The 115,343-nt window shown below is 62.6% G+C and carries 90 protein-coding genes and 3 tRNA genes (2 of these 93 cut by a window edge); 34 read left to right on the top strand and 59 right to left on the bottom strand.

What is annotated here, in order from left to right; translation table 11 throughout:
- A protein-coding gene (locus KUV72_RS00705; RefSeq protein ID WP_222237099.1) for a YadA family autotransporter adhesin crosses the window boundary here: on the top strand, positions 1-258 show its final stretch. 1,704 nt of this gene lie to the left of the window's left edge; only the last 258 of its 1,962 coding nucleotides appear in the window; its start codon lies beyond the left edge, outside the window; the stop codon is at positions 256-258.
- Between the two features lie 675 nt (positions 259-933).
- Positions 934-1,680 (top strand): alanyl-tRNA editing protein, encoded by a 747-nt coding sequence (locus tag KUV72_RS00700; protein WP_222237098.1) that lies wholly within the window; start codon positions 934-936, stop codon positions 1,678-1,680.
- A gap of 160 nt (positions 1,681-1,840) precedes the next feature.
- Here the strand turns inward: KUV72_RS00700 and guaA are convergent, their stop codons facing one another.
- From guaA to KUV72_RS00675, 5 genes are all read right to left on the bottom strand, one after another.
- Positions 1,841-3,418 (bottom strand): glutamine-hydrolyzing GMP synthase, encoded by a 1,578-nt coding sequence (gene guaA / locus KUV72_RS00695; protein WP_222237097.1) that lies wholly within the window; start codon positions 3,416-3,418, stop codon positions 1,841-1,843.
- A gap of 108 nt (positions 3,419-3,526) precedes the next feature.
- Entirely contained in the window at positions 3,527-4,996 is a 1,470-nt protein-coding gene (gene guaB / locus KUV72_RS00690; RefSeq protein ID WP_206940104.1) for an IMP dehydrogenase, read from the bottom strand.
- A gap of 222 nt (positions 4,997-5,218) precedes the next feature.
- Complete coding sequence (locus KUV72_RS00685) at positions 5,219-6,475, bottom strand: ABC transporter substrate-binding protein (RefSeq protein ID WP_242520700.1); 1,257 nt, start codon at positions 6,473-6,475, stop codon at positions 5,219-5,221.
- Positions 6,472-7,953, bottom strand: a complete 1,482-nt coding sequence (locus KUV72_RS00680) for a sensor histidine kinase (protein ID WP_222237096.1) — start codon at positions 7,951-7,953, stop codon at positions 6,472-6,474. Before KUV72_RS00680 ends, KUV72_RS00685 begins: the two co-directional genes overlap by 4 nt.
- A 34-nt stretch (positions 7,954-7,987) precedes the next feature.
- A complete protein-coding gene (locus KUV72_RS00675) occupies positions 7,988-8,653 on the bottom strand; it encodes a response regulator (RefSeq protein ID WP_206940108.1) in 666 nt (221 codons plus the stop codon).
- Positions 8,654-8,873: 220 nt separating this feature from the next.
- On the opposite strand from KUV72_RS00675, the gene KUV72_RS00670 reads away from it, so the two are divergent.
- The 4 genes from KUV72_RS00670 to KUV72_RS00655 all read left to right on the top strand — a co-directional run bounded on the left by KUV72_RS00670 (position 8,874) and on the right by KUV72_RS00655 (position 13,048).
- Complete coding sequence (locus tag KUV72_RS00670; protein WP_222237095.1) at positions 8,874-9,857, top strand: Bug family tripartite tricarboxylate transporter substrate binding protein; 984 nt, start codon at positions 8,874-8,876, stop codon at positions 9,855-9,857.
- Entirely contained in the window at positions 9,854-10,288 is a 435-nt protein-coding gene (locus tag KUV72_RS00665) for a tripartite tricarboxylate transporter TctB family protein (RefSeq protein ID WP_222161618.1), read from the top strand. Before KUV72_RS00670 ends, KUV72_RS00665 begins: the two co-directional genes overlap by 4 nt.
- A 42-nt stretch (positions 10,289-10,330) precedes the next feature.
- Positions 10,331-11,836 (top strand): tripartite tricarboxylate transporter permease, encoded by a 1,506-nt coding sequence (locus tag KUV72_RS00660; RefSeq protein WP_206940114.1) that lies wholly within the window; start codon positions 10,331-10,333, stop codon positions 11,834-11,836.
- A 141-nt stretch (positions 11,837-11,977) separates the two neighbouring features.
- Positions 11,978-13,048 (top strand): AbrB family transcriptional regulator, encoded by a 1,071-nt coding sequence (locus KUV72_RS00655; RefSeq protein ID WP_222237094.1) that lies wholly within the window; start codon positions 11,978-11,980, stop codon positions 13,046-13,048.
- A 27-nt stretch (positions 13,049-13,075) separates the two neighbouring features.
- Here KUV72_RS00655 and KUV72_RS00650 read toward each other — a convergent pair whose 3' ends face one another.
- From KUV72_RS00650 to KUV72_RS00635, 4 genes are all read right to left on the bottom strand, one after another.
- Entirely contained in the window at positions 13,076-14,203 is a 1,128-nt protein-coding gene (locus KUV72_RS00650) for an alpha/beta fold hydrolase (RefSeq protein ID WP_222237093.1), read from the bottom strand.
- A gap of 70 nt (positions 14,204-14,273) precedes the next feature.
- A complete protein-coding gene (locus KUV72_RS00645; RefSeq protein ID WP_222237092.1) occupies positions 14,274-15,845 on the bottom strand; it encodes a GMC oxidoreductase in 1,572 nt (523 codons plus the stop codon).
- Positions 15,842-16,459 (bottom strand): hypothetical protein, encoded by a 618-nt coding sequence (locus KUV72_RS00640; protein ID WP_222237091.1) that lies wholly within the window; start codon positions 16,457-16,459, stop codon positions 15,842-15,844. Before KUV72_RS00640 ends, KUV72_RS00645 begins: the two co-directional genes overlap by 4 nt.
- 61 nt (positions 16,460-16,520) lie before the next feature.
- On the bottom strand, positions 16,521-18,257 hold the full coding sequence (locus KUV72_RS00635) for an alkaline phosphatase D family protein (protein WP_222237090.1): 1,737 nt from the start codon (positions 18,255-18,257) through the stop codon (positions 16,521-16,523).
- A 351-nt stretch (positions 18,258-18,608) separates the two neighbouring features.
- Here KUV72_RS00635 and xseA point away from each other — a divergent pair, with 351 nt between their 5' ends.
- Positions 18,609-20,000 (top strand): exodeoxyribonuclease VII large subunit, encoded by a 1,392-nt coding sequence (xseA, locus tag KUV72_RS00630; RefSeq protein ID WP_222237089.1) that lies wholly within the window; start codon positions 18,609-18,611, stop codon positions 19,998-20,000.
- Between the two features lie 81 nt (positions 20,001-20,081).
- Here the strand turns inward: xseA and glrR are convergent, their stop codons facing one another.
- The 6 genes from glrR to KUV72_RS00600 form a co-directional block, all read right to left on the bottom strand.
- Positions 20,082-21,467: a two-component system response regulator GlrR gene (gene glrR, locus KUV72_RS00625; protein WP_222237088.1), complete on the bottom strand. Its 1,386-nt coding sequence runs from the start codon at positions 21,465-21,467 to the stop codon at positions 20,082-20,084.
- Between the two features lie 19 nt (positions 21,468-21,486).
- Positions 21,487-22,074, bottom strand: a complete 588-nt coding sequence (locus KUV72_RS00620; protein WP_261317272.1) for a hypothetical protein — start codon at positions 22,072-22,074, stop codon at positions 21,487-21,489.
- Entirely contained in the window at positions 22,071-23,576 is a 1,506-nt protein-coding gene (locus tag KUV72_RS00615; RefSeq protein ID WP_206940130.1) for a sensor histidine kinase, read from the bottom strand. The genes KUV72_RS00620 and KUV72_RS00615 overlap by 4 nt, the downstream gene beginning before the upstream one ends.
- Before the next feature lie 931 nt (positions 23,577-24,507).
- Positions 24,508-25,818: an amino-acid N-acetyltransferase gene (gene argA, locus KUV72_RS00610; RefSeq protein WP_206940132.1), complete on the bottom strand. Its 1,311-nt coding sequence runs from the start codon at positions 25,816-25,818 to the stop codon at positions 24,508-24,510.
- A gap of 144 nt (positions 25,819-25,962) precedes the next feature.
- Positions 25,963-27,228, bottom strand: a complete 1,266-nt coding sequence (locus tag KUV72_RS00605; RefSeq protein WP_222237087.1) for an inorganic phosphate transporter — start codon at positions 27,226-27,228, stop codon at positions 25,963-25,965.
- Between the two features lie 83 nt (positions 27,229-27,311).
- Complete coding sequence (locus KUV72_RS00600; protein ID WP_206940136.1) at positions 27,312-27,992, bottom strand: TIGR00153 family protein; 681 nt, start codon at positions 27,990-27,992, stop codon at positions 27,312-27,314.
- 134 nt (positions 27,993-28,126) lie between these two features.
- Here KUV72_RS00600 and KUV72_RS00595 point away from each other — a divergent pair, with 134 nt between their 5' ends.
- Complete coding sequence (locus KUV72_RS00595; protein WP_222237086.1) at positions 28,127-29,023, top strand: inorganic triphosphatase; 897 nt, start codon at positions 28,127-28,129, stop codon at positions 29,021-29,023.
- 235 nt (positions 29,024-29,258) lie between these two features.
- The gene (locus tag KUV72_RS00590; RefSeq protein WP_222237448.1) at positions 29,259-30,197 is read left to right on the top strand and encodes an ion transporter; all 939 of its coding nucleotides are present in this window, start codon (positions 29,259-29,261) and stop codon (positions 30,195-30,197) included.
- Between the two features lie 56 nt (positions 30,198-30,253).
- Here the strand turns inward: KUV72_RS00590 and KUV72_RS00585 are convergent, their stop codons facing one another.
- The gene (locus KUV72_RS00585; RefSeq protein WP_206940141.1) at positions 30,254-30,877 is read right to left on the bottom strand and encodes an L-threonylcarbamoyladenylate synthase; all 624 of its coding nucleotides are present in this window, start codon (positions 30,875-30,877) and stop codon (positions 30,254-30,256) included.
- A 134-nt stretch (positions 30,878-31,011) separates the two neighbouring features.
- Entirely contained in the window at positions 31,012-31,950 is a 939-nt protein-coding gene (locus KUV72_RS00580) for a PHP domain-containing protein (protein WP_222161609.1), read from the bottom strand.
- 233 nt (positions 31,951-32,183) lie between these two features.
- Here KUV72_RS00580 and KUV72_RS00575 point away from each other — a divergent pair, with 233 nt between their 5' ends.
- Together KUV72_RS00575 and mnmC are read left to right on the top strand one after the other, a co-directional pair.
- On the top strand, positions 32,184-32,483 hold the full coding sequence (locus KUV72_RS00575) for a YciI family protein (RefSeq protein ID WP_206940143.1): 300 nt from the start codon (positions 32,184-32,186) through the stop codon (positions 32,481-32,483).
- 285 nt (positions 32,484-32,768) lie between these two features.
- Complete coding sequence (gene mnmC, locus KUV72_RS00570) at positions 32,769-34,802, top strand: bifunctional tRNA (5-methylaminomethyl-2-thiouridine)(34)-methyltransferase MnmD/FAD-dependent 5-carboxymethylaminomethyl-2-thiouridine(34) oxidoreductase MnmC (protein ID WP_222237085.1); 2,034 nt, start codon at positions 32,769-32,771, stop codon at positions 34,800-34,802.
- Positions 34,803-34,873: 71 nt separating this feature from the next.
- On the opposite strand, the gene KUV72_RS00565 is transcribed toward mnmC, so the two are convergent.
- From KUV72_RS00565 to ccmA, 13 genes are all read right to left on the bottom strand, one after another.
- Positions 34,874-35,146 (bottom strand): YheU family protein, encoded by a 273-nt coding sequence (locus tag KUV72_RS00565; protein ID WP_222237084.1) that lies wholly within the window; start codon positions 35,144-35,146, stop codon positions 34,874-34,876.
- Complete coding sequence (gene ligA / locus KUV72_RS00560; RefSeq protein ID WP_222237083.1) at positions 35,143-37,188, bottom strand: NAD-dependent DNA ligase LigA; 2,046 nt, start codon at positions 37,186-37,188, stop codon at positions 35,143-35,145. The genes KUV72_RS00565 and ligA overlap by 4 nt, the downstream gene beginning before the upstream one ends.
- A gap of 257 nt (positions 37,189-37,445) precedes the next feature.
- A complete protein-coding gene (gene zipA / locus KUV72_RS00555; protein WP_222237082.1) occupies positions 37,446-39,467 on the bottom strand; it encodes a cell division protein ZipA in 2,022 nt (673 codons plus the stop codon).
- A 224-nt stretch (positions 39,468-39,691) separates the two neighbouring features.
- On the bottom strand, positions 39,692-43,189 hold the full coding sequence (gene smc / locus KUV72_RS00550) for a chromosome segregation protein SMC (protein ID WP_222237081.1): 3,498 nt from the start codon (positions 43,187-43,189) through the stop codon (positions 39,692-39,694).
- Positions 43,190-43,192: 3 nt separating this feature from the next.
- Complete coding sequence (ccmI, locus tag KUV72_RS00545; RefSeq protein WP_222237080.1) at positions 43,193-44,413, bottom strand: c-type cytochrome biogenesis protein CcmI; 1,221 nt, start codon at positions 44,411-44,413, stop codon at positions 43,193-43,195.
- Complete coding sequence (locus KUV72_RS00540) at positions 44,410-44,907, bottom strand: cytochrome c-type biogenesis protein (protein ID WP_222237079.1); 498 nt, start codon at positions 44,905-44,907, stop codon at positions 44,410-44,412. The genes ccmI and KUV72_RS00540 overlap by 4 nt, the downstream gene beginning before the upstream one ends.
- On the bottom strand, positions 44,898-45,446 hold the full coding sequence (locus KUV72_RS00535) for a DsbE family thiol:disulfide interchange protein (protein ID WP_206940160.1): 549 nt from the start codon (positions 45,444-45,446) through the stop codon (positions 44,898-44,900). Before KUV72_RS00535 ends, KUV72_RS00540 begins: the two co-directional genes overlap by 10 nt.
- Complete coding sequence (locus KUV72_RS00530) at positions 45,443-47,482, bottom strand: heme lyase CcmF/NrfE family subunit (RefSeq protein WP_315857830.1); 2,040 nt, start codon at positions 47,480-47,482, stop codon at positions 45,443-45,445. Before KUV72_RS00530 ends, KUV72_RS00535 begins: the two co-directional genes overlap by 4 nt.
- 30 nt (positions 47,483-47,512) lie before the next feature.
- Positions 47,513-47,983, bottom strand: a complete 471-nt coding sequence (ccmE, locus tag KUV72_RS00525; RefSeq protein WP_206940161.1) for a cytochrome c maturation protein CcmE — start codon at positions 47,981-47,983, stop codon at positions 47,513-47,515.
- Entirely contained in the window at positions 47,973-48,182 is a 210-nt protein-coding gene (gene ccmD / locus KUV72_RS00520; protein WP_206940163.1) for a heme exporter protein CcmD, read from the bottom strand. Before ccmD ends, ccmE begins: the two co-directional genes overlap by 11 nt.
- On the bottom strand, positions 48,182-48,922 hold the full coding sequence (locus KUV72_RS00515) for a heme ABC transporter permease (RefSeq protein WP_222161601.1): 741 nt from the start codon (positions 48,920-48,922) through the stop codon (positions 48,182-48,184). Before KUV72_RS00515 ends, ccmD begins: the two co-directional genes overlap by 1 nt.
- 50 nt (positions 48,923-48,972) lie before the next feature.
- Complete coding sequence (gene ccmB, locus KUV72_RS00510) at positions 48,973-49,707, bottom strand: heme exporter protein CcmB (RefSeq protein ID WP_261317271.1); 735 nt, start codon at positions 49,705-49,707, stop codon at positions 48,973-48,975.
- Positions 49,704-50,345, bottom strand: a complete 642-nt coding sequence (gene ccmA, locus KUV72_RS00505) for a cytochrome c biogenesis heme-transporting ATPase CcmA (protein ID WP_206940167.1) — start codon at positions 50,343-50,345, stop codon at positions 49,704-49,706. Before ccmA ends, ccmB begins: the two co-directional genes overlap by 4 nt.
- Positions 50,346-50,626: 281 nt before the next feature.
- On the opposite strand from ccmA, the gene lexA reads away from it, so the two are divergent.
- Together lexA and KUV72_RS00495 are read left to right on the top strand one after the other, a co-directional pair.
- Entirely contained in the window at positions 50,627-51,100 is a 474-nt protein-coding gene (gene lexA, locus KUV72_RS00500) for a transcriptional repressor LexA (protein ID WP_206940169.1), read from the top strand.
- Positions 51,100-51,750: an IMPACT family protein gene (locus KUV72_RS00495; protein ID WP_222237078.1), complete on the top strand. Its 651-nt coding sequence runs from the start codon at positions 51,100-51,102 to the stop codon at positions 51,748-51,750. The genes lexA and KUV72_RS00495 overlap by 1 nt, the downstream gene beginning before the upstream one ends.
- Positions 51,751-51,882: 132 nt before the next feature.
- Here the strand turns inward: KUV72_RS00495 and KUV72_RS00490 are convergent, their stop codons facing one another.
- The 4 genes from KUV72_RS00490 to KUV72_RS00475 form a co-directional block, all read right to left on the bottom strand.
- Complete coding sequence (locus tag KUV72_RS00490) at positions 51,883-53,616, bottom strand: lysophospholipid acyltransferase family protein (RefSeq protein WP_206940173.1); 1,734 nt, start codon at positions 53,614-53,616, stop codon at positions 51,883-51,885.
- A 203-nt stretch (positions 53,617-53,819) separates the two neighbouring features.
- Positions 53,820-55,142 carry a sodium ion-translocating decarboxylase subunit beta gene (locus KUV72_RS00485; RefSeq protein ID WP_206940175.1) on the bottom strand — a complete coding sequence of 441 codons (1,323 nt, stop codon included), beginning with the start codon at positions 55,140-55,142 and terminating at the stop codon, positions 53,820-53,822.
- 9 nt (positions 55,143-55,151) lie between these two features.
- Positions 55,152-56,975 carry a sodium-extruding oxaloacetate decarboxylase subunit alpha gene (oadA, locus tag KUV72_RS00480; protein WP_222237077.1) on the bottom strand — a complete coding sequence of 608 codons (1,824 nt, stop codon included), beginning with the start codon at positions 56,973-56,975 and terminating at the stop codon, positions 55,152-55,154.
- Between the two features lie 128 nt (positions 56,976-57,103).
- Complete coding sequence (locus KUV72_RS00475; protein WP_206940179.1) at positions 57,104-57,346, bottom strand: OadG family transporter subunit; 243 nt, start codon at positions 57,344-57,346, stop codon at positions 57,104-57,106.
- Positions 57,347-57,533: 187 nt separating this feature from the next.
- Here KUV72_RS00475 and KUV72_RS00470 point away from each other — a divergent pair, with 187 nt between their 5' ends.
- Positions 57,534-58,532: a tRNA dihydrouridine synthase gene (locus KUV72_RS00470; protein WP_222237076.1), complete on the top strand. Its 999-nt coding sequence runs from the start codon at positions 57,534-57,536 to the stop codon at positions 58,530-58,532.
- Between the two features lie 247 nt (positions 58,533-58,779).
- Here KUV72_RS00470 and KUV72_RS00465 read toward each other — a convergent pair.
- The 10 genes from KUV72_RS00465 to KUV72_RS00420 all read right to left on the bottom strand — a co-directional run bounded on the left by KUV72_RS00465 (position 58,780) and on the right by KUV72_RS00420 (position 66,689).
- Positions 58,780-58,856, bottom strand: a tRNA-Arg gene (locus KUV72_RS00465).
- Positions 58,857-58,951: 95 nt separating this feature from the next.
- A tRNA-Arg gene (locus tag KUV72_RS00460) sits at positions 58,952-59,028 on the bottom strand.
- A 94-nt stretch (positions 59,029-59,122) separates the two neighbouring features.
- Positions 59,123-59,215, bottom strand: a tRNA-Ser gene (locus KUV72_RS00455).
- An 85-nt stretch (positions 59,216-59,300) separates the two neighbouring features.
- Positions 59,301-59,495 (bottom strand): carbon storage regulator CsrA, encoded by a 195-nt coding sequence (gene csrA / locus KUV72_RS00450; protein WP_206940183.1) that lies wholly within the window; start codon positions 59,493-59,495, stop codon positions 59,301-59,303.
- Positions 59,496-59,687: 192 nt separating this feature from the next.
- On the bottom strand, positions 59,688-60,938 hold the full coding sequence (locus KUV72_RS00445) for an aspartate kinase (RefSeq protein ID WP_206940185.1): 1,251 nt from the start codon (positions 60,936-60,938) through the stop codon (positions 59,688-59,690).
- A gap of 129 nt (positions 60,939-61,067) precedes the next feature.
- Positions 61,068-63,674 (bottom strand): alanine--tRNA ligase, encoded by a 2,607-nt coding sequence (gene alaS / locus KUV72_RS00440; protein WP_222237075.1) that lies wholly within the window; start codon positions 63,672-63,674, stop codon positions 61,068-61,070.
- 217 nt (positions 63,675-63,891) lie between these two features.
- Positions 63,892-64,371 (bottom strand): regulatory protein RecX, encoded by a 480-nt coding sequence (locus KUV72_RS00435; protein WP_222237074.1) that lies wholly within the window; start codon positions 64,369-64,371, stop codon positions 63,892-63,894.
- Positions 64,372-64,540: 169 nt separating this feature from the next.
- Positions 64,541-65,614: a recombinase RecA gene (recA, locus tag KUV72_RS00430; protein WP_206940191.1), complete on the bottom strand. Its 1,074-nt coding sequence runs from the start codon at positions 65,612-65,614 to the stop codon at positions 64,541-64,543.
- Between the two features lie 225 nt (positions 65,615-65,839).
- The gene (locus KUV72_RS00425) at positions 65,840-66,331 is read right to left on the bottom strand and encodes a CinA family protein (RefSeq protein ID WP_206940201.1); all 492 of its coding nucleotides are present in this window, start codon (positions 66,329-66,331) and stop codon (positions 65,840-65,842) included.
- Positions 66,332-66,530: 199 nt separating this feature from the next.
- Positions 66,531-66,689: a YqaE/Pmp3 family membrane protein gene (locus tag KUV72_RS00420; protein ID WP_206940204.1), complete on the bottom strand. Its 159-nt coding sequence runs from the start codon at positions 66,687-66,689 to the stop codon at positions 66,531-66,533.
- A 372-nt stretch (positions 66,690-67,061) separates the two neighbouring features.
- On the opposite strand from KUV72_RS00420, the gene mutS reads away from it, so the two are divergent.
- On the top strand, positions 67,062-69,650 hold the full coding sequence (gene mutS / locus KUV72_RS00415) for a DNA mismatch repair protein MutS (RefSeq protein ID WP_409995872.1): 2,589 nt from the start codon (positions 67,062-67,064) through the stop codon (positions 69,648-69,650).
- A gap of 250 nt (positions 69,651-69,900) precedes the next feature.
- Positions 69,901-70,224: a ferredoxin FdxA gene (fdxA, locus tag KUV72_RS00410; RefSeq protein WP_206940206.1), complete on the top strand. Its 324-nt coding sequence runs from the start codon at positions 69,901-69,903 to the stop codon at positions 70,222-70,224.
- A gap of 834 nt (positions 70,225-71,058) precedes the next feature.
- On the opposite strand, the gene eno is transcribed toward fdxA, so the two are convergent.
- The 12 genes from eno to pilM all read right to left on the bottom strand — a co-directional run bounded on the left by eno (position 71,059) and on the right by pilM (position 87,526).
- Positions 71,059-72,354, bottom strand: coding sequence for a phosphopyruvate hydratase (gene eno, locus KUV72_RS00405; protein WP_222161595.1), 1,296 nt, complete (start codon positions 72,352-72,354; stop codon positions 71,059-71,061).
- Positions 72,355-72,459: 105 nt separating this feature from the next.
- The gene (kdsA, locus tag KUV72_RS00400) at positions 72,460-73,311 is read right to left on the bottom strand and encodes a 3-deoxy-8-phosphooctulonate synthase (protein WP_206940210.1); all 852 of its coding nucleotides are present in this window, start codon (positions 73,309-73,311) and stop codon (positions 72,460-72,462) included.
- 5 nt (positions 73,312-73,316) lie between these two features.
- The gene (locus KUV72_RS00395; RefSeq protein ID WP_206940212.1) at positions 73,317-74,972 is read right to left on the bottom strand and encodes a CTP synthase; all 1,656 of its coding nucleotides are present in this window, start codon (positions 74,970-74,972) and stop codon (positions 73,317-73,319) included.
- Between the two features lie 186 nt (positions 74,973-75,158).
- Positions 75,159-76,577 carry an FAD-dependent oxidoreductase gene (locus KUV72_RS00390; RefSeq protein WP_206940214.1) on the bottom strand — a complete coding sequence of 473 codons (1,419 nt, stop codon included), beginning with the start codon at positions 76,575-76,577 and terminating at the stop codon, positions 75,159-75,161.
- Between the two features lie 34 nt (positions 76,578-76,611).
- The gene (gltB, locus tag KUV72_RS00385; protein WP_222237073.1) at positions 76,612-81,057 is read right to left on the bottom strand and encodes a glutamate synthase large subunit; all 4,446 of its coding nucleotides are present in this window, start codon (positions 81,055-81,057) and stop codon (positions 76,612-76,614) included.
- 546 nt (positions 81,058-81,603) lie between these two features.
- A complete protein-coding gene (gene aroB / locus KUV72_RS00380) occupies positions 81,604-82,722 on the bottom strand; it encodes a 3-dehydroquinate synthase (protein WP_222237072.1) in 1,119 nt (372 codons plus the stop codon).
- Positions 82,719-83,267, bottom strand: coding sequence for a shikimate kinase AroK (gene aroK / locus KUV72_RS00375; RefSeq protein WP_206940219.1), 549 nt, complete (start codon positions 83,265-83,267; stop codon positions 82,719-82,721). Before aroK ends, aroB begins: the two co-directional genes overlap by 4 nt.
- Complete coding sequence (locus tag KUV72_RS00370) at positions 83,267-84,643, bottom strand: type IV pilus secretin PilQ (protein ID WP_315857829.1); 1,377 nt, start codon at positions 84,641-84,643, stop codon at positions 83,267-83,269. The genes aroK and KUV72_RS00370 overlap by 1 nt, the downstream gene beginning before the upstream one ends.
- 24 nt (positions 84,644-84,667) lie before the next feature.
- Positions 84,668-85,198 (bottom strand): pilus assembly protein PilP, encoded by a 531-nt coding sequence (locus tag KUV72_RS00365; protein WP_222237070.1) that lies wholly within the window; start codon positions 85,196-85,198, stop codon positions 84,668-84,670.
- Positions 85,195-85,923, bottom strand: coding sequence for a type 4a pilus biogenesis protein PilO (locus KUV72_RS00360; protein ID WP_206940224.1), 729 nt, complete (start codon positions 85,921-85,923; stop codon positions 85,195-85,197). The genes KUV72_RS00365 and KUV72_RS00360 overlap by 4 nt, the downstream gene beginning before the upstream one ends.
- Positions 85,920-86,477: a PilN domain-containing protein gene (locus tag KUV72_RS00355; RefSeq protein ID WP_222237069.1), complete on the bottom strand. Its 558-nt coding sequence runs from the start codon at positions 86,475-86,477 to the stop codon at positions 85,920-85,922. The genes KUV72_RS00360 and KUV72_RS00355 overlap by 4 nt, the downstream gene beginning before the upstream one ends.
- A complete protein-coding gene (gene pilM / locus KUV72_RS00350) occupies positions 86,474-87,526 on the bottom strand; it encodes a type IV pilus assembly protein PilM (RefSeq protein ID WP_222237068.1) in 1,053 nt (350 codons plus the stop codon). Before pilM ends, KUV72_RS00355 begins: the two co-directional genes overlap by 4 nt.
- A gap of 237 nt (positions 87,527-87,763) precedes the next feature.
- Between pilM and KUV72_RS00345 the strand changes: the two genes are divergently transcribed.
- Complete coding sequence (locus tag KUV72_RS00345) at positions 87,764-90,292, top strand: penicillin-binding protein 1A (protein ID WP_206940230.1); 2,529 nt, start codon at positions 87,764-87,766, stop codon at positions 90,290-90,292.
- A 103-nt stretch (positions 90,293-90,395) separates the two neighbouring features.
- Positions 90,396-91,157: a YdiY family protein gene (locus KUV72_RS00340; RefSeq protein ID WP_206940232.1), complete on the top strand. Its 762-nt coding sequence runs from the start codon at positions 90,396-90,398 to the stop codon at positions 91,155-91,157.
- Between the two features lie 179 nt (positions 91,158-91,336).
- Here KUV72_RS00340 and KUV72_RS00335 read toward each other — a convergent pair whose 3' ends face one another.
- Together KUV72_RS00335 and rpmE are read right to left on the bottom strand one after the other, a co-directional pair.
- Positions 91,337-92,608 carry a malic enzyme-like NAD(P)-binding protein gene (locus KUV72_RS00335; protein WP_206940233.1) on the bottom strand — a complete coding sequence of 424 codons (1,272 nt, stop codon included), beginning with the start codon at positions 92,606-92,608 and terminating at the stop codon, positions 91,337-91,339.
- A 377-nt stretch (positions 92,609-92,985) separates the two neighbouring features.
- Complete coding sequence (gene rpmE, locus KUV72_RS00330; RefSeq protein WP_206940235.1) at positions 92,986-93,198, bottom strand: 50S ribosomal protein L31; 213 nt, start codon at positions 93,196-93,198, stop codon at positions 92,986-92,988.
- A gap of 168 nt (positions 93,199-93,366) precedes the next feature.
- Between rpmE and KUV72_RS00325 the strand changes: the two genes are divergently transcribed.
- The 14 genes from KUV72_RS00325 (at position 93,367) to tatC (ending at position 112,563) form a co-directional block, all read left to right on the top strand.
- Entirely contained in the window at positions 93,367-95,592 is a 2,226-nt protein-coding gene (locus tag KUV72_RS00325; protein ID WP_222237067.1) for a primosomal protein N', read from the top strand.
- A gap of 130 nt (positions 95,593-95,722) precedes the next feature.
- Positions 95,723-97,408, top strand: a complete 1,686-nt coding sequence (gene argS / locus KUV72_RS00320; protein WP_222237066.1) for an arginine--tRNA ligase — start codon at positions 95,723-95,725, stop codon at positions 97,406-97,408.
- A gap of 3 nt (positions 97,409-97,411) precedes the next feature.
- Positions 97,412-98,155: an SPOR domain-containing protein gene (locus KUV72_RS00315; RefSeq protein ID WP_222237065.1), complete on the top strand. Its 744-nt coding sequence runs from the start codon at positions 97,412-97,414 to the stop codon at positions 98,153-98,155.
- A 597-nt stretch (positions 98,156-98,752) separates the two neighbouring features.
- Positions 98,753-104,812, top strand: coding sequence for an Ig-like domain-containing protein (locus KUV72_RS00310; RefSeq protein WP_222237064.1), 6,060 nt, complete (start codon positions 98,753-98,755; stop codon positions 104,810-104,812).
- A 330-nt stretch (positions 104,813-105,142) separates the two neighbouring features.
- Complete coding sequence (gene hslV, locus KUV72_RS00305; RefSeq protein WP_206940245.1) at positions 105,143-105,661, top strand: ATP-dependent protease subunit HslV; 519 nt, start codon at positions 105,143-105,145, stop codon at positions 105,659-105,661.
- 2 nt (positions 105,662-105,663) lie between these two features.
- Positions 105,664-106,986 (top strand): ATP-dependent protease ATPase subunit HslU, encoded by a 1,323-nt coding sequence (hslU, locus tag KUV72_RS00300; RefSeq protein WP_222161582.1) that lies wholly within the window; start codon positions 105,664-105,666, stop codon positions 106,984-106,986.
- Positions 106,987-107,154: 168 nt separating this feature from the next.
- Entirely contained in the window at positions 107,155-107,538 is a 384-nt protein-coding gene (locus KUV72_RS00295; RefSeq protein WP_222161581.1) for a gamma-butyrobetaine hydroxylase-like domain-containing protein, read from the top strand.
- Positions 107,539-107,649: 111 nt separating this feature from the next.
- Positions 107,650-108,396, top strand: a complete 747-nt coding sequence (gene ubiE / locus KUV72_RS00290; protein WP_206940250.1) for a bifunctional demethylmenaquinone methyltransferase/2-methoxy-6-polyprenyl-1,4-benzoquinol methylase UbiE — start codon at positions 107,650-107,652, stop codon at positions 108,394-108,396.
- A gap of 7 nt (positions 108,397-108,403) precedes the next feature.
- The gene (locus KUV72_RS00285) at positions 108,404-109,045 is read left to right on the top strand and encodes an SCP2 domain-containing protein (RefSeq protein ID WP_206940831.1); all 642 of its coding nucleotides are present in this window, start codon (positions 108,404-108,406) and stop codon (positions 109,043-109,045) included.
- Complete coding sequence (gene ubiB, locus KUV72_RS00280; protein WP_206940251.1) at positions 109,042-110,664, top strand: ubiquinone biosynthesis regulatory protein kinase UbiB; 1,623 nt, start codon at positions 109,042-109,044, stop codon at positions 110,662-110,664. Before KUV72_RS00285 ends, ubiB begins: the two co-directional genes overlap by 4 nt.
- A 21-nt stretch (positions 110,665-110,685) precedes the next feature.
- Positions 110,686-111,018: a phosphoribosyl-ATP diphosphatase gene (locus tag KUV72_RS00275; protein ID WP_222161580.1), complete on the top strand. Its 333-nt coding sequence runs from the start codon at positions 110,686-110,688 to the stop codon at positions 111,016-111,018.
- A 58-nt stretch (positions 111,019-111,076) separates the two neighbouring features.
- Complete coding sequence (gene tatA / locus KUV72_RS00270; protein ID WP_222237063.1) at positions 111,077-111,337, top strand: Sec-independent protein translocase subunit TatA; 261 nt, start codon at positions 111,077-111,079, stop codon at positions 111,335-111,337.
- Between the two features lie 6 nt (positions 111,338-111,343).
- Entirely contained in the window at positions 111,344-111,772 is a 429-nt protein-coding gene (gene tatB / locus KUV72_RS00265) for a Sec-independent protein translocase protein TatB (RefSeq protein WP_222237062.1), read from the top strand.
- Entirely contained in the window at positions 111,769-112,563 is a 795-nt protein-coding gene (gene tatC / locus KUV72_RS00260; RefSeq protein ID WP_222237061.1) for a twin-arginine translocase subunit TatC, read from the top strand. The genes tatB and tatC overlap by 4 nt, the downstream gene beginning before the upstream one ends.
- 155 nt (positions 112,564-112,718) lie before the next feature.
- On the opposite strand, the gene elbB is transcribed toward tatC, so the two are convergent.
- The gene (elbB, locus tag KUV72_RS00255) at positions 112,719-113,381 is read right to left on the bottom strand and encodes an isoprenoid biosynthesis glyoxalase ElbB (RefSeq protein ID WP_206940262.1); all 663 of its coding nucleotides are present in this window, start codon (positions 113,379-113,381) and stop codon (positions 112,719-112,721) included.
- A gap of 209 nt (positions 113,382-113,590) precedes the next feature.
- On the opposite strand from elbB, the gene hemB reads away from it, so the two are divergent.
- On the top strand, positions 113,591-114,598 hold the full coding sequence (hemB, locus tag KUV72_RS00250; RefSeq protein WP_222237060.1) for a porphobilinogen synthase: 1,008 nt from the start codon (positions 113,591-113,593) through the stop codon (positions 114,596-114,598).
- A 48-nt stretch (positions 114,599-114,646) separates the two neighbouring features.
- Positions 114,647-115,343, top strand: the start of a protein-coding gene (gene ppk1, locus KUV72_RS00245; RefSeq protein WP_206940266.1) for a polyphosphate kinase 1. 1,526 nt of this gene lie beyond the right edge of the window; only the first 697 of its 2,223 coding nucleotides appear in the window; the start codon lies at positions 114,647-114,649; its stop codon lies off the right edge, out of view.

Raw genomic sequence — 115,343 nt, 5'->3', positions numbered from 1 at the left:
GCGGACAAGATCGGTGACGTAGAGGACGAGGCGAATGCCGGCTCAGCTACCGCCATTGCCATGGCATCCGTTCCTCAGGCGTACCTGCCGGGGAGGAGCATGATCGCAGTCGGTGGAGGCAACTACTCAGGCGAATCCGCAGCGGCGGTAGGCGTTTCGCACCTGACTGAGAACGGCAAGTGGGCCTTCAAGCTCAACGGCTCCGGCGACTCTCAAGGGAATATGGGTGTCGGTGTCGGCGCAGGCTTCCACTGGTAACACGCACGGGTAGAACGCCTTTCTGGTACTAGAAAAAGCGAGATGGTGGTGGCGGGACTAGCCGACGATGCTCTGTCCAAGCCGGCAATGCTCCAGGTCGACAACGTCCCTGCCACTCACCATCCGCTTTCTTCTCTTTTGATGAGATTCCCTATCGTAAATCGTACGATAGCTAGACAGTGCTCTATGCCAAGCCATAGACGCCATCGCAGTTGGCAATATCGCTCTACGCCTGTGCATTCAGGTACTCGAACACCTCACCTATCATCTGACCTTTCCACCTGGCATGTACGCCATGGATCACTCATGTTTGCTCCATGTCGTTAAGGCACTTGTGGTTGGCACACTCTTACGCAGCAACACGTCCCCAAGTAACGTGGTGCTGTACGCTGCCCTTCGTGGCTCAATCCTCCGGGGCTCTGGCGTAGCCTGGTGGCCACCATCGGCGAACTCTCCGCGGGCGTCTCAGCGCTTGGCCGCTTTCGTATTTTCTGCTGGCTTCGTTCTTCTCTCGGTGTTCGCCTTCAATATCAGGACACACTACGAGAATGTCCCTATTTGCCTGGCCTGATGAGTCCATCCGCCCCCTTGACCCGCGGTGCCTTCATCAAGCGCTTCTCCGAAAGACTGCGGGACAAGAGGCTATGTAGGCCCACATTACGAGGTAAGTGCATCATGCAAACTGATCACCTGTATCTCAACGACGCTTATCACGTCACGTGCAGGGCCATCGTGTCTCATGTCTCAAAAGAAGGGCTACTGCTTGACCAAACGGTTTTCTACCCACAGGGGGGCGGCCAGGCAGGAGACAGCGGCTGGTTGACCCTGAAAGGTGGGTCCCGGTTACGGATTACAGAGTCGCGCAAGGCAGGTGAGGCATTTCCTGACAAGAATACCGTGCTGCATATCCCGGCTCTTGGTCAGACACCCCTGATTCAGAGAATCAAGCCTGGTGACGAGGTGTGTGCCAACATCGACTGGCAGCGCCGCTACCGACACATGCGCCTACACACCGCCGCACATATGTTGTGTGCCGTGCTGCCGTATTCGGTCAACGGCTGCAGTATTACCGCTGACTATGCGCGCCTTGACTTCGTGACCAGCGACCCGCTGTCACGTGAACGCATTGAGACAGCCCTGGCGGCAATGGTCGAGGCGGCGCACCCGGTGACGGTCGAAACGATAAGCGACGAGGCATTGCAAGCCCATCCAGAGCTCGTGCGCACCATGAGCGTCTATCCGCCCATGGGCTGCGGGCAGGTGCGACTCGTGAACATCAAGGATACCGATCTACAGCCATGCGGGGGGACCCATGTCGCCAATACACGGGAGGTTGGCGCGGTGAGCGTGTCCAAGATAGAGAAGAAATCGGCGAGCACTCGCAGGGTGGTACTGGCACTGGAGTGGCCGAAGGCAGAATGAGTCGCACGCCCAACGACGGATGCGCTCTCGGAACGGATCACCTCGCAACACCCTGCCACTTCCTCTGTTCTCGAATAGCACAACACCCGCCTAGGCGGGTGTTGTGCTGATCGAACAGTGTACTTGCAATGTCAGGCCGACGAGGTCTGGCTCAGCGACATCATTCCCACTCAATCGTCGCCGGCGGCTTGGACGACACGTCGTAGGTGACGCGGGAGACACCGGACAGCTCGTTGATGATGCGGTTGGACACCTTCTCCAGCAGCTCGTAGGGCAGGTGCGCCCAACGGGCGGTCATGAAGTCGATGGTCTCGACGGCGCGCAGGGCGATAACCCACTCGTAGCGGCGCCCGTCGCCCACCACACCAACGGACTTCACTGGCAGGAAGACGGCGAAGGCCTGGCTGGTCTTGTGGTACCAGCCGGAGTTGTGCAGCTCTTCGATGAAGATGGCGTCGGCCTCGCGCAGGATATCGGCGTACTCCTTCTTCACCTCGCCGAGGATACGCACCCCCAGGCCCGGCCCCGGGAAGGGGTGACGGTAGACCATGTCGTAGGGCAGGCCGAGCTCAAGTCCCAGCTTGCGCACTTCGTCCTTGAACAGCTCGCGCAGCGGCTCGACCAGCTTGAGCTTCATGGTCTCCGGCAGGCCACCCACATTGTGGTGCGACTTGATCACGTGAGCCTTGCCGGTCTTGGCCGCGGCGGACTCGATCACGTCCGGGTAGATGGTGCCCTGGGCCAGGAAGTCCACGCCGTCGATCTTGGCAGCTTGTTCATCAAACACGTCGATGAAGGTGTTGCCGATGATCTTGCGCTTGGCCTCGGGGTCGGCCTCGCCCTTGAGCTTGCCGAGGAACAGGTCTTCGGCGTCGGCGCGGATGACGCGAACGCCCATGTGCTGAGCGAAGGTCTCCATGACCTGGTCACCTTCGTTCTTGCGCAGCAGGCCGTTGTCGACGAATACACAGGTCAGCTGGTCGCCGATAGCCTTGTGCAACAGGGCGGCCACCACCGAGGAATCGACGCCGCCAGACAGGCCCAGCAACACGTGACGGTCGCCTACCTGCTCGCGCACCCGGGCGATCTGGTCTTCGATGATCTTGGCCGGGGTCCAGTTGCGTTCAGCACCGCAGATGTCCAGCACGAAGTGCTCGAGGATGCGCTGGCCCTGCTGGGTATGCGTTACCTCTGGGTGGAACTGCACGCCGTAGAAGCGCTTTTCTTCCCAGGACATGGCAGCGATCGGACAGCTCGGGGTGGAAGCCGTCACGGTGAACGCTTCAGGCGCCTGGGCAACCTTGTCGCCGTGGCTCATCCACACATCCAGAAGGCCGCGACCGGTCTCGGGATCAACGTGGTCCTTGATGTCCTTGAACAGCGCCGTCTCGGCATCCAGGCGAATCTGGGCATAGCCGAATTCGCGCTTGTTGGAACCTTCGACCTTGCCGCCCAGCTGCTCGGCCATGGTCTGCATGCCATAGCAGATGCCAAACACCGGCAGGCCCATCTCGAACACGCAGGCAGGCGCCCGCGGCGAATCCAGCTCGGTCACCGACTCCGGCCCACCGGCCAGGATGATGCCATTGGGGCGATACTCGCGGATTTCTTCTTCGGTGATGTCGAAGGCGCGAATCTCGGAATAGACGCCAATCTCGCGAACCCGACGGGCAATCAGCTGGGTGTACTGGGAGCCGAAGTCGAGGATCAGGATCTTGTGGGCGTGGATATCGGTCATGGGAATTACCTTGCAGGCGGTGGCCAAAAGGCCTGGCGATCAAAGGGCAATAAAGTGAAAAGCTGGAAGCGCCAGGGCGCTTCCAGCTTCAGGGCGACGGTGGACGCCTCACCCTACGCGATAGTTCGGGGCTTCCTTGGTGATCTGCACGTCATGCACGTGGGACTCGTTGAAGCCGGCACCCGTGATCTTGACGAACTCAGGCTTGGTGCGCATCTCGTCGATGCTGGCGCAACCGGTATAGCCCATGGACGCTCGCAGGCCACCCATCAGCTGGTGCACGATGGCGCTCATCACCCCCTTGTAGGGGACACGGCCTTCAATGCCTTCCGGTACCAGCTTCTCGACACCGTCATCCTTGTCCTGGAAGTAGCGGTCGCTGGAACCCTGGGTCTGGGACATGGCGCCCATGGAGCCCATCCCACGATAGGCCTTGTAGGTACGTCCCTGGAACAGTTCCACCTCGCCCGGGGCTTCCTCGGTACCCGCCAGCAGACCACCCACCATGATGCAGCTGGCACCGGCTGCCACCGCCTTGGCGATGTCTCCAGAGAAGCGCACACCGCCGTCGGCGATCAGCGGAATGTCATAGGGCTTGACCGCCTCGGCCACGTTGGACACGGCCGTGATCTGGGGCACGCCCACACCGGCCACGATCCGGGTGGTACAGATGGAACCGGGACCGATGCCCACCTTGACCGCGTCGGCGCCCGCCTCGGCCAGTGCCTTGGCGGCGGCGGCCGTGGCAATGTTGCCACCGATCACCTGGATCTGGGGGAAATGCTCCTTGACCCAGCGCACGCGCTCGATGACGCCACGGGAGTGGCCATGGGCGGTATCGACCACGATGGCATCGACGCCAGCTTCTGCCAGAGCCTTGACCCGGTCAGGGGTCTCGGGACCAGTGCCCACGGCGGCGCCAACCAGCAGACGCCCATCGGCATCCTTGGCGGCATTGGGGAAGGTGCGCGCCTTCTCGATGTCCTGGAAGGTCACCAGGCCGCGCAGGCGGAACTCAGCGTCCACCACCAGCATCTTCTCGACGCGGTGTTCCTGCATCTTGCCCTTGATGACGTCCAGCGGGGTGCCTTCCGGTACCGTCACCAGACGCTCGCGCGGGGTCATGATGTCCGACACGCTGTCGCCATGGTTGGGCTGGAAGCGCATGTCACGCTCGGTGACCAGGCCGACCAGGGTCTCGCCTTCCACGACAGGGAAACCAGAGAACCCGTGTTCCTTGGCCATGGACAGCAGATCCTGCAGCTTGGCCTTGGGACCTACGGTCACCGGATCCTTGACGATGACGCTCTCGTGCTTCTTGACCTTGCGCACTTCCAGCGCCTGCTGGGCAATGCTCATGCTCTTGTGGATGATGCCAATGCCACCTTCCTGAGCCATGGCAATCGCCAGACGGGCTTCGGTCACAGTGTCCATGGCAGCAGAGGCGAGGGGGATATTCAGGAAGAGGTCGCGAGTCAGGCGGGTCCGGAGGCTGACGTCCTTGGGCAGAACATCGGAGTAGCCGGGAACGAGCAATACGTCGTCAAACGTAAGTGCTTCTTGGGCCATACGTAGCATAATCGGCAACACCCACAGAGGCTTGGAGGGAGGGAAGAAGTTAATCGCACATTATAACGTTTCGCCCCACCATCGGGCAATGTGCCCACTCGATACTGCCATGGCCCGGCCCTGTCCTGCGCCCTCTTGCACCGTCCTCAAGCCCGCCTGTGACGGGCGCTGCCTGCCCTCGATGAAGTCCCGCTATCGACGCGACAGCCCAGCTTCATCTGCGCCCACTGCTTATCTGTATCGAGAGTCTCCCTGTGTCGAGAGTGACCCCGTGTCGATCGATGCTTTCGCATCCGCTGTCTCACCCTTTATCTCCGACGGTGCCTCTATCTCCGACGGTGCCTCGATGTCGGCCTTGCCTGCGCTATCGCCAAAGCGTGCTTCCCAGCGATCGATAAACTCCTGGCGCCGCACCGGATCAACAAACGCCAGCAAGGACGCCTTGGGCAGAATCGGATACAGCCTCTCCCCGACCTGAGAGCGCAGCCGTGCTGCCGTATAGGGCCCGGTCACGTCGGGGCGAATGCTGAACAGTGGGGTCTGCCCCGCCAGCACATGCTGGCCGGCTCGACTCAACAGAAACTTGACGAAGGTGGCGGCCGCCTGCGGATGGCGGGCGTGACGATGAACGAACGCCAGACGCATCAGCACCAGGGAGTAATCCATGGGCACCTGCACGATGACCTCAGGATGCTCCTGGGCGTAGACCATGGCGTAGGACCCCAGCAGGTTGTAGCCCAGCCAATAACGCCCGTCGCTCAGCCCCCGCAACATGTCTCGGGTGCTGGCTTCCAGCTGGGTGTCGACCGCCCCCATCGCCGCCACCAGATCCCAGAAGCGCGAGGAATAGCGTGCATCCTGCTGTGCCAGGGTATAGCCCACACCGCTGTCCAGCGGTGAGTAGGTCGTCACCCGGCCGGACAACCGCTCTGCCTCGGTTGCCAGCAGGCGGTGCAGGTCACCATGACTCTGGGGTGGCAGCATGTGTCGGGACAGGTCGAGTCGATAGGCCATCACCACCGGCTCGAAGGTAAAGGCGAACACCTCATCGCGCCAGCGCGCCCAGGCTGGCCAGCTGTCGACTTCGGCCCCCTGCAGACGCTGAGCCAGCCCCTGGTTGGCGCGGTCCATCTGCCAGGGCATCGCAGAGCTGATCACCACGTCAGGGGGCTCTGCTCTCCACTCCGCTCTCCACTCCGCGCCCCCTGGCTGAGACTCCTCGCTAGGATCGGCCGACGCGGAGCCTGCCACCACACTGCGATCCACCTCAAGCGTCGACCGGTCGATAAAGCTCAACGGAATCTCCGGATACGCGTCGCGGAAGGCCTCAAGCAGAGGCTCGACCACATCCAGATCAAGAGCGGCCGAGATCACCAGTGGATCCTCCACCGTCGGCACGCTGTCCTGTGAATCACCACAGCCCGCCAGCGACACTGCCACCAGCGACAGCGCCATCACCCACAGCAGCATGCTTCGCCAAGGCTTCATGCCTGCCCCCCTACTGGCACGTCGCTCTTCTCTTCTGACGCCGCTGTCAGCGGAGCCTGTTGCATCTCGTCGTCGGCCAGCGGCAGCGACAGTGTCACCCTCAACCCCTGGGGCTGGCAGTGCGCGAAGGACAGCGTTGCCCCCATTCGGCGGGCCGTGGTCTCGACGATGGCGAGTCCCAGACCTGAACCAGCGGTGTCCTGGCGCCCCGCCCGCTGGAACGGCTGGCCGAGGGTAGCCAGCGCCATGTCGCTGACGCCCGGGCCATTGTCCATCACTGACACCTGAACACGCCGAGATGCCAAGTCCCTGGACGAGGTCTCTCGTTCCATCATCACCGTTATCGCGCTCCCTGCCGGGGTATAGCGCAGCGCATTGTCGATCAGATTGCCCAGCGCTTCTCGCAGCGCCCAACCCTCGACGCGCACCAGCACAGGCCCGGCGGGCACCTCGCCCAGCCCCAGGTCGTGATCCCGGGCCTGGTCTCGCCCCGCCCAGTCCAGCGCAACATCGCGCACCAGCGCGGTCAGCTCCAGCGCCGGGCATCCCTGATCCTGGTCAAGGTGCCTAAGGCGCGCCAACGACAGCAACTGTCCCGCCAGGCGACTGGTATCGTCGACCCGCTGGTGCACCCGTACCAGCGCATCGCGCCAGTGCTCTGGGGAATGACTGCGAAGCCCGAGTTCACAGGTGGTCTTCAACCCGGCCAATGGGGTCTTCAACTGGTGGCTGGCATCGGCGGTAAAACGCAGCAGATCTTCCCGTCCCTGGCGCTGACGGGCAAACAGGTGATCCAGGGCCTGGACCAATTCGTGCAGCTCCTGGGGCACCTTGGCCGACAATGGCCGAAAGTCATCGGCACTACGCGACCTGAGCTGTCGTCGCAATCGTCGCAGCGGCAGCAGCACTGCGCGCACGGTTAGCCCCATCAGCGCGCTGGTCATCAGCACCATGGCCACAAACCGCGACAGGGAGCCGCGGAACAGCGCCCAGGCGAGCGCCTTGCGGCCTTCCAGGGTGTGACCGACCCAGACCTGTACCGGCAGCTGACTGACCCAACCCGCCGAGGCCACCCGCTGCCCATGGACCCGCAGATCACCCCCGGAGGTCATCAAGTCGCGGGACAGGCCACCGGCATCCAGCCTGTCCTGCCAGGCGGAGGGGATCACCACCGGCCAGTTGCGCGACAGCACGCCGCCGTCCTCGTCGAGCACCGCATAGAACACGCGATCCTGACTGTCGGTGGAGAGTATCTGCAGCGCCGCTTCGGGCACCACCACATGGGGCACCCCCTCTCGCCAGCGAACCGCTTCCGCGATCGTCAGTGCAGCCGCCTGCAATTGGGCATCGAAGGCGCGATTCGCCGCGCGCTGACTGCTGATCCAGGCCTCGGCCATCAACGCCAGGCCCAACAGCAACACGGTGACCGACAACCACCCGAGCAACTGCCGTTTCAGCGAGCTCCCGAGGGTGATCACGGCATCGCTCCATGGCTAGACTGTCGAGACGACATCACGCGTCATCTTCCAGACGATATCCCAGCCCCCGAAACGTGCGAATCCGCAGTCCAGAGTCCTTGAGCCGCTTGCGCAGACGGCTGACATAGACCTCAAGGGCATTGGAGCCGACCTCACCAAAACCAAACAGACGCCCTTCCAGGGTTTCCCGCGGGGCAATGGCCCCGGCATGCAGCAGCAGGCTCTCGACCAACAGCAATTCGCGATGAGGCAGGGCCATGGGCTCACCGAACAGGCTGGCGGCACCGCTGGCCGGGTCGAAGGTCAGTGGGCCAAGGCTCAGGCGGTTATCGGCACGTTGCTGGCTGCGCCGCAGCAAGGCGCGCACGCGCGCTTCCAGCTCGGCCAATTGAAAGGGCTTGGCCAGGTAGTCGTCGGCCCCCAGGTCGAGTCCCCTGACTCGGTCATCGAGAGCATCCCTGGCCGTCAGCAGGATGACCGGCGTGCGATCGCCGCCATCACGCATCTCGGCCAGCAGCGACAGGCCATCACCGTCAGGCAGCCCGATATCGAGCAGCACCAGGTCGACGCCACCCTGGCGTAACGCTGAGCGCGCGGCGGCACGGGTCGACAGCACCTCGACAGTGTTGCCAAGCGGTGTCAGGGCCTCCACCAAGGAGCGGCTGATGAGGGCATCATCTTCAACGACGAGAAGGCGCATGAGACTAATGTCTTATCCGTAAATCAGGTGGATGACAGGTTGATGAAAGCTAGAAGGCCTAGCATCCGCTGGGCTGACGATACGCGCCGTATGCTTCGCTCCGGTTGGCCAGTGCTGCACGCCACTATCTTGCGCTAGCTTGCGCCAGCGCCGTGCCAGGCGCCGTCGGCAACACCCATCACTTTCGTCGACTCATAATAATATCTGATCAGGAGTACGCATGAAGACTACCATAGCCCTTCCCGCAGGCCTTGCTGCACTGCTGCTGGGTGCCAGCCTGACGACCGGCACGGCCCAGGCTTCCGACGACGCCGAGTGCATCGCTCCGGCCAAGCCCGGCGGCGGCTACGATCTGACCTGCCGTCTGGCCGCCAATGGCCTGCTCGAGACGGGGCTGATCGAAGACCCGATGCTGGTGACCTACATGCCCGGCGGCATCGGCGCGGTAGCCTACAACCACGTCAACGGCGTGCGTACCGATGACCCCAACCTGATCGTTGCTGCCAGCACAGGCGCCGCCGTCAACCTGGCGCTGGGCAAGTTTGGCCAGTATGACGCCAGCGAAGTGCGCTGGGTCGGTGCGCTCGGCGTCGACTACGGTGCCATCGTGGTCAAGGCCGATGCTCCCTGGCAGAACCTGGAAGAGCTGATGACCGCGCTGCAGGAAGATCCGACCCAGGTCGCCTTCGGTGCCGGCGGCAGTGTCGGCAGCCAGGACTGGATGAAGGCAGCCCTCACCGCCAAGTCCGCAGACGTCGACCCCAGAAGCCTTCGCTACGTGGCCTTCGAAGGCGGCGGCGAAGCCCTGGCGGCTCTGCTTGGCAATCACATCCAGGTCTTCACCGGTGACCTCTCCGAGCTCAAGTCGCAGCTGGAAAGCGGTGATATCCGAGTCCTGGCCGCATTGGCCGAAGAGCGCGTCGACGGCCCCTACGCCGACATCCCCACCGCCGCGGAACAGGGCTATGACGTCGAGTGGCCGATCTGGCGCGGCTACTACATGGGCCCCGAGGTCAGCGATGAGGCTTACCAGGCCTGGGTCGAGAAGTTCGAACAGCTGGCCGAGAACGACACCTTCGCCGAGCTGCGGGAAGCTCGTGGCCTGTTCCCCATGGCGCTGTTCGGAGATGACTTCGACGGCTACGTGAAGGATCAGGTTGCGGAGTTCAAGCAGCTGGCCGCTGATGTGGGTCTGACACAATGAGTCTTGCCGCCGACCGCTGTCTGGGGATTGCCCTGATGGGGTTGGCGGCGTTTACCGCCGTCAACGCCCTGTCCCTCGAGGTGCCGTTCAGCTACGACCCCGTCGGCCCCAAGGCCTTTCCTCTGGGGCTCTCGATCCTGCTGGGCCTGCTGTCTGTGGTGCTGGTGATTCGTCCCGGCGAGAACGGCCACTGGCCGGACAAGCGCCTGGCGCTGCGCCTGGTCGGCGTCCTGGCCCTGCTGCTGGTCTACGCCTTGCTGTTCCCGCGCCTTGGTTTTGCCATCAGCTCGATGCTGGTGATCGCCGCCCTCGCCCGGCTGTTCGAGGCAAGCTGGCCCAAGGCCATTGCCACCGGTGTGCTGATGGCCTTCGGTGGCCAGTGGCTGTTCACCCACGGCCTTGGCATCACCCTGCCCGGCCTGCCCTGGTAAGCCAGGCCACCGACGCGACCGCTTCCTGCTCAAGGTATCCCCATGTTCGACTTCCTTATCGAAGGCTTCGGCGTTGCCCTGACGCCACTCAACCTTGGCCTGGCCTTTCTTGGCGCCCTGCTGGGCACCCTGTTCGGGGCTTTGCCGGGGATCGGACCGATCAACGGTATCGCCATCCTGATGCCGCTGGCCTACACCCTGGGCCTGCCGGCCGAGTCCGCACTGATTCTGCTGGCGGGTATCTACACCGGCGCCGAATATGGCGGCCGGATGTCCAGCATTCTGCTCAACGTGCCGGGCGATGCCGGCGCCGTCATGACCACCCTGGACGGCCACCCGCTGGCCAAGAAAGGCCTAGCCGGCCCGGCGCTCGGCCTGTCTGCCGTGGCTTCCTTCATCGGTGCCACCATCGCCATCATCGGCCTGACCCTGTTTGCCCCACTACTGGCCCGGGTCGCGGTGATGTTTGGTCCCGCTGAATTCTTCGCCCTGATGGTGTTCGCCTTCTCTTCCATGTCCGTAATGATGGGCAAGGATCCAATCAAGACTGCCATCGGCGCCGTGCTGGGCGTGTTGATCGGCACCGTTGGCGTCGACTCCGGTACCGGCGTCATGCGCTACACCTTCGGCATGCCGGAGCTCTACGATGGCATCGACTTTGTAGTGATGATCATCGGCCTGTTCGCCATCAGCGAAATCCTGCTGATGCTGGAACACGCCCATCGCAAGGACGTGGACAACGAGCTGCCACCGCTGGGACGCGTGTTCGTCAGCCTCAAGGAAGTGCTGGCCTGCAAGGGCACCATGCTGCGCTCAGGGGTGCTGGGTTTCATCATCGGGGTGTTGCCAGGTACCGGTGCCTCGGTCGCTGGTGCCGTCTCCTACACCACCGAAAAGCGCCTGGTCGACAAGGACAACACCTTCGGCACCGGTGACATGCGCGGCCTGGCCGCCCCCGAGGCCGCCAACAACGCCTCTGCCGCCGGTTCGTTCGTGCCCATGCTGACCCTTGGCATTCCCGGCTCCGGCACCACCGCCGTGTTGCTCGGCGCGCTGATGCTCTACAACATCACGCCGGGCCCGATGATGTTCTCGCAGAACCCGGAAGTGGCCGGTGGTCTGATTGCGTCGCTGTATATTGGCAACCTGGTGCTGCTGGCTCTCAACCTGCCCCTGGCCGGGGTGTTCGCCAAGGTGCTGACGATCCCCCGTTGGGTACTGGTGCCCGCCATCGCCGTGCTATCCTTCGTCGGGGTCTATCAGCTGCATTCCGACCTGACCGCCATCTACCTGATGCTGATCATCGGCGTGTTCGGCTACCTGCTGCGCAAGCTGGGCTTCTCGCTGGCCCCGGTCATTCTCGGCTATGTGCTGGGCGGCTTGATGGAAGAGAACCTGCGCCGTGCTCTGGCGATCAGCGGAGGCGATACCTCCATCCTGTGGCAGTCCGGCATCTCGCTGGGACTGTGGATCGCCGCCATCGCGCTGCTGGTGCTGCCGTGGCTGGTGCCGATGTTGCTGAAACGGCGTCCGTCGGCACAGTCTTGACGCTATCCCTGCGCGGCGCCTGATGGCGCCGCGCGCCGTTTATCCACGACCCACATCGACGGCCATCTGATCCGATCACCACTATCCCCGACATTCTTACTTACCCACGACCCACTGCCGGTCGCCCTGCCAGGAGACGCCATGCCCGCCATTCCCTCTTCTCTTCCCTCCGGCGCCTGGCGATTCCTTCCCACCCTGGCCCTGGGCTCGGTGGGCGGCTACCTGGCCTACCTCATCGATCTGCCGCTCCCGTGGCTGCTGGGGGCGCTGATCACCACCACCCTGATCAGCCTGACCGGCATCAAACTGGGTTCCCCCGGGCGCCTGCGCAAGGGGGTTCTGGTGGTGATCGGCGTCATGCTGGGTTCGGCCTTCACCCCGGAGCTGTCAGGCGATCTCTCGGACTGGCTGGCCAGTGCCGCCATCATGCTCGCTGCCACGGCGGTGATGATGGTGGTCGCGGTCGCCTTCAGCTACAAGGTGGCGGGGCACTCGCTGGACACGGCCTTGTATGCTGGAGCCCCTGGTGGACTGTCGGCGCTGCTGATGATGGCCCATGAGTCCGGCGCGGATCTCAAGGCGGTGGGCATCACCCACGCCGTGCGCATCCTGGTGCTACTGCTGGCGATTCCTCCTATCCTCACCATCATGGGCCATGTAGATCTGGCCGGCGCCAGCAACGGGCCCACCCGCTGGAGTGAACTACCCACCCTGAGCGGAACCGCGTGGCTGGTGGCAGCGGCGGCGCTGGGCGCACTGGTAGGCAAGGTCCTGCGCCTGCCCAACGCCCTGCTGTTCGGCCCCGCCCTGGTGTCGTCGATACTGCACTTCTCGGGCATGACCCACGCGGTGCTTCCGCCTGCGTTGATCGCCCTGGCCCAGGTCGTCATCGGCACCTCGGTCGGCGTGCGCTTCGTCGGGGTCGCGCTGTCGGAGATGGCCAGACATCTAGGGCTGGCCGTGGTGCAGGCGCTGATTCTGGTGATTCTGGCGGTCATCGCCGCCTGGGTCGGCCAGGCCCTGACCGGCATGTCCGTCGCCGCGGCCCTGCTGGCCTACATGCCGGGTGGCGCGCCAGAGCTGAGCCTGGTGGCACTATCGCTCAACATCGAGCCGGCGTTCGTCACCTCCCACCATCTATTGCGCATCACCGTGCTGCTGATCGCCCTGCCGCCGCTGGTGACATGGGCCCACCGGCGACTCAAGAGCTAGGCCGCCTGGTCTCTCACCGCCTGCGATTCATGCATTGGCGCTGATGAAGTCCATCAAGCGCGGGAACACGTCTCGGTCGACCCGCGCCCCCATGAACACGTCCTGGTGACCATAGCCCTCGACAATGTCCAGGCGATGGCGACCAGGCGCCGCCTTCTCCAGTGCGCGGTGGCAATGCAGATTGCTGTCGCTGAAGACTCGGTTATCGCGGCCGGTAAGCAGCAGGCATGGCGTCTCGATGCGCTCTGCGGCGACCAGGTAGTCATCGGGCAAGACGTCATACTCGGGCGCCTTGCGCATTCTCACGGTGCGATGCCCTCGGCGCAGCATCTTCATGACGTGACGGTGATAGTTGAGCCCCACCGGGCCATACAGGTCTCCGCCTCGCCGGTGGGTGCGCTCGTCCAGGTTGTGATGGTGATATAGCGCCGGCCAGCCGGTGCCCCACATCAGCGACAGCATATGGCAGGCAGGCACGTCGCACTCCCGGTGAAACAGCGAGACGCCCTTCGACAGCAGCTTGCCCAGGGTCAGTCGAGGGTCGTCGCTCCAGCGCGGGCTGACATAAGGCTGCTGCAGGATGCGCTCAACGATAAAGGGAAACACGTGGCCCTTGACCATCGACCAGCGTGGCACGTGGGGCGTCAACGCCACACTGTTGAGCACGCAGGAGCGAATCCCCCGGATGGTGCCGCCAAACAGAGCCATGGCGACACTCATCGACCCCAGGCAATGAGCAATGACATGCAGCTGCAGCTCATCCCCGGCGGGATCGCCGGTCAGGCGACGAATCGCCGCCACCGCTGCCGGTATGTCATACACCGCGCAGTCATCCATGGAATAGCGGCTGGGCTGCAGGTTGTAGGGGTGGCGGTTGCTCATGCGGAAATCCAGCGTCCACACCTCGTCGATCCCTTCGTCCAGCAAAAAGCTCACCAGGTTGCGGTGTTCGGGCTGGATAAACATGTCGCTTGATGTCGTCAGCCCATGCACGATCATGACCGCCCGGCGCCCTTTGGCGCAGGAACTGGAACCGCGACTACGGACAAAACGCAGCAACGACAGCCCCAGGCCGTCACCGGTACAGAAGCCATGCTGGCTGATCTCGGCATCGGTCACGCCTTCCAGGGTGTGCAGTGCGATTTCCCGGACCATGGGGTCACCTCTCTATCATCGACCCTGCCGCCACCGAAGAGCCTCATCCTGCCCAGGCAGCAATGTCTTCTCAGGCCAACATCCGCGCCATGGCACGTTCGGCCAGGGCAGCAATAGTGCGTGATGGGTTCAGCCCCAGCGCGCGCGGCACGATGGCACCGTCGAGCACGTACAGCCGCGGATATCCGAATACCTCGCCGGCGTGGTCGACCACCCCGTCCCAACGGTTCTCGCCCATGGGGCAGCCTCCCAGGGGATGAGGCGTCACCAGGTAATCCAAAAGGCGCCAGCTGGGTGGCTCGATGGCGACGCCTCCGGTGAGCTCACTCAACTGCTTGTGTCGATCGCACAGGGCCTGAACCACCGAGCGTGACGCATCCACGCGGTAATCCAGCGACAGCGCGGGCTCTCGCTCCAGCCAACGGCGCGAGAGCCGCAGCACGCCATCGGCAACATCCACGCCCTGGCCGAACCACGGCATCAGGCAACGATCCGGATCGTTGTGCTTGAGCGTTTCCGCCAGCACCGCACGCCAGCCGCTTCGCAGCATGCCGGCGACAGAGGAATGGGCCAGCAGCCGCGAAAGCGCATGGCCTATGAGGTCCGGGTAGCCGCCGTCCTCGACAAGGTAACGCCGGCCCTGATCGATACCGTCAAGAAAGTCGATAGCCGCACTGATGGTCGGGCCGCGACAGGGATCGATACGCCGATTCGGATACATCGCGGGCGTCAGGAAGTCGCCGTTGGCGCACCAGCGATGACCCAACAGGGGCGACAGTTCCGGCAAGGTGCGGTACTGGTCGCGAGCCCGCAGCAAAAGCTCGGTGGAACCCAGCGAGCCCGCCGCCAGGATCACCCGTTCGGCTCGCTCGTGGCGGATGGTTGGCGCGCCCTCGAGATGCTGAAAGGTGACCCGGTAGCCATCGCCCTCTGGCACCAGCGAGCGGACCAGGCTCAGCGGGCGAATATCGCAGCCAAGTTGCTCTGCCCTGGCCAGATAGTTGAGGTCCAGGGTATTGCGTGCTCCCACAGGACAGCCGATATCGCAGTAACCGCAGTGGATGCAGGTCCCCTGGGACTTGCCGTAGGCATTGAGGCTCTGCCGACTGTGCCGACGATGATGCGGCTCTTCCAGCCGGTAATGCCAGTCCGGGTCAAAGCGCACCGCCAAGGGCAGCGAGCGGAAGCGTTCAGGGTGCCCGCTGGCCTCCGCCGCCTGCTTCAGCAGCTTGTGGCGCTCGCTGACCTGAGCCGAGGGCACTTCACAGACCTCCAGCATTTGCCCGACGCGCTGCTGGTAGGGCGCAAGTTCGCTGTAGCTGATGGCCTCCGGCCAGCCGCTGTCGAAGGCAAACGGCTGGGCAGGCACCGAGACATTGGCGTAGACCAGAGAGCCACCGCCGACCCCCGCCCCCTGGGCCACCGCCATGCGCGGAAAAAAGCGCAGGTCGAGCCAGCCATGGCGGCCCCGCGGTTCTTCAACGTCGAAGCACCAGTCATCGTCAGGCCCCCGCGGGAAGTCCTCGCGCTCCCAACGCCGTCCTCGTTCCAGCACCAGCACCCGCTGGCCAGCCTCGGCCAGACGACAGGCCGCCACTGCGCCACCAAATCCGGAGCCCACCACAATCGCGTCGTAGCTCATGCGTCGGACTCCCGGCGGATCACCCAGGGGGCATACAGGTGCCACAGTTCACCGAAGAAGAAGCGACCAAAGTCCGCGACCGTCGCCAGGTCCCCCCGACCGCTGGGCGTCAATGTCCCGAGCATGGCCATCAGCTCCGCTACCCCCAGGTGGAGTACCCCCGCCCCTATGATATCGGCGGTGTCGCTGACACCTTCATGCAAGGTGGTGTACAGCGTCGTGGTGTCTCTCCACAGATCGGGCCCAGGATCATCGTGTACGCGCTTGACGCCATGCAGAAAGAGTCGCCTGTGGCCGTATTCCAGCAACGCATCGTAGACCATCTGACGCCCGGCTCCAGGCCCCTGGGAAAACAGCTGAAAATCGCCTTCCAGAATGACCAGGCCCAGCCCCAGGGGGGCAAAGTCAACCACGCCACCCAGCTTGCCGTGGTGATGCTCGTCGGCCAGAAAGGCATTCATGTCGTCGATCTGGATCTTGGCGTGCAGCGCAAGCTCGGTGCCTTCGCGATGTCCCAACCGCTCACCGCGCTCGGGCATCTGGCTATCCAGCGAGAAGTGGCCGGACATGCTCTCCTCGAAGGTCAAGCCTGGCGCCATGGTGATTCTGTTCACACGCACCTCCCTGCCACGATGGTTGCTCCCCTGGCTCGCCTCAACTGCCAACGTTCATCGGCTACCAGGGACTCAGCTCGAGGTCGTTATAGGCCACGGTCTGGCCATTCGGTCCCGCTACCTTTACCTCGTGACCGTCCCTGTCCAGCACCCTCACCCTCAGCCGATGGCGCTGGCGATCCACCTCGAGGCGGCAGAAGTTCTCCTGCTGATAGAAGCCGTATGCCCGGTAGTGCAGGGTCATGGCACCGTCGAACAGCGGGAAGCCATCGCGCTGTCCCGCCACCCGGGAGTCGTGCACGAAGCCGTTGGGGTCTCCATCGGCCCAGAAGAACGGCCAGTACAGGGCCGAGGAGGTAATGTCGTAGAGCCGCTGCCCGCCGCCGCCTCCCTCTTCTTCAACATGCATCTCAGCGATATTGGCGCAATGAACGTCGCCGCTGAGAAAGATCACGTTGTCGATACCTGCGGTGACGATGTGTTCGATCAAGGCCTTGCGGGTCGTTGGAAAGCCGGACCAGCTGTCGCTGTCGGCTCGGCGTGACAGGTTGGTGCGCGCCAGGTCCACCGCCGCCTGGTCGTCGTGGCCATCTAGGCTGGGGTCCAGTCGCTCGTCCAACGGGCTGGGGGCAAACACCGTGGAGGTCACGATGAACTTGGGGACCGCTCCCCACCGCGCCTGCTGGTCGCTCAGCCATTGCAGCAACAGATCCAGCTGAGAGGGGTGCAGGGGGTCGATACTGGGCCGCCCCAGCAGGTGATTGTCCATCACCCGCCCCTCGCGCCCGTAGGTGCGATGGGTGCGGGTATCGCAGACGAAGAAGGGATAACCGCCGCAGTCGAAGTGATAGTGCAGGTGGCGACCGAAGCTGCGTGGCCCGTGGGACCACTGGTAGCTCATGTAAGCACCGATGGCGACGTTGAACAGCTCGCGCTTGGTGCTCAGCCGGTCGCGATGCCAGTTGTCCTCGATCTCGTGGTCGTCGAGGATCATGTACACCGGGGCCTGGCGCAGGAAACGCCGCGCCAGCGGCGAGCCAAAGGCCGTGCGATAGCGCTCCTGGAACTCCGCGAAGGTATCGGCCCGACCGATCGGCAGGTAGCGACTGTACTGGTCGGCGTAGATCTGGTCACCGACCAGCAGACTGAAGCGCGCTGCCGCTCGGCTGCCTCGGGGGCGCAGGTGCTGCTGCATGGGACCGAAGATGCGGTCCGACTCCTTGGTCTTCCATAGCGTGCCTGGATAGCGACAGGACCCCAACAGAAAGGCCAGACGGGCTGACGGCTGCTCCGGAAAGGTCGTGAATTCCGCCTCGCAGTGAGCACCCTCCAGGCTGGCCAGCAAGTTGGACATGCCGCCGATATCCGGCAGCCGCGCCACGATCTCGCTATCGCTGAGACTCTCGACGTCTGGGGTGGTGTCATCCAGGGTCAGGGTGGCGACACGCACCCGGTAGCGGGTGTCCGGCGCCAGGGGCACCACGCCATCTGGCTGCCCCAGCGGAGCGACACCGTCCTTTGCGCCAAGGCCCTGCTCGGCACCCAGCTCGAAGGTGCCGGTGCGGTCGAATTCACGATGCAGGCGGAAGTAGAAAGCATGCGCCCGGGGTGGGCTACCTGCCAGCCGACACGGCATCCCGTTATCTTCCACCACGGCTACCAGCCCCACGGTTCTCAGCGAGGCGCTAAGATCGACTCCGTCGTCGCTGGGAGTGATGCCACGCACCCACAGCCGGCAACTATGGGCGGTGGTATGTCCGACGATAGGCCCGATATCGGGCGAGCGCAGTCCCGACATGGGGCCTCCTGCGTCACGATGTCTCGTCCCTGTGTGTCTAGTCCTTGAGTGTCCAGCCCTGTGTCCGCGTCACGATCTGTCCAGCTCACTGTATCTAGGTCAGTGTGTCTGCATCACGACGTCGCCTGCGCGGTGCGGTTCGCTACGGCTCCCACTTCCGCCATCGCTCAACGTTGTGCCAACGCTTCTATCACACACTGAGAGTAAAGATAGTTCGCCTTTGGTGAAGCGGCGACCTGGCCTCTGCTACCCTGTGGCTTCACTGCTGCCATGCCTGTTCCGACTGCCTGTCTTCTGGTGGAGTCGTCGTGACTGGCCTGGTTCACGCCCCACCCTTCAGGAATTGCCGTCATGTTGGATCCTTCGGACGACCCCCAGCACGTGCTATCGGTCAGCGATCTCAACCTGCGCGCGCGGCAGGCACTGGAAGCGGATCTTGGCGAACAGTGGATCGAAGGCGAGCTGTCTGGCGTCTCCAGGCCGGCCTCGGGCCATCTTTACTTCACCCTCAAGGACGAGCGCGCCCAGGTCAAAGCCGTGCTGTTCCGCACTCGGGCGCGATTCGTCTCTACGCCCATGCGCGACGGTGACCTGGTTCGAGTACGCGCCAGGGTGTCGTTGTTCGAGCCAAGAGGGGACTATCAGCTGATCGTGGAGGCGGTCCAGGCCGCGGGCGCTGGGGCGCTTCTGGCGGCACTCGAGGCGCTCAAGACCCGCCTGGCCAACGAGGGCGTCTTCACCAACGCACGCCCCCTCGCCTACCCTCCCCGCCATGTGCTGGTGCTGTCGTCTGCCACGGGAGCCGCCCTGCGCGACGTGCTGGCGGTGCTGAGCAAACGCTGGCCGCTGACCACGGTGACGTTGATTGCCGTGCCGGTGCAAGGCGCCGAGGCGGCACCGGCGATCATTGCCGCCCTTGGTCTGCTCAATCGCCAGCCAGCGCTCGATCCCGCACAAGACGTGGTACTGATCACCCGTGGTGGCGGCAGCCTGGAGGACCTGTGGGCCTTCAATGACGAACATCTGGCCAGAGCCATTCATCATTCCCGTCTGCCGGTGATGTCAGCGGTAGGTCATGAAACCGACCAGAGCCTGTCCGATCTGGCGGCGGATGCCAGCGCGCCGACGCCCTCAGCCGCGGCCGAACGGCTGGTGCCATCGAAACAGGAGCTGGTCAGCCAACTCAGGCAACTCGAAGGGAGACTCAAGGGCGCCCAGTTACGCCACTTGCAGCGGGAAGGACAGCGACTGGATCACCTGCGGGCGCGGCTACGCCATCCCGGGGAGGCCATCGTGCGCCAGCGCCAGACACTCGACCAGCTGCGCTCACGCATGGCGCGGGCCATGGCCGGGAGGATGAACGGCGAGCAGCAACGCTACCTCGATCTGACCCGGCGCCTGGCGCTACGCTCTCCACAACGGGCTCTGGCGGAGCATCACAAACAGCTGACCGACCTGAAGCGACGGCTTGTGGCTGCCCAGCACCAGCAGCTGACGCGACAGCGCCAGCGACTGAGCGCCACTGTGCGCGAGTTGCAGGCCGTCAGTCCACTGGCCGTGCTGGCTCGTGGCTACAGCATCCTGACCAATCCACGGGGTGAGGCGCTGACCCAGGCGAGCCAGACGCACCCAGGGGAGCACCTGCAGGCTCGCCTGCAGGAGGGGGTCCTGCATCTCGAGGTGATCGATACCGCCCCGGCCAGCGAGCGCTCCCCCACCGTCATCGATCCTGGCAGCTCCTGACAACGGGGACTGACAACGGCTTCTGGCGACGGAGCCCGACTCACTGCGGAAGCCGTCGCCGGCTGGCGCTCCTACGCCTGGCTAGCGCGCCTGATCGGCCATTCCCGGCTTGAACGATGCGGGTTCCAGCTCGTGACGGGACAGCAGCTTGTAGAAGTCGGTGCGGTTGCGGCCTGCGATGCGTGCCGCCTGTGTCACATTGCCTTCAGTGATCTTCAGCACCTTGACCAGATAGCTACGCTCAAAGCCTGCCCTCGCGTCGTTGAAGGTCGGCATGGCATTGTCTTCCGCCGCCAACGCCTGGGCCACCAAGGCTTCGGGAATCATTGGCGCACTGGACAGCGCCACGCACTGTTCCACCACGTTGACCAGCTGACGCACGTTGCCAGGCCAGGCGCAGGTTGCCAGCAGATTGAGCGCTTCCGGCGAGACGCCCTTGACGAACGGCTTGTGGCGCGACGCCGCCTGGGCAACCAGGTGCTTCACCAGCAGCGGCACATCCTCGGCGCGATCCTTGAGCGCCGGCAGCTTCAGATTGACCACGTTCAGTCGATAGTAGAGGTCTTCACGAAACTCGCCTTCGTGCATGGCCTGGTCGAGATCGCGGTGGGTCGCTGACAGCACCCGCACATCCACCGGTACTGACGTGGTGGAGCCCACTGGCCGTACCTGACGCTCCTGCAGCACGCGCAGCAGCTTGACCTGTATCGCCAGGGGCATGTCCCCGATTTCGTCCAGGAACAGGGTGCCGCCATCTGCCGCCTGGAACAGGCCACCATGTTCGCTGATGGCGCCCGTAAAGGCGCCCTTGGCGTGGCCGAACAGCTCGCTTTCCAGCAGTTGTTCCGGCAAGGCACCGCAGTTGATCGCAATGAAAGGCTTGTCGGCCCGCGCGCTGGCCTTGTGAATCGCGTTGGCCAACAGCTCCTTGCCGGAGCCAGAAGGTCCGGTGACCAATACGCTGACGTCGGAGCCTGCCACCATCCTGGCCTGCTCGAGGATCCGCTCCATCTCGGGACTGCGGGTAATGATGGCCTCGCGCCAACTGTCATCACCTTCGACACCGCTGGCGGTGTTCGACAATGCATCGTCAATGGCACCGAACAGCTCTTCACGGTCCACCGGCTTGGTCAGGAAACTGAACACACCCTGGCGAGTGGCGCTGACCGCATCCGGAATCGACCCATGGGCGGTGAGGATGATCACCGGAAGACCCGGCATGCGCCGCTGAATTTCCTGAAACAGCGCCATGCCGTCCATTTCATCCATGCGCAAATCCGACAACACCAGATCCGGGCGCCCTTCCTCCAGTCGCTTGAGCGCCTCGCGACCGCTCTCGGCAGTGGTAACGCGATAGCCGCGGCTTTCCAGGCGCATGCCAAGAAGTTTCAGCAGGCTGACATCATCGTCAACCAGCAGTACATGGGCACTCGTCTTGGCACTCAGGGTTGCTGCGACTTGCTTCATATCGCCGTCTCCACAGGTTTCATTCCGTCTGTTGGCGCAGATTGATGTTCTGTTCGATCGCGGTCAGCGCGTCCAGCTTGTCGGCCAGCGCCTGATTCTCCTCACGCAGTCGCGATAGCTCGCCATGGTGACGTCCGGCCCGCTGGCTGAGAGCACGGCGGCCCTCCAGCTCGTTAAGCCAGTAGCGCATCAGCGGCTGCAGTTCGCTGGGGGCCATGCTGAGGTCGGCCTTGTACAATTCGGAGGCCTGGTTCCACTGCGCCTCGCTGCCCCAGGCAAGCACCACGGCACGGCCAAGGCGTTGTTCCGGCGCGTGCCCTTCCAGCAGGGCCAGCATGGTATTGCGCCACTCGCGGTCTCCCCGCTGGGAGGCAAGCCCAAAGGCGACCCAGTCCGTCAGCATGCACTCTGACTCAGCGAAGGTGGGAATATCGGCATGGCATGCGCTCAGGTCGAGCGTTTCGACCTTGGGTGCGGTCACGCCACCAGGCTCGATAGGCAGGTACTCACAGCCGCTGAGCAGCGCCACCAGGGCGACAACAGCAGCGGGGCCGGCGGCGCGATATCGCGAGCGCCGGGGTGTCAGGGTCACACCCCTAGAGGTCATAGCGTCAGGTTCCTTGCGTGCTGGCCCGTCAATGCGGGCCTTGTATCGTTATAGGGGTCGCTACCGCGACCCTGTGGCGGCGCCACGGGCAGACTCAGGCGAAAGCACACCGGCCAGTCTGGATCGTCGACCAGTTCGAGCCGGCCATTTTGCAGCCGTGCGCAGTCTGCCGCCACCGACAGGCCAATCCCGGAGCCTTTGAGGGCGCCCTTGCGGCGAGCCCGGCCTTGATAGAAGGCCTCGAACAGATGCTCGCGATCCTGCTCTGCGATCGGATCGCCGGTATTGGCCACCTCAAGTTCCAGGCGGTCCTGGCGGGTCCGAGCCCGAATAAGCAGCTTGCCGCCGTCTTCTCCATATGCCACCGCATTGGATACCAGGTTATCCAGCAGTCTGGCGGTGGCCTGGTGATCGGCGTTCCACTGCAGCGGACCGGAAAACACCTCGACCTGCATGTCCTTCGATTGCAGGCTGAGCCTGTGCTTGGCCAGCACCTCGCGCGCCACGGTCGCCATGTCGATGCGCTCGATGGAGGCACTGCGGTGATGCTGCAGCAAATTATAGTCCAGCAGCTGCTCGATCAGCCGTTGAAGCTCGGCGCCACTGGCGTCGATCAACTCCAGCACTTCTCGCTGACGAGGGCTGAGCTCACCTGCCACCCCATCAGACAGCAGGGCGGAGCCCTCTCGCACACTGGCCAGCGGCGTCTTCAACTCATGGGACATATGCCGCAGGAACTGCTGCTTCTGCGCTTCGAGCTCTTCAAGGCGGTGGGTCAGCCAGTCCAGACGCTCACCCAGGGCGACCAGCTCCGCGGGACCCTGAACGCGACCAGCGAGACGATCCTGATGACCACTGCCGATGCCGAGAATACGCCGCTCCAACTGACGCACCGGGCGAATGATCAGCCGCGTGAACAGCAGCATCAACAGCAGGCTGGATGACACCAGCGCCCCCGTCTGCCACCACAGCCGCTGCTGCACCTGCTCGGCCCTTTCGCGTATGGCATCCAGGCGCTGATCGATGCGCAGGTTGGTGGCCTGGCGCATGCCTTCGACGTGTCGGGAAAAGGGGACAAAGGTGTCCAGCGAACCGATGAAGGCGTCCTGCTCCTTCTCGGGCAGGGTCGCCAGCTGATTCAACAGCCGTTCCAGTGCCAGGATGTCGGGGTCCTCAGGCAGCAGCAGGCGCTGGCGCGCCAGCAACTGGCGGAATTCCGCCACCCTCTCGGCGTAGATGTCGAGCAGACTCTCTTCCTGAACCACGGCGTACTGGCGCGCCCCACGCTCCATCTCCACCGCCAGGGAGCCCAGGGTGCGGGCACGCCGTGTCTCCGACACCGCTTGACGAGCGCTGACTTCGGCCAGGCGCGACAATTCGGACAGCGCCTGACCTGCCTGGTACATCAGTACACCAAGCGGCAGCATCACCACCACAAAGGCCAGCAATACCAGTTGCAACAACGAACGGGGGCGCCAACGGCGCGTAGCGGCAGTGGTCATGACCAGAGTTCTGTGAAGGAAGGTGAATGAAGCGTCCATCAATCCATCCAGAAGGATACCAGAGTTAGGCCACTCGCCCCGCGTCAACCTCTCATTCGGCATCGCTTGCGAAAAAAAAGGGGCCGGCTGAGCCGGCCCGAATACGCAGGGAACTGAAGGGTCGAAAAACAGATCAATCGATGGCCTGGTCCGCCCATTGAACGGTTTTCCGTTGGCCCGAAGGCCCGAAGCCAGAACACCGCCGTCGTCACCAGGGACCTGACGGTGTTCAGCGGATGGTCTCCCATCCCGCCTCGTTCTGGCCCCGTCGCCGCAGCGCCGGAGCGACATACTCCCCCGAAGGGGTCGGCATCCTTGCCAGAGCATCCTTGCTCTTCACGATACCTGTCCATGCCAACAAGGCCGGTACCGTCTCATCGCAACCTTGTGTTTCACATAGCGTGTCGCACATCACGCGGAGCAGACGCAGAGATCGACATAGACGCACAGGGCAGTGATTCTGTGCCAACCTCGGAGAATTAGACGGCTATCCGGCTAGTCCTCCCCGCTCGTTAAATACATAGCGAAAGCTGTGCCAAAAAAACATAAAAGCAATTAATATCAACAAGATAAAAAATTCGAAACGCCACCAAACCGTGCTGTAAGCTCAATCAGCGTCGATCGACATGTCGCCCACGACCCAAAACGTCTCTGTTTGCCGACGCAATTTCAGGATTTTTTCAGAAAACCAGGAAAAACAAAAAGATGCGGCGTCTCCTATTGGAGACGCCGCATCTTTTCTGAGACTCCCTACCAACAACAGGGCTTGTCGCTAGGGCGGATAAACCGGGCTGACAAACAGCGCTTGTCGGTGCCGACGGTCAATCTCCCCGCGAATGCACGCACGGCGATCATCGTGACCGGTCAGCTACTCACCCGGAGCTTGCCTAGGCTATAACCCCTTGCAAAGAACCTTGGACTGCCGCGCATGATTGTAGGCATCGCGCCTGAGCGGTGGGAGCTCGTCCAGCGCCGATGGCACGAAACCATGCTCCAGAAACCAGTGGGCCGTATGCGTCGTCAGTGCGAACAGACGCTGAATCCCCTGCCGCCGAGCCAGACGCTCGATCTCTGCCAGCAGGCGCTCCCCCCTGGCCCCACTGCGATAGTCAGGATGCACCGCCACGCAGGCCAGCTCGGCGACGCTTGCGTCAGTGAAACGGTGCAGTGCGGCGCAACCGATCACCATGCCATCCCGCTCGATGACCAGGTAGTCATCAATTTCATGCTCCAGTCGCTCGCGGGAACGTGGCACCAGCATACCGCGCTTCTCGAGGGGCTCCAGCAGCTCGAGCAACCCTCCGATATCATCGATCTCGGCCGCTCGGAGCTGCTCATAGCGATGCTCGGTGATCATGGTGCCGACACCATCACGGGTGAACAGCTCGGCCAGCAATGCATCCGCATCACGCCAGGACAGCAGGTGGGTGCGCGCCACCCCGTGGGTGGCCGCCTCGCAGGCGGCCTCCAGATGTCGCGAGCGCTCTTCCGCCGGATCAGCCTCGGCCAACAGCGGGCGCGCCTGGGCAGGGGTAAGCTGGCGTAACAGCTGCCCGCCCTCATCGCACAGGCCGTCGGACTGCCCCAGCAGGATCAGCTTGTCGGCCTTGAGCGCCACAGCGACCTGCTGGGCGACTTCTGCCGCATCCAGGTCAAACACTTCGCCGGTGCTGGAGAAGCCAAGCGGTGGCAACAACACCAGCGACTGCTGGTCGAGCAAGGCCCGCACCGCACCAGAGCGCACCCGGCGCACCTCGCCGGAGCGTTGAAAGTCGACACCGTCACGCACGCCCAGCGGCTTGGCCATGACCAGATTGCCGGACACGGTCGTCAGCTCGATGCCATGCAGCGGCGTATTGGGTAGCCCCAGCGACAGCCGTGCTTCCAGCCACAGACGCTGCTCGGCGGCGACACGCTCCACCCGAGCCATGATGGTGTCGTCGGCCACCCAACGTGCCTGGTGGCGCACCGGAACGATGCCCTCACTGTCGAGCACGGCGTGCACCTGGTGACGAATGCCAAAGACCACCACCAGCTTGACCCCCAGGGTATGCAGCAGTGCCAGATCCTGAATCAGGGACTCGCCTCGGCCGGCCGCCATCGCCTCCCCTTCGACCAGCACCACAAAGGTTCGGCCTCGGTGGGCATTGATGTAGGGGGATGAGTGGCGAAACCAGTCAACGAAGGAGAAAGAGGTAGTCAAGGACCGAACCTGCTGCAGCGGACGAGGGGAATGATGGAGTCATCACTATATCAGAGCCTGCTGGCGCTCCACACCTGCGTGCCCAGGGTCGCAAACGACGACGGCGCCCGCAGGCGCCGTCGATAAACAGGGCAGACACCGAGATCAGTTGAAGATGCCCTTGAACATGAAGAAGAACATGATGGCGAGACCCGCACCCGCCGGCAGCGTGATCAGCCAAGACATCACGATGGTGCCGATGACGCGCAGGTTGAGCGCGGCCAGACCGCGTGCCAGTCCCACACCAAGCACCGCACCTACCAGCGTATGGGTGGTCGAGATCGGCAGACCGGTGCCCGATGCCAGCACCACCGTGGTGGCGGCGGCCAGGGTCGCGGCGAAGCCACGGCTCGGCGTCAGTTCGGTGATGCCGGTCCCCACGGTGGCGATGACCTTGTGGCCATAGGTCACCAGGCCGACGACGATACCCCCGCCGCCGAGCACCAGCACCCACCAGGGCACAACCGACGCCCCTTGAATGCTGCCGTGCTCATGCACCACGCTGATGACCGCCGCCAGCGGGCCCACGGCGTTGGCCACGTCGTTGGAGCCATGGGCAAACGCCATGGCGCAGGCGGTAAAGATCATCAGTACGCCGAAGACTCGCTCGACCCCTTCAAAGCCGAAGGCATCGGTCTTGCGCTGGCTGCGATCGATGCTGCGCTCACGCCAGACACCCAGACCCGCCAGCGCCACACCAAAGGCCAAGGCAATCAGCAGGCTCTCGAAGGGCGCCAGGTGCAGACCCACATGCTTGAGGCCCTTGGTCAAGGTCACCATGGCGACGATGAAGCCGACCAGGAACACGTACATGGGCACGTAGCGCTTGGCCGCGACGAACGGATCGTCGGCCTCGAAGACCAGGCGCTGGACCGATTTGAACAGCATGAAGCCAATGGAACCCGCCAGCAGCGGGGACACGATCCAGCTGGCGGCGATCTGGCCGACCTTGCTCCAACCGACGGCCTCGATACCAAGGCCGGCCAGGGCAAAACCGACAATCGCGCCGACGATGGAGTGGGTGGTGGACACCGGCCAACCCTTCATCGAGGCGATCAACAGCCAGGTCCCTGCCGCCAGCAGCGAGGCCAGCATGCCGTAGACCAAAAGTTGTGGATCGTTTTCGAGCAGCGCCGGATTGATGATGCCTTTGCGGATCGTTTCCGTGACCTGGCCACCGGCCAGCCAGGCGCCGAGGAATTCGAAGATGACGGCGATAATGATCGCCTGTTTGATGGTGACCGCCCGAGACCCTACCGAGGTCCCCATGGCGTTGGCGACGTCATTGGCGCCGACACCCCAGGCCATGAAGAAACCAAACACGCAGGCCAGTAGGATGAAGATGTCACCGTGCTGGGCAATGATCGACATGGGAGAAGATCCCTTGATTGCTGACTGAGGAAACTCTGAATGACGTCAGGCCGCGCTGGCGCGGCCTGTCGGGGCGACGGTCTTCAATTCGCCGTCATGATCTGGAGGCGACTGCCGACCCGCTCGGCGCGGTCCGACACTTCACCGATCCATTCGATGATCTGATAGAGGAACATCACGTCAACCGGCGGCAGGTCCTTCTCGAGGACAAACAGCTGGCGGCGAATGGCGATCTGCTGCTCGTCGGCACGTTGTTCCAGCGCGTGCAGATCACGAATCAGCTTCTGCATCAGCTCGGTCACGTTCTTGCCGAAGCCGGACTCGAGCAGGTCCTTGAGTTCTTCCAGGGCCTGGCGTGCCTGGGCGACACAGTCTACCGATGTGGCGATGTACTCGCGCATCGGCGTCGCCAGGGAGTCGGGCACCTGCATCTGACGCCCGAGCATGATGCCGGTGATATCGCGGGTCTTGTTGGCGATCTTGTCCTGCACGCTGACCAGATCGAGCAGGTCAGAGCGAGATACCGGCAAGAACAGGGTATTGGGCAAGTTGAGACGCAGCTCGGTCTTGAGCGAGTCGGCCTCATGCTCGAGTCGAGTGATCACTTCGCGGTGCGCGGCGGCAGCATCCCAGTCACCCTGCAGCGTTGCCTCGAAGAACGGCAACAGCTCAGCAGAGCAGTCGTGGGCCTTTTCGATGTGGGCCAGCAGCGGTTGAAACGGGGAGCGGCCAAACATCGCCGAAAACGGATTTGATGTCACCATAGGGAGTCACGGACACTGGAGAAATGGCGGCGACAGTATAGTGACCCCAAACTGTCACGTCATGGAAAAGTTACCGTCATCACCACGCAATCTTGACCCGGTCCATATTCCCTTTGGCACGCCAGGACACCACTATGAGCCATGAAATCGAACTAAAGCTCGCCCTCGGACAGCATGGCCCCGACGCGCTGCGCCGCCACCCTCGCCTGGCCGGCGCCGACAGCCAGCGCAAGACGCTGATCAATACCTACTTCGACACCCCTGAAGATGACCTGAAAAAGGCACGCGTCGCCCTCCGGCTCAGAAAGATCGGCGACCAGTGGCTGCAGACCTTGAAAACCAGTGGCCAGGGCAGCTCCGGCTTGTCCACCCGTGGCGAGTGGGAGTGGCAGGTAGACGGCGACCAGCTGGACCTCGACGGTCTGCGTAACTTGCCGCCCTTTCAGGCGCTGGCCGATGACGTCGACATCGATGTGCTGCTGTCGCGCCTGAGGCCTCGCTTCACCACCAACTTCCAGCGCCAGCTGTGGTGGGTAGACAGCGATGGCAGCCAGATCGAAGTCGCCCTCGACGAGGGCTCCATCGAGGTGGGCGAGGCCTGCTGCGTCATTCGTGAGCTGGAGCTCGAACTCAAGCAGGGTGAGGCGTCGCGCCTGCTCGAACTGGCCGAGGGCTTCGCTGAAAGCGTGCCGCTGCGGCCTTCGGACTCGAGCAAGGCCGCACGCGGCACCGCCCTCACCCAAGGCTGGCAACTGCCCCCTGGCAGAGGACCACAGGATCGCCTGCACCAGGTGGTCGTTGCTCTGGATGCCTACGCAGATACCCAGCAGCAGCGCTGGCGCGAGGCCGCCTGCGAGGCGCTTGGACACCTAGCCGAGGACAGCGACAGTGCCGACATCAGCCGCGACGTTCACAGCTTGCGCGACGCGTTGCAGCAGGCTACGCAGGAGCAGGACTGGCTCACCTCGGAGATGGGAGCGCTATTGTTGCGGTTGGGTCGCCGGCTACCCCAGAGCGTCGAGATGGAGTAACGTCAGTGGCGAGGTAGCGCGCCGTCTACGGCGCGACCACCCCAGGCCTGTATCCCGATCGATCAGGCCCTGTGTCGATCCAACTCTGTGTCGATCAGACCCTGTATCGAGCAGCCCTTGTATCGAACAGACCCTGGCCGACACAGATCATGATCAGGCTTATGTCTCTTACCACTGTCTCTCAGCCCTATCTATCAGCCCTATCTCTCACTACAGCGAAAGGAAAGCGCCCGTGATCAATGGCCATAAGCCGGCTGCCGAAGGCCTCAAGACTCGCGTGTTTCAGATCATCTTCGAGTCCGACACGCGCCTTGCCAAAGGCTTCGATATTGCCCTGATCACGGCCATTCTCCTCAGCGTGCTGGTAGTGGTGCTTGAGAGTGTGGATGGACTGCGCGCCGAGCATGGAGAGCTGTTTCGCTCGCTGGAATGGACCTTCACGATTCTCTTCACTATCGAGCTTGGCCTGCGGCTCTACTGCCTGGAGCGCCCACTCAACTACTTGAAGAGCTTCTACGGCGCCGTTGACCTGATCGCGATCCTGCCAAGTTGGCTGGCGCTCCTGATTCCCGGCGCACAGTCGCTGATCGTGATTCGTCTGCTCAGAAGCCTGCGCATCTTCCGAGTACTGCGACTGATGGAGTTCGTCGGCGAAGGCAGGTTGCTGATCGATGCCCTGAAACGCAGCGGCCATCAGATCTTTCTGTTTCTGTTCACCGTGTTCATGCTGGTCACGATCTTCGCCTCCCTGATGTACTTGATAGAGCCCAGGGAAGCGGGCTTCACCAGTATCCCCGTCGCCATCTACTGGGCGGTGGTCACGCTGACCACCGTCGGCTATGGCGATATCTCACCGGTCACACCGCTGGGCCAGGCGATCAGTGTGGTGGTCATGCTGATCGGCTACTCGATCATCGCGGTGCCCACCGGCGTGTTCTCCGCCGAGGTCATCCGTTCGATCCGATCAGACCGCTACTCGGACGAGGCCTGCCCTGGCTGCGGCCATGACCGTCATGAGCAGCGGGCCAAGTACTGCCTGATCTGTGGCACCTGGCTGGACGAGGAAACGCCGGACCCCAACGCCCCAGAGCCAGAACCCGAACCTGAGTCTGAACCTGAATCAGAGGGCGACGCGGGCGATGAACAAACGCCCAGCCCTGCTGACGACAAATAGCCAGCTCGCACTCACCATGCCTCGGGGCAGGCTTCCCCGGGGCAACTCCGGCTCGCCTACTCGGTGAACGGCGCAACATCCCCACGGCCTTCACGCACGATGACGGGCGGCATCTCACGCAGGTCGATGACGCTGGTGGGCTCGAGCGTGCAGGCCCCGGCATCGATGATAAGGTCGAGATGCGCACCGAAGCGGTCACGAATCTCTTCCGGATCGGTCATAGGCAGCGTCTCGTCCACGGGAATCAGGGTCACGCTCATCAAGGGTTCGCCCAGCCGCTCCAACAGCGCTCTCGATATCTCGTGGTCCGGCACCCGCACGCCGATCGAGCGGCGCTTGGGATGCAGCAACAGCCGGGGCACTTCCGTGGTGGCGTTGAGGATGAAGGTGTAAGCACCAGGCGTATGAGCCTTGAGTAAGCGGAAGACGGCATTGTCCACCTTGGCATACGTACCGATCTCGGACAGGTCCGAACACACCAGGGTGAAATTGTGTTTGTCATCCAACGAGCGCAGCCACTTGATCTTCTCGATGGCCTTCTTGTCACCCAGATGACAGCCCAGGGCATAGCCCGAATCCGTCGGATAGGCCACCACGCCCCCCTTGTGGATGATCTCCACCGCGCGATCGATCAAGCGCTTCTGGGGGTTGTCCGGGTGTATCTGAAAATACTGAGTCATGTCGCCTCCCTGGCGATGCAATAGAGCGTATGTAATGACAGCAGCGCATCAGGCATCCCGGGCATCCGCTGTCTTTCAGGCCTTGCTGTGAGCCTAGACCGAATTGCTCCGGACGGCGTCCTCGCTCGCGCCGCTCAGGCGGTCCACCGAGACAGCTGCGGATGGGTCCATACCGGCCGCACGGCAGTGCGCGGGACCGCCGTCATGGTACCTGGCGCCAGATGCCCCCCAGGAAAATGAAAATCGCTGCCGAGGGATCCATACATGTCGCGTTCCATCAGCTGTCGCGCCAGATCCCGCGTGACGTCTGGATTCTGGGAACCGCTGACCAGTTCGGCTGCCTGTCCGCCAGCCGCACAGAACTCATCCAGCAGCAGACCACGCTTGCGCCGGGTCAGCTTGTAGCGCAAGGGATGAGCCAGCACCGCAACGCCGCCACTATCGAGGATCCATTCGACGATTTCCGACAGATACGGCCAATGCGATTTCACGTCACCTATCTTGCCGTTGCCCAGATACTTGCCAAACGCGGTCGGCAGATCGGCCACCAGTCCCTCGGCGACCATGACATGGGCAAAGTCCGGGCGATTGAGCGGACGATCACTGCCGGCCCAGGCACGCGCCTTGGCCAGCCCGTCGCTCAGCCCGATGCGCTCCAGCCGCTTGGCGATAGTGTCGGCGCGTTTCTCCCGCGCCAGCGCCTGCCCGGCCAGACCGCTTTCGAGCAGGGGACCGGCGCCACCAGGCAGCAAGCCCACCACATGGATATTGATCCCCCGCCACTGGCAGGAAAGCTCCGTGGCCGGCAGCAGTGACATGCCCAAGTCGCGGGCACGCTGGCCCGCCTCATCCACCCCAGCCAGGGTGTCATGATCGGTGAGAGCGACGTGGCTCAGCCCTTTCTGATGGCAAAGGTCCATCAGCGCAGTGGGTGCGAGAGCGCCATCCGAGGCCGTGGAATGCATGTGGAGGTCAACGGCGAGGGGCGCGCCTTCGAAGGTATCAACCAGCGCAGCGCGGCTGTCCAGCGCCGGCGTATCAGCAAGCGCAGGGGTATCAAAAAGGGAAGGCATGGGACAGGAAACTGGCTCCTCGACATGACGCCGGGCGGCGACTTTGACAGAATATGCCGTCCATGGTGCGCGTGGCGCCCGCCACGGTCAATGCTGACGCCCTGAACGCCAGCCTGTGCTGCCGCTCCCGTGACCGGTTCAACGGGCATTTACCTGTCCGCGCCGACGCCATCCGGTGATGCCAGTTAGCCTGCCCCAGCTGTCACGCTCGGGCCCTAATCGAGGAAGATGCGATGCTCTACGCTATCATCAGTGAAGATGTGGATAACAGCCTGGAACGGCGCCTGGCCGCGCGACCGGACCATCTGGCCCGCCTTGAAGCGCTGCGTGACGAAGGACGACTGGTGTTGGCTGGCCCGCACCCCGCCGTCGACAGCGACAACCCTGGAGATGCCGGATTCAGCGGCAGTCTGGTCGTGGCCGAATTTGCCGACCTGGCCACCGCCCAGGCCTGGGCGGACGCCGATCCCTACGTGATCGCGGGCGTCTACGCCAACGTCAGCGTCAAGCCTTTCAAGAAGGTCCTGCCCTGAACCAGGCACGCGCGACCCCGACACGTCGGTCGGGGCGCCATCACCCCTGAATCCAACGCAGCACCCTGTCAGCCAGCGAGCCAATGTGTCAGGCGTTCCGCTCCCCAGAACCTGGAGCCCCTCGCTGCGACGGCGCAGACGCCATTATCCACAGCAGCTTGTTCACAGAGACTGTGGAAAAGTCTGTTGAAACGCCGCGGACGCATTGCTGCAGCCCTGCTGTCACGCTTATGACAGCAAGATGATCATTTCTTGACCAGCTCTCATCCGCAGGAACCGATAGCCGTGACCCACGCTCCCGACGGCCTTCCCGCCCTGACCTCCGCAACGCCGGCCGAGCTTGAATGGCGCGAGGAAAGCAGCGGCCTGAGCCCGCACTCACGCGTCTTCGACGACGTCTACTTCTCCCGCCATGACGGTCGCGCTGAGACCGAGCACGTGTTCATTCACGCCAATCACCTGCCCCAGCGATTCCGGGAATGGACTCTGGAGCGGCCCTTCGTGATCGGCGAGACAGGCTTCGGTACGGGTTTGAATATGCTGTGTGCCTGGCAAGCCTTTGACCAGCATGCCCCCGCCGGTGCCCGCCTTCACCTGGTGTCCACTGAGCGCTACCCCATGTCCGCCGCTGACCTTGCCCAAGCGCTGGCGGGGTGGCCAGACCTGGCGGATCGCGCCGCCGCGCTCATCGAGGCCTGGCCTGAACCGGTCATCGGCGTTCACCGATTGACGCTGTCCCCGCGGGTGACTCTGGACCTGCACATCGGGGACAGTAGCGAGCGCCTGGCATTGCTGGATGGCCGAGTGGATGCCTGGTTCCTGGATGGCTTCGCCCCGGCCAAGAACCCTGACATGTGGCAACCCGCGCTGTTTGAGCAGATGGCGGCGCGCTCTCGCCCAGGCGCGACGTTTGCCACCTTCACCTGCGCGGGTATCGTCAAACGTGGCCTCAAGGCAGCGGGCTTTCAGTGGCGCAAGGTCCCAGGCCATGGACGTAAACGCGAGATGCTGGCCGGCGAGATCGACACGTCCCCAGCCGACAAGCGGCGTCAGGCAACCCCCTGGTATAGCCCACCGCCAGCTCTGCCCCATCGCCGGGTGGCCATCATCGGCGCCGGGATCGCCGGCTGTGCCACCGCCGAGGCGCTGGCTCGCCGTGGTATCGAGGTCACCTTGATCGACAGCACTGCGCCCGGGGCCGGGGCGTCGGGCAACGAACAGGGCGCCCTCTACGTCAAGCTGGCAGCCGATACCAACCACCAGAGCAGGGTCTACCTGGCTGGTCTGCTCTATAGCCAGCGTTGGCTGGCTCGGCTCGACGGCGAGGGTCAGCTGTGGTCACCCTGTGGCGTGCTGCAGCTGGCTCATGGGGACCGCGAGGCTCGCCGTCAGCGGCGCTTCCTCGAGCATCACCCGCTGCCGCACTCGGTGGTGCATTCGATCGATGCCGCGCAGGCATCACAACTGGCAGGAGTGCCTGTGACAGCGGGTGGGCTCTGTTATCCCGGAGCGGGCTGGGTCAAGCCACGCGCCCTGTGCGAGTTTCTGGTCGCACGTCCTGGCGTGAACTTCGTGAAGGCCCAGATCCATGACCTGAAGGCCTCAGACCAGGGCTGGCGTCTGCTGGGCACCGCAGCGGATGGCCGTCAGGTGGCGGTTGACGCAGACCAGGTCATCATCGCCACTGCCCACCAGGCGAACCAGTTCGCGTATACCCAGGGGCTGCCGCTGCAGCCGGTCAGAGGCCAGGTCAGTCGCTGGCGACTGCCCGCTGACGCGCCGGCGCCGCAACGGGTCGTCTGCGCAGGCGGCTATGTGGCTCCGCCCCTGGAGGGCGTACTGACTTTTGGCGCCACCTTCGTCCCCGGCCGCAGCGATGCCGACACGCTGCCAGAGGATCATGCGGCCAATCTAAGAGAACTCGACCAGACCTTGCCTGGCTACACCGACCGGCTGCGTGCACAGGGAATCACGCCAAGTGCCGAGTCTCTCGACGGCAGAGGTGGCGTACGTTGCGCCAGCCCTGACAAGAGCCCCTACGCAGGCCCGCTGCCCGACCAGCAGGCCTGGGTCGAGGACTATGCGGTACTGGCAAAGGACGCCACCCGAGTGCCTGATACACCAGGTCGTCACCATCGAGGGCTCTGGATCAGCGCCGCCCACGGGTCCCGTGGCCTGGCCAGCGCGCCACTGTGCGCTGAGGTGCTGGCATCACGGATCTGCGACGAACCGCTGCCACTAGAAGCGCCACTGGCCGACCATCTGCACCCCGGGCGCAGGGTGATCAGAGACATCATTCAAGGCAAGCGTCGCCACTGATACCCGCCCTTGCTTTACTGGGGAGCGGCAGCGAAGGGGCGCTAGACGTGAGTCGAGCGTCCCTTCGCTGTTTAGATATCGCCTTCTTCCTCGTCGTCAGCCAGATCCCTGCCAAAGGCACGCCACTGGGCCAGTGTCAGCACTTCGGTACTCTCGGTCTCCAGGTCGTGGGCGATGATCAACTCTGAGCGCTCCAGCTGGGCCTTGAGTTGCTTGACCCAGCCGTGCATGCCTTCCCCTGTGTCTGTGGTGTCGTAGCCCTGACGAGTCACAAAGCTCTCGAGCAGTGCATCGAGGGTCTCGCCAGGCAGCATCCGATACGGCACTTCCACGAAGCGACTCATGCGTCCTCCTTATCGCTCGCTTCCCATTGCGCTAGACGCTCGAGAAACGTGGCTTCATCGATGACCGGGACACCGGCTTGTTCGGCCTTGGCCAGCTTGCTTCCCGCACCGGGACCAGCCACCAGGCAATGGGTCTTCTTCGAGACGCTACCCGAGACCTTGGCACCGAGCGCCTGCAGGCGCGCCTTGCCCTCATCCCGCGTCATGGTTTCCAGGGTGCCGGTCAATACCCAGGTCTGGCCTTCCAGCGGTGTTGCCTGCTCGCTGACGCTGATCTCGTCCCAGCGGACTCCAGCCTCCAGCAACGCCTTGATGGTATCGACGTTGTGCTCCTGGTCGAAAAAGGTGGCCACATGCTTCGCCACCACCGGCCCTACGTCCTCGACGGCTTCCAGGGCCTCCCCATCGGCCTGCATCAGGGTCTCCAGGCTGCCAAAGTGGCTAGCCAGGTTGGCCGCGGTGGCTTCACCCACTTCGCGTATCCCTAGCGCATAGATGAACCGACCCAGCGTTGTGTCTTTCGAGCGCTCGAGCGCCTTGACCAGATTGGTCGCGGACTTCTCCGCCATGCGAGGCAGCCCGGCAAGCTCCGGTGTCGTCAGCGAGAACAGGTCCGCCGGCGTCTTGACCATGTCACGATCCACCAGCGCCTCGATCAGCTTCACCCCAAGCCCATCGATATCCAGCGCGCGACGTGAGGCGAAGTGCTTGAGCGCTTCCTTGCGCTGGGCAGCGCAGTAAAGCCCGCCGGAGCAGCGAGCCACCGCCTCGCCCTCGATACGCTCGATCTCGGACTCACAGACCGGGCAATGCTGGGGAAAGGCGATGTCTTGGCCGTCGCCGTCGGCGGCAGACTCGACCACCCGAACCACCTGAGGAATAACGTCCCCTGCGCGCCGAATAGCGACACGATCACCGATACGCACTCCTAGGCGCGCAATCTCGTCCGCGTTGTGCAGGGTCGCATTGGACACCGTGACGCCTGCCACGCTGACAGGCTCCAGTCGCGCCACCGGAGTGATGGCGCCGGTTCGGCCGACCTGGAACTCGACATCCTTCAAGGTGGTGGTCTGCTCCTGGGCGGGAAACTTGAAGGCAATCGCCCAGCGTGGCGCCCGCGAGACGAACCCCAGCTCCCGCTGCAGGCGCAACTCATCCACCTTGATCACCACGCCATCGATGTCCACATCCAGGGAATCGCGGCGCTCGCCAAGGCGCCGGCAGTAGTCGATCACCCCCTCGGCGCCGGTGACCACCTCGAGGTCACGGCTGACCGGAAGCCCCACCGCTGCCAGTGAGTGCATCAGCTCACTGTGGGTCCTGGCGCCCTGATCAGGCTCCAGCCTGGCGACCTGATAAGCGCTGAATTCCAGGGGACGCTTGGCCGTCACTCTGGGATCGAGCTGACGCAGACTGCCGGCGGCGGCGTTGCGGGGATTGGCGAAGACCTTGCCATCCTGCTCCCGCGCCCTTTCGTTCATGGCTTCGAACTCCCGGTGGCGCATGACCACCTCGCCGCGCACCTCCATCAGGCTAGGCGCCTGGTCACCGCGCAAGCGCAGCGGAATCGACTTGAGGGTCTTGAGGTTGGACAGAATTCCCTCGCCGGTACGGCCATCGCCGCGGGTGGCCCCGCTGACCAGCACACCCTGCTCGTACACCAGCGACACGGCAGCACCATCCAGCTTCGGCTCGCAGACAAACGACAGCGCCTCAGGCGAGAGCTCCAGCCGTTCGGCCACGCGGTTCACGAAGGCGCGAAGCTCCTCATCGTCAAAGGCGTTGTCGAGGGACAGCATCGGCAGCGCATGGGTGACTTCAGGAAAACCATCGGCAGGCTTGGCCCCCACCCGCTGGGTCGGGGACTGCGGGCTGGCGAGGTCGGGGTGCGCCTGCTCGAGCTCACTCAATCGACGCAATTTGCGGTCATACTCGTTGTCCGGCAGACGCGGATCATCCAGCACGTAGTAGCGATAGTTGGCGTCATCGAGTTCGGTGCGCAGTTGCGCCACCTCGTCGCGAATCGAAGCGTCGGTGGTCATGTCAGCCCTTTGGCGAATAGCAAACGTCTTGGTCTGGCACCATTTTACCCCATGCCCCTCGGGAAAAAACCGCTGCGGGACCGCTCTCGCCAGACGACGCAAATGCAAGCGGCCCCGTGTTTTCACGGGGCCGCTTTCTCTTTACTGCTGACTTGACCGGCTGTCTGGTATCGCTGTCACGGATGGCGGTCTTCGCCATGCATCAGACCGTCATGCCGTAGCCGTCGGTCGATGGAGAACGAGCGTCGCCGTTCCCCTCAGTTGACCTGGTAGCGATGCAGACGATGCCTGCGCTCGAACTCCTGCACGCGCTGACGAGCGAACTCCACGGTTTGAGCGGTCATGACGCTGCGGTTTTCATCCTTCAGCTCGCCCCCCATGTGGCGCACGATCACCATGGCGGTCTCGACCATGGCCTCAAAGGCAGCCGAGCTGTCCTTGGCGCTGGGTAGCGGCATCAACAGGGTGATACCCGGGGTCGTGAAGTCGTCCATCGCCTCGATCGGGAAGGTGCCCGGCTTGAGCACGTTCACCATGGAGAACTGCAGGGCGCTGCCCTCGTCCTCGGTCTCGAACCGGTGGAAGATCCCCATCTCACGACTGTAGCGCAGGCCGCAGGCCATCATCAGCTCTAGCAGCGTCGTGCCGGGGAAGCCGTTCTCGTCACGGGACATGACGCTGATGACGATGATTTCCTCGGCGTTGCTGAGACTGTCGCGGGCGTGCTCGGCATTGACATCATGACGAAGCGCCTTTTCCAGCACAGGATGCGGGCGTACCTTGCCGCCGTGCCCGCTATCGAAACCTTCGTCGTAAGCGGCATACCCACTACCATCCTCGACGTCAAACTCGGGCTCGGGAACCTCTGCTTCCCAGCGCGGCTCGGCCGCTGGTGCCTGGTGGGCGGCCTGGAGCGTCTGCTCGTGCTCGGCTGTTGACCGCTGGCGCTCGGCTATTATCCGCTCGCGCTCGGCTGTTTCCCGCTGACGCTCGGCTTGCTTCAGCGCAGCTTCCCGCTCTGCGGCCAGGTGCTGTCGCTCTGCCTGCTCGCGTTCCCGCTTGGCGGCGTTTTCGGCATCCTGCTCGGCCTTGCGCTTGGCAGCTTCTGCTTTCTGCTCAGCCTTGAGGCGGGCCTTTTCCGCTTTCTGCTGTTCACGCCGTTCGCGGCGCTCGCTGACGCTCTTCTGCAACGAGGCGCCAAAGCGCTGCATGGAGCTTCCCATGCGGCGTGAGCGATCCTTGAGCGAGTCACCCATGCCCTCGAAGTCGACCAGGCGATACTGATCTTCGTCGAAGTCTTCATGATCTTCAGGATCGGCAGCCAGGTGCATGGCGTTCGGGTCACGTCTTGCGGTGCGCTCTTCTGCACCCTTGACGCCAGCTTCACCAGTGGTGTCGGTAGCGTCAGCGGTGGCAGACAGCACCGGCTCGCGACGATCCCCAGCATCGGCCGGACCAGCCGCTTCTGCGTCCACGTGCGCCGCCGGTGTCTCGGCAACGCTCGGGGTGTTGGCGGGTGGAGCCTCTGACGCTTCTGGGGCCTCGCTCGGAATAGCGGGCGCCGGGGCTTTTTCTTCAACACCAGCCGCAGGCGCTTTTTCTTCAACCCCGGCCGCAGGCGCTTTCTCTTCAACACCCGCCGCGGGCGCTTTCTTCTCAACCTCAGCCGCAGGCGCTGTCGTTTCAACCTCGGCGTCAACCCCGGCCGCGGGCGCTTTCCTCTCAACCCCAGCCGCAGGCGCTGTCGTTTCAACACCAGCCGCGGGCGCTGACCTTTTAACCTCAGCGTCAACCCCGGCCGCAGGCGCTTTTTCTTCAACCCCAGCCGCAGGCGCTTCAGCAGTCGTCACCCCAGCCCTACCACGGTGGGCCTGACTGGAGCGGAATTCGGACAATACCCGAGAAGGTCCAGGATGCTCCTGGCGCTCAAGCTTGGGTTTGGGCTGCACACTGGAGAAATCGGCGGGCTTGATCACCCGAGCCCCTCCGTTGGGCAGCTCCCAATTGATTTCTTCCTCGCGCGCTCTCTCGTCGGGGTCATCCAGATCAGAGCCCCCGTCTACTGTGTCACGTCTGGCGGACACATTGACGCCAGGATGGCCCGCAACGGCGGCCTCCTGTGCCTGGCTTCGATCCAAGCCAGCGTCATCGAGAACGTCTCCCTGCACCTCATCCAGGCGGGGAGTGCGACGTTGGCGCTGCAGGCGACGCGCCCCATCGATAACGATGAGGGTCACCAGTGCCAGCCCCAGAATGATCAGCCACTCTCTTAGTTCCATGGGTCGTCATGCCTTTGCTAAGGCGCCATGCCTGATGGTTGTCCGTCAACAGCATAGCGTGATTGCGAAAAAAAGGGCCACTTTTTTGTTTGTCAAGCGTCGGATTTTTTCCGCTCTTCTCGACAATGCCCTTCGCATTCGCCCTTCCAACTCCCTTTGCTTACCTTGCCATGCAGCATCATGGTCTTATTGGGACACCCTATTATAACCGCCTTAAAAGTGCATCATGCTTCTGCCAAAGCCGCAGCTTCGTCAACGCCAACAGACACCAGACGAGAGACACCGGGCTCCTGCATGGTGACACCCATCAATCGTTCCCCGGCTTCCATGGCGATCTTGTTATGGGTGATATAGATAAACTGCACGCTGTCGGACATCTCCTTCACCAACTTGGCATAGCGGCCAACATTGGCATCGTCCAGAGGTGCATCCACTTCATCCAGCATGCAGAACGGTGCCGGATTCAATTGGAAGATCGCAAATACCATCGACAGCGCGGTGAGGGCTTTTTCTCCCCCTGACAGCAAATGAATGGTGCTGTTCTTCTTGCCCGGTGGTCGTGCCATGATCGCCACCCCGGTCTCCAGCAAATCCTCGCCTGTCAGGGTCAACCATGCGGCTCCGCCCCCAAAGACTCGCGGAAAAAGAGACTGCAGCCCGGCGTTGACCCGCTCGAAGGTATCGCGGAAACGGGCACGGGTCTCCTGGTCAATGCGCCGAATCGCCTTGTCCAGTGTCTCCAACGCTTCATTCAGCTCGGCCTGCTGCGCCTCCAGATAGTCGCGCCGCTCGGCCTGCTGCTCGTACTCCTCGATGGCCGCCAGGTTGATGGCACCCAGCCGCCGGATCTTCTCACCCAGCTCTTCCAACCGGGTCTGCCAGGCCGATTCGGTGGCATTCGGGTCGAGCTGCTCGGTCAATGCCGCCGCATCGTGCCCCAGCTCCTTGAGCTGTTCGTCCTGGGTCTCGGCCTTCAGCGCCAGCGCCTGCACTTGCATGCGCGCTTCCTGCAACCGCTCACGAACCCCGTCCAGGTTACGTTCATGGGTCTGTCGCGCCTGCTCGTCATCCCTCAGGCGCTCGACCAGCGCGGCCGCTCTGGCCCGGGACTCGTTGAGCTGACGCTCCTCCTGCTCACGCCGATGCAGCAACTCATCCAGTTGCTCACGACGCTCTTCATCAGGCTCATGCAGGCCTTCGCGGGCCTCTTCAAGCTCTGCCACACGCTCTTCCAGGCGTGCACGGGTATCCCCCGCACGGCCCTGCTGCTCGGCCAGGCCGGCTCTTTCGGTGGTCAGCCGCTGGTGCTCCAGCGTCAGTTGCTGAGCTCGTTCGGCCAGCGGGCGTTGGCGAGCACGCAACGTGGCGAGACGCTCGCGGGCCTCGCTGCGGGAGCGCTCGAGGCGCTCGCGTACGCTGGCGCCGTCTTCGAGGCGGGCCATCGCCGTTTGCCACTGCTCGCGCATTTCCTCGATGGCGAGCCGCGCCTCTTCATCTGCCTCACTGAGTCCTTCCAGCTCTTCGTGGATCTCCGCACCCCGACGTGAAAGGTGCTCCAGCCGGCTGGCCAGGCCACTGTCCTGAACCGCCAGCTGCTGCCGCTGCTGGTCGAGCTCGCGCTCGGCAAGACGCAGCTGCTCAAGCTCGTGCTCGGCCTGGTCCATGGCCTGCTGGGCGCCTTCCCGTGCCTCGTCCAGCGCCTCCAACCGCTGCGCTTCCTGCGCCAACGACTCGCTGGCCTCACTCAGCCGTGCGCGACTGACCAGCAACGCGTCAGGGCCTTCCCCGTGACCGCGCTGGCGCGCCCAGTCAGGTCCTAGCCACAGACCGTCAGCCGACATCAGGCTGTCGCCGGGATCAAGCTGGGACCGAGCCTGCCAAGCGGCGTCGCGGGACTCGACGCAGCGAATTCGCGACAGCCAGCTGGCCGCGGCACCGGCGCCGGACACCTTGGCTGCCAGGCTATCGCCCGGGGGCGACCCTGGGGAGGCAGGCGACAGCAAGGCGAGTTCCGCGTCCAGGGGCTCGCCCAGGGCATTGCGCAGGCTGCTGTCGGGCGCTAGCCGAGCCTTGAGCCAGGGCGCCAGCACCCATGACACCACCTCTTCCCAGCCGGGCTCGACCACCAACTGCTCGCCCAGGCGCGGGGCCTGGTCAAGCTGATGGGCGGCGAGATGGCGATCGAGCCCTTCGTCGTGGTCGGCCAGGGCGGCCTCGATCAATGCCTCCAGCGAGGCGATTTCACCGGTCAGGGCGCTGTGGCGTGAGCGAGCCTGCTCCCGGGAGGCATCATGCTCGGCGATCTGGCGGCGACTGACGTCACGCTGCTCACTGACACTCTCTCGACGTTGCTCGAGCTCCTGGGCGCGGGCGTCGTGCTCGGACAGCTGCGCACGCACTTCGTCGCGCTGAGCACTCAGTTCGGACAGGTCGGGCAACTCACCCAGCTGCTGACGCCGCTTGGTCTGATCGCCAGCGATTCGCTCCAGCCGCGCCTCCAGTTCGCGCAGCCGATCCTGGGTACGCTCGGCCTCATGACTGTCCCCACGCCAGCGTTCGTTGAACGCTTCCCACTCGGCATCGGCGTCTTCTACCGCGGGCTCGGCTTCCTCCAGCGCTGCCTCGAGCTCGGCCAGTTGTTCGGCCAACTCTTCCTGCTCGGGTCCCAGTGTCTCTAGCCGGTCATCCAGGGCCGCCAGACGTTCGCTGTCGGTCTCCCCCAGGCGATCCAGCTCACCTAGCTCGCGCCTGGCACTCTCAAGATCTCGGGCGAGCTGTTGATCCCGGGTGCGGGTATGCTCGAGCTCCTGTTCCAATCTAGCGATGGCGGTGGTGGTCTCGTAGAACCTCGCCTGACGCTGGTCCAGCTCAGAGGCCAGGCCGTCGTGCTCGGCACGCGCCTCTTCCAGGCGCGTCTCGCACTGGCGCATGCCCAGCACCTCGCGCTCGACGGCGGTTTCCAGCTCGCGTACTCGACTGTCCTGCTCGGTCTGGGCGGCTCGCAGGGCACGCCCCCGCAACAGCGCCAGCTCCCCCTTGACCCGATGCTCTTCCTGCTTGAGCGACTGATACCGTTTGGCGGCTTCTGCCTGTCGCTTGAGTCGCTCGAGCTGCTTGTCGAGCTCTTCCCGAATATCGTCCAGACGATCCAGGTTTTCCTGGGTCCGACGCATGCGATTTTCCGTCTCGCGTCGTCGTTCCTTGTACTTGGAGATGCCGGCCGCCTCTTCGAGGGTAGAACGCAGCTCCTCGGGGCGAGCTTCGATCAGCCGCGAGATCATTCCCTGGCCGATGATGGCGTAGGATCTGGGACCAAGGCCGGTCCCCAGGAACAGATCGGCGATATCGCGGCGACGGCACTTCTGGCCGTTGAAGAAGTAACTGGACTGGGCGTCACGCGTGACCTGACGCTTGACCGATATTTCGGCGTACTGGGCGTAGACGCCCCCCATGGTCCCGTCACAGTTATCGAACGTCAGTTCGATGGATGCCATGCCCACGGGTTTGCGCCCAGTGGAGCCATTGAAGATGACGTCGGTCATCGACTCGCCGCGCAGGGTCTTGGCCGAGGATTCCCCCATGACCCAGCGCACGGCATCGATGATGTTCGACTTGCCGCAGCCATTGGGACCGACGATCGCGGTCATGTTGCTGTCGAAGGGCACCGTGACCGGGTCGACAAAAGACTTGAAGCCGGCCAGCCGGATCGACGTCAGACGCATGGGTTATTCAATCACTTGATCGATGACAAGCGTGACAGGATCCTGATCCGAGGCCCCCACTGCAACCCCTTCGCGCTGTCCCATCAGATCACCGGGCTGCGGCTGCGCCTGACCGCTGGGTGAGACCCGTGCCAACAGGCGTACCTGGTCGACATCCTCCAGGCTGGCCATCGGCGACATGGCATCACCGGCATCCAGGGTAATGCTCGCTGGCAGCTCGGCCAGGGTCAGGCGCTGGATCGCCAGAGGAGGAAGCTTGCCGTCGCTGTCACGGGCCACCACGAACACGGTGGTGGATGGGGGCAGCCGGTCGCTCTTCAGCGCCTGTGCCAGCGACAGGCGAATGCGAATGGCGTGCTGACCCGCCGGAGCGAGACGTTGCTCCGCCTGGGCCAAGCCCTGCCGCATGGCTTCCTGCAGGGGGGAGCCGTCTGCGGCGGAAAGTCCTCTGCGCCAGTACCCCAGGGCCGCCTGATAATCATCCTGCTGAAAGGCCTCGACTCCCAAGAACCACATGGCGGAGGGCAGGTTCGGCGCCTCACGACTGGCCTCCCGTGAAAGCGCCAGGATACGCTCGTTCAACCGCCCTTCGTTGGTGAAGTACTCCATCTTGGCCAGCTCACCAAGCCACCAGGGGGAGCGCCCTTCCAGCGCCAGCACCCGCTCGATGGCCTGACCGGCCTCGCGGTAGGCGCCGCTATCTCGGTAGAGGGGATAGAGGGTTTGCCACACGCGGGGATTGTCGGGCTGGCGCTCGGCCTGGGCCTCGAGGCGCTCCAGCATCAGCGCCAGGCTGGCCGCGGGGTCGTTACGCACCTCTTCGATGGTGTGATAAAGCACCAGATCGCCTTCGGCACCTTCGCGCTGGTACCACACCACACTGGTCACGATGACCAGTAGCAGCACCACGGGAATCGCCAGCTTGCCCGATCCCGCTGACTTGAGCGGAGCCCGCTTTAGCCGTTCGGTATCGTCGAGCAGCGCTCGCTTCAGTTCGCTGACATCCTCATCGAAACGGGTAGCGTCAATGTCGCCGCGAGACCTGGCGGCTTCAAGCGAGGCCAGGCGGCGGCGATACACCGCGACATTCTGGGCAGCCGCATCGTCGTTGGCTTCCAGCTCGCGCTGACGTTGCTCCAGAGACGCCGCTCGCCGCAGAGGCAGGATCAGCAGCCAGGCAGCCGGTAACAGTAACAGGGCAAAGGCGAGCCACAGCAGCGTCATGAGCGTCTCTCTCGATCAATCAGTTCGTCCAGACGGGCCTGCTCTTCGGCAGACAGCTGCCGGACACTCACCCGACGGCGAGAGCGAATGATGGCCCACAGCGCCAGCCCGCCGACCACCACCAACGCCCCAGGCAGCCCCCACAGCAGCAGGGTGCGACCTTCCAGCCGGGGGTTGTAGAGCACGTAGTCGCCAAACCGCTGGACCATGAAGTCGATAATTTCCTTGTCAGACCTGCCGTCATTCAGCTGTTCATAGACCTTGTCACGCATGTCCGCGGCAATCGGCGAGTTGGAGTCTCCAATGGCCTGGTTCTCGCACTTGGGGCAGCGCAAGGTCGCCGTCAGCGACTGATAGCGCTGCTCCGTCACCGGACTTTCAAAGCGACGCACTTCAATCGCTTCTGCCATTACCGGCAGGGCCAGCAGCCAGCCCGTCAACAGCAGCACGCTGGCCAGCCAAGGGTGCCCTTGCGAAGGTGCCTTCAGCGCCATTTCTCCACCTCCGGCATAATGATGCTCTCCACGTCATCAGCAGTGATGTAACCGGTGTGGTGGTAGCGAATGATACCGTCTGCGTCTACCAGAAACGTCTCGGGAGCCCCGTAAACGCCGAGATCAAAGCCCAGGCTGCCCAGTGGATCAAACACGTTGAAGGCAAAAGGGTTACCGAACTGGGTCAGGAACGCCTGGCCCTGCGCGCGCTTTTCCGCATCGCTGGCAGCGGTCTCCTTGTAGTCGACACCGATCAAGCGCACGCCTCGGTCCGCCAGGTCCAGAAGCTGCGGCATTTCCTGACGACAGGTGGGACACCAGCTGCCCCACACGTTGACCAAGGTCACCTCTCCCTTGATATCCCCTTCATCCACGCGCTGCTGGGGATTATCCAGCGTGGTCAGCTCGAAGGCGGGAAACTCGCGCGCCATCAGCGCCGACTCTCTGTCGAAGGGGTTGATCGACAGCCCCTGATACAGGAAGGCTCCCAACACCAGAAACAGCACCAGTGGCACCAATAGTAGTAGCCGTCGTTTCATGCCCGCACTTCCTTGGAGGTGACCTGACTGGCGCTGACCACGCCGGAGCTGGCCGCACTGCTCGACTCGCGCTCAGGTGCACGGGTGCTGAGCTGGCGTCGATAGCGACGGTCCGCCACGGCCATCATGCCGCCTGCCGCCATCAGCAACGCCCCCAGCCACAGCCAGCGAACAAAGGGTTTGATCTGCACCCGCAGCGCCCAGCTGCCATCGTCGAGCTCTTCGCCCATGGCCACATACAGGTCATGGAACAGTCCCGGACGCAGCGCGACCTGGGTCATCGGCATCCCCCTGGCAATATAGAGGCGCTTTTCTGGATGCATCTCGAAGCTCCGCGTGGCGCCTTGGCGGGTCACTTCGATGGTCGCAGCATCGGAGACAAAGTTGGGCCCCCTGCGCTCATCCAGAGCGGTCATGTGGAAACGGATGCCAGCGACATCGACGCTATCGCCGACATTCATCCGCACATTGCGCTCCACCGAATAGTTGGAGACCAGAGCGACACCGACAATCGTGACCGCGAGGCCTAGGTGGCCCAGCACCATACCCCAGTAAGCTGGCGTCAGGCGCATCACTGCCTGGCGTCGGGAAGCGCCGCGGGAGGTCTTGTCCCACAGGTCCCGTGCCAGCGACAGCACCAGCCACAGGGCTGCCACCAGGCCAATGGACGCCTTGAGATTCCATGCCCCGGTATAGGCGAGCGGTGCCAGCACGCCAATGACCAGCGCAGCGGCTCCCGCCAGCCACAGCCGCGACAGCAGCTCGCGACCACTCATGCGCTTCCAGCGGGCGCTGGGCCCCAGTCCCATGAACACGCATAGCAATACCGTCAACGGCACGAACAAGGCATTGAAGTAAGGCGGCCCCACGCTGATCTTGCCGAGGTTCAGCGCATCCAGCAGCAGCGGATAGACCGTGCCGAGCAGCACCGTCACCGTCATCACCACCAGCAGGATATTGTTGACCAGCAACAGCGCATCCCGAGACAGCCAATTGAATCCGCCTGGCTGGCTGACCCGCGGCGCACGCAGAGCAAAGATCAGCAACGACAGGCCGACGGTGATACCCAGCAGGACCAGGATGAACAGTCCCCGCGACGGATCATTGGCAAAGGCATGGACCGAGGTCAGAACGCCGGAGCGGACCAGAAAGGTCCCCATCAACGATAGCGAGAAGGTGGTGATCGCCAGCAGCACCGTCCAGCTCTTGAAGGTCCCGCGCTTTTCGGTCACCGCCAGCGAATGGATCAACGCAGTGCCGGCCAGCCACGGCAGCAGGGAGGCATTTTCCACCGGGTCCCAGAACCACCAGCCGCCCCAGCCCAATTCGTAGTACGCCCACCAGCTGCCGAGGGCGATGCCGACCGTGAGGAAAGCCCAGGCGATGTTGGTCCAGGGTCTCACCCAACGGGTCCAGGCGCTGTCGAGACGCCCCCCCAGCAGGGCCGCAATGGCAAAGGCAAAGACCACGCTGAAACCGACATAGCCCATGTACAGCATCGGCGGATGGATGATCAGGCCGACGTCCTGCAGCAACGGATTGAGGTCTGCACCGTCCGCCGGAATATTGGGCAGCGAGCGCTCGAATGGGTTGGACGTGATCAGCACGAAGGCCAGAAAGCCGACGCTGACCAGTCCCATCACTCCCAGCACCCGCGCCACCATGTCAGGCGGCAGGCGACCCGAGAAGCAACCGACCGCGAAGGTCCAGATTCCCAGGATAAGGCTCCACAGCAGGACCGAGCCCTCGTGGTTGCCCCACACCGCGCTGAACTTGTAATACCAGGGCAGCAACGAATTGGCGTTGTTGGCCACGTTGACCACGCTGAAGTCATCCAGCAGGTAGCTGGCTGTCAGGCAGCCGTAGGCGATCAGCAGAAAGGCCAGCTGGCCGGCCGCCATGGGCCTGGCATACGCCATCCACAAGGGACGTCGCGTGGCAGCCCCCGCCAGAGGCAGCACCGCTTGCACCACTGCCATCAACAGCGCGATAACCAGCGCATAGTGTCCGATCTCGGGGATCATCTTGATCAGCATGACATCACCTTGGTCTGCCCGGTCTGTGCGTCACTGGGGGGACCCCGGCGCGGCTTGCTTGTAGTCGGCGGGCGAATAGCCGGCCTTTTCAAGCGCCTCGGCAACCTCGGGCGGCATGTAGTTCTCGTCGTGCTTCGCCAGTACCTTGTCGGCAGCGATGATGCCATCACCGGTCAATTTACCGACCACCACGACCCCCTGCCCTTCGCGAAACAGGTCCGGCAGGATGCCGCTGTAGCGCACTTCAACGTCGTCGACATAGTCAGTGACCACGAAGCTGACGTCCAGGCTGTCGCTATCACGCCGCACGCTGCCCTCCTTGACCATGCCTCCGGCCCGCAGCTGGCGGTCGACGGGAGCTTCTCCCGCGGCAATCTGCACTGGACTGAAGAAGAGATTGATATTGGAGCGCAACGCATACAGCGTCAGCCCCACCGCCACCGCACACAGCGCCACCAGCCCGAGCACCAGCAACATCCGATTTCGACGCTTAGCCCTCATGGCGACCCTCCGTGGACTTCAGCGCCGCGGCGCCTTCTCGCCTGAGTCGACGACGCAGGGTGCGCCGAACGTCACGACTTTCACCACATACCAGCAACACGCTAAGCAGCAGCACCCCCAGGGTGGCACCCCAGGCCGTCCAGACGTAGGGGCCATGGGAGCCCATCTGCCACAACTCAGCCAATGATTCGAATGCCATCACGCATCCTCCTTGAACAGCTCCTTGACCCAGCGCTTGCTGCCTTCGCGGCGTAGAATTTCAGAGCGCGTGCGGGTCAGGGTGAAAGCGGCAAAAAAAGCATAGAAACCGAGCACCATGATCAACAGCGGTAGCCACATCTCGGTAGGCATGGCCGGCCGTTCGGTGAGGGTGAAGCTGGCCGGCTGATGCAGCGTGTTCCACCACTCCACCGAGTACTTGATAATCGGAATGTTGATTACCCCGACCATGGCCAGCACCGAGGCCGCCTTCGAGCCGCTAAGTGGACGCGGGAAGGCGCGCCGGATCAACATCACGCCCACGTACAGGAACAGCAGAATCAGCATCGAGGTCAGGCGCGCGTCCCACTGCCACCAGGTGCCCCAGGTCGGCTTGCCCCAGACGGAGCCTGACAGCAGCGCAATCGCGGTCATGGCGGCGCCCAGGGGCGCCATCATCGCCGCGGCCATGTCGGCGATCTTGACCTTCCAGACCATGAACACGAAGCCTGACGCGGCCAAGGCGATAAAGATCGACTGGGCCAGAAACGCCGCCGGCACGTGGACGTAGATGATGCGAAAGCTGTTGCCCTGCTGGTAGTCGGATGGCGCAAACGCCAGCCCCCAGACGCTACCCACCACAATCAACGCCAGCGCCAGGCCCCAGCACCATGGTGCCAGCCTGGCCGCGATGCCGTAGAACCAGCGCGGCGACCCCAGTTTGTGAAAGAAGGCCCACATGAGCGTTGTACCTCGATCAAGCGTGAAATCGTGACGCCGACATCAGCGCATCAGCCATACACGCTGATGCGCAGTGACGCGGCAATCGCCAACGGTGCACTGGCCAGTGCCAGCGCCAGCATGGCGCCGATCACCGCCAGGTGAGGCAGCCACTCGCCCCCCGACAGCGCCGCCCCCATGGCTCCTGTACCGAAGATCAGGACCGGCATGAACAATGGCAGCACCAACAGCGACAACAGCATGCCTCCGCGGGCCAACCCTACCGTCAATCCGGCGCCAATGGCCCCGATCAGGCTGATGCAGCCGCTGCCCACGGCCAGGGTGACACTCAAGGCCAGGTAGCTGCCCTGGGGCAAGGCCAGCAGTACTCCCAGCAACGGGGCCATCAGTGCCAGCGGCAGACCTGTGGTCAGCCAGTGCACCAGCACCTTCGCCACCACCAACAGTGACAGCGGGTGGGGAGCCAGCAACAGCTGCTCCAGCGTGCCGTCTTCATAATCCGCGCGGAACAATCCATCCAGCGACAGCAGCGCGGACAGCAAAGCCGCCACCCACAGCACGCCGGGGGCTATCCAGGCCAGACGCTCCGGTTCCGGTGAAATTCCCAGGGGAAACAAGGTGATGACCATGGCGAAGAACACCAGCGGGGTTAGCGCGTCAGCGGGACGCCTGGCCACGCCGACGAGATCTCGCTGAAAGGTCGCCCATAGCGCCATTCCCAGCCCCGCGCCGGCCTCCTTGACCGCCACCACCGCGGGCTCGACGTCAGTGGAACAAGCGCTCATGCCACCTCCCGGGCTGGGCCTGACAGGGACAGCCTGCGCAGACCAGGCACATTGGCCAGGGCATGATGGGTGGTGACCAGTACGGCACCGCCCCGGCCGGCGTGCTCGACCAGACGCTGCTCCAGCGCCGACACGCCATCGACGTCAATGGCCGTGAAAGGCTCATCCAGAATCCACAGTGGATGACGACTGAGCACAAGGCGGGCCAAGGTCACTCGGCGTTGCTGTCCAGCTGACAGCTGGGAGGCCACCACATCCTCGAAGCCCGCCAGGCCGACCTCGGCCAGTGCCGCGCCAAGCTCGCGATCGCTACATCGGTGACCTGCCAAGGCCTGATACCAGCGCAGGTTTTCCATCGCCGTCAGGTGGGCCTTGATACCCGGCGCGTGGCCAAGGTAGAGCAGATTGGCCAGCAAGTCGGCGCGTGCCTTGGGCAGCGCTCTGCCGTCCCATAACACCTGCCCTTCCACGTCACTGATCTGGCCGCACAGCACCTTCAGCAGCGTCGTCTTGCCGCTGCCGTTGGGGCCCTCGATCCGCAGAACGTCGCCTGCCCCGAGAATGAGGTCGAGCCCATGAAACAGCCAGCGACCGTCGCGCTCACAGGCCAGTTGTCGGGCTTCAAGACACAGACGCAAAGGGCACTCCACTGCCAGGACCGAGAGGGGGAAAACACGCACAGACTTTACACCGATTGCCACATCCGAACCAGACAGCCGGCCCCCCGTACCAGCGCAATCGCACAGCCAATGCACCTTTCGTTGATCCATGGCACTTGCGCGAACGCTAGGCCCTGCTATCTTTCTCGTGTACTGTATGAATCGACAGTATCCAGTATGACCCGCCGCCGGAGCCCAGCCCGCGCCGCACTTCCGTACCCGTGACAGCCCGACCCTTACCACCAGGGAGACACCGTGCCATGGATATCGCGACCTGCCAGTTCCTTCAACGCCTGCCCAACCTGCCCATCGCCGACAGCTGGGAGCCCATTGACACCCCCGATGCGCTGGTGGACATCCCCCTGCTGGGACATGTCTCCGCCGGGATGCCCATCGAAGCCTGCCTCGACAACGCGACTCTGCAGGTGCCTTCGCGCATGGTGCGTCGCAACACCTACGCGCTGAAGGTGTGCGGCAACTCGATGATCGATTGCAATATCTTCGACGGCGATGTGATCATTATCGAACGCCAGGAAAGCGCCGAGAACGGCGAAACCGCGGTGGTGATGATCAATGACCAGGAGGTCACCCTGAAAAAGCTGTACATCGAGAAGAATGGCGTGCGGCTTCAGCCCGCCAACGAGACTATGCCGCCCATCTACCTGAAAAACAGTGACATTCGGGTGCTTGGACTGGTGATGGGCGTGGCTCGCCAGGCAGAACTGGTTGCCTGATGCGCTACCCGATACCGGATCTCGCGGCAGGCGAATGGCACGTGGCGGAAATTGAGGTGGAAAAAAGCCGCTTCATCACCTGGGTGGCTCACGCCCCTGATGTGGACGCTTTCAATGTGCTGCTGGCCGAGGCCCGGCGACAGCACCCCAATGCCAGCCACCACTGCAGCGCCTATCTGGCTGGCCCTCCCGGCGAGCAGGTCCACATCGGCTTTTCCGACGACGGCGAGCCAGGCGGCACCGCGGGACGTCCCATGTTCCAGGCGCTGGAGGGTGACGGAATCGGCCAGACCGCGGCGGTGGTGATTCGCTACTTTGGCGGCACCAAGTTGGGCACTGGCGGACTGGCGCGGGCGTACACCCAGGCCCTGGTCAAGGCCCTGGAGACACTGCCCAGGCGCGAATGCGTTGAGCGCCGCCAGGTGCGTATCCAGGTCGACTTTGCGGGCGAAGCCGACGCGCGCCAGTGGTGTGAGTCCCGGCACATTCCTGTCGACGCGGTCGACTACGCGGCCGAAGGCGTCAGTCTGACCCTGGGCTGGCCCACTGAAGCGCCCGTGGACCTGAGTGAGTTGAGCACCCGCCTCAAGGGACGCATCGCCATTGCCCGGGACGACGACCTGAACAACGAGCAAAACGACACGGCCTAGGCCCCTCGCCGTCCGACGGTTTGGCTCATGCCCTGTCAACGCGCCCTATCCATTTGCCCACGCATGCGCCCCTCATACGTGCACACCCAACCTATGCACACCTCGTGTTGGCACACCAAGGTGGTGACACGCCTATGCATGGGCAGGGGCTGATGCAGCCCCGATGTAGCGCTTGCGCTTGTCCGCCTTGAGCCGCGCCACATCCACCACCACCAGGCCGTCGATGCAGTAGCCAAACGCCGTGTCGACGCCAAAGGCCTTGAACGACACCCCGCCAGGCTCAGCGACATCAACATACTGCTTGTAGAGTGCGGGCACACCCGCCCCCATGGTCTGAAGCGCGGCCTTGAGGCGCAAGAAATCCTCTGCCACATCATTGCCATCAAACAGGCGATCCGCCTCTTCGCGTCCGGCGCGGGACAGTGGGCAGACCGCCTTGGCCCGAATCAGGCTGTCGCCATCGGCATGGTAGTGCCGGTAGTAGCTGACCAGCAGGTCCTTGGCCAGGGGTGGCAAATGGTTGGGTATGGTGACGGGGCCAAACATCCAGCGCACCTCTGGATGGTGGCGAAGATAGGCGCCTAACCCGTGCCACAGGTAATCCAGACTGCGCCGTCCCCAGTAGCGTGGCTGGACGAAACTGCGGCCCAGTTCCAGCCCATGGCGCCACTGCTCCCAGGGCGCCTGGTCGAGGTGAAAGATGGTCGCACTGTAAAGCCCCTCGATGCCGATGCTGTCGAGGATGTGGCCCACATCCCCCAAGCGGTAGGCCCCGGCGATTTCCAGATCGCGGTCATCCCACAGCACCAGATGACGATAGTGCTCGTCGTATTCGTCCAGGTCGCGCTTCTTGCCCGTCCCTTCACCGACACGGCGAAAGGCAATCTCCCGCAGCCGTCCGATTTCCCGCATGACGGCGGAATCTGGCTGGTGCTCAAACAACAGAATCTGCTTGCCATCCGGGGTCTTACCCAGCACCTCGGCCTGCGCCAGCTCTTCGCGCAGGTGCTGGCGGTTCTCGGGATGCGCGATCCCCGCCTCGCTGACAAACACCCCCTTCTTGCCGCGCCCCAACCGATAGATATGCTTGCGCAGCAGCTTCAGCTTCGCCTGAGTCGCCAGGTCGTCTCGATCAAACCGAGCCAGCGGAATTTCGCCGCCGATCTTGATCGTGATATGGCGCCCCTGCTGGCGAAACATCTCGTTGGGTAGCAGCAAGGTCCCCAGCGGGGAGTACAGCGACGTCAGGGAGTAGAACAGCGGAGAGTTTCTGCCGCCCACATGCACCGGCAGGATTGGCGCGTTGGTGCGCCGCGCCGCATGCAGGAAACCGGACAGCCAGTTGCCATCCCGGATGCCTCCAGGACCTGCCCGAGAGACCTCCCCCGCGGGAAACACGATCACTGCCTGCTCATCGTCCAGGGCGTCGACGATACCCTGCAGGCTCTTGCGGAAACCGCGGCGAGACAGGTTGTCCACCGGCAACAGCAGCGGCGCCAGGGGAGACAGCTGCATCAGCAGGTCGTTGGCGATGATTTTTACATCCGGCCTCACGTCCGCCACCATGCGCACCAGGGCAAGGCCATCAAGGGCGCCCAGTGGATGATTGGCCACGATGACGACCCGACCGGCCACCGGTATGTTGTCTCGATCTCGCGACGACAGCGAATAGCCGAAATTCAGGTGATCAAGCACCGCATCGATAAACTCGAGCCCACCGGCACGCCGATGCTGCTTGAGGAAGGCATTGATCTCACGCTCGTGTACCAGACGCTTGAGGCCGGACATCAACAGCTGTCGTCCCCAACGAGGCCAGCCCCCGACCTTCGGCGCCTTGGCCAGCAGAGCCTTCTCTACATCGATCATGCGCATTCCCCCTGACGTGTCGAACGTCAGACTAGGAAGCGAGCATGACAGAAGCGTGGCGATTCGATGTTGAGCGGATGACGTGCCCGATGCAGCTGAATGGCAAAAGCATGCGGCGCCCCCACCTTTCAGTAGGGGCGCCGCATGTGGCTGCCAGGATCAGACGTCACGCCGACCCTGGGCATATGGCGTAGTGCTGGAACCTATCCGAGGTACTTGATCATCACCCCAGCCGCCACCGCGGAACCAATGACGCCTGCCACGTTTGGTCCCATGGCATGCATCAGCAGGAAGTTGTGAGGATTGGACTCGAGCCCGACCTTGTTGGACACCCGCGCCGCCATGGGTACCGCCGACACGCCGGCAGAGCCGATCAACGGATTGATCGGGTGCTTGCTCACCAGGTTCATGAACTTCGCCATCAGCACACCGCACGCCGTGCCAATGGCAAAGGCCACCATACCAAGACCGAGGATGCCCAAGGTTTCCACCGCCAGGAAACGGTCGGCCATCAGCTTGGAGCCCACCGACAGCCCCAGAAAGATGGTCACCGTGTTGATCAGCGCATTCTGTGCTGTATCCGACAGACGCTCGACGACGCCACATTCGCGCATCAGGTTGCCGAAGCAGAACATGCCCAACAGGGGTGCAGCGTCGGGCAAGAACAGCACCACCAGAATCAACAGCGCCAGAGGAAACACGATCTTCTCGAGCTTCGACACCGGGCGCAGCTGGGTCATGGCGATGCTACGCTCCTTTTGCGTCGTCAACGCCTTCATGATCGGAGGCTGAATCAACGGCACCAGCGCCATGTAGGAATAGGACGCCACGGCGATGGCACCCAGCAGTTCCGGTGCCAGAATGCTCGACACGTAGATCGACGTCGGCCCATCGGCGCCGCCGATGATGCCGATCGCAGCGGCCTGATTGAGGCTGAAATCCATCCACCCCATCGCCGTCATCGCTACCGCCCCCAACAGGGTGGCAAAGATTCCGAACTGGGCCGCAGCACCGAGAAACAGGGTGCGAGGGTTGGCCAGGAGCGGGCCGAAATCGGTCATCGCCCCCACCCCCATGAAGATCACCAGAGGCGCAATACCTGAGGCAATCGCCACGTTGTAGAACTGGAACAACATGCCGTGGGCATAGCCACCGTCCATGGCCACATCGTTGGCCGCGCGAATCAGCGCCGGGGACATGTCCCCGTGCAGCGCGTCAGACAGGGTGTGGCGCCAGATATCCAGCTCAGCACCGGTGGGCAAGCTGATCCCCAAGGCTTGAGCCATCTGCGCCAGCAGTTCAGGGCGACCCAGATGAGCGGCCTGCTCTGCCGCGGACAGCGCCAGACCCGCCTCGGGAATATTGGCGAGAATCCCACCAAAACCAATCGGCACCAGCAGCAGCGGCTCAAACTTCTTGGCGACGGCCAACCACAGCAGCAGTAGACCCACCACCAGCATCACCGCCTGGCCGAGCGTCAGGTTATACAGGCCGGAGCCGTACCAGAGCGTCAGTATCTTCTCCATGACCCGTCCTTAGAGCACTACCAGTACATCACCGACAGCGACGCTGTCACCCTCAGCCACCTTCACATCGGACACGGTTCCCGACGACGCAGCGCGTACCTCTGTTTCCATCTTCATCGCTTCAAGGATGATCACCACGTCGCCCTCCGCCACGCTATCACCGGGTTTGACGTTGACCTTGAAGATGTTGCCCGCCAGCGGCGCCTGCACCGTGGCTCCGGATGAGGCCTCGCCGCCAGCGGCGGGCGCCGGAGCTGGCGTAGCGGACGCTGCTGCAGGCTGAACCTGGGAAATATCTCCCCCTTCGGCAACCTCGACCACGTAGGCGGTGCCATTGACGGTGACGGTGTAGGTGTCTGAACCACCGGACTGAACCGCCGACTTGGCCGGAGCATTGGCCGCGGGCGCTGTTGCGGCCGGCGCCGTCTCGGCTTCGGGAGCAGGCTCAAAGGCGTCTGGGTTGTCCCGGTTTTTCAAGAACTTGAGACCGATCTGCGGGAACAGTGCATAGGTCAGCACATCATCGACCTGCTGCTCCCCGTCGGCCAGGCGAATGCCATCCTGCTTGGCCTTGGCAAGCAGCTCCTCGGTCAGGCGCGGCATCTCCGCCTCAAGGCGATCCGCCGGACGCTCGGTCATCGGCGAGGCGCCCTCCAGCACACGCTGCTGCAGGTCTCGCTCGAAGGGCGCAGGCGCAGCACCGTACTCCCCTTTCAGCAGTGCCTGCACCTCCTTGGAGATAGAGGCGTACCGCTCCCCCATCATCACGTTCATGACCGCCTGGGTGCCCACAATCTGTGAAGTCGGCGTCACCAGAGGAATGAAGCCCAGGTCTTCGCGCACCCGCGGAATCTCGTTGAGTACATCGTCGAGCCGGTCACCCGCACCCTGCTCTTTCAGCTGGCTCTCCATGTTGGTCAGCATGCCACCGGGCACCTGAGCCACCAGAATGCGTGAGTCAATGCCCTTGAGAGAACCTTCAAAGGCGGCGTACTTCTTGCGCACTTCGCGGAAGTAGGCCGCAATGTCCTCGAGCGCTTCAAGATCAAGGCCGGTATCGCGGTCGGTTCCCTTGAGCATGGCCACCAAGGATTCAGTGGGGCTGTGACCGTAGGTCATGGACATGGAAGAAATGGCCGTATCGACGTTATCGACACCCGCCTCAGCCGCCTTCAGGGCCGTCGCCGACGATAGACCGGTCGTGGCGTGACAGTGCAGGTGAATGCGAATATCCAGCGCCGACTTGAGCTTGGTGACCAGCTCATAGGCATCGTAAGGCGTCAGCAAGCCCGCCATGTCCTTGATCGCCAGGGAGTCGGCCCCCATGTCAGCGATCGACTGCGCCAGCTCTACCCAGCTGTCCAGGGTGTGTACCGGACTCTTGGTATAGGAGATCGTGCCCTGGGCATGGCCGTCGTTGGCCTTCACCGCCTTGATCGCACGCTCGAGGTTGCGCGGATCATTCATGGCGTCGAAGACACGGAAAATGTCCACTCCGTTGGTCTTGGCGCGCTCGACGAAGCGATCCACCACATCGTCGGCGTAATGACGATAGCCGAGCAGATTCTGCCCGCGCAGCAACATCTGCTGTGGAGTACGTGGCATGGCCTCCTTCAACGCCCGTATCCGCTCCCACGGATCCTCACCGAGATAGCGGATACAAGCGTCAAAGGTGGCCCCACCCCACGATTCCAGTGACCAGAAGCCGATGTTGTCGAGCTTCTCGGCGATGGGCAGCATGTCATCGATGCGCATACGGGTCGCAAACAGAGACTGGTGTGCGTCTCTCAACACGACATCGGTGATGCCAAGTGGGCGTGCAGTGTCGCTCATGGTCGAGTCCTTATCATTATGGCTTGTCGATACCAAGCGCTTTCGTCGAAAATCACGGCCGCCGGCACTGTGCGAGGGAGCTCATCAACAACGTGGTTTGACGGGCCCACTGACAGCGCCTGGCAGACTCATCGCTTTTGGCGGTGACGGTGAACAGCAGCAGCGATTACCGCCATCAGGGTGTCGTCCTGCGTCGGCGCCGCTCTTGAGCGGGGAGCGGAAGCCTCGGCCACCGGCTCCGGGAAGAAGCGCCCGATGACACGCGACATCAGTGTCGTCGTGACCACCAGAACCGTAAGAAAAACAAAAACGAAGCCCATCCCAAGGGCCATGAGGGATAAACCCTCGCTAACAAGCTGTGATTCGTTCATGCGGGATCCTCCGCTTTACGACGACTAAGTTGCCTTGATCTTTCTAGATCATTCGGCTTGCGCATATTTTTTGTTGCTATACCCTGCCACACCCCCGGCGTATAGCCATGGTCTAAAGGTAGCAGTTTTGGTTGTTAATTTACTACATAGACATAGGTTGGACGAAGGTCGCATAGGGCTGGCGCCCATGGAGGGCGTCATTGATGCCAACACCCGCGACCTGCTGACCCGACAGCAGGGCTTCGACTGGACGGTCACCGAGTTTGTCCGCGTCGTTGACGCACGCCTGCCGCCCCGAGTGTTCTACAAGCACTGCCCTGAACTGGCGACGCAAGGCGTCACTACGCCGTCACGCATCCCGGTACACCTGCAATTGCTCGGCTCAGACCCGGACGCCCTGGCAGCCAACGCGCGACAAGCGCTGCGCCTGGGCGCCATCAGCCTGGACCTCAACTTTGGCTGCCCGGCCAAGCTGGTCAACCGCCACGACGGCGGCGCGTCGCTGATGCGCGACCCTCACCGCCTGGCCGCTGCTGTCACCGCAGTCCATCGGGCCGTCGGCGAGGACATCCCGGTGACCGCCAAGATCCGGCTCGGATTCTCCCACCGCCGCCTGGCCCTGGACTGCGCCCTGGCAGCGGAAGCCGCCGGCGCCAGACAGCTGGTCGTCCATGCGAGAACCCGCGACGAAGGCTATCGCCCCCCGGCCCACTGGGAGTGGATCGGCAAGATCCGCCAACGCCTGCGCATCCCGGTCGTGGCCAACGGCGACATCTTCACCCTCGAAGACTACTGGAAGGCTCGCACCCTGTCGGACTGCACCGACGTCATGCTGGGCCGCGGCGCCCTCGCCGACCCCCTCCTCGCCCCGCGCCTGAAACATTGGCAGCTCACCGGCGAGCGCCTTCCAGCCACGACCTGGGCACAGCGCGCACAAGTGCTCATGGAATATGCTGCAATGCAGCGTAGCATACTCCCGGCGAAAGTGGTGGTATCACTACTAAAGCAGTGGATGAACCACATGAGAGCCCGCGACGAGGAGTCCGCAGCCCGCTTCAAGGCCCTGAGACGCATCACCGATCTCGATGACTTTATCGCCGGTCTCTCCGCGGATACCCCCGAATCCGGCTTGCCCGCCCGCCATAGGGCACTAGACGCCAGACCACAGGCGATAGCCGCAGACTGACACCCGTTTGTGCCGAACATAAAAAAAGGCGTCCATCGAGAGATGGACGCCCAAACGATCGCGACCGGGCGGCGAGCCCGCAAGCCGGTCAGCATGAAAAAACGCGAGAGTAGACCGCTGCCACTAGCTCCTGAAGCGAGTGCACGTCACCATCGACCGACAAGCGCTCAACAGGACACTCATGTAGAACCGTCGCAGCACGGTAACAAACAGAAAACCCGCCCTCCGGGGAGAGCGGGTGAAATTCTGGCGCGCCCGGGAGGATTCGAACCTCCGACCACCTGATTCGTAGTCAGGTACTCTATCCAGCTGAGCTACGGGCGCGTGAGCAATACATCGTATTGCAGGTGACATGTGCTCATTCTTTCCTGCAGCGCTTGGCGACATCAGGACAGCACAAACCACGATGTGCAAGTGTATGGCGCGCCCGGGAGGATTCGAACCTCCGACCACCTGATTCGTAGTCAGGTACTCTATCCAGCTGAGCTACGGGCGCGTTTCACACTTACGATAACAAGACGGCAGATACGCCTTCTTGTCAGTACCCATGAAGACCTTTGACTGCCGCTACTCGCTTCACGACAGGCAAATGGCGGAGAGGGAGGGATTCGAACCCTCGATGAGGCTATAAACCCCATACTCCCTTAGCAGGGGAGCGCCTTCAGCCACTCGGCCACCTCTCCCTCATCGGCACGGTGCGTATCCTACCGAGACTTAAGGCCTTTGTCCAGCCTGTGACAAAAAAAGTTGCGCAAGGTCTCTGCGCTGTCACTCGTCATCAACGCTACCGTCATCCGCTTTCTCGCGCTGAATGCGCTGATAGATCTCTTCGCGGTGTACAGCAACGTCCTTCGGCGCATTGACGCCGATACGCACCTGGTTTCCCTTCACTCCTAGAACCGTAACGGTGATATCGTCACCGATCATCAGAGTTTCGCCGACGCGGCGTGTCAGGATAAGCATGACTGATCTCCTTCTCAGACTTGTTACGTGAGCCGCTACGCCGTCCCGTCTCCGAACGACGTGCCCTCTTTCTTGGTGGCGAGCACTAGCGACTCATGACACCTGATTGTGCCGTTTAAGGGAAGCCCCCTACCGCCGTAGCGGTACCGGGGACTCCTTAAAGCGTAGATGGTGTGCGCCGCGTCGAGGAATTTATTCGCTCTCGATGTCTGCCTTATCGAGACCAAATGCCTTGTGCAGGGCGCGCACCGCTAGCTCCATCTGCTTCTCGTCAATCACCACGGAAATCTTGATTTCCGAGGTGGACACCATGCGGATGTTGATATTTTCCTCGGCCAGCACGCGGAACATCTTCGAAGCGACCCCCGCGTGAGAGCGCATACCGACACCCACCAGTGACACCTTGGCGATGTTATCGTCTCCACGCAACTCACCGCCGCCCAGATCAGGGATAACCTGCTGCTCGAGGATGCGCATGGTCTGCTTGTAATCACCCTTGGCGACCGTAAAGGTGAAGTCAGTGTAGTCACCCGCCGGCGCAACGTTCTGCACGATCATGTCGATTTCAATGTTGGCATCGGCAATCGGACCCAGGATGCGCGAGGCCACGCCCGGCACGTCAGGAGTGTGCAGCAGGGTCAGCTTGGCTTCATTGGCGGTGAAGGCGATACCGGAAATCAGCGGTTCTTCCATGGAATCCTCGTCTTGGTCAGAGTCTGCAACGATCAGGGTGCCGGGGCCGTCTTCAAAGCTAGACAGCACACGCAGCGGGACATTGTACTTACCGGCGAATTCGACAGCGCGAATCTGCAGCACCTTGGAACCGAGACTGGCGAGCTCCAGCATCTCTTCCACGGTGATCTCATCCAGGCGCTGGGCCTTGCTGCAGACGCGGGGATCGGTGGTATAGACACCGTCTACATCGGTATAGATCTGGCACTCATCAGCCTTGAGCGCGGCCGCCAGCGCCACACCGGTGGTATCTGAACCACCACGACCGAGGGTCGTGATATTGCCTTCCGCATCGACGCCCTGGAAGCCGGCAACGACTACCACCTGCCCGGCATCCAGATCCTCGCGCATCTCATCTGTCTCGATACGCTGGATACGCGCCTTGGTGTGAGCGCTGTCGGTCATGATGCCAACCTGCGAGCCGGTGTAGGACGTCGCGGGCACTTCCAGCTTGTGTAGCGCCATGGCCAGCAGGGAAATGGTCACCTGCTCACCGGTGGACACCAGCATGTCCATCTCGCGGGGGGTAGGCTCGTCGTTGATCTCGTTGGCCAGACCGATCAGGCGATTGGTCTCGCCACTCATGGCAGATACCACCACCACGACCTGATGGCCCTGATCTCTAAAGCCCTTGACCTTCTCGGCGACCGCCTTGATCCGCTCCACCGAGCCGACCGACGTCCCACCAAACTTCTGTACGTATAGTGCCATATGCCGTCATCCTCGCTCGTTGGATTCCAATGAATGAAACTGTTGTCTCTGCGAAGCTGTATCTGCACAGCGCTGTGTCAGACAGAAAAAAGGGCCGTGGACTCTCTCGAGTCCACGACCCCGCAGGGGCTACAACCTGGCATCGAGCCAGGCGGGCACACTCTCCAGTGCGCCAGGAAGCGCCTGAACGTCACTCCCCCCTGCTTGTGCCATATCCGCGCGGCCACCACCCTTGCCACCGACCTGACTGGCGACATGATTGACGAGCTCGCCAGCCTTGACCTTGGCGGTCAGATCATCGGTGACACCGGCAATCAAGCTGACCTTGCCAGTGGCCTCATCCGCCACACCGAGCACCACGATGCCTGAGGACAGCTTGTTCTTGAGCTGATCCAGCATGCCGCGGAGTTCCTTGCCTGACACGCCCTCCAGGCGGGTGGACAGGACCTTGACGCCCTTGACCTCGACCACCTTGGCCAGCATGTCGCTGCCTGCCGCGCTGGCCAGCTTGGCCTTGAGCCGCTCCAGCTCCTTCTCGAGGCCGCGATTACGCTCCACCAAGCTCTCGACCCGCTCCTCCAGCTGTTCAGGCTTGGCCTTGAGGCGCTCGGCCACCCGCGACAGGCGCGCCTCCTGCTCGGCGAAGTGGGCCAGCGCCCCCTCTCCCGTGATCGCTTCAATACGACGCACGCCAGAGGCAATGCCGCTTTCCGCGACGATATGGCAGCAGCCGATATCGCCACTACGCGCCACGTGGGTGCCACCGCACAGCTCTATCGAGAAATCGTCGGCACCGATGGTCAGGACGCGAACGCTGTCGGCGTACTTGGCTTCGAACAGCGCCGCGGCCCCCTTCTCCTTCGCCTCATCGAGGGTCATGGTCTCGACGCGGGTCGGTGCATTGGCCAGCACCTGCTCGTTGACCAGGCGCTCCACTTCCTTGAGCTGCTCGGCGGTCATCGCCTCAAAGTGGCTGAAGTCGAAGCGCAGGCGCTCCGGCGTCACCAGCGAGCCCTTCTGCTGAACGTGCTCGCCCAACACCAGGCGCAGCGCCTTGTGCAGCAGGTGTGTGGCCGAGTGGTTACGCACGGTAGCGGCACGCAGGCTGGAATCCACCTGCGGCGTGACGTCTGCGCCCACGACCAGCTCACCCTCCAGTAGCATCCCCTGATGCAAGTGGTGGCCGGACTGCTTCTGGGTATCCTTGACCAGGAAACGACCCGAACCAAAGGACAGATAACCGGTATCCCCTACCTGCCCGCCGGATTCTCCGTAGAACGGGGTACGATCCAGCACCACCACGCCGGACTGCTCCTGGGTCAGCCGCTCCAGAGCATTGCCTTCGCTGTCATAAAGCCCGACCACGCGCGCCTGGTCGTCGAGGCGGTCATAACCGGTGAATTCGGTCGCGCCATCCAGCTCGATAGTGGCGCTGTAGTCGGCTCCAAACTGGCTGGCGGCACGGGCACGCTCGCGCTGGGCCTCCAGCTCACGGTTGAAGCCCTCTTCATCGAGCGTCACGCCACGCTCGCGACACACGTCTGCCGTCAGGTCGTAGGGGAAACCGTAGGTATCATAAAGCTTGAACACGGTCTCACCGGCCAGGGTATCCCCATCCAGTTGCGACAGTGCCTGCTCGAGCAGCCCCATCCCGTGGTCCAGGGTGCGCGCAAACTGCTCTTCTTCCTTGAGCAGCACGCGCTCGATCTGATCGCGGGCCTTGCGCAGCTCGGGATAGGCCTCGCCCATCTCGCTGTCGAGGGCCGCCACCAGCTGGTGGAAGAATGCATCCTGAGCGCCGAGCTTGTGCCCGTGGCGGATGGCACGACGAATGATCCGGCGCAGGACGTAGCCGCGCCCCTCGTTGGAAGGCAGCACGCCATCAGTGATCAGGAATGCGCAGGAGCGGATGTGATCGGCGATCACCCGCAGCGACGGGGACGCCAGATCGTCGGTACCGGTAGCCTCTGCAGCGGCCTTGAGCAGATTCTGGAACAGGTCGATCTCGTAGTTGGAGTGCACGCCCTGCATGACCGCGGCGATCCGCTCGAGGCCCATGCCGGTGTCGATGGACGGCTTGGGCAGCGGGGTCATTTCACCGCTGGCGTCACGATCGAACTGCATGAACACCAGGTTCCAGATCTCGATGTAACGGTCGCCATCCTCTTCCGGACTGCCGGGAGGACCACCCCACACCTCAGGGCCATGGTCGTAGAAGATCTCAGAGCTGGGCCCGCAGGGACCGGTGTCGCCCATCTGCCAGAAGTTGTCCTCATCCAGCTTGGAGAAGCGCTCGGGATCAATCCCGATCTCGTCCTTCCAGATGCGCTCGGCCTCATCATCACTGATGTGCACCGTGACCCACAGCTTTTCCTTAGGCAGCCCCAGCACGTCGGTCAGAAAGGTCCAGGCAAAGCCGATGGCGTCACGCTTGAAGTAATCGCCAAAACTGAAGTTGCCCAGCATCTCGAAAAAGGTGTGATGGCGAGCGGTGTAGCCGACATTGTCCAGGTCATTGTGCTTGCCTCCAGCGCGCACACAGCGCTGGGAGGAAGTGGCCCTGACATAGTCGCGGGGATCACGCCCCAGGAACACATCCTTGAACGGCACCATGCCGGCATTGGTGAACAGCAGGGTCGGGTCGTTGCCCGGCACCAGGGAGCTGGACGGCACGCGAGTGTGACCGTGCTCCTCGAAGAACCTCAGGAAGGCCTGTCTGATATCTGCGCTTTTCATGAAATACCCGTGACGATGAGCGATAGAGCGCGTCGAGCCGGCCAGCTGGCGTGGCACGCCGGCAGCTACCGGGCATGACACCACACCCCGGAGCCGTCGCAAAAGAGGACATTATAGCGTAGTTGTCAAGCGACTAAAGTGGGTCACGTAAAACACCTGCACACGAGCCCTGGGATGGGCGGACAACCACACCGCTTTATATGAGCCTTCAACGATACTAGGTATCTGCCTGAGACATGGCGCGCAGTGCCTCGCGGACGTGATCAAAATCAAACCCTCGCCCGGCCAGGAAGCGCTCTCGCCTTGCCCGCTCTTTCGGGTCGCTTGCCGGCCCTCTGCCGAATCGACGCTCGAGGGCCTCGGTCGCCAGTTGATACCAGTCCACCGACTCCTCCTGCTCTATCTCTCTCAGGGCGTCTCTGGCCAACTCCCGGTCGACCCCACGCTGCCCCAACTCCGCCAGCATCTTGACCGGCCCCTGCCCGCGCAGCACTCGTCCACGCAGAAAGCTCTCGGCGAAGCGACGATCACTCTGCAGGCCCTGCTCGGCCAGTTCGTCCAGCAGCGCTTCGACCTCATCATGCTCGTGCCCCCGGCTCAGCAACCGTGTCGCCAGCTCTTGACGACCATATTCACGCCGGGCGAGCAGTTCGACCGCCTGCTCCCGTGGCGACATCTCCGTTCTCGCCTTGCGCATGCAAGCCTCCCGTATATGCGCTGCATGACCACCAGCATTCATGCTCGGCGTGGCACGGCGCGTGCCCCACCCATCTGGTGAACGTCAAAACGCAACGGGCCCCTAGCAGGGGCCCGAATGGCGATGGAGGCCGGCGTTGCCTACCCCCACCCAGTACCGCAGCAGCGAATTACAGCAGGTCATCGCCGAAGTCGTCACCCGCTGGTGCGGCTTCCGCTTGCTTGTCCTGCTCTTCCTTCTTGGGATCTGGCTGGACCAGCAGCTGAGCACGAATCTGAGACTCGATCTCTTCCATGATCGCAGGGTTGTCTTCCAGGAACTGGGCGGCATTGGCCTTGCCCTGACCGATCTTGTTGCCCTGGTAGCTGTACCAGGCACCTGCCTTGTCCACCAGCTTGCACTGGACGCCCAGATCGACCACTTCGCCGGCGTGATAGATGCCCTTGCCGTAGAGAATCTGGAACTCGGCCTGGCGGAACGGCGGAGCCACCTTGTTCTTGACGACCTTCACCCGGGTTTCGTTACCGGTGACCTCATCGCCCTGCTTGACCGAACCGGTGCGGCGGATATCCAGGCGCACGCTGGAATAGAACTTCAGGGCGTTACCACCAGTGGTGGTTTCCGGGCTGCCGAACATCACACCAATCTTCATACGAATCTGGTTGATGAACACCACCATGCAGTTGGCGTTCTTGATGTGGCCGGTAATCTTGCGCAGCGCCTGGGACATCAGACGCGCCTGGAGACCCACGTGGGAATCCCCCATTTCGCCTTCAATCTCTGCTCTGGGAGTCAGGGCCGCCACCGAGTCGATGATGATCACGTCCACACCGCCGGAACGGACCAGCATGTCGCAGATTTCCAGGGCTTGCTCGCCGGTATCCGGCTGGGAGACCAGCAGATCATCCAGGTTGACGCCGAGCTTTTCTGCATAGCTCGGGTCAAGGGCGTGCTCAGCATCGATAAAGGCACAGGTCTTGCCGTCCTTTTGTGCCTGAGCGATCACCGACAGCGTCAGCGTGGTCTTGCCCGAGGATTCCGGGCCAAAGATTTCCACGACGCGCCCGTAAGGCAGACCGCCAATGCCCAGGGCGATATCCAGACCCAAGGAGCCGGTGGACACCGACGGCATGACCACCCTGGGGGCATCGCCCAGACGCATGACCGTGCCCTTGCCAAACTGGCGATCGATCTGAGAAAGAGCGGCGTCAAGCGCCTTGCTGCGGTTTTGATCCTGCGCCATTTCGGAGCTCCTGTAGACAATGGATCGGGGCCGAACGGCGTGTCCTGGTCCCCATCGGGCCCTGCGCCGGACCCTGGCAATTACTGTATGACTGAACAGTAGTATGACGAAAAAATGCGCTGACCACCACCCCTGCTCCAGGCCTATTGCTGCCATCGGAGTCCAATGCCAGCGAGCCGCCGGCCGCCAACATCGTCACCCTGGGGGCTAACGCTAGCCTTGGCGTTAGCTCAGCCGATCAATCAGCCCCTGCAGCGCGTAGGCAATGGCTTGGCGGCGCACGTCATCGCGATTTCCTGCAAAGTGGCAACGTTCTGCCACGCACACGCCATCTGCGGCAAAGGCAAACCAGACCGTGCCCACCGGCTTATGGTCGCTGCCCCCACCAGGCCCCGCAACACCACTGATGGCGACGCCATGGGATGCGCCACTTTCGGCACATGCTCCAGCCACCATGGCTTCGACCACTGACTCACTGACGGCCCCGTGGCGCTCCAGCAAGGCCAACGGCACCCCCAGCAGGCGCTGTTTGGCGGCATTGGAATAGGTCACATAGCCCGTCTCGAAGTAGTCCGAGCTGCCTGCGATATCGGTGATCGCGGTGGCCACGCCGCCACCGGTGCAGGACTCGGCGGTGGTCACCTGGACCTGACGCTTGAGGCACAGTTCACCCAAGCGACTCGACAGCACTCGGATATCTTCTGGTGCAGGCGTCATGGAGATAGCTCCTGAAGTGAAGGTGGGGGGGGGGGCACGGGTCGCAACAATGGGGCCGCAACGATGGGGCCGCGACGTCATGCAGGCGCGCGGGATACGTCGCCAACATCGTGCCCGCAACTCGGGATCAACGCATTGCGGCGACCTCAGTCGCCGCAATGTGCTCTACCGCCGATCACAGGATTGACGACGAGGCCACCTAGCGCCTCGCGATAATCCACACCGCGTGAACGATCCCGGGAATATAGCCGAGAAGCGTCAGCAGGATGTTCAGCCAGAAGTGCAGACCGAAGCCAACTTGCAGGAAGACACCCAGCGGGGGCAGCAGGATGGCCAGAATGATGCGAATAACGTCCATATACTTGCTCCTTTATTCAACGTCCTTGAATCATCACCCAACTTGGATCATCGCCCAAGAGGGATCGGGAAGCGTGGTCCTTGCCGTGACATCTGTTGGCTGATGCTCCCAGGGGCAGCGGTGACTCCGTCACCGCCTTTGCTCGCGCCCTGAGGCATACCACCTAGGGTAGCCGGAGATCTCTCCGACAAACAGATGCCGTGTCGCGCATGCATCATATTGCCATGATGTAGGCGGTTCTATCATCCCCCTCCGTCGTCCTGGCTGCGCTACAGATCGGCCCGTCGGCCATGCTATCCTTATGGGCTTTCGTCGGCCTTGTTCCGACCGATCCTCGCTTTATCCATCCGCCCACCAGCGCATTGAGATTCCATGAACGACATGGCCAAGCCCAGTGCTCCCAGCCATACGCCGATGATGACCCAGTACCTCAGGATCAAGCGCGAGCATCCTGACGTCCTGCTGTTCTATCGTATGGGGGACTTCTACGAACTGTTCTACGATGACGCCAAGCGCGCCGCGGCACTGCTTGATATCACGCTGACACAGCGTGGCCAGTCAGCAGGCAAGCCGATTCCCATGGCCGGTATTCCCTACCATAGCGCCGAGGGGTATCTGGCTCGCCTGGTCAGTGCGGGCGAATCGGTGGCCATCTGCGAGCAGATCGGTGACCCGGCGACGTCCAAGGGCCCGGTAGAGCGTCAAGTGGTGCGGATCGTCACCCCAGGCACCCTGCATGATGAGGCACTGCTGGATGCACGCCGCGACAACCTGCTGGTGGCGGTAGCTCCCCATGGCGACCACCTTGGTCTGGCCTGGCTGGAGGTCTCCAGCGGACGCTTCAGCGTGCTGGAGGTCGACAGCGAAACCGAAATGCTGTCCGAGCTGACGCGCCTGGATCCGGCCGAACTGCTGGTGCCGGAAAGCCTGGAACTACCCGCCTCCATGTCCGAGCGACGCGGGCTTCGACGCCAGAGTGACTGGCTGTTCGATCATGAAAGTGCGCACCGGGTATTGTGTGATCAGTTCCGGGTTCAGGACCTCAAGGGGTTTGGTTGCGCACACCTGCACTCCGCCATCATTGCGGCTGGTGTGCTGATGGACTACGCCAGGGACACTCAGCGCAGCGCCCTGCCCCATGTCACCGCGATCGGTGTGGAAAACCGTGACGATAGCGTGGTCATTGATGCTGCAAGCCGGCGCAACCTGGAGATTGACATCAACCTGGGGGGTACCAGCGACAACACCCTCGCCAGCGTCCTGGACACCACCACCACGGCAATGGGCTCGCGCCTGCTCAAGCGTTGGCTGAACCGCCCGCTGCGAGACAGGCAGCAGGTCATGGGACGTCAATCCGCGATCAGCTTGCTGCTGGACCAGGAAGGCTACGAGCCACTGCGCGACGAGTTGAAGGCCATTGGCGACATCGAACGCATCCTGGCCAGGGTGGCGCTGGGCAGCGCTCGCCCGCGGGACCTGGCGAGACTGAGAGACGCCTTCAATGCGTTACCCGCTCTGCGCGATCAACTGGCTGGCTACGCTGAAGGCACCACGCTTGACGAACTGCGCGTCCATATCCAGCCATTTCCCGAGCTGGCGGACCTGCTCACCCGTGCGCTGATCGACAACCCCCCGGTGGTCATTCGGGATGGGGGCGTGATCGCTGACGGTTTCGACAGTGAACTAGACGAACACAGAGGGCTGGCAGAGCACGCCGGTGACTACCTCGTGCAACTGGAAGCACGGGAGCGGGCACGCACCGGACTCGCCGGGCTCAAGGTGGGGTACAACCGCGTCCATGGCTACTTCATCGAGATTCCTCGAGCCCAGGCCAAGGAAGCCCCTGCGGACTATATCCGGCGCCAGACACTGAAGAACGCAGAGCGCTTCATCATCCCGGAGCTCAAGGAGTTCGAGGACAAGGCGCTATCCGCCAAATCCCGCGCACTGGCCCGGGAAAAGCTGCTTTATGATGGCCTGATCGACAGCCTCAACGCGGAGCTCGCTCGCCTGCAGGCCACCGCCAGAGCACTGTCCTCCCTTGATGTGCTATGCGCCCTGGCCGAACGCGCACGGGCACTGGATTTTGTACGCCCCACGCTCGCTGATGTGGCCGGGTTCGATATTCGCGGTGGACGCCACCCGGTCGTCGAACAGGTCAGTGACACGCCATTCGTGCCCAACGACCTGCTGATGGACGACGACCGCCGCATGCTGGTCATTACCGGCCCCAACATGGGCGGTAAATCGACCTACATGCGTCAGGCCGCGTTGATCACCCTGCTCGCCCACTGTGGCAGCTTCGTTCCCGCTGACAGTGCCACCATCGGCCCGGTGGACCGCATCTTTACCCGCATAGGGTCCAGCGATGACCTGGCCGGTGGCCGCTCCACCTTCATGGTGGAAATGACCGAGACTGCCAACATCCTGCACAACGCCACAGATCACAGCCTGGTCTTGATGGACGAAATTGGCCGCGGCACCAGTACCTTTGATGGACTGTCGCTGGCCTGGGCCAGTGCCGAACACCTGACCCACACGCGGGCCTTCACCCTGTTTGCCACCCACTATTTCGAAATGACCGCTCTGGCCGGAGATTCTGCTGCGGTGGCCAATGTGCACTTGACCGCCGCTGAGCACAATGAAGGCATCGTGTTCATGCACCGGGTGGAAGAAGGCCCAGCCAGCCAAAGCTACGGTCTCCAGGTCGCGCAACTGGCCGGCGTCCCCCACTCCGTCATCGCCGAAGCCAGGATCAAGCTCGCCGCGCTGGAGCAGCAGGAAGTGGATCATGGACAAGGCCCGTCCAGCCTGTCGCGAGCGGAGCCTGCGCCCCAGCAGGCAGACCTGTTCGCCAGCACGCCTCACCCCTTGATCGAAGAGCTCGAGCAACTGGCCATCGATGAACTGTCACCGCGTCAGGCACTGGAGCTTCTATACCGCTGGAAATCGTCAGTATGACCGTGCACCCCGCGCTTGCCCCTACAGAAGTGCGGGTCTAGAATGTGGCACCCAAGGACTGTACATTATAAGAAAGCCATTTCCATATAACTTTAAGGCTTAACACGCGACAGGCGAAACGACGCTCAGCTCCTCTGCGTCGGGGCGCGAGCTACCCATGATCCGGAGCGTCGCCATGGCGACCTTTCGGGCGCAAGTGACCAATGATTGAGCGGCCAGCACCGAACTGGCCCGAGGAAGGGAGACTGGCATGACATTCGTCGTCACCGAAAACTGCATCAAGTGCAAGTACACCGATTGCGTCGAGGTCTGCCCGGTGGACTGCTTCTACGAGGGTCCCAATTTTCTGGTGATCCACCCGGACGAATGTATCGACTGCGCCCTGTGTGAGCCCGAGTGCCCGGCCGAGGCCATCTACTCCGAGGATGAGCTACCCGAGGGCCAGGAGGCGTTCATCGAGATCAATGCGGAGCTTTCCGAGGTGTGGCCCAACATCACCGAAAAGAAAGATCCACCGGAAGACGCCGAGCAGTGGGACGGCAAGACAGGCAAGCTGGAGCAGCTCGAACGCTGATCTGGCACGACAAGCCACTACCTGCTCAACACAATAGCCGCCCAACGAGGCGGCTATTGTGTTGCTGGCGGTGTGGCGAGCATCCTTAAGACGATACCTCCATGGCGCTCGCTTGCCCGGCCATCAGGCGTCTCTCCGAACTCGGCTGGCCGTTTTCACTGTCCAGACGACCTGTCCAAACCACCTGCCCGGACCCTCTGTTCAGGACAGCTGTTCGAGCCGACCGCACAGGCCACCAGGCCCAGCATCTCGTCACGACAGCCAACCTGCTGGCATAAAAAAAGGCGGCCCGTAGGCCGCCCGCTCCAAGCATTTCCTTGGGCGGCTCCCTCCGCCCGACTCCCTGAGTGCCCTCCGTGCCCAGAAGCGACATCCTGTCGCACCAGGCGCACTCTTGACTCTAGAACGCATCCCGAAAACACCCAACTGAATCGAACGTCGAGCCACATGCCGTAGTGGTCCTGCGATCGGCGTTCCATGCCTGCCTGTTGTTGCCGAACCTGTCTACCTCCATGCAGACGAATCCGACCACCCTAGGCGTCTCGCAGTCCTGGCAAGCAGCCTGATGCCGCGAAGCCTGACCTCTCGATTCATGAGTGCATTCTGTCAGCTTTGGGCATCATCTCAAGTCGCCTTATTTTGCAGTGCGACATGTCCTACGTGACACGCTTCTTTGCGACCCCCCAAAAAATATATAGAAATGAATAACATAAAAAAGGCCCGCGGTAACATCGCGGGCCTCTTCGGGTCATATGGGGTTAATGTCCTACATAAAATGTAGTCAATGTCTTACAAGATGTGAGGACACAACCACCGCAAAGGTATTATCAAACCCTACGCCTGTCCCTTGATCGCCGCGCGACCTGGGTAAGTAGCGCGCTCTCCCAGCTCCTGCTCGATGACCAGAAGGCGGTTGTACTTGGCGACACGATCACTACGGCACAACGAACCCGTCTTGATCTGGCCCGCGCAAGTGCCTACCGCCAGGTCGGCGATGGTCGTGTCTTCGGTTTCACCGCTACGGTGGGAGATGACCGCCGTGAAACCCGCGTCCTGTGCCATGCGGATGGCATCCAGCGTTTCGGACAGCGAACCAATCTGATTGAACTTGATCAGGATGGAGTTGCCGATGGATTCATCGATACCACGCTTCAGAATCCGCGTATTGGTCACGAACAGGTCGTCACCGACCAGCTGGACACGGTCTCCCAGCTTGGCAGTCAGAGACTTCCAGCCGTCCCAGTCGGACTCGTCCAAGCCGTCCTCGATGGACACGATCGGATACTCGTCGGCCAGACCCACCAGGTAATCACCGAAGCCTTCGGCGTCGAAGCGCTTGTCCTCGCCTGCCAGCACGTACTGGCTGTCCTTGTAGAACTCACTGGCGGCACAGTCCAGCGCGAGAGTGATGTCCTTGCCGAGCTCGTAGCCAGCGTCCTCGACGGCCTGCTTGATGACCGCCAGCGCCTCGGCATTGGAAGACAGGTTAGGGGCAAAGCCACCTTCATCACCTACGGCGGTGGCAAGACCCCGCGACGACAGCACCTTCTTCAAGGCATGGAAGATCTCGGCACCGGCGCGCAGGCCTTCACGGAAGCTGGCGGCACCTACCGGCTGCACCATGAACTCCTGAATGTCGACGTTGTTGTCGGCATGCTCGCCACCGTTGAGGATGTTCATCATCGGCACCGGCATCAGGTACTGCCCCGGCTGGCCGTACAGCTCAGCGATGTGGGCGTACAGCGGTACGCCCTTGGCGTTGGCAGCTGCCTTGGCGGCGGCCAGTGACACCGCCAGGATAGCGTTGGCGCCCAGGTTTTCCTTGTTGTCGGTACCATCGAGCTCGAGCATGGCGTCGTCCAGGCCACGCTGATCACGCGCATCCATGCCCACCAGAGCGTCACGAATCTTGCCATTGACCGCGTCGACGGCCTTGAGCACACCCTTGCCCAGGTAACGACCCTTGTCGCCGTCACGCAGCTCCAGCGCCTCGCGGGAGCCGGTGGAGGCGCCGCTCGGCGCGCAGGCGACGCCCACGGCGCCGCTTTCCAGGCGCACTTCTGCCTGGACGGTGGGGTTACCGCGTGAATCCAGCACCTCTAGGGCGCGAATATCGACGATCTTGGTCATCTCGATGGGTCCTTGTGGGTGATAAAGCTCGTGTCAGCGTTGTCGATCTACTCTGGACGTGCCATAGGCCCTTGGGTCAGGCCCGTCAGGCTATCAGAGGTAGCGCTAGCGTATCTCGATGGACGGAAGCTGTTTCACGACGTCGTCCAACGTCTTGATCTGTGCCAGGAAGGGCTCGAGTCTATCAAGCGGCAAGGCACATGGGCCGTCACATTTTGCCGAGTCGGGATCCGGGTGCGCTTCCAGGAAGAGCCCGGCGATACCGACGGCAACCCCGGCACGGGCCAGGTCCAGCACCTGCGCACGGCGTCCGTCCGCACTGTCGGCGCGTCCGCCCGGACGCTGCAGTGAGTGGGTGACGTCAAACAACAGCGGAAAGCCGGTGTCCTTCATCTCGCCGAAACCGAGCATATCGACGACCAGGTTGTTGTAGCCAAAGCTGGAACCGCGCTCGCACAGCAGCAGCCGCTCGTTGCCGGCCTCACGGAACTTGGTGATGATGTGGCGCATCTCGTGGGGGGCAAGAAACTGGGGCTTCTTGATGTTGACCACCGCCCCGGTCTCGGCCATCGCCACCACCAGATCCGTCTGGCGCGCCAGAAACGCCGGCAGCTGGATGACGTCAGCCACCTCAGCGGCGGGCGCCGCCTGGTAGGGCTCATGAACGTCAGTAATCACCGGCACATTGAAGCGCGACTTCACCTCGTCGAGGATCGCAAGCCCCTTGTCCAACCCAGGCCCACGGAAGGAATGCACCGAGCTGCGATTGGCCTTGTCGAAGCTCGCCTTGAACACATAAGGGATATCGAGCTTGCCGGTCACCTCGACGTAGGCCTCGGCCACCTCGAGCGCCAGCTCGCGGGATTCAAGCACATTCATCCCGGCAAACAGCACCAGGGGCAACGAATTGCCGGCCCTCAGGCCGGCAAACTCGATAATACGCTGGGCGTCAGACATCAGTATCACTCCTGATGGGTGGACTGGGCGCGGGTGCGCTTGGCCTTGTGCCCGAGTGCCGCATTGACGAAACCGGTAAACAGCGGGTGCCCGTCACGCGGCGTCGAGGTGAATTCCGGATGGAACTGACACGCCACGTACCAGGGGTGATCCGGCAGCTCGACCATTTCCACCAGGGAGTTGTCGACGCTGCGACCAGAGATGACCAGTCCTGTCTTCTCGAGCTCTTCAATAAACTGGTTATTGACCTCGAAACGATGGCGATGACGCTCGACGATGACCTCGTCGCCGTAGGCGTCACGCGCCTTGGACCCCTTGGCCAGCCGGCACTCCTGGCCGCCCAGGCGCATGGTGCCGCCGAGATCGGAGGCCTCATCACGGATTTCGATCTTGCCCTCCGGATTGAGCCACTCGGTGATCAGGCCCACCACCGGATGCTGGGTATCGTGGGTGAACTCGGTGGAGTTGGCATCGTCCCAACCTGCCACATGCCGAGCGTACTCGATCACCGCTACCTGCATCCCCAGGCAAATGCCCAGGTAAGGAATGTCGTTTTCACGGGCGAAGCGCGCGGTGGCAATCTTGCCTTCGACCCCGCGCTCACCAAAACCACCCGGCACAAGAATCGCGTCCTTGCCTGCCAGCCGCTCGGTGCCGTGACGCTCGATATCCTCGGAGTCGATGTAGTCGACGTTGACCTTCACGCGGGTCTGAATACCCGCGTGGATCAAGGCTTCGTTGAGCGACTTGTAGGCGTCCAGCAGCTCCATGTACTTGCCGACCATGGCGATGTTGACCGACTTCAGCGGATTGAGCTTGGCATCGAGCACCTTGACCCACTCGCTCAGATCGGCCTCGCGGGCTTCCAGACGCAGCTTGTCGCAGACGATGTCATCAAGGCCGTGCTCGTGCAGCATCAGCGGAATGCGATAGATAGTGTCGGCATCCTGAAGCGGCACCACCGCACGCTCTTCGACATTGGTGAACAGCGCAATCTTGCGACGCTCGGTCTCTTCCAGCTCGACCTCGCTGCGGCAGATCAGGATGTCCGGCTGGATACCGATAGAGCGCAGTTCCTTGACGGAGTGCTGGGTCGGCTTGGTCTTGGTCTCACCCGCCGTCTGGATGTACGGCACCAGGGTCAGGTGCATGAAGATGGCGTTACTGGCGCCCTTCTCGCTGCGGATCTGACGGATGGACTCAAGGAACGGCAGTGACTCGATGTCGCCAACGGTACCGCCGATCTCGACCAGCGCTACGTCGAACCCTTCACCACCCTCGTACACGCGACGCTTGATTTCGTCGGTGATGTGCGGAATAACCTGCACCGTACCACCGAGGTAGTCACCACGGCGCTCCTTGCGCAGCACGTGCTCGTACACTCGGCCGGTGGTGAAGTTGTTGGCCTGGGTCATCTTGGTCCGGATGAAGCGCTCGTAGTGACCCAGATCCAGGTCCGTCTCTGCGCCATCCTCGGTGACGAACACCTCGCCGTGCTGGAAAGGGCTCATCGTGCCCGGATCCACGTTGATGTACGGGTCGAGCTTGAGCATGGTGACCTTGAGGCCGCGAGCCTCGAGAATCGCCGCCAGCGAGGCCGACGCAATGCCCTTGCCAAGAGAGGACACAACGCCGCCGGTCACGAAGATATATCGTGTCATGGAGAACCTGTCGAAACGTGATCGGTAGGCCCGGCAGGAAGCCGCGCCAGGATGGGACGACAGACTAGCAGAATTCGATCAACGGCTCAATTTGCACAACAGGGAAGCTTCTTCTCTCTGCCCAACTCACCAGCGCTTCGGCGCCCGCCCACCTGATCGAACGGGCGCCAGCATCACTCTCGGCTTCTAGATATCGAGGTAGTCGAGGATGCCCTCGCCCGCCTGGCGGCCTTCATACACAGCGGTCACCACGAGATCGGAGCCGCGTACCATGTCACCACCGGCGAAGATCTTTTCATTGGTGGTCTGGAAAGCAAAGCTGCCGTGCTCCGGCGCTTTCACCCGGCCACGCTCGTCAACCTCGATACCAAAGGTCTCGAACCAGGGGGCCGGACTAGGCTGAAAACCGAAGGCAATGACCACGGCGTCCGCCGCAATGATTTCCTCGGATCCTGGCACCACTTCAGGACGACGACGTCCGTTCTCGTCGGCCTCGCCCAGTCGCGTGCGCACCACCTTGACGCCTTCGACTCGCTCCTCACCGACGACCGCCACCGGCTGCCGATTGAACAGGAAGTCGACACCTTCCTCCCGGGCATTGGCCACCTCGCGACGGGAACCCGGCATGTTCTCTTCATCACGACGATAAGCGCAGGTGACTTCCCTGGCACCCTGCCGGATGGCGGTACGGTTGCAGTCCATGGCCGTGTCGCCGCCACCCAGCACCACCACCCGCTGGCCTTCCAGAGACACGAAGTCCTCGGGGTTCTTTTCGAAGCCCAGACGATGATTGACGTTGGCGATCAGGTAGTCGAGCGCCTTGTGCACGCCGGGCAGGTCCTCGCCGGGGAAGCCACCTTCCATGTAGGTGTAGGTGCCCATGCCGAGGAACACCGCGTCGTACTTCTCGAGCAGCTCGTCGAAGGCAATGTCCTTGCCGACTTCAACGCCCAGGCGGAATTCCACGCCCATCTCCTCGAATACAGCGCGACGACGCTCCATGACGGTCTTTTCAAGCTTGAATTCCGGAATACCGAAGGTCAGCAGACCACCGATCTCGGCGTACTTGTCATACACCACCGGCTTGACCCCATTGCGCACCAGAATGTCTGCACAGCCGAGCCCGGCGGGTCCGGCACCGATGATGGCGACCTTCTTGTCGGTCCAGGTCACCTGACTCATGTCCGGGCGCCAGCCCATGGCAAAGGCCGTGTCCGTGATGTATTTCTCCACGGAGCCGATGGTCACGGCGCCAAAGCCATCATTGAGGGTGCAGTCACCCTCGCACAGGCGATCCTGGGGGCACACCCTGCCGCATACCTCGGGCAGCGAATTGGTGCGGTGAGACAGCTCTGCCGCCTCGAGAATGTTGCCCTCGCTGACCAGTTGCAGCCAGTTGGGGATATAGTTGTGAACAGGGCACTTCCATTCACAGTAGGGATTGCCGCAGTGCAAGCAGCGATGGGCCTGACTCGCCGCATCCATGGGCTTGAACGGTTCGTAGATTTCAGCGAACTCACGGGCGCGGGTGCGCGCCGCCTTCTTCTGCGGATCCTGACGACCGACGTCGATGAACTGGAAGTCGTTGCTCAAACGGTTTGCCATGATGTTCTCCTGCCTTGTTCGGGACGCCGTCGGGTTATTCGGGCTGACGCGTGGACTGGGCGAGCAGACCGCTCAGGCTCGCCGCCTTGGGCTTCACCAGCCAGAAATGGCGGATGAAGTCGCTGAAGTCCTCGAGGATCGCCTGGCCGCGTTGTGAGCCGGTCTCGGCAACATATTCCTCGATGGTCTCCCTCAGGTGTCTCCGGTAGGCCTCCATGGCCTCGGTATTGACGCGATGGATCTCCACCAGCTCGTGGTTGTAGCGATCCACAAAACAGCGATCTTCGTCGAGCACGTAGGCAAAGCCGCCGGTCATGCCTGCACCGAAGTTGACGCCAGTTTCACCGAGCACGCAGACGATGCCGCCGGTCATGTACTCACAGCAGTGATCGCCAGAGCCTTCGATGACCGCATGGGCACCGGAGTTGCGCACGCCAAAGCGCTCGCCGGCCGTGCCCGCGGCGAACAGCTTGCCGCCGGTCGCGCCGTACAGGCAGGTATTGCCGATGATCGCTGTCTTGTGGCTGTCGAACTGACTGTTCTTCGGCGGCGTGATGACGATCTTGCCACCATTCATGCCCTTGCCGACGTAGTCGTTGGCATCCCCTTCCAGGTACAGGTTGAGCCCGCGAGCGTTCCATACACCAAAGCTCTGACCCGCCACGCCGGTAAAGCGTGCCGTCACCGGGGCATCGTCGAGACCGGCCTCGCCATACTGCTTGGCAATGGCGCCAGAGGTCAGCGCCCCCACCGAACGGTCACAGTTGGTGATGGTGAAGGACACGTCTGCCCCGGCCTTGGACTCGATCGCCGACTTGAGCGCATCGAGCACCTCGAGGTTCTTGGCACCAGGGTCATGTGGCACGTTGCGGCTGACCTGGCAGGACTGGGGCGCATCTGCCGGCACGTGATCGTTGGCCAGCAACGGCGTCAGGTCCAGCTTGTTCTGCGACGGTGTCAGGCCTTCAAACACCTCCAGCAGATCGGTGCGGCCAATCAGGTCGGTGAGCTTGCGCACCCCTACGAGCGCCATCAGCTCACGCACTTCTTCAGCAATGAAGCGGAAATAATGCTTGACCATGTCCACCGTGCCGCGGAAGTGTTCATCACGCAGATACTGCATCTGGGTCGCCACGCCGGTGGCGCAGTTGTTCAGGTGACAGATGCGCAGGTACTTGCAGCCCAGGGCCACCATCGGCGCCGTACCAAAGCCGAAGCTCTCGGCACCGAGAATCGCCGCCTTGATCACGTCGAGACCGGTCTTCAGACCGCCGTCGGTCTGCAGTCGAATCTTGTCGCGCAGGCCGTTGATACGCAGCGCCTGATGCACTTCCGGCAAGCCTAGCTCCCAGGGCGAACCGGCATGCTTGATGGAGGTCAGCGGACTTGCCGCGGTACCACCGTCATAACCGGACACGGTGATCAAGTCTGCATACGCCTTGGCCACACCGGTCGCGATGGTGCCGATACCCGGCTCAGACACCAGCTTCACCGAGACCTGGGCATCAGGATTGACCTGCTTGAGGTCGAAGATCAGCTGAGCCAGGTCCTCGATGGAATAGATATCGTGATGTGGCGGCGGCGAGATCAAGGTCACCCCCGGCACCGAGTAGCGCAGACGGGCAATCAGCTCGTTCACCTTGCCACCCGGCAACTGGCCGCCTTCACCAGGCTTGGCACCCTGGGCGACCTTGATCTGCAGCACCTCGGCATTGACCAGATAGGCCGGAGTGACGCCAAAACGACCAGAGGCGATCTGCTTGATCTTGGAGCTTCTGATAGTGCCGTAACGTGAGGGATCTTCACCGCCCTCACCAGAGTTGGAGCGCCCACCGGCCTCGTTCATGGCCTGGGCCAACGCTTCATGGGCCTCAGGAGACAGTGCCCCCAGCGACATGCCGGCGCTGTCGAAGCGTGGCAGCAGGTCCTCGACCGGCTCGATCTCCTCAAGCGGAAGCGGCTCGGCGGCGGGCTTGAGCTTGAGCAGGTCACGAATGGTGGCTGGATCACGATCGTTGACCAGCTGGGCAAACTTCTTCCACTTGCTGTAGTCGCCCTCCTGCACCGCCTCCTGCAGCGCTTTCACCACATCGGGGTTGTAGGCGTGATACTCGTGCCCGTGGACGTACTTCATCAGGCCGCCCTGGGAAATACCCTTGCGCGGCTTCCAGGCGTCCTTGGCCAGCGCCACCTGGGTCAGCTGAATCTCGTTGAAGCCAGTACCCTGAATGCGCGACGCCATGCCGGTGAAACACAGATCCATGACTTCCGAGGACAGCCCCACCGCCTCAAACAGCTGGGAGCCACGGTAGGACGCCAGGGTCGAGATACCCATCTTCGACAGGATCTTGTAGAGCCCTTTTTGCAGGCCCTTGCGATAGTTCTCGCGAGCATCAGCGGGGTTGCCAGAGAGCTCACCGCTACGGTGCATATCGGCCATGACCTGATAGGCAAGCCATGGATAGACCGCCGTCGCCCCGACACCGAACAGCACCGCCATCTGATGCGCGTCGCGGGCATAGCCGGTCTCGACGATCAGGTTGACGCGAGGACGCAGGGCCTTGCGACCGAGTTCGTTATGGATCGCGCCCACCGCCAGTGCCGGATGGATCGGCACCTGCCCCTGGGGAAGGTCAGCGTCGGACAGGACCAGAATGACCTTTTGCTCATGCACCGCGGCTTCTGCCTCACGGCAAAGCTCCAGCAGCGCAGCCTTGAGCCCCTTCTCTTCCGGGTCATAGCCCAGCGACAGGGTGTGACTGGCGAAGGCGGGGTCGTCCTGACTCACCAGGGCGGTGAACTTGCGTGGCGACAGGATCGGGGTGGTCAGCACGATCCGGTGGGCGTGTTCCGGGGTCGCCTTGAACACGTTGCGCTCGGCACCGATGCAGGTCTCCAGCGACATGACGATGGCTTCACGCAGCGGATCGATGGCCGGATTGGTCACCTGGGCGAACTTTTGACGGAAGTAGTCCGAGAGCATGCGATGCTTGCCCGACAGGACCGCCATGGGGGTGTCGTCACCCATGGAGCCGACGGCTTCCTGACCGCTTTCTCCCAGCGGGCGCAGCACCTGGTCGCGCTCTTCGAAGCTCACCTGGAACATCTTCTGCTGCACCTGCAGCGTTTCAGGGTCCATGTTCTTGAAGGCGGCAAGCTCGGTCAGGGCAGACTCGAGGAACTGGGCTTCCTGCTTCAACCAGCGCTTGTAGGGATAGGCAGACTTCAGCCGCTCATCGATGTCGCTGGTGTGCAGCACCTCACCGGTCTCGGTGTCCACCGCCAGAATCTGACCGGGACCGACACGCCCCTTGGCGACCACGTCTTCGGGCTTGTAGTCGTAGGTGCCGATCTCGGAGGCCAGGGTGATGAAGCCGTTCTTGGTGATCACCCAGCGGGCCGGACGCAGGCCGTTGCGGTCAAGCATGCACAGCGCCTGACGCCCATCGGTCATGACCACGCCGGCAGGACCGTCCCACGGCTCCACGTGCATGGAGTTGTATTCGTAGAAGGCGCGCAGGTCGCCATCCATGATTTCCACGTTCTGCCAGGCAGGCGGCACCATCATGCGCACCGCACGGTGCAGCTCCATGCCACCGGTCAACAGCACCTCCAGCATATTGTCCATGCTCGAGGAGTCGGAACCGGTGGTGTTGACGATCTGGTCGAGGCTGGCGATGTCGGGCAGCCGCTCGGAGATGAAGTTCTCCTTGCGCGAGTTGGCCCAGCCACGGTTGGCCTCAATGGTGTTGATCTCGCCGTTATGAGCCAGCAGACGGAACGGCTGAGCCAGCGGCCAACGGGGGGCGGTGTTGGTGGAGAAGCGCTGGTGAAACACGCAGATAGCGGTTTCCAGGCGCTCATCACCGAGATCCTGATAGAAGGCCGGCAGATCTACCGGCATGACCAGCCCCTTGTAGGACACCACTTCACTGGACAGCGAGCTTACATAGAAGTCGGGCTCATGAATCAGGGCCTGCTCGGCCAGACGACGAGCCATGAACAGGGAAACATCAAACGCTTCTTCCCCCGCACCCGGCTCGACAAACAGCTGACGGATCCGCGGCAGGCAGTCGAGGGCCATGGGACCACAGACACTGGGGTCGACCGGCACGTCGCGCCAGCCGATGACCTTGACACCACGCTGGGTCAGGCAGTCTTCCAGTGTCTGTCGGGCGGCCGTCTCGCGCTGGTCGTCATCCGGCAGAAAGATCACCCCTACGGCGTAGCGATCCCCCAAGGCCACATCAAGGCTCTCCTGAGCCACCTGACGCATGAAGCCGTCGGGCATCTTCAACAACAGCCCGCAACCATCGCCGGTCTTGCCGTCGGCCGCGATACCACCGCGGTGGGTCATGCAGGTCAGGGACTCGATGGCAGTGCTGAGCAATTCATGGCTAGCCTGCCCTTCCATGTGGGCGATCAGGCCAAACCCGCAGTTGTCACGGAACTCGCCAGGCTGATGAAGACCTTTGTTCATGGGCGCGCCTCGGGTGAAAGGGTTGTAGTCACAGCATTTTCGCGATATTATTATCTGTTTTTCTTTTTATTTAGCGCCCGTTCGGGCCATCGCTAACTGCAGGAAAAATGGGTTCCCAGCATAGCCAGCACCCCGCCCTTGCGCAATTACCCGCGACCTCCACATAGATAAAAAAACACCGTAAATCTGAAGGTTGCACAGACATGCAAGAAAAAAAACGTATCAGGTCAACCACTTGGAAGTGTTTTCCAGCAAGTTCGACTACCCCAATTTCGCCACTAGACTTTAGTCGCAAAAACTGTCGACACCCCATGCCGATCAGGCATATGACATACTGATCGACGCATGAACGCTGTTCGTGAACCTGCTCGCCAGCCGCTCTAACTGCCTGTGACTGGCTGACAGACTGACGGAATCCCCCCCCTTGCATCAGTCTGTCGCGAGCGACGCTACCCTCAGACACGCAAACGCCCGCACAATGGCGGGCGCCGGCGATCCACGCTCGAGCAAAACCGGTCGGGCACTACCCCCTGCCGCAGCCCAGCATCAGCAACGCGGGAACTCCTTGATGCAATCGTGAAGGACCGCGGATGGCGTCTGATCATGGACGCAGGCCTTGCCGAGCTCCTGCAGCAGGATCAGTCGAATGCCATCGTCGAGATTTTTCTTGTCGAGCTTCATGCGTGACACGAAGTCCTCCACACTCATCTCGGCCGGCGCCGACACCGGGAGTCCACAGCGCTCAATCAGCCGCCGTGTGCGGTCGACCGCTTCGCTATCGATAAATCCGAGCCGCATCGACAGGTCGGCAGCCATCATCATGCCCGCTCCCACTGCCTCGCCGTGCAACCAGGCACCGTAGCCCATATGGGCCTCGATGGCATGACCAAAGGTATGGCCCAGATTCAACAGCGCCCGAACACCTTGCTCGGTTTCATCCAGGGCCACGATCTCGGCCTTGATCGCACAGCTTCGCTCGATGGCCGTGGCCAGAGCCGCGTCATCCAGCCGACGCAGCGCGTCGAGTTGCTGCTCCAGCCATTCGAGAAAAGCGCGATCGTAGATAAAGCCGTACTTGATCACCTCGGCAAGCCCGGCGGACAACTCCCGCTGGGGCAGCGTTGCCAGCGTCGCCGTATCGATCAGCACGGCACGGGGCTGCCAGAAGGCACCAATCATATTCTTGCCCAAGGGATGATTGACCCCGGTCTTGCCTCCCACCGAAGAGTCCACCTGAGACAACAGCGTGGTCGGCACCTGAATGAACGAGATGCCACGCTGATAAGACGCGGCGGCATACCCGACCATATCCCCGATCACCCCGCCCCCCAGGGCCACGAGCGTAGAGCGGCGGTTGAAGCCAGCCTCCAGCAAGGCATCCCAGATGCGCGACACCCCTTCGATATTCTTGTACGCCTCCCCATCGGGCAGTACCAGGGTTTCGATACGCAGCGTTTCGTCCGCCCGGGTGAGCGCCGTCGTCAGGCGCTCAAGGTAGTGCGCCGCCACGGTCTCATTGGTCACTACCATCACCTGCCGCCCGGACAGATGCGAGACCAGGCGCTCGCCCTGATCCATCAGTCCCGCACCGATATAGATGGGGTAGCTACGCTCTCCCAGGGAGACATTCAACGACAAGGGATCAGCAATCGATGCGGTGGTCATGAGGAAGCCTTGCAAGTCAGGGGGTCGAGAAGACGATGGACACGCCGCACGATATCGTTGACCACGGAGCGCGGTCCGCGGCGATCCGTACGCACTACCAGGTCGGCGGTGGCACGATACAGCGGGTCGCGCAGCGCAAACATGTCACGCAAAAGCTGCTCGCGATCACCGCGCTGCAACAGCGGACGGTTGCGATCCTTGGCGGTACGCTTGAGCTGCTGTTCCACGGTGGTATAGAGATAGATGACGGTGCCACCCTCCCGGATGCACTGTCGATTTTCCTCGCGCAGCACGGCGCCACCACCCGTGGCAATGACGACCTGGTCGTAATCGACCAGCTCGCTGATCATGCTGCTCTCACGATCACGAAAGCCACTCTCGCCCTCGACATCGAAGATCCAGGGAATATCCGCGCCGCAGCGTGCCTGGATCTCATGGTCGCTGTCGTAGAAGGGACGTGACAATTCGGCCGCCAGCAGGCGGCCGATGGTGCTCTTTCCAGCCCCCATGGGGCCTATCAGAATCAGGTTCGGTACATCCTGCATCAGTGATTCGCCAGGCCGTCGTCGAGTATCCGGGGTGTAATGAATACCAACAACTCTACCTTATCGTTGACGTCCTCGGTATAGCGAAAAAGCCTACCCAGCACCGGCAGGTCACCCAGCAAGGGGGTCTTGTAGAGGGTATGCAGCTGCTGCGTGGTCAAAATTCCGCCCAACACCACGGTTTCACCGTCATCCACCAGCACCTGGGTCTGAATCTCGTTGGTATCAATAGCGGGCTCGCCGTCGACGCTCTGCTCGGCCAAGGTATCGTTGTTGATGGTCAGATCCATCACCACCCGGTCGTCACCGGTGATCTGTGGCGTTACCTCCAGCGCCAGCACGGCCTCCTTGAACTCCACGTTAGTGGCGCCACTGGAAGTGGACTCCTGGTAGGGAATCTCCGTACCCTGCTTGATCAGCGCCGTATGCTGATTGGAAGTGATCACCCTGGGCTCGGAAATGGTCTGGCTCTTGCCTTCGCTCTCCAGCGCTCGAAGCTCCAGGTCCAGCAGCACGTCACCGGCCAGATAGCCGATGTTGAAAGAGTTACCCGCTTCCAGGGCATCTCCCAGGTCCACGGACATGCCGCCGTAGGTATCCCCTCGATTGCCCGAAATCACATCCCCGATGGTGATATCCCCACTATCGCCGACGGTCTTGCCATGGCGACTGCTGACACCCCAGTTGACGCCGACTTCCTCGGCGGTATTGTCCCTGGCGACGACGATACGCGCCGAGATCTGTACCTGCTTGACCGGTACATCGAGCCGCGCCAGGGTTCTTCTGATCTCGAGCAGCTGAGCCGGCACATCCTGGATCAGCAAGGTGTTGGTGCGCGGATCCGTGGCGACCCTGCCGCGCTCGGTCAGCAGACCAAAGCCACTCTCACCTCGCAGCAGCGCAGCCAGCTCACTGGCCTTGGCATAGCGCACCTCGACATGCTCCGTCACCAGCGGTTCCAACAGGTCGCGTCGAGAAGCGGCCTCCAACGAGAGCCGGTCCCGCTCGGCAAGCTCCGCCACCGGGGCCACCAGCAGGATATCGCCCTGGCGGCGACTACCCAGCCCCTGGGTCTGCAGCACCATCTCCAGGGCCTGGTCCCAGGGCACGTTATCGAGATTCAGCGTGACGCGACCACTGACGCTATCACTGACCACGATATTGAGGCCGGTGAAGTCACTCAGCACCGACAGCACGGAACGCACCTCGACATCCTGGAAGTTCAGCGTGATCGGCGCGCCCTGATAGTCCGCCTGCGGATAATCTGCCGCCTGCACGCTGCAGGACGCCACTCCCAAGATGACCGGCACGAGCCAGAGCAACAGCCCCCGCCTGCGGTGCTTGCGGCCCTTCATCGGGCTGCGCCATGATTTCATCAGTCTCTGCATGTTCGCCCCGCGTCATTGAGTTGCTGTGGCGACGACGGACCCTGCTGGCCCTTCGCCCACCGACACCAGGCGATCCCGCCAGGCATAATGCTCCGGATCATCGGCTTCCAGCCTGACCGCATCGGGTTCGATGGCCGCCACCTTGACCGCTGGAGAGGCCAGCGACTGCCCCTCCATTACGGCATGCACCCGCCCTCCAGGCGTCTCGAACAAGGCCCAGCGCTGGGACTGGCGCTCCAGCACCCCGACCAGGGTCAATTCGTCCAGAGCAAAGGCGGCCAACCCTTGGGGATCGCGCTGCACCTGGCCGGCGAAGCGAAAGGGGCTTCTCGACTCGGCATACAGGTAGTGAAGAATCGGAAGCTCAACGCTCTCAGGCAGCTCTCCTGCCGGCTGGCGCCATTCGGTGGTCAGCGCCGCCGCCAGTCGTTCATCCAACGCTTCCAGGCTGTCGTGTTCACAGCCCGTCAAGACACAGCCCGTCACGCCACAGGCCAGAAGCAGCCACAGACGGGTGAACTCTCCCCGACAGCGGCTGCTCATTGACGCCGTACCTGCTCATCGGAGACTCGCACAGCGGCGGCCGACGCATCGCCAATACTGTAGGTCTGCACCCGAGCACTCAGCTCAAGCTGGCCTTCCACGGGCAGCAGACTGAAGTCGTGAATGGTCACCAAGCGCGGCAGATTGGCGAGGTCAGCGATAAAGCCACCGATGGCGTGATATCCCCCCCGCACCCGCAGCTCGAAGGGACGCTCCACATAGAGCGCCAGCGGACGAGGCTGCCCCAGCGCCAGCTCCTGCAGTGCCAGCCCCCGGGCTCTGGCCTCATCCCCGATACCTTCAAGCAGCGAGGGGATATCAGCCCCATCCGGCAGCATCTGCCGACGCTCGCTGACCATCTGATCCAGATTCACCAGCACGCGCTTCATGCGATCCAGCTCCGCCAGCTCACGCGCCCGCGCTTCAAACTCCCCGATCGCCTGCTGCTCCTGCAGCTCAAGCTGCTCCAGGCGTATCGCTAGCGGTCGCACGTAGCACACCAGCGTCACAACAAGCGCAACGCAAAAGGCGCTGGAGCCCACCAGCACGCGCAACATCCATGGCCAGCGCCCGGCCTCACCCAGCTCCAACCGTCGCCAGTCGACCACACCCAAGCGACGCCACTCTTCCCTTAGGCGCAGCCACCGGGAGCGCGATGATGGCACCCCCGCTATCGCGTCGGCCCCATGCCCCACCGCCCTGCGCCTATCCAGTGACGGCATCATGGCCTTGGCCTCTCGACGGCGTGGGACGCCAGCTGCAACTGCACGACAAAGTGCTGGCGACCATGCTGTGCCCCTACCCGAGACAGCTGCGGCTCCAGGAACGTCGGCACTCGCTCAAGGGCACGCAGCTGCTCGACCAGGCGCGCACTGTCGACCGCCTCCCCCTCGAGGATAAGCGCATTATCGCGGCGCTCGACCCGGTCATAACGCACGCCATTGACCAGCGTCGCAGCCAGACCATTGACCACATCCAGGGTCTGCCGACGCTGGTCCTGCAAGCGAGACAGCAGTGCCTCTTCCTGGTCAAGCAGCGCCAGCTGCCGGTCAAGGTCCGCCATTTCCCGCGACGTTGCCTCGAGCTGCGTCATCGCCTGCTGCAGGTGCTGGTCGCGCTCAGCCATCAACGACAGCTGCCACTGCAGCCACAGCGACGCCAGCAAGGCCACTCCCACGCCTGCTGCTGCAGCCATGACCACCGTCAGCCAGAAGCCATGGGTACGCCGCACCCTGGCCGCGTCGCGCCAATCGAGCAGATTGATGCGCACCCGGCTCATGCCCGCCCCCTCAGCGCCAGGCCACAGGCGGTCAGCAGCGCGGGGGCCTCGGCGCGCACGGCGTCGACGTCCAGGGATGATGCAATGCTCATGCCCTCCAGCGGATCGACCAGGCTGACCGGCAATCCGATCGACTCAGATAGCCGTTCGGCGAAGCCGCCGATCAGGCTGGTGCCCCCCGCCACCAACAGGCGACTCAGCGGGCGAAATCCCCCCGACACGCGATAGAGCTGGAGCGAGTTTTCGATATGGCCGATCAAGGTATCGAGAAACGGCAGCAGCACGGCCTGCCCATAGTCCCCCGGCAAGCCGCCGCGTTTCTTGGCGAAACCCGCTTCATCAAGACTCATGCCGTAGTGACGCTGGATGGCCTCGGTCAACTGCATGCCGCCGTAAAGACTGTCGTGGCTATAGATGATCCGCCCTGCCTCAAGCACATGCAGCGCATTGAGATAGGCACCAACATCCACCAGCGCCAAGGCCTCATCCCCCATCTGCAGACGCCGATAGAGCCCAGCCATGGCTCGTTCGATGGCAAAGTTCTCCACGTCGACGGCGGCCGGCACCAGCCCACTGGCCTCCAGCGCCTGGGTCAATTGCTCGACATCGTGGCGTCGACACGCCACCAGCAACCACTCCCGATATGCCGGATCATCGACACACTCACCGAGGCATTGAAAGTCGAATGCCACCTCACGGAACGGAAACGGAATGTGCTTGTCAGACTCCCACTCGATACGGGCTTCGACCTGGTCCTCGTTCAAGTCCGCCGGGAAACGCAGCAAGCGTGTGATCGCTGCTCCAGAAGGGACCGCCACGGCGGCATGCCGACTGCGCGGGGCGGCGCGCTCGACGACACGGGACAGGACCTCGATCACCTCGCCCATATCGCGAATACGGCGTTCGACCACGGCTCCCTGGCGCAAGGGTCCCACCGCATGGCTGACCACTCGGTGGCCACCCGCTACCGACTCAAGCTCGATCAGCTTGACCGTGGCAGACGTGATATCCACACCCACCAGGCCATTGGCCCTTGAGGTAAACCACATGTCGTCGTCGCATCCGCAGCTATGGCATGCACCCGATGCACATTACCGTGGTGCCAGCCTAGCCAACCGTAGGCAAGAGGTTACTGATCTATGCCACGACTTTGTGCAACAAGGCGGGTAATTCGTCACAAAGGTGGTGACGGCTGCGCCCAGTTCCTATAATGGCCGACGCAAAGGATTGCCTTTTTCAGTGATATACCCCGCCGTTTTCGTTTTCAGCATGGACACCGCGATTTCATGAAGTATCTCAGAACGCTCTTATTCTCTGCCGTGTGGCTAGTGATCTCACTGGGCGCCGCAGCAGCCTTGGGTGTCGTTGGTGCCGCCCTCTATTTTGCGCCCGGTCTTCCCGATGTCCGCCAGCTGCAGGACTTCGAGCTGCAGACCCCGCTGCGCATCTACACCAGGGACAACCAGCTGATTGGCGAATTCGGCGAGGAACGCCGCATGCCTGTCGATTTCGATGAGATCCCCGAGCCCATGCTGCAGGCCCTGATGGCCGCTGAGGACGCGGCGTTCTTTGAACACCCGGGGGTGGATCCGAAAGGGCTGGCGCGGGCCGTCAAGCAGCTGATCACCAGCGGCGGCACGCCCCAGTCCGGGGGTTCGACCATCACCATGCAGGTAGCGAGAAACTATCTACTGACGTTGGACCGCACCTTTACCCGCAAGCTGCGTGAAATCCTGCTGTCGCTGCAGATGGAACAGATTCTGTCCAAGCAGGAAATCATGGAGCTGTACGTCAACAAGATCTTCCTCGGCCACCGCGCCTACGGCATTGCCGCTGCGGCAGAGGTCTATTATGACAAGCCGCTGGACGAACTGACCCTGGCCGAAAGCGCCATGATTGCCGGGCTGCCCAAGGCTCCTTCGTCCTTCAACCCGCTGGCCAATGCCGAACGCGCTCTGATTCGCCGCAACTGGATCCTGTTCCGCATGCGCGAGCTCGGGTATATCGACCAGGCAGCCTACGACGACGCCGTCCAGGCCCCGATCACGGCTAGCCGTCACGTCGCCCGTGCCGAAGTTCAGGCCGATTATGTCGCGGAGATGGCGCGGCAGTTCGCCACCGAACGTTTCGGTGACGAGGCCTATACCGGCAGCTATCGCATCACCACGACCATCGACAGCGAGCTGCAGCCCATGGCGCGGCAGGCGCTGGCCAATGGCCTGATCGCCTACGATACCCGCCACGGCTGGCGCGGCCCGGAAGACACCGATATCCCGCAAAGTCTGGCAGAAGCGCAAGACCAGACCGAGCGCACTGGCCTGGAAGAAGAGCTGTCTGGCTCACCCGAGGTGATGGAGACCGCTCGTCGTGCCGCAGAACGCAGTCAGACAACGGTCGAAGGCATCGATGGCGACGTCAGCAACTGGCTGCAAGTGCTCGAGCGCACCCCCTCCTTCGGCCCCCTGGAGCCCGCCATTGTGGTGGCGACCGACGGCCGTGAAATGAAGGTTCTTACCCACGACAGCCAGCTGATCACCCTGGACTGGGCGGGCCTTGAGTGGGCAGCACCTTACAAGAGCGCTCGCTATCGTGGGGCCAAGCCCACGGCAGCCTCCCAGATCGCCAGTCGCGGTGATCTCGTGCGTATTCTGCAGCGCGAAGACGACAGCTGGCGACTCTCCCAGCAGCCCGATGCGGAAGGCTCGCTGGTGGTGATGGATCCCAAGACTGGCGCGATTCTGGCCCTGCAGGCGGGCTTTGATTTCGATGCCAGCAAGTTCAACCGCGCCATTCAGGCACGTCGCCAGGCGGGCTCGATCTTCAAGCCGTTTATCTACCTGGCAGGCCTCAACAGCGGCGATGTGACCCCCGCCACCGTGATCAACGACGCCCCCGTCGTGCTCAACGATGGCAGCAACGAACTGTGGCGCCCATCGAACTCCAGCGGCGACTTCCTTGGCCCGACCCGTCTGCGCACTGGTCTGGCACGATCGCGCAACCTGGTCACCATCCGCCTGCTGCAAAGCATTGGCCTCGATCGCACCATCGATTTTCTGGTCGACTTCGGCTTCTCCCGAGAGCGTCTGCCTAACGGTCTGTCGCTGGCTCTGGGTAGCGCCAGCCTGACGCCACTGGAGATGACCAATGCCTACGCCGTGCTTGCCAACGGCGGCTTCCGCGTCACACCCTGGTTTATCGAAAAGATTACCCAAGGTGAGCAGCAGACACTGGTGGAAGAGGCAAGCCCGCGGGTGGCATGCCGTGAGTGCGAGGAAGGACAAAGCACCACCGAGATCGACGGCAAGACCTATGAAGTCGCTCCGCGGGTGGCCAATGCCCGCGCGGTCTACCTGCTGCGTGACATGTTGCGTGACGTGGTCGAACGCGGCACCGCTCGTCGCGCGCTCTCCCTTGAGCGCAGCGATATCGTCGGCAAGACCGGCACCACCAACGATCAGCGCGACGCCTGGTTCGCGGGCTTCAACGGCGACTACGCCACCACCGTATGGGTCGGCAAGGACGACAACACTCCCACGGCGGAGTACGGCGCCCAGGCCGCACTGCCGATCTGGGTCGACTTCATGGGCCAGGCGCTGGCGGGCAAGCCGGAGAACATTCCGCCGCAGCCGCCGGGTATCGTAACGGCCCGCGTAGACGCCAACACCGGCCGATTACTCGGCGACAACCAGGGCGGTGGCATCGAGGAAATCTTCGACGAAGATCACATGCCCAGTGTCCAGCCCCGTCGCGTGGAAAGCGCCGTGGAGCGTCACAGCGGCTCCCAGGGCACTGGCGCCTACGAAGCTATCTTCTAGCCTCATCCCGCAAGTCGCTTCTCCCCCGCCCGGGGGAGAAGCACGACTGCCGCCATGGCGGCATCCTGATCTCTTCCCCTAGCCTTATCCAGGTGACCACCACATGGTGCTTTCCCGCTTACGCACGCTGGCAGCCACACTGTGCTTCTTTGGGCTTTTTGTGCCGATATCGCCATCCCTGGCCGATTCCTTCTACGCCCCTGCGGCGCCGAACGACGACGCTCCCGACTTTATCGGGCATGTCGAATTTGGCTATACCCGCCTCTCCGGCAATACCAACACCGAGACCGTGCTGGGCAAGACCCAGCTAACCTGGCTCAACGGCGCCTGGCTATCGCGCTTTCGGGCCGAAGCCCGCCATGCCAGCGAGGACAGTGAAACCAGCGCCGAACGCTACATGACCTCGTTTCGTCAGCGCCGCGAGCTGGTAGGTCCTCACTATCTGTTTGCCTTCGGTCGCTGGGAAAAGGACCGTTTCAGCGGCTACGATCATCAGTTCACCGCCATTACCGGTTACGGCCGGCAGATCCTCGACTCTCCCCGTGCCCACCTTGAGCTTGAGGCAGGCCCAGGCTATCGCGCAGACATCCTGCCCGACGAGGACGATCAGCGCCTGGCCGTCGCCTACGGCGCCATGGAAGCCGGCTACATCCTGAGCGCCAGCGCCAGTCTTGAACAGGAACTCTCGGTCGAGACCACGCGCAAGAACTCGACGCTACGCTCCTATACCGCACTGGATACCCGGATCAATGCGCACATGTCGCTGCGACTGTCGCATGAGATAAAGCACAACTCGGATCCACCCGAAGACGCCGAAGCACGGACGGATCGAATTACGTCAGCCTCATTACGCTACGAGTTCTAAGACGACGTCAGCCTGGATCAGCGCCCATGCCAGCGTTGGTGAACCAGCCGCTCTCGACACACCAAGCACTGCGCTCCCTGATCGAGCCCACACATACAAAAAAGCACAGACAAAAAAAGCCCTCCAGTGGAGGGCTTTTTCATTACCGCATGACCAGAGAGCCACGCTTGAGACGGCGCTCAGCTGCCGTAGACGTCGTCGATGGTCTTCAGCGGATAGTGCGAAGGATAGGGCTTGCGTGCCACCCCTGAGTCGACAGCCGCCTGGGCGACGGCGGAGGTCACTCGCTCCAGCAGGCGCACATCCACCGGGGTCGGAATGATGTATTCCCGGCCAAAGCTCATGGCGTCACGCTCGTAGGCATCCAGCACCGCCTGAGGAACAGGCTCGCGGGCAAGGTCCTTGAGCGCATGGACCGCCGCTACCTTCATCTCCTCGTTGATGCGGGTGGCACGCACATCCAGCGCGCCACGGAAGATGAACGGGAAACCCAGCACATTATTGACCTGGTTGGGGTAGTCAGACCGCCCCGTCGCCATGATGACGTCCGGGCGGGTTTCCCGGGCCAGGTCGGGATGAATCTCGGGATCCGGGTTGGTGCAGGCAAAGACGATGGGGTCCTTGGCCATCTTGCGGATATGGTCGGCCGTCATCAGGCCGGGGCCGGACAGGCCGATAAAGACATCCGCGCCATCGATGGCGTCGTCCAGTGTGCGCTTGTCGGTATCCACCGCAAACATCGCCTTGTGCTGATTCAGGTCTTCCCGCCCGCTATGGATGACTCCCTTGCGGTCGAGCATCACCAGGTTGGCGGGATTGGCCCCACAAGCCACCAGCAGCTTCATGCAGGCAATCGCAGCAGCACCAGCCCCCATACAGACGATCCGCGCCTGCTCAAGCGACTTGCCGGCGATATCGAGCGCATTCAGCATGCCCGCCGCCGTCACGATGGCGGTACCGTGCTGGTCATCATGGAAGACCGGAATCTTGCAGCGCTCGACCAGGGCTTGCTCGATCTCGAAACACTCCGGCGCCTTGATGTCCTCGAGATTAATGCCACCCCAGCTGTCGGCAATGCGTGCCACCGTGTCGATGAACGCCTGCGGACTCTCGGCATCGACCTCGATATCGACCGAGTTGATGCCGGCAAAGCACTTGAACAGCACCCCCTTGCCTTCCATGACCGGCTTGCTGGCCAGCGGACCGAGGTTGCCAAGGCCAAGGATGGCAGTGCCATCGGAAATCACCGCGACGGTGTTGCCCTTGCCGGTATAGCGATAGGCATTCTCCGGGTCCCGAGCGATTTCGCGGACGGGCTCCGCCACGCCAGGACTATAGGCAAGCGCCAGGTCCTTGGCGGTGGCCGTCGGTTTGGTCAGCTCGACCGACAGCTTGCCGGGAATGGGAAGTGCGTGATAGTCCAGCGCAGCCTGCTTCTTTGCGTCTGTCATGCTTGGTGTCCGGATATCCTTGTGGAACGTGGCCACACAATATAGAAAAATATTCCATTTCTCAACATTGGCACCAAAAGCGATATTTACACGCTCGTTTGAAGATGTTCGCTGACAATGTCGACAACTTTTGCTGCATTGCACCAACGTCTAACAAAGCGCTGAATCCATCAGCCGAGCGACGCAACAGTCCTTAGAAGACTAGACCTCAGCGACATCTTACGCATTGATGCGCCGCAACAGCGATACCCAGAAACGTGGTGCGATGCGTCCTCCAGATACAACAAACCCGCCAATGCTGGCGGGTTTGTGACGGGCAAAGCCCGAGCGTCATCATGACATTGCGCCGTCACCTAACGACGGCGCCCATCAGACGATCAACGCTTGAGTGCAGCACCGAAGCGCTTGTTGAAGCGCTCGACGCGGCCACCGGTGGTAGCCTGCTTCTGCTTGCCAGTGTAGAAGGGGTGGCACTGAGAGCAGACGTCCAGGTGCAGGTCGTGACCGACAGTGGAGCCGACTTCGAAGCTGGCGCCGCAGGAGCAAGTCGCGTTGACCGTCTTGTAATCCGGGTGGATACCTTGTTTCATCGTGAACCTCACTTTTCGGTATGCCGCCACCTGATCCATTGCCAGGCACCGCATACGGGTAATGGCACGGCCATCGTGCATGCTGTGACGCACCACCGTGCCGGCCGGTGAACCGCCTGCCTGTTACAGGCGGCGGAGCATTCTAGCAGACTTCATTGTGGAGGCCAATTGCCTGACACCCCTGCCCCGCGCGTACTGCGCATTGCTATTCCCTCACCTCTGCGCAGACTGTTCGACTACCGTCCTGGCGGCCCAGTTCCGCCCGACGGCTGGCAGGAGGGCCTGCGCGTGCGCGTTGAATTCGGTCGTCGGCAGGTGGTGGGCGTCATCGTGGCCTGCGCCGATGACAGCGACTTCCCACTGGACAAACTGAAGCCCATTCAGAGCTGCATCGACAGTACGCCGCTACCGGCGGACTGGCTTTGGCTGTGCCGGTTCACCGCACGCTACTATCAACATGCGCTGGGCGACACCCTGGCACATGCCATGCCGGTGCTCCTCCGCCAGGGCCGACCACTACAGGCCCGCACCCGTGAGCGCTGGATGATCAATGCCAACGCCGACCGCTCGCGACTGGGACGCGCGCCTCGCCAGGCCGCACTGCTCGAGATGCTGGGCCAGCATCCTCACGGCCTGACGACCCAGGTGGTCCTGGCACAGTCCTTCAGCCGAGACCAGCTGGGCTCCCTGGAAGCCAAGGGACTGATCATCCGCCATGAGGAAGCGCTCGCCGCGGCCCCCACGGACGACACCAAGGGCCTGCTCGCCAGCCCCGCCCTCAGCCTGAACGACGAACAGGCGAAAGCGCTCAATCGGTTGCACCAGGGCCTGGATCGCTTTCACCCGTGTCTGCTGCACGGTGTCACGGGAAGCGGCAAGACCGAGGTCTACCTGCAGCTGATCGAGGCCGTCGCGGCCAAAGGTCGCCAGACCTTGGTGCTGATTCCGGAAATCGGGCTTACCCCCCAGACCCTGGGACGCTTCCGCCAGCGCTTTCGTGTGCCCGTCGTCGCGCTACACTCCGGTCTGACCGACCATGAACGCCTGGATGCCTGGGAAGCGGCTGCCAGCGGCAGAGCGCTGATCATCATCGGCACCCGCTCGGCCATCTTTACGCCGCTGGCGAGGCCAGGCCTGATCATCGTCGATGAAGAGCACGACGGCTCCTTCAAGCAGCAGGACGGACTGCGCTACCATGCGCGAGACCTGGCGGTGGTGCGCGCCAAGCGCGACCAGATCCCACTGCTATTGGGTAGCGCAACACCCTCATTGGAAAGCCTGCATCGCGCGTTGACTGGGGACTACGCCCACCTGCGGCTGACCCAGCGAGCGACCCGCCACGCTCCCGCTCGCCTGGAGCTTGTCGACCTGAAGGGGCGCACTCGCCGCGGCGGCCTGATTCCACCGGTTATCGACGCCATCAAGGCCACTCTGAGCGCCGGACATCAGGTCCTTGTGTTCATCAATCGCCGCGGCTTTGCCCCTACCCTGTCCTGCCATGCTTGCGGCTGGATGGCGGACTGCGATCATTGCGATGCACGCATGACGTGGCATCGCCAGCCTCCCATGCTGGCCTGCCATCACTGCGACCGCCGGCGGGTACTTCCCGACGCCTGCCCAGAGTGTGGCAGTGCTGACCTGCGCCCGCTGGGCAGCGGCACCGAGCGCACCGAGGAAAGCCTGGCCGAGAGCTTTCCCGACATTCCCGTGCATCGTATCGATCGTGACAGTACCCGTACCAAGGATGCCCTGGAGAAGATGCTGACGGAGGTGCGCCGGGGCGAGCCGGCCATCCTGGTGGGCACTCAGATGCTGGCCAAGGGACACCATCTGCCTCACGTCACTCTGGTGGTCGTGGTCAATGCCGATGCAGGTCTCTATGCCAGCGACTTTCGTGCCCTCGAGCATTCCGCCCAGCTGCTCGAGCAGGTGGCGGGCCGCGCCGGGCGCGCGGCCCACCCTGGCAGAGTGCTGGTACAGACCATGCACCCGGACGACCCGAACCTTCGTTTGCTGGCAGACCGGGGCTATGACGCTCTGGCCCAGACACTGCTGGATGAGCGACGCATCGCCGCCCTTCCTCCCTACCGTTTCATGGCCCTGCTGCGCATGGAGGGGCCTCGAGAAGAGGCACTGACCACCCTGGCACGAGAGCTCGCCCGCGAATTGCGCGATCACATCAAGCAACAGGCGCTCGAACTCGACTGCCTCGGCCCAGTGCCCGCCCCCATGGAGCGGCGACAGAATCGCTACCACTTGCAGCTGGCGCTGATGTCTGACAAGCGCAGTCAGCTGCACCCTGCCCTGGCGTGGCTGGCACAGCGGCTAGAGGCCTGGCCCGACGCCCGACGCGTTCGTTGGTCGATCGATGTCGACCCTCAGAGCCTGAGCTGACCCGGAATTTCCATGAGCAGACGTCCGGCCTTTAAAGGCTGGACGCAATCATCGATAATGCACGGTCTGCCTGCCGACTGGCGCCCTGATCGCCGCGCTCGGCCACCGTGCCACAGGACATAGACGCCTCATGAAAGACACTATCGTTGCGCTGCTGGATGCCGCCCTTGCCGAGCTCAAGCAGCAGGAAGTCATTCCCCAGGAACTCGCCCCCACCTACAAGGTCGATCCGACCAAGGACAAGGCTCACGGTGACTACGCCACCAACCTCGCCTTGATGCTGGCCAAGCCCGCCAAGTCAGCCCCGCGCCAGGTAGCGGAAAAACTGGTGGCCGCCCTCCCGCAAAGCGATGCTGTCGCCAAGGTCGACATCGCGGGCCCAGGCTTCATCAACTTCTTCGCCGCCACGGACGCCGCTGCCCAGGTCGTGCGCCACGTGCTGGATGCTGGCGATACGTTCGGCCGCAGCCTGACAGGCCAGGGAGAGAAGGTGCAGGTCGAGTTCGTCTCGGCCAACCCGACCGGCCCGCTGCACGTCGGACATGGCCGTGGCGCTGCCGTCGGCGACTGCCTGTGTCGCCTGCTTGAGGCCACCGGCTACGACGTCACCCGCGAGTTCTACTACAACGATGCAGGCGCTCAGATCAGCAACCTGGCGCTGTCCGTCCAGGCCCGCGCCAAGGGGCTCGGGCCAGACGACGCAGGATGGCCGGAGGACGGCTACCGCGGCGACTATATCACCGACGTGGCCAACGCCTACCTGGCCGGTAACACCGTCCATGCCGACGACCGCCATGTGACCGGCAAGGGCGACCCCGATGACCTCGAGGCCATCCGCGACTTCGCCGTCGCCTATCTGCGCCGGGAGCAGGACCTCGACCTGCGTGCCTTCGGCGTCAGCTTCGACGTGTACTTCCTGGAGTCCTCGCTGTACGAAGACGGCAAGGTCGAGGAAACCGCACGACGCCTGGCAGAGAATGGTCACACCTATGAGCAGGAAGGCGCTCAGTGGCTGCGCACCACGGACTTTGGCGATGACAAGGACCGGGTAATGCGCAAGAGCGAGGGCGGCTACACCTACTTCCTGCCGGATGTGGCGTACCACCTCGACAAGTGGCAACGGGGCTTCACCACCGTCGTCAATGAGCAGGGGGCCGACCACCATTCCACCGTGACCCGGGTCCGCGCAGGGCTGCAAGCCCTGGACGTGGGTATTCCCAAGGGCTGGCCCGACTACGTGCTGCACCAGATGGTGCTGGTGACCCGTTCAGGGGTCGAGGTCAAGCTGTCCAAGCGCGCAGGAAGCTATGTCACCCTGCGAGACCTGATCGATGAGGTCGGGCGAGATGCCACCCGTTTCTTCCTCGCTGCCAGGCGGGCAGACTCCCAGCTGACCTTCGACATTGATCTGGCGCGCTCCCAGTCCAATGACAACCCGGTCTACTACGTGCAGTACGCCCACGCCCGCGTCTGCAGCGTGCTGCGCAAGGCTGAGAGCGAAGGCCTGGCCTTCGACCACGCCACGGGCATGGCCAATCTGGGCCTGCTCGAAGCGGATCAGGAAAAGGCGCTGCTCAATCGCCTGGCCCGCTACCCCGAGGTGGTCGAACACGCCGCCAAGGCTCGCGAGCCCCAGCAGATTGCCCAGTACTTGCAGGACCTCGCTGCCGATTTCCACAGCTGCTACAACGCCTGCAAGGTCATGGTCGACGACGCTGCCTTGCGCAATGCTCGCCTGGCACTGGGCCTTGCCGCCCGCCAGGTGCTGCGTAATGGGCTTGACCTGATGGGCGTCGGCGCGCCGGAGGAGATGTAAGCCATGGCCACTCGCAAGGCGCCGCCCCGCAAGCGGGGAGCCACCAGCAGCCAGAAGCGCAAACAGCCCTCCACGCGCGGCCGCGGCGGCATTCCCGGCTGGCTGTGGGCGGCCGTCGGCCTGGCGGCTGGCTTTCTTCTGGCACACCACCAGAACGGCACCGCGCCATGGCAGGATCCGCGATCGCCGATCGCTGCGGTACTGCCCAAGCCATCGAGCAATGATGGCCAGGGCGGTGGAACAAGTAGTACTTCCACCAGCGGCGGGCAAGGTCAGAGCAGCGACAGCGAACCGCCTATGCCGACCTTCGAGTTCTACACCCTGCTCCCGGAGTCCGAGGTCATTGCGTCAGACGAGGAAGTGCCCGAGTCCACGGCTCGTCGACCGGAAGCGGCAACGTCCAGTGATGAGGCCATCTCGGACGATGACCCGATTGCCGCCGTGATCGCCGCCAACTCCCGCGATGACACATCGGCGAGCACGCCCTCCGAGACGCCCCGCAGCGCCGAACGCCGCTACATGCTGCAGGCAGCGTCGTTTCGTGAAGTGGGCGATGCACGCCAACTGGCGGGGCGGCTCAAGGACTTCGGCTTGCTGGCCAAGATCAGCGAGGTCGAGGCCACCGGCGGGGCGACATGGCACCGGGTGCAGGTCGGCCCTTACAGCGACCGCAACGAGCTGGCACGCGCCCAGGACCTGATGAGCACCCAAGGTATCGAACCCTTGCTGATTCAACTGCAGAATTGATGCCTTACCCCGTCACTTGACGACGGCTTGCTGACACCTCGAGGCCCGCTTCCTGCCATCAGGAGCGGGCCTTGTTGTTCACGGCAACCACCTTCACCCTGCTGGCCACTCCCTCCTCATGGGGCTTTCTTCGTTTTCCCGCCATGCCATCGCTCTCTCGGGAACACGCTTCTTCTTTATCACCCATCGAGATAACGATTTTTGAGAGGGAGCTGTCATATGCCTCCGTCCCATTCCAGCACGCTTCTACTCGTCCCTAGGTACATGCAACACTGACATAGCTCAACACCAATGCATGAAAAACAACACTCTTGCATAAACAATACTCTTAAACGTCATCCAACGAGCTGATCAAGACAAATAACATCCTTCTTACATCACCCAAACACGCAGCAATTAGATTACCCACCTGCCCACACAGCCAGTATTACCATTTTGCTCACATCACTAGCATGGTTTTCGCCAGCGCATGCCCATTTGACGGGGTTACGCCAACAACCCTGAAACTGCACAACAATGGCGAATTCTGTCATTGAGCGTCGGCACATTTTCTCTACTTATAGGTGGATAGTGATGGCTGAAAGCAACGTTGAAACAGTGAACACAACCGCGTTCCTTGATGAAGATGGACTGACAGGTGGCAACGCTGGTGGAATCAATGACCTCCCCGGCACGGATATCACCACCCAGGGATTGATCAGTTTTTCCTACAACAACGGAACTCCTGCCAGCAGCTCGCCTTTTACCTGGAACACCACAGGCATTCAGGCAATCACGTCCGGTGGCTCCGCCGTGACGTATTCAGTGTCAGGTGACGGTCTGACCCTGACAGCCGCCGACGAAGGTGGCGAAAAAGTCTTCGAACTTGTTATGCAAGACACCTCTTCGGGTCTGTTTGAGGCGACCCTTTTCAAGTCAGCCGACCATGGTATTTCTACGGCGGAGGACGATCTGCTGTTGCAGATTGGCTTCACCTTGACTGACAGCACCGGCGCCACCTCGACCGACATGATCGCGGTCTTTATTGACGATGATTCACCTGCCATCACTTACCAAGATGGCAGCGAAATCGAAGTTTCCACCACACACACCGGCAACTGGACGCTCAGCGGCGGTGCCGACGGTCTGGAAGATGCCAGCGTCAAGGTGCCTGGCGACAGCACCCGCTACGCACTCGATACCGCCATTCAGCTGGACAATGGCGTGCTGACCATCAAGAGCGACGGCACCTGGACCTTCACCATCGACAGGGACGTCATCGAGGATGACCCTAAACTCAGCTTCACCGTAACGGCCAGCGACACCGACGGTGACGTCACCAGCCGTACCTTCAATACCACGGTAAAACTCAAGGCTGTCCCCGTCACGCCCGAGACGGACGATGATCCCGCGACCACGTCGCCAACGGCTACCGTAGACGAAGATGGTCTAGAAGGTGGGGGCGAAGGAGGCATCGGCGATGTGCCCGAAATGTTCGCCACAGCCCGGGGTGAGCTTGGCTACAGCTATGGTGCCAGCGGCCCTGCGGCCGGGGCCGACGCCTTCTCTTGGCACCTGGAAGATATGCCCTCCTTAACTTCTGGAGGCGAAGCCGTCAGCTATACCTTGAGCCCTAACGGCCGGGTCATTGAAGGCAAGACGCCAGATGGCGAAGCCGTCATTACCCTGCAGCTCATGGATGTAGAGAACGGTAGCTATACCGTCTTTATTCGTCAGCCGCTGGATCATTCCGACACGACTATGGAGGACAATATCGAGTTCTCCGTCGGCTTCACCATCACCGACGCAGAAGGCCTGAGTGCCGATGGCAAGCTGAACGTCGTCGTCAATGATGACTCCCCCAAGACTCTTCAAGATGGAGCCTCTACCGACAGCACCACGGCGGTGACCGTGGACGTCCTTGAGAACGATCGTCCCGGTGGTGATGGCAGCCAGGTAACAAAGGTGGAGGTACAAGGCGGAGCCGCTACCGGCACGGCCGCGATCAACGCCGACGGCACCGTGACCTTTACACCAAACGTCAACTTCGCAGGTGACGCCGTCATTACCTATACCTTGGTGGATGGCGATGGCGACCAAGCCACCGGCGAGCTGGCGATCAGCGTTGACAGCGCAGGCAATGTGGGCCCAGTCACGCCTGATAGCGATGGTGATCCGCTGACCAAGACGGAAATTACCGTGCTGGATGAAGAAGGGCTTGCAGGAGGGGTGCGAGGCGGTGTCAATGATGCGCTGACGACCGCGACGGTGCGCTTCGGCACGCTGGGATATGACTTTGGCATCTACGGAGCGGCGGATACCGGCGCCTTCCGCTGGGACCCCAGCAACCTGCCACTCATCTCCACCGGTGGCGAAGCCATCACCTTTAACTTGAACGGCAACGGTCGTTCTCTGGTCGGCAGCACTGACTCTGGCGAGAAGGTCGTCTTCATTCAGTTAACCGATGTGCCGACAGGCACTTACAAGGTGGTCATCACCAAGCCGCTGGATCACCGCAACCCTGAGGTCGAGGACGATATTCGCCTGGTGGTCGGCTATACCGTCACGGATAAGCAGGGTTTAACGGCAAAGGGCGCTCTGAAAGTCATCATTGATGATGACTCCCCCCTGGTGAAGGATGATCAGACGTCCACCGACAACCAAAGCCCCATCACCTTCGATGTTCTGGCCCATGACCAGGCCGGAGCAGATGGCGCTGGGCAACTGTCTGCGACCGTTGCTGGCGGCGATAGCGTCGGCACCGTTGTGGTCAATGCCAACAACACCCTAACCTTTACTGCGGCTCCGGACTTCACCGGCAAAGCTATTGTCGACTACACCTTCACCGATGGTGATGGCGACATTGCTTATGGCAAGCTCAAGGTGGACGTCACCCAGACGGCCACAGGGCCGACGACGCCAGACACCGATGGTGACCCTTCCTCCAGTGCTCCTCTTGCCATTGTAGATGAGGACGGCTTGCCAGGTGGAAACGAAGGCGGCATCGGCGACATTGCTGGTACAGCCATCGTAAAAACAGGTCAGCTGAATTACGACTTTGGCTCGTTGGGGCCTGCCGGTCCAGCCGATGCGTTCTCCTGGGACCAGAGCTCGTTGCCGCAGCTGACCTCTGGGGGTAGCGACGTCACCTTCTACCTCAACGGCAACGGTCGCTCTTTGGTGGGCTTTGACGATCATGGCCGGAAGGTGATCACCATTCAGCTGCCTGACCTGGCGTCAGGAAGCTACAAGGTGGTGCTCCATCAGCCGCTGGACCACGCTAACCCGACAGAAGAAGACAACTTCGTACTGGACTTGGGCTATACCATCACCAACAGCGCTGGCGCCCAAGCCTCAGGCACTTTAAAGATCCTGGTGAATGACGACTCATCGCAGGCACGAAATGACCGCGTTGATGCCGAGGACAACTCACCTGTGACGCTGAACGTGCTGGCGAACGATGCGCTGGGCGCCGACGGAGCCCACATTAGCAAGGCAACCGTGGTCGGCGGTGCAGACGTTGGCACCGTGTCCATCAACAGCGATGGCACTCTGACCTTCACCCCTGCTCCCAAGTTTGAAGGGATTGCCAGGATCTCCTACACCCTCAAGGACGGCGACGGCGATACCAGCAGTGCCACGGCAACGGTCAATATCATGGATAACGGCATCGTACCCACGACGCCCGAGACCGATGGTGATCCTAACACCACATCCCCTGTCACCACCCTCGATGAGGACGGCTTGGCAGGTGGCCTGGCCGGTGGTAACGGCGATGTGTCCGGTGAAGTCGTGAAGACGACGGGATCTCTAGGCTATACCTTCGGCGAGGACGGTCCGGCCAGCACAGGCGCCTTCACCTGGCAAACGGCGGGCCTGCCGTCGCTGACTTCTGGCGGTGATGCCATCACCTTTAGCGTCAGTGCCAATGGCACCGTGCTGACGGGCAGCACGGCCGATGGCACGCCAGTACTGACCGCCAAGGTCACCGACCTTGCCTCCGGCAGCTACGAAGTGGTCCTGAGCGATGTCCTTGATCATCCGATGATCAATACCGAGGACACCATTTCCCTGGACCTCGGCTATGCACTGACAGATGGTGACGGCGATGTCGTCATCGGCAAGTTGACCGTCAACATCAACGACGATATGCCGGAAGTGTTCATGTCGGACCCGGCCTTCCTGGAAGATGCAGCGTCCGGCGCTATCAACTTCGCCACCCATGCGGGTGCCGATGGTGCCGATAGCGTGGTGTTCTACGAAGCCATCGATGGCACCGCAGCGCTGGACAGCGCTGGCAACGCTCTGATCTACCTTGGCAAGCCCCTGACCTACGCACTGAGCGACGATGGCAAGATGCTGTCAGCGGTCACCGCTGACGGCGACGTCGCCTTCTCAGTGGCCCTGTCGGACGATGGAACCAGCTACTCGGTCATGGCCAGCGATGCCTTTACCACTGGCGAAACCAATGACGTCATCGTATCAACGGGAACCGCTGCCGAGGACCACAGCTTCATCGGCTACAACGTGGCAGACGCAGAGCCCGGCAACGATGTACTGATCAGCTCCAAGGGCCAGACCATCGTTCGCGATGGCAACGCCCTGGGTGTCAAGGATGCCAAGATCAGTGCCGGTGAGGTCATCCGCGTCGACTTCCTCAACAATGCGGTCATCAGCAAGAGTCAGGTGTCCTGGGATAGCCATCAGTCCATCAGCCGCTATCAGCAGACGCTGCATGTCGATGGTACCTCCAGCTCGACGGCGTCCCTCTCTGTCTCCGCATTTGCCTTTGAGGCCGACGGCGGCGCCGGCAGCACGGTCCCTGCCCTGGGCAGTGGCACCCCTGTCGACCTGTCGGTCAGCAACATCTCGGTATTCGATGCCGTGGGTGTCGAGGTTACCTCGGAGATCACCCTGACCGATAACGGCAACAGCATTACCGTGGCCGGCATCCAGGACGGATGGCGTCTCGAACTTGAGAGCAGCCAGCCCTTCCAGGCGGTGGAAATCACTGGCCAGGTGGGCAATGACCTTAGCCTCGGCGGCATGGAGTATCGCTCGGGCGGTGAAGGTGGCAGCCTTGATGTCACCTACGAACTGACCGGTACCGATGGGGATGGCGACTACGCCGAAGGCTACCTGACCCTCGAGACCCGCGAGGAAGACAGCGTGCAGGCCGGTGGTGACGGCGATGACACCATCACCGCAGGTCACGGCGACGATGTCATCATCGGCGACGATGGCGGTAGCGCGACCATCATCGAGAATGGCAAGGACTACAACCTGGCCCTGGTGCTCGACTTCTCCGTGAGTACGTTGGCGTTCACCGACGTGCCGAAAGAGAACTATCCAGGCCACTTCAAGACGCGTATCGACATCTTGAGGGAGGCCGTCACCGAATTCGTCAATGGCCTCAAGGATCATGTTGGCGTCATCAACATGAACGTGGTGATCTTCAACGATCACGCCTACACCATGGAGTTCAAGGACGTCGTCGGCAACAATCTGTTCCAGTCCATCATCGACCGTGTCAACGGCTGGGGCCCAGGTGGTTACACCAACACCGAAGACGCGTTCCGCAAGACAGAGACCTGGTTCAAGCAAGTCAGCACTGACGACGTGGAAAACCAGACCATCTTCTACACCGACGGTACGCCTCAGTTCTACATGGCGGGCGTGAACAACGACGCCAAGGTGTGGACGACCAACACCACCCAGGTCACGATGCAGGAGACGGTAGATGCCTTCAACGACCTGACGCAGTACACCGATGTGCACGCGGTGGGCTGGGATGAAACGCCCAAGACCCGCACGGTACTGCCCGACGATACCAACGTCTCGCAGATCACCCAGTACTTCGACAACACCAACGTGGTCGGGGAGTCTACCGTCATTCTGGATGACGGCACCGAATTCACCGGCACCATTGGTGAGGCGGAGATTGTCGACACCCAGTTCGAGCTCAACCTGGCCTTGGCCACCGGTTCCAAGGAAACGGGATACAACGGTCTTGGCAACGACACCCTGGATGGCGGCGGCGGCAACGACATCATCTTTGGTGATACCACCAACAGTGACGAGCTGAGCTGGACCAATGGCGACACGGGAGCAAGCTTCGCTGCTGGCACCCATGACGGCATGGGCCTGAGGGGGGTATTCGAGTTCCTGACGTGGTCTCCGGAGCACGGTGATGGTGAAGCACCGACCAATGCCCAGCTCAGCGACTACGTTCGCGACAACTACGAATCGCTGCTGGAAACCACTCGAACCCAGGGCGGTGATGACATCCTGAGGGGCGGTGCTGGAGATGACATCCTGATCGGCGGTGGCGGTGCAGACACCTTTGTCTTCACTCTCGCTGACGCAGGCGTCGAGGGCTCGCCCGCGACGGACACCATTGTCGACTTCCACACCGGTGTCTATGGCTCTAGTTCCAGTGCCGACAAGCTGGATCTGTCGGATCTGCTGGAAGATGCATCAGAGGCGTCGCTGTCTGACTACCTGCTGGCAGAACAGCAAGGGGCCGACACCGTGCTGCACATCGACGCAGGTGGCAACATCAGCGCCGATGGCAGCAATGCCAGCCAGGTCATCGTGCTGTCCGATGTCAGTATGTCGGGCTCCAGCGATGACTTCCTCAAGGGTCTGTTGGAGAACCACCAGCTCGATATCGAGTAAGGCTTGCATTGAGCCGCTATCGATACCCGCAGTAGCAAGGAAGCAGTTGATGTAAAAGGAAGAAACAGCACCCGGCCTCGGCCGGGTGCTGTCGTTTATAGGCCCTGAGCGATGCCTGCAGCGTCAACCATGGCCAGCGACAGTCTCCATGGCTAGGCCATGAACGTGTTCTGCCCTACCGCCAGCGCGATGCCCGCTGTGCCCGGTTGAAATCTCGGCATGGTGCCCACACCTCCCAGACTATCGTCTTCAACGAGGGACCCTTCCCTCGAAAGTCACAGGAAACCCGAGGCCGGTCGAATGCCGGGGTTTCCTCAAGGAGAATGCTCCATGACCACGATTGTTTCCGTTCGCCGCGGCGACCAGGTGGCGCTGGCTGGTGACGGCCAGGTGTCACTGGGCAACACGGTAATGAAGGGCAACGCCAGCAAGGTGCGGCGGCTCTATCATGGCCAGGTGCTGGCAGGCTTTGCCGGCGGTACCGCGGATGCCTTCACCCTGTTTGAACGCTTCGAAGCCCAGCTCGAGAAGTATCAGGGCAACCTGGTCAAGGCAGCGGTGGAGCTGGCCAAGGACTGGCGCACCGATCGCGCTCTGCGTCGTCTTGAAGCCCTGCTGGCGGTCGCCGACAAGAAGGCCTCGTTGATCATTACCGGCAATGGCGACGTGGTCGAGCCCGAGCGCGGCATCATTGCGATTGGCTCCGGCGGCAACTTTGCCCTGTCCGCCGCCCGCGCACTGCTGGAAAACACCGAGCTGTCGCCCCGCGAGATCACCGAGAAGTCGCTGGAAATCGCCGGTGACATCTGCGTGTACACCAATCATCACGTGACCTTGGAAGAGCTTTGATCATGACCCAGATGACACCCCGCGAAATTGTCCACGCGCTGGATCAGTACATCGTCGGTCAACAGGATGCCAAGCGCTCCGTGGCCATCGCCCTGCGCAACCGCTGGCGTCGCATGCAGCTCGACGGTGAGCTGCGCCAGGAAGTCACGCCGAAGAACATTCTGATGATCGGCCCCACCGGCGTCGGCAAGACCGAGATTGCTCGACGCCTGGCCAAGCTGGCCAAGGCACCGTTCATCAAGGTCGAGGCCACCAAGTTTACCGAGGTGGGCTACGTCGGGCGCGACGTCGAGTCGATCATCCGCGACCTCACCGAAGCGGCCATCAAGCTGGTCCGCGAACAGGCCAAGGAAGAGGTCGGCCACCGCGCCGAGGACGCCGCAGAGGATCGAATCCTCGACGCCCTGCTGCCGCCGCCGCGGGGCCAGGAAGACGAACCTCGTCAAGACTCGTCCACCCGCCAGATGTTCCGCAAGAAGCTGCGCGAGGGTCAGCTCGACGACAAGGAAATCGAGATTCAGGTGTCTCCCCAGGCACCCAATCTGGAATTCCAGACGCCGCCGGGCATGGAAGAGATGACCAACCAGCTCCAGAGCCTGTTCTCCGGCATGGGCAAGGGCAAGACCGAGACCCGCAAGGTCACGGTCAAGGAAGCCTTCTCTATCCTGCGCGATGAAGAGGCCGGCAAGCTGGTCAACGAGGACGACATCAAATCCCGCGCCGTGGAGGCGGTGGAGCAGAACGGTATCGTCTTCCTCGACGAAATCGACAAGGTGGCCAAAGGCAGCGGACAGTCCAGCGGTGGGGAGGTCTCCCGAGAGGGCGTCCAGCGCGACCTGTTGCCGCTGATCGAGGGCTCCACCGTGTCGACCAAGTACGGCATGGTAAAGACCGACCACATCCTGTTCATCGCCTCAGGGGCCTTCCACCTGTCGCGTCCGTCAGACCTGATCCCGGAACTGCAGGGCCGTCTGCCCATCCGCGTCGAGCTGTCGGCGCTGACGCCGGAGGACTTCAAGCGCATTCTGACCGAGCCATCCGCCGCTCTGACCCGTCAGTACGAGGCGCTGCTGGCCACCGATGGCCTGGAAGTGCAGTTCACCGACGACGGCATCGAGCGCATCGCCGAAATCGCCTATAACGTCAATGAAGGCACCGAGAACATCGGGGCTCGCCGCCTTCACACCGTGATGGAACGACTGCTGGAAGAAGCTTCCTTCAAGGGCTCCGACATTGGCAGCCCGCTGGTCATCGACCGCGCCTACGTCGATTCTCAGCTGGGTGAGCTGGCGATGGACGAGGACCTGAGCCGGTATATTCTGTAATACCTTGCCATGCCCGACGAGGCTTGAGCATCACTCCCACGGGCCGCCGCGCATCGCGCCGCGGCCCGTGTCGTGATGATAGGCTGTCATGACCATCCCAGATGACCAGCTTCAATCACAAGGGCAGCAGCAAGCGCAAGATCGGCATATCACTCCGTGGAGATCGACATGACAGCCCCTACCCCTACCCTGGTGCACTATCACAGGAAAGCGCGTGAGCTGGAGATTGGCTATGCCGATGGCTCACGCCACCGCCTGCCGGTGGAATACCTGCGGGTGTTCTCGCCGTCTGCCGAGGTTCGCGGCCACGGCGCCGATACCGCCACCCTGCAGGTAGGCAAGAAGGATGTAGGTCTTGCCGATATTCGCCAGGCCGGACGCTACGCGCTCAAGCTTCACTTCGATGACGGCCATGACAGTGGGCTCTACAGCTGGGACTACCTGGCCTGGTTGATCCGCGAGCGCGACGCCAACTGGGCCGACTACCTCGAACGCCTCGAAGCCGCTGGCGCCAGCCGCGAGCCGCTGGGTATCGAGATCCGTCAGCTGTAGCAGCACTCGTCTTTCCGAGGCCAGGCCACGGTCAAAGACAAGCCCGGCCCGCAAGGCTACAATGGCCGTTTTCTAGGCCCATCTCGCGACAGCTCACGACTCGGGAGTCCCATGGATAAGCGCACTACCCACTTTGGTTTTCAGGACGTGCCGGTCGACGAAAAGGCGTCACGCGTCGCCGATGTCTTCCACAGCGTGGCAGCCCGTTATGACGTCATGAACGACCTGATGTCCTTCGGTATCCATCGTCTGTGGAAGCGCCTCACTATCGAGCGCTCCGGTGTTCGCCCAGGCCACAGCGTGCTTGATATTGCCGGTGGAACGGGGGATCTGGCGCTCAAGTTCTCGCGGATGGTGGGCCCTCGCGGCAAGGTCGTTCTGGCCGACATCAACGCGTCGATGCTGGGAGTGGGCCGTGACAAGCTGCTCGACCGCGGCGTCGGTGGCAACGTCGAGTACGTTCAGGCCAACGCGGAATGCTTGCCCTTTCCCGACAATACCTTCGACTGCATCACCATCGCCTTTGGCCTGCGCAACGTTACCGACAAGGATGCCGCGCTGGCGTCGATGGCGCGCATCCTGAAGCCTGGGGGCCGTCTGCTGGTGCTTGAGTTTTCCAAGCCCGGCAACCCCCTGCTGACCCGAGCCTACGACGAGTACTCATTTCGCCTGTTGCCGAAGATGGGCGAAATGGTGGCGGGTGATGCCGACAGCTATCGTTACCTGGCCGAATCAATTCGCATGCATCCTGACCAGGAAACGCTGAAGGGCATGATGGAAACGGCCGGCCTCGAGCGTGTCGAATACACCAATCTCACCGGTGGTATCGTCGCCCTGCACCGCGGCATCAAGCTTTGAGGACATGATGGCCTTGACCCCGACCCTGCTGCTGGCCGGCATCGAGAAGACCGTCAACACCCTGCTTGCCCGCGACCCCGCTGCCCCCTCGCGGCTACGCCAGCTGGCGGGCCAGCGCGTCCTGCTGTGCCTGGAATCGCCGCCGGTGCAGCTGGGCCTGTGCTACCACCCTCAAGGGCTTGACCTGCTGCTGATCGATGAGGTCGAGGAAGCTGCCTGGGATGCGGTGGTCGAGCTGGACACGGATACCCTGGGACGCCTCGCCGGCGGTGCCGACATGGAGCGCCTGATGTTCGAGGGCCGCCTGGCGGTGCGCGGCAAGATCCACCTGCTGGAGGCAACTCGCGACCTGCTGCTGGACCTGGATCTTGACTGGGAGGCCGAACTCGCCCGCTGGCTGGGGGATCTACCCGCCCACCAGCTTGCCGAAGGGCTACGCGGTCTATCCCGCTGGGGGCTTCGCACCCAGCGGGAACTGTGCGCCGATGTCTCCGAGTACGTGTTCGAGGAAGCTCGCTGGCTGCCCGGCCGCCACCAGCTGGAAGCCATGCGCGACGCCCTGACCGAGCTCGAACTCGCCACTGATCGCACCGAAGCACGCCTCAAGCGCCTGACCCGCCGCCTGGCCCAGGAGAACGACGCCCCATGATCCTTCGCCCCCTGCGCATCATCTGGGTCGTCACCCGTTATCGCCTGGATACCCTGCTGCCCCTGGAGAAACTACCCTGGTGGCTACGCCTGGTGTTCACCTGGTCGCCGCTCAAGCTGGTGCCCGTAGGTGAGCGCTCACGGGGTGAGCGGTTGCGCCTGGCGCTGGAGTCGCTGGGACCGATCTTCGTCAAGTTTGGCCAGATGCTGTCGACGCGACGCGACCTGTTTCCCGACGACATCGCCAACGAACTCAAGCGACTGCAGGATCAGGTACCGCCCTTCCCTGGCGAGCAGGCAGAAGCGCTGATCGAAGAGTCCCTGGGTGAACCGCTGTCGGCGCTGTTTGCCGAATTTTCGCGGGAGCCGCTGGCCTCTGCATCGATCGCCCAGGTTCACACGGCGCGCCTGCACGATGGCCAGGATGTGGTGGTCAAGGTCATCCGCCCGGGCATTGATCGGGTCATGCGCCAGGACATGTCGCTGATGTATCTGCTGGCCAAGGCCCTGAGTTTTCTGCCCGAGGCACGCCGACTGCATCCGCTGGAGGTGGTACGCGACTACGAGGTCACCCTGTTCGATGAACTGGACCTGACCAAGGAGGCGGCCAACACTTCCCAGCTCAAGCGCAACTTCGAGCGCTCGCCACTGCTTTACGTACCGTCGATCCACTGGCCGCTGACGCGCCAGAAGGTCATGGTCCAGGAGCGTATCCACGGCGTTCCGGTGGCCGATATCGATGCCCTCAAGGCCCAGGGGACAGACCTCAAGCGGCTGGCCGAGCGAGGCGTCGAAATCTTCTTCACCCAGGTCTTTCGCGACAATTTCTTCCATGCCGATATGCACCCGGGGAACATCTTCGTCTCGCGCCAGAATCCGAGCGATCCCCAGTACATCGCCATCGACTGCGGCATCGTCGGTAGCCTGACAAGGGAAGACCAGGACTATCTGGCCCGCAACCTGCTGGCCTTCTTCCACCAGGACTACTACGAGGTGGCGGCGCTGCACATCGAGTCCGGCTGGGTGGCAGAAGACACCCGCGCCAACGAGTTCGCCGCCGCGGTGCGTACCGTGTGTGAGCCGATCCTCGAAAAGCCGCTCAAGGATATTTCCTTCGGCCAGGTGCTGCTGGGACTGTTCCAGACCGCACGGCGCTTCAACATGGAAGTCCAGCCACAGCTGGTGCTGTTGCAGAAGACCCTGTTGAATATCGAGGGACTCGGCCGCCAGCTCTATCCCGATCTTGACCTGTGGGCCACCGCCAAGCCGTATCTGGAGCAGTGGATGAAAGAGCGCGCCGGCGCCCACGGACTCTGGGACTCCTTCAAGCGGCAAGCGCCGGAGCTCACCCGCCAGCTACCGGAACTGCCCGTGCTGGCCCACAAGGCGCTGTCGGAAACCGAAAAGCGCTCCCGACAGATCACACAACAGGCCGATGTACTGACCCATATCCTGAGTCAGCTCACCCGCCAGGCCAAGCGCGTTCGACGGACCCGTCTGGGCCTGGCGCTGGCCGCCGTCGCACTGGCTTGGCAGCCTTTGACGGCATGGCTATCGGGCCAGCCATGGCCCGTCCTGCTGGCGGCAGGCATTGGCACCCTGCTGGTGATCTGGAACTGACCCTTCATGGAACCTTCACCGATGAGCGATATTCTGAAGCAGCTCGACGCCGCCCTCGCTGAACGTCGACACGCCGACCCCGAGTCCTCTTACGTCGCTTCCTTGCATCACAAGGGCCTGAACAAGATACTCGAGAAGGTGGGAGAGGAAGCGGTGGAAACCGTCCTCGCCGCCAAGGACGTTGACGCTGATCCAGCCAGTCAAGAGGCGTTGATCGCTGAAACGGCAGACCTGTGGTTTCATAGCCTGGTGATGCTCTCGCACCTGGGCCTTGACCATCAGCAGGTGCTGGATGAACTGGCCCGTCGCTTTGGCGTATCGGGCCACGAGGAAAAGGCGTCCCGCCCCCGCTGACAAGGCGGCCGGAACCAACGATTCAAGGCGCTTGGCGCCGTACATTGAGGAAGCACTTATGTTAGGTGGTATCAGTATCTGGCAGCTGCTGATCGTGCTCGGCATCATCATCCTGATCTTCGGCACCAAGAAGCTCAGAAATGTCGGCAGCGACCTGGGAGGCGCCGTGAAGGGCTTCAAGAAGGCCGTCAACGAAGACGAAGAAAAGTCCGAGGAAGACAAGCCTCAGGCCCAGGTGCGTCATGACGAGCCCAACGGCACCCACACCTACGATGTCGAGGCAGAGCGCAAGCCCGAGTCCTCCGACGAACGCAAGTAACGCCACATGTTCGATATCGGCTTTCTCGAACTGCTGATCATCGGGGTGGTGGGGCTTCTGGTGCTGGGTCCCGAGCGTCTGCCCAAGGCCGCGCGTACCGCCGGCCTGTGGGTAGGCCGGATCAAACGCTCAGTGGCGGGCATGCAGCGCGAAATCAGCGCCCAGCTCGAAGCCGAGGAACTGCGGCAGAAGCTCAAGGAGCAGGAGCGCAAGCTGAACGAAGGCGTCAGCCAGGCGAAGAACAGTGCGGCAAACGCCAAGCGCAGTGTCGAGTCCATCGCCGATGCACCGCCTCGTGACAGCGCTCGCCCGCAGAGCGACGGCAGCACCAGCGCGGACCAGCGCCTGGACGCCGCCATTGACAGCGCCAGCCAGCCAACCTCGTCCGTCGACTCAGCTGCCACTTCCGATCACAAGGATTCCACCGCCCGATGAGCCATTCTGGTGACACGCCGCCGTCCGGTCAGGGCCACGCCCCGCTGATTGAACACCTGGTGGAACTACGCTCGCGACTGATGCGCGCGGTGATCGCCATCATGGTGATCTTCCTGGCGCTCTACGCCTTCTCCAACGACATCTATCAGTTTGTGGCAGATCCCCTGATGGAGCTGTTGCCGGAAGGCTCGCAGATGATCGCCACCGAGGTCGCATCGCCCTTCCTTGCGCCCTTCAAGCTGACGCTGGTGGTGGCGGTCTTCGTGGCCATTCCCTTCGTGCTGCACCAGGCCTGGGCCTTCGTCGCTCCGGGACTTTACGACAAGGAAAAGGCCCTGGCGCTGCCCCTGCTGGCCTCCAGCGTGGTGCTGTTCTATCTCGGCGCGGCCTTCGCCTACTATGTCGTGTTTCCCCTGCTGTTCGCCTTCTTCACCCAGACCGGGCCGGAGAACGTGCAGGTAATGACCGACATCAACCAGTACCTCAACTTTGTACTCAAGCTGTTCTTCGCCTTTGGCATTGCCTTCGAGATCCCGATCGCCACTTTCTTGCTGGTGCTTACCGGAGCGGCCAGCGTCGAAAGCCTGAGCGCCAAGCGCCCTTACGTCATACTCGGCTGCTTTGTGATCGGCATGCTGATGACGCCCCCGGACGTGGTCAGCCAGAGCCTGCTGGCCATTCCCATGTATCTGCTCTATGAGGTGGGGCTGCTGTTCGGCCGGCTCATCAAGCGCCGCCGCGCTGATGCCGAGCAGGAAGACAGCGCCAGCGAAGACACCAGCGACGCCTGATCCCGGAGCATTGTGCAAACCTGTGCGTCGCTAGGGACACAGCAACCGACGCCTCGGTAGCGAAAGACCTGTAGCGAAAGACGCAAAAAGCCGACGTAAAACGTCGGCTTTTTGCTATCCAATCCCGATCACTGGGTGATGTGCGTACCGCACATTCAGTGATTCAGATCCATCATCTCGTCGATGCGCTCGACCAGCTTGTTGATGCCTAGTGCCGCTTCGCTCATGCGGGTCGCCAGCATGTAAGCAGGCGTCGTGACGATACGGTGTTCGAAATCCACCACGATATCGTCAACGGCGCAGCTACGATGCAGCCCGCCCATGGCACTGATGCAGCCGCACACTTCCGGATCGCTGCCGATGGTCACTGCAATTCCCGGCCCCAGGACCTTAGGCACCAGCACCGGGGCAATGCACATCAGTCCGATCGGCTTGCGTGCGTCGTGAAACTCGATCAACAGCTCACTCAAGTCCTGGTGCACGTCCATATCGGACTTGGCTGTCGCGTAGTTCGACAGGTTCTTGGCCACCCCGAAACCACCGGGCAAGATCAGCGCATCAAAGTCCGAGGCAGACAGCTCATCCAGCGGAGAAATCTCTCCCCGGGCCAGGCGCGCAGATTCCACCAGCACGTTCCGCGTCTCCTCGACCGCCTCGCCGCGGTGATGATCGACCACCGCCTGATCGATATCCGGTGCGAAGCAGCGATAGGCAATGCCCAGTTGATCCAGGCGCAGCAGGGTCAGGGTGGTTTCATAGACTTCAGAGCCATCCTGGACGCCACAACCTGACAGGACGATCGCTACCTGTTTACTCATTTCATTCTCCTTATGAGCGCACTTGGCTCTCCAGGGCGCCAAGTGCAGCCAAGACAGCCACTACTCTAGAGAGTCACCAAGGGTGCGACAAGACGCGACTTTCGACGAACAGGCGAGGAGGAATATACTCGACGGATGTCACGCGCCTGTCATCTAACGCCACCACACTAGCGCGTGGCGCCAAATCTCGTTCCCAGTGGAGTGCCGTCTTGAGTGCCATCACCCCTCGCCTGTTTCCTGCTGCTCGTCCCCGTCGCATGCGCAAGGACGACTTCTCTCGCCGCATGATGCGTGAGAACACCCTGACCGCCGATGACCTGATCTGGCCAGTGTTCGTGCTGGAAGGCGAAGGTCGTCGCGAGGCCGTGCCGTCCATGCCCGGTGTCGAGCGCCTGTCGCTGGACCTGCTGATTGAAGAAGCCCGAGAAGCGGTCGAGCTGGGGATCCCCGCGATTGCCCTGTTTCCGGTCGTCGATGCCGACAAGAAAAGCGAGCTGGCGGAAGAAGCCTACAGCGCAGGCGGACTCGTCCAGCGCAGCGTGCGCGAGCTCAAGGCGGCCCTGCCGGAACTCGGCGTCATCACCGACGTGGCGCTGGACCCTTACACCAGCCACGGCCAGGACGGCATCCTCGACGAGCACGGCTACGTGGCCAATGACCGCACCGTGGAGACCTTGATCAAGCAGGCCCTGTCCCATGCCGAGGCGGGCGCCGACGTGGTGGCACCGTCCGACATGATGGACGGCCGCATCGGCGCGATCCGCGAGCTGCTGGAGCAGGAAGGACTGCACAACACCCGCATCATGGCCTACAGCGCCAAATATGCATCGCGCTACTACGGCCCCTTCCGCGACGCCGTGGGCTCCGCGGCCAACCTGGGCAAGGCCGACAAGTCCACCTACCAGATGGATCCCGCCAACAGCGACGAGGCGCTCCACGAGGCCGCCATGGACATCACCGAAGGCGCCGACATGGTGATGGTCAAGCCAGGTATGCCCTATCTGGATGTGGTGCGCAGGGTCAAGGACGAACTGCGTGTGCCCACCTACGCTTACCAGGTCAGTGGTGAATATGCCATGCACATGGCGGCATTCGACCATGGCTGGCTGGATGCCGACAGCGTCATTCTGGAGTCCCTGATGTGCTTCAAGCGTGCCGGAGCCGACGGCGTGCTGACCTATTTTGCCAAGCGAGCGGCCAGACTGTTGGCAAGCTGACGAGGGGAAGGAACGGCGCCTTCCCGGGCCCCTTTTTGAGGAATGACCATGGAAGACGCACAGACCGACAACGCCACCATTGAACAGGCCACCCTGGGCAAGTCCGATGTCTCGGTGGGAGACTCCCCCCAGGCCGATACCCCGGTGCCGCGGCTGAATCAGACGCGCACCGGGATCAAGCCCAAGGCTCTGCCCGACCCGGAGGCGGATCTCAGCGATCCCAGCCTCTACTTCAATCGTGAGTTGTCGCATCTGCAGTTCAACATCAGGGTGCTCGAACAGGCACTGGATGAAGCGCATCCGCTGCTCAACCGCTTGATGTTCCTGCTGATCTTCTCCTCAAACATGGACGAGTTCTTCGAAATTCGCGTCGCCGGCCTGAAGAGCCAGATCGCCATGGGCGATGACGCCACCGGGGCCGATGGGCGCAGCCCGCGCTCCGTGCTGGACGAGATTTCCAAGATCGCCCACGAGCATGTCGAACGTCAGTACCGCATTCTCAATGAGCAGCTGATTCCGGCAATGGAGGCACAGAACATTCGCTTCCGCCGCCGCAGCGACTGGACCAAGGCTCAGCGCAAGTGGGTCCATGACTACTTCTCCAACGAAATCATTCCGGTCGTCAGCCCGATTGGCCTGGACCCGTCGCACCCCTTCCCACGCCTGGTCAACAAGAGCCTGAACTTCATCGTCGAGCTGGAAGGCAAGGATGCCTTCGGCCGCGAAGGCGGCCTCGCCATTCTTC

Origin of the sequence: Halomonas sp. DP4Y7-1 (assembly GCF_019800705.1) — a bacterium.
Lineage (GTDB): Bacteria > Pseudomonadota > Gammaproteobacteria > Pseudomonadales > Halomonadaceae > Halomonas > Halomonas litopenaei_A.
This window is presented reverse-complemented; position numbering and strand designations above follow the sequence as displayed.

What these genes read in the sequence shown, in the direction of transcription:
- KUV72_RS00370 (WP_315857829.1), bottom strand. Translation starts at nt 84,643, where the DNA reads ATGAAATCATGGCGCAGCCCGATGAAGGGCCGCAAGCACCGCAGGCGG.
- KUV72_RS00495 (WP_222237078.1), top strand. Translation starts at nt 51,100, where the DNA reads ATGCGCTACCCGATACCGGATCTCGCGGCAGGCGAATGGCACGTGGCG.
- argS (WP_222237066.1), top strand. Translation starts at nt 95,723, where the DNA reads ATGAAAGACACTATCGTTGCGCTGCTGGATGCCGCCCTTGCCGAGCTC.
- tatC (WP_222237061.1), top strand. Translation starts at nt 111,769, where the DNA reads ATGAGCCATTCTGGTGACACGCCGCCGTCCGGTCAGGGCCACGCCCCG.
- glrR (WP_222237088.1), bottom strand. Translation starts at nt 21,467, where the DNA reads ATGAAGCAAGTCGCAGCAACCCTGAGTGCCAAGACGAGTGCCCATGTA.
- KUV72_RS00540 (WP_222237079.1), bottom strand. Translation starts at nt 44,907, where the DNA reads ATGGCGCTGAAGGCACCTTCGCAAGGGCACCCTTGGCTGGCCAGCGTG.
- KUV72_RS00355 (WP_222237069.1), bottom strand. Translation starts at nt 86,477, where the DNA reads ATGAGCCGGGTGCGCATCAATCTGCTCGATTGGCGCGACGCGGCCAGG.
- gltB (WP_222237073.1), bottom strand. Translation starts at nt 81,057, where the DNA reads ATGAACAAAGGTCTTCATCAGCCTGGCGAGTTCCGTGACAACTGCGGG.
- KUV72_RS00490 (WP_206940173.1), bottom strand. Translation starts at nt 53,616, where the DNA reads ATGATCGATGTAGAGAAGGCTCTGCTGGCCAAGGCGCCGAAGGTCGGG.
- oadA (WP_222237077.1), bottom strand. Translation starts at nt 56,975, where the DNA reads ATGAGCGACACTGCACGCCCACTTGGCATCACCGATGTCGTGTTGAGA.
- KUV72_RS00340 (WP_206940232.1), top strand. Translation starts at nt 90,396, where the DNA reads ATGGTGCTTTCCCGCTTACGCACGCTGGCAGCCACACTGTGCTTCTTT.
- kdsA (WP_206940210.1), bottom strand. Translation starts at nt 73,311, where the DNA reads ATGTCTGACGCCCAGCGTATTATCGAGTTTGCCGGCCTGAGGGCCGGC.
- KUV72_RS00425 (WP_206940201.1), bottom strand. Translation starts at nt 66,331, where the DNA reads ATGACGCCTGCACCAGAAGATATCCGAGTGCTGTCGAGTCGCTTGGGT.
- KUV72_RS00365 (WP_222237070.1), bottom strand. Translation starts at nt 85,198, where the DNA reads ATGAGCAGCCGCTGTCGGGGAGAGTTCACCCGTCTGTGGCTGCTTCTG.
- KUV72_RS00650 (WP_222237093.1), bottom strand. Translation starts at nt 14,203, where the DNA reads ATGGTCCGGGAAATCGCACTGCACACCCTGGAAGGCGTGACCGATGCC.
- KUV72_RS00420 (WP_206940204.1), bottom strand. Translation starts at nt 66,689, where the DNA reads ATGGACGTTATTCGCATCATTCTGGCCATCCTGCTGCCCCCGCTGGGT.
- KUV72_RS00315 (WP_222237065.1), top strand. Translation starts at nt 97,412, where the DNA reads ATGGCCACTCGCAAGGCGCCGCCCCGCAAGCGGGGAGCCACCAGCAGC.
- tatA (WP_222237063.1), top strand. Translation starts at nt 111,077, where the DNA reads ATGTTAGGTGGTATCAGTATCTGGCAGCTGCTGATCGTGCTCGGCATC.
- KUV72_RS00345 (WP_206940230.1), top strand. Translation starts at nt 87,764, where the DNA reads ATGAAGTATCTCAGAACGCTCTTATTCTCTGCCGTGTGGCTAGTGATC.
- rpmE (WP_206940235.1), bottom strand. Translation starts at nt 93,198, where the DNA reads ATGAAACAAGGTATCCACCCGGATTACAAGACGGTCAACGCGACTTGC.
- ccmD (WP_206940163.1), bottom strand. Translation starts at nt 48,182, where the DNA reads ATGGCATTCGAATCATTGGCTGAGTTGTGGCAGATGGGCTCCCATGGC.
- xseA (WP_222237089.1), top strand. Translation starts at nt 18,609, where the DNA reads ATGTTGGATCCTTCGGACGACCCCCAGCACGTGCTATCGGTCAGCGAT.
- KUV72_RS00295 (WP_222161581.1), top strand. Translation starts at nt 107,155, where the DNA reads ATGACAGCCCCTACCCCTACCCTGGTGCACTATCACAGGAAAGCGCGT.
- KUV72_RS00660 (WP_206940114.1), top strand. Translation starts at nt 10,331, where the DNA reads ATGTTCGACTTCCTTATCGAAGGCTTCGGCGTTGCCCTGACGCCACTC.
- tatB (WP_222237062.1), top strand. Translation starts at nt 111,344, where the DNA reads ATGTTCGATATCGGCTTTCTCGAACTGCTGATCATCGGGGTGGTGGGG.
- KUV72_RS00605 (WP_222237087.1), bottom strand. Translation starts at nt 27,228, where the DNA reads ATGTCGATCATTGCCCAGCACGGTGACATCTTCATCCTACTGGCCTGC.
- aroK (WP_206940219.1), bottom strand. Translation starts at nt 83,267, where the DNA reads ATGCAGGATGTACCGAACCTGATTCTGATAGGCCCCATGGGGGCTGGA.
- KUV72_RS00670 (WP_222237095.1), top strand. Translation starts at nt 8,874, where the DNA reads ATGAAGACTACCATAGCCCTTCCCGCAGGCCTTGCTGCACTGCTGCTG.
- KUV72_RS00275 (WP_222161580.1), top strand. Translation starts at nt 110,686, where the DNA reads ATGAGCGATATTCTGAAGCAGCTCGACGCCGCCCTCGCTGAACGTCGA.
- ccmI (WP_222237080.1), bottom strand. Translation starts at nt 44,413, where the DNA reads ATGACGCTGCTGTGGCTCGCCTTTGCCCTGTTACTGTTACCGGCTGCC.
- aroB (WP_222237072.1), bottom strand. Translation starts at nt 82,722, where the DNA reads ATGACCACCGCATCGATTGCTGATCCCTTGTCGTTGAATGTCTCCCTG.
- ccmE (WP_206940161.1), bottom strand. Translation starts at nt 47,983, where the DNA reads ATGAGGGCTAAGCGTCGAAATCGGATGTTGCTGGTGCTCGGGCTGGTG.
- KUV72_RS00445 (WP_206940185.1), bottom strand. Translation starts at nt 60,938, where the DNA reads ATGGCACTATACGTACAGAAGTTTGGTGGGACGTCGGTCGGCTCGGTG.
- KUV72_RS00700 (WP_222237098.1), top strand. Translation starts at nt 934, where the DNA reads ATGCAAACTGATCACCTGTATCTCAACGACGCTTATCACGTCACGTGC.
- ubiB (WP_206940251.1), top strand. Translation starts at nt 109,042, where the DNA reads ATGATCCTTCGCCCCCTGCGCATCATCTGGGTCGTCACCCGTTATCGC.
- KUV72_RS00470 (WP_222237076.1), top strand. Translation starts at nt 57,534, where the DNA reads ATGGAGGGCGTCATTGATGCCAACACCCGCGACCTGCTGACCCGACAG.
- KUV72_RS00645 (WP_222237092.1), bottom strand. Translation starts at nt 15,845, where the DNA reads ATGAGCTACGACGCGATTGTGGTGGGCTCCGGATTTGGTGGCGCAGTG.
- KUV72_RS00485 (WP_206940175.1), bottom strand. Translation starts at nt 55,142, where the DNA reads ATGGAGAAGATACTGACGCTCTGGTACGGCTCCGGCCTGTATAACCTG.
- KUV72_RS00395 (WP_206940212.1), bottom strand. Translation starts at nt 74,972, where the DNA reads ATGACACGATATATCTTCGTGACCGGCGGCGTTGTGTCCTCTCTTGGC.
- elbB (WP_206940262.1), bottom strand. Translation starts at nt 113,381, where the DNA reads ATGAGTAAACAGGTAGCGATCGTCCTGTCAGGTTGTGGCGTCCAGGAT.
- KUV72_RS00615 (WP_206940130.1), bottom strand. Translation starts at nt 23,576, where the DNA reads ATGACCACTGCCGCTACGCGCCGTTGGCGCCCCCGTTCGTTGTTGCAA.
- KUV72_RS00595 (WP_222237086.1), top strand. Translation starts at nt 28,127, where the DNA reads ATGAGCCATGAAATCGAACTAAAGCTCGCCCTCGGACAGCATGGCCCC.
- KUV72_RS00565 (WP_222237084.1), bottom strand. Translation starts at nt 35,146, where the DNA reads ATGAGTCGCTTCGTGGAAGTGCCGTATCGGATGCTGCCTGGCGAGACC.
- KUV72_RS00575 (WP_206940143.1), top strand. Translation starts at nt 32,184, where the DNA reads ATGCTCTACGCTATCATCAGTGAAGATGTGGATAACAGCCTGGAACGG.
- lexA (WP_206940169.1), top strand. Translation starts at nt 50,627, where the DNA reads ATGGATATCGCGACCTGCCAGTTCCTTCAACGCCTGCCCAACCTGCCC.
- KUV72_RS00665 (WP_222161618.1), top strand. Translation starts at nt 9,854, where the DNA reads ATGAGTCTTGCCGCCGACCGCTGTCTGGGGATTGCCCTGATGGGGTTG.
- KUV72_RS00655 (WP_222237094.1), top strand. Translation starts at nt 11,978, where the DNA reads ATGCCCGCCATTCCCTCTTCTCTTCCCTCCGGCGCCTGGCGATTCCTT.
- KUV72_RS00535 (WP_206940160.1), bottom strand. Translation starts at nt 45,446, where the DNA reads ATGAAACGACGGCTACTACTATTGGTGCCACTGGTGCTGTTTCTGGTG.
- fdxA (WP_206940206.1), top strand. Translation starts at nt 69,901, where the DNA reads ATGACATTCGTCGTCACCGAAAACTGCATCAAGTGCAAGTACACCGAT.
- KUV72_RS00685 (WP_242520700.1), bottom strand. Translation starts at nt 6,475, where the DNA reads ATGAAGCCTTGGCGAAGCATGCTGCTGTGGGTGATGGCGCTGTCGCTG.
- eno (WP_222161595.1), bottom strand. Translation starts at nt 72,354, where the DNA reads ATGACCAAGATCGTCGATATTCGCGCCCTAGAGGTGCTGGATTCACGC.
- pilM (WP_222237068.1), bottom strand. Translation starts at nt 87,526, where the DNA reads ATGTGGTTTACCTCAAGGGCCAATGGCCTGGTGGGTGTGGATATCACG.
- KUV72_RS00435 (WP_222237074.1), bottom strand. Translation starts at nt 64,371, where the DNA reads ATGCGCAAGGCGAGAACGGAGATGTCGCCACGGGAGCAGGCGGTCGAA.
- KUV72_RS00580 (WP_222161609.1), bottom strand. Translation starts at nt 31,950, where the DNA reads ATGCCTTCCCTTTTTGATACCCCTGCGCTTGCTGATACGCCGGCGCTG.
- KUV72_RS00390 (WP_206940214.1), bottom strand. Translation starts at nt 76,577, where the DNA reads ATGGCAAACCGTTTGAGCAACGACTTCCAGTTCATCGACGTCGGTCGT.
- hslV (WP_206940245.1), top strand. Translation starts at nt 105,143, where the DNA reads ATGACCACGATTGTTTCCGTTCGCCGCGGCGACCAGGTGGCGCTGGCT.
- KUV72_RS00600 (WP_206940136.1), bottom strand. Translation starts at nt 27,992, where the DNA reads ATGGTGACATCAAATCCGTTTTCGGCGATGTTTGGCCGCTCCCCGTTT.
- ccmB (WP_261317271.1), bottom strand. Translation starts at nt 49,707, where the DNA reads ATGAGCGCTTGTTCCACTGACGTCGAGCCCGCGGTGGTGGCGGTCAAG.
- KUV72_RS00285 (WP_206940831.1), top strand. Translation starts at nt 108,404, where the DNA reads ATGGCCTTGACCCCGACCCTGCTGCTGGCCGGCATCGAGAAGACCGTC.
- smc (WP_222237081.1), bottom strand. Translation starts at nt 43,189, where the DNA reads ATGCGTCTGACGTCGATCCGGCTGGCCGGCTTCAAGTCTTTTGTCGAC.
- KUV72_RS00675 (WP_206940108.1), bottom strand. Translation starts at nt 8,653, where the DNA reads ATGCGCCTTCTCGTCGTTGAAGATGATGCCCTCATCAGCCGCTCCTTG.
- KUV72_RS00360 (WP_206940224.1), bottom strand. Translation starts at nt 85,923, where the DNA reads ATGATGCCGTCACTGGATAGGCGCAGGGCGGTGGGGCATGGGGCCGAC.
- KUV72_RS00515 (WP_222161601.1), bottom strand. Translation starts at nt 48,922, where the DNA reads ATGTGGGCCTTCTTTCACAAACTGGGGTCGCCGCGCTGGTTCTACGGC.
- KUV72_RS00475 (WP_206940179.1), bottom strand. Translation starts at nt 57,346, where the DNA reads ATGAACGAATCACAGCTTGTTAGCGAGGGTTTATCCCTCATGGCCCTT.
- KUV72_RS00530 (WP_315857830.1), bottom strand. Translation starts at nt 47,482, where the DNA reads ATGCTGATCAAGATGATCCCCGAGATCGGACACTATGCGCTGGTTATC.
- guaA (WP_222237097.1), bottom strand. Translation starts at nt 3,418, where the DNA reads ATGACCGATATCCACGCCCACAAGATCCTGATCCTCGACTTCGGCTCC.
- mutS (WP_409995872.1), top strand. Translation starts at nt 67,062, where the DNA reads ATGAACGACATGGCCAAGCCCAGTGCTCCCAGCCATACGCCGATGATG.
- alaS (WP_222237075.1), bottom strand. Translation starts at nt 63,674, where the DNA reads ATGAAAAGCGCAGATATCAGACAGGCCTTCCTGAGGTTCTTCGAGGAG.
- hslU (WP_222161582.1), top strand. Translation starts at nt 105,664, where the DNA reads ATGACCCAGATGACACCCCGCGAAATTGTCCACGCGCTGGATCAGTAC.
- guaB (WP_206940104.1), bottom strand. Translation starts at nt 4,996, where the DNA reads ATGCTACGTATGGCCCAAGAAGCACTTACGTTTGACGACGTATTGCTC.
- KUV72_RS00635 (WP_222237090.1), bottom strand. Translation starts at nt 18,257, where the DNA reads ATGTCGGGACTGCGCTCGCCCGATATCGGGCCTATCGTCGGACATACC.
- KUV72_RS00620 (WP_261317272.1), bottom strand. Translation starts at nt 22,074, where the DNA reads ATGACCTCTAGGGGTGTGACCCTGACACCCCGGCGCTCGCGATATCGC.
- zipA (WP_222237082.1), bottom strand. Translation starts at nt 39,467, where the DNA reads ATGGAACTAAGAGAGTGGCTGATCATTCTGGGGCTGGCACTGGTGACC.
- KUV72_RS00335 (WP_206940233.1), bottom strand. Translation starts at nt 92,608, where the DNA reads ATGACAGACGCAAAGAAGCAGGCTGCGCTGGACTATCACGCACTTCCC.
- ligA (WP_222237083.1), bottom strand. Translation starts at nt 37,188, where the DNA reads ATGACCACCGACGCTTCGATTCGCGACGAGGTGGCGCAACTGCGCACC.
- ubiE (WP_206940250.1), top strand. Translation starts at nt 107,650, where the DNA reads ATGGATAAGCGCACTACCCACTTTGGTTTTCAGGACGTGCCGGTCGAC.
- csrA (WP_206940183.1), bottom strand. Translation starts at nt 59,495, where the DNA reads ATGCTTATCCTGACACGCCGCGTCGGCGAAACTCTGATGATCGGTGAC.
- recA (WP_206940191.1), bottom strand. Translation starts at nt 65,614, where the DNA reads ATGGCGCAGGATCAAAACCGCAGCAAGGCGCTTGACGCCGCTCTTTCT.
- KUV72_RS00585 (WP_206940141.1), bottom strand. Translation starts at nt 30,877, where the DNA reads ATGACTCAGTATTTTCAGATACACCCGGACAACCCCCAGAAGCGCTTG.